The organism is Patulibacter defluvii, assembly GCF_034096925.1.
Classification (GTDB): Bacteria; Actinomycetota; Thermoleophilia; order Solirubrobacterales; family Solirubrobacteraceae; genus Patulibacter; species Patulibacter defluvii.
Genome location: NZ_JAWZSQ010000010.1, coordinates 56522 through 160601 on the forward strand (window position 1 = coordinate 56522; position 104080 = coordinate 160601).

Genomic DNA, 104080 nt, shown 5'->3' on the forward strand with positions numbered 1-104080 from the left:
GTCCGCAGGTAGCGGTTGGAGACCGCCGGCCGCTTGCAGCCGAAGTCGTAGTCGGGGGTCAGCCTGCGCCGCAGCTCGCGGTCGCGGACCTGCAGCGGGTACCAGAGGTGGCGCAGCGCGCCGCGGATCCCCCGCTCCAGCCAGGCGTAGCGGTCGTGGCGGGTGACGAGGTCGATCAGGATCGCCTCGGTCCCGCGGGTGACCGTCCGCCGGACCGCCTCCTGGACCGCCGGCCGGCGGCGGAAGAGCGCCTCGACCGCCCGCGGGGTCGGCACGTCGGGCTTCGGCGCGACCCAGATCGGGGTCCGCTGGTAGACGTCCAGGTGGGCGACCTGGTCGGCGATCTCGGGGATGATCTGGACCGCGCTGGCGCCGGTGCCGACGATCGCCACCCGCTGGCCGGCGAGGCTGACGGCGTGGTCCCACGAGGCCGACCGCAGGACCGGCCCGGCGAAGTCGTCGACGCCGGGGATGGTGGTCGGCTTGGCGTCGACGAAGGCCCCGATCGCGCTGACCACGTAGCGGGCGGTCAGCTCGCCGCCGGGCACCGCCAGCCGCCAGAGGCCGGCGTCCTCGTCCCAGGTCCGTGAGGCGACCTCGCTGTTCAGCCGCACCAGCCGCCGGACGTCGTGGTGGTCGGCGACCTGGTCGACGTAGGCCTTGACCTCGCGGCCCTTGGCGAAGACCCGCGACCAGTCCGGCTTCAGCTCGTAGGAGAACTGGTAGGCCTGGGCCGGGATGTCGACCCCGACCCCGGGGTAGGTGTTGTCGCGCCAGGTGCCGCCGATGTCGCCGGCCCGCTCGAGCACGACCAGGTCGTCGAAGCCGGCGTCGCGGAGCGCGATCGCCGCCCCGATCCCGCCCAGCCCGGCGCCGATGATCGCGACCTCGTGATCGGGCTGGACGGTCCGCGCGTCGGCCATGGAGCGAAGTCTACGGCACCGTAGCTTCGCGGTCGCGGTCGAGCAGCAGCCGCGTCTCGCCGGTCCGCGGATGGACGACCGGCGTCGCGCGGACGCCGAAGACCTCGCGCAGCAGGTCGGGGCGCAGGACGGCGGCCGGCGGCCCGATCGCCCGCACGCGACCGTCGTGGAGGACGGCGATCCGGTCGCAGGACGCGGCGGCCAGGTCGAGGTCGTGGAGCGCCAGCACGACGGTCCGGTCGAGCGCCCGGACGGTCGCCAGCAGCTCCAGCTGGTGGCGCACGTCGAGGTGGTTGGTCGGCTCGTCGAGCAGCAGCAGCGGTGCCTCCTGGGCCAGCCCGCGGGCCAGCAGCGCCCGCCGCCGCTCGCCGCCCGAGAGCGCGTCGATCGGCCGCTCGGCCGCCCCGGCCAGGTCGACCCGCTCGAGCGCGGCCCGCACCGCCCGCCGCTCCTCGCGGCCGCCGCCGGCCCACGGCGGGCGGTGGGGCGTGCGGCCGAGCGCCACCAGCTCGCCGACCAGCAGGTCGGAGGACGGCTGCTCCTCCTGCCCGACCAACGCCACCTCGCGCGCCCGCTGGCGAGCCGAGCGGGCGGCGATCGACGTCCCCGCCAGCAGCACCTCGCCGGCGGCCGCGGGTCGGACCCCGGCGAGCACCCGCAGCAGCGTCGACTTGCCGCTGCCGTTGGGACCGACCAGCCCCAGCAGCTCGCGCGGGCGGACCGCCAGGTCGACGTCGCGCAGGATCGTGCGGCGGCCGATCGCGCAGTCCACGGCACGGGCCTCCAGCAGCGGCGCAGCGCTCACGAGGCGCCCCCGAAGCGGTAGCGGCCGCGGCCGAGCAGCAGCAGGAAGACCGGCGCCCCGATCAACCCGGTGACGACGCTCAGCGGCATCTCCGTCGGCCGCACCGCGACCCGCGCCAGCACGTCGACCCAGAGCAGGAACAGCGCCCCGGCCAGGGCCGCCACCGGCAGCACCGCCCGGTGCCGCGCGCCGACCAGGATCCGGGCCAGGTGCGGCAGGATCAGGCCGACGAAGCCGATCCCGCCGGCGACCGCCACCAGCACGCCGACCAGGCCGGCGAGCAGCACGAAGAGCGCGTTGCGGACCGCGCGCACCGGCACCCCGAGCGCCGCGGCGGTGTCGGGCCCGGCGGCCAGCGCGTCGAGCCAGCCGGCCCCGGCCAGCAGCAGCACGCCGAGCACGGCGACCGTCAGCGACGGCAGCAGCAGCTGGTCCCAGGCCGCGCCCGAGAGGCTGCCGAGCAGCCAGAAGAGCACCGACTGGGCCGCCTGCGGATCGGCGCTGCGGAAGACCAGGAAGCTGGCCAGGGCCGAGAACGCCGACGACAGCACGGTCCCGGTCAGGACCAGCCGCAGCGGGGTCAGGCCGCCCTGGGCGAGGGCCACGCCGAAGACCAGCAGCGCCGCCGCCAGCGCGCCGACGAGCGCCCCCAGCGACAGCGCCCAGATCCCCGTCCCGGCGAAGAGCCCGGTCGTGATCACCGCGGTCGCGCCGACCGCCGCGCCCGACGACACGCCCAGCAGGTACGGGTCGGCCAGCGGGTTGCGGACCAGCGTCTGGACGCCGGTCCCGGCCAGGGCCAGGCCGGCGCCGACGACCACGGCCAGGATCGTCCGCGGCACCCGGATGTCCCAGACGATCGCCTCGAAGGTCGGGTCGACCGGCCCGCCGAGCAGCCGCTGCTCGAGCACCCCCAGGACGATCCGCGGCGCCAGCGGCTCGGCGCCGAAGCCGGTCGACAGCACGGCGCTGGCCACCAGCAGCAGCGCCAGCGCCGGCAGCAGCAGCGCCAGCGGCACCCGCCGGCGGGCCGGGCCGCCGTTCATGACGGCGCCCCCGTCGCGACCCCGACCACGGCCGCCGCGGCGGGCAGCCGGCCGAGCGGGGTCGCGGCGGCGGCGGCCGCGGCCTGCCGGGCCGCGCGCTCCGGCGCCGTCAGCCGGTCGCAGGCCGCGCACTCGCGCTTGACCGGCGACAGCCGCATCAGGCAGCAGGTCCGCCGCTCGTGGGCGAGGACGGCCGGGTGGCCGGCCACCGGCCGCAGCGCGACGAGCTCGCGGGCGGGCCACGCCGGGTCGTCGAGGAAGCGCTCGGCCGCGGCCCGCAGTCCCGGCCGGTGGCCCGGATCGAGCGTCCGGTGGAGCAGCCCGAAGGCGCCGGCGCAGGCCGCGGCGACGTTGCCCCACGCGACCCGCTCGACGATCCGGCTGGCGGTCCGCGACGCGGCCACGACCGGCGCCAGGTGGCCGGCGAGCAGCGCCCGCGCGACCTCGCCGGTCGACGCCTCGGCGCGGGCGACCGCGGCCCCCGGCAGGGCGATGGCGCGGGTCCGGCCCTCGACCAGCCGCACCCAGACCGCCTCCGGCGCCAGGTCGAGCAGCGCCCCGGTCTGGACCCAGACGCCGAGCACCGCCCCGGCCAGCCGGCCGGCGTAGCCCTGGAGCGCGCACGACCCACCGGCCGCCCGCGGGCCGCCGGCCATCGTGTCGCGGGCGTAGCGGTCGGCGATCGCGGGCCACGCGGCCGGGTCGGCCAGCCGACTGCTGGGCGACCACCCGGCCGCCCGCAGCGCGTCGGTGTCGCGCGCGGCGTCGATCGGGAAGCCGTCGCCGAGCGCGGCCAGCCGCGCCAGCGCCGCCTGCGTCGCGGCGCTCACCGGCCGAGCGCCGACCAGTCGATCCGCTTGGCGCCGATCGCGCTGGGCGGCGCCAGGCCCTCGGCCTCGAGCGCGGCCCGCACCTGCTCGGCGGCGTCGATGTTCGGGAAGCCGCTGGTGAAGAGGCTCAGCGGCAGCACCACGATCCGGTCGCGGTCGACCACCGGCGTGCCGCGGAGCCCGGCCCGCGCGCGAATCGTGGCCAGCTTCTGGCGGACCTCCCCGGGCTCGCCCGAGCGGTAGTCCATGACCACGATCAGATCCGGGCGGGCCCGCGCCACCCGCTCCCAGCTGGCCCGGAACCAGGTCGTGTCGACGTCGGCGAAGACGTTGCGGCCGCCGGCCGCGTCGATGATCCCCTGCGGCGCTCCGTTGCGGCCCGAGGTGTACAGGTCCTTCTCGCCGCTGTCGTAGAGCAGCACCCGCGGCGCCCGGCGCGGCCGTGGCGCCGCCCGCAGCGCGGCCAGCCGCCGGTCGAGCTCGCGGCGAGCGTCGGCGGCCCGCTCGCGGTGGCCGGTCAGCGCCCCGTAGTTCGCCAGGTCGGCGCGGACGGCGTCCCACGGGCCCATCGTCCCGAGCGCCGAGTCCCTGCCCTTGGCCGGGTCCTGGCGGCAGCTGTCGGAGATCACGTAGGTCGCGATCCGGCGGGCGCGGGCCCGCTCCTCGGTGACGCCGCTCGCGCCGGCGAAGAGGCCGCTGTAGGAGCCGATCAGCAGGTCGGGCCGGCGGGCCACGACGGCCTCCAGGGCGATCGGGCTCTGGAGCCGCGGGATCGACGCGACGGAGGCGCCGTAGCGCTCCATCACCGGATCGTTGCCGGGGCTGAGCGACATCGCCGCGATCTGGCGGGCCGCGCCGACCCGGATCAGGGTGCCGACGTTGGCGGAGTTGCTGGTCGCGACGATCCGCCGGACGGGACCGCGGTAGCGGCGTTCGACGCCGCAGTTGCGGACCTCGATCGCGCCGGTCGTGGCGGCCGCGGCGGTCGCGGAGGGGTCGTCGTCGCCGCAGCCGGCGAGCGCCAGCAGGCCGACGGTGGCGAGAGCCGCAGCGAGGCCGCGGACGGTGGGGCGTTGGAGCATCGGAGATGGCCTTCGATCAGGACCCGAAGTCGCGGGGTCCGTGGACTGATCCGCTCGACGCCGAGGCGTCGGAACGTGAGCCAGCAGGTCTTCGGGCTCGGGATCGTCGGGTGGCGCGCCTTCCCGGTCGCCGTCCGTGCGGGACGCCGAGGCCAGTGGCCGATGCACCGCCCGTCCCCCCTACCGCTGCGCGTCAGCTCCGGCTTTGGACCGGATTCCCTGACCCACCTCGTGGGTACGACTGGCTCGCCCGCCAGCCTATCCGACCGGCGCCCCGATCAGCGGTCGTCGGCCTCGACCTCGGCCAGCCACTGGGCCTTCTCCGCCCGCCACGCCTCGTCGTCGCGGCGGTGCTTCCAGTAGCCGGAGATCGAGTGGCCGTCGCGCGGCAGCCCGCGCTCGACCAGCAGCCGGCGGCGGATTGCGCGGACGGCGCCGGCCTCGCCGTGGAGGAACAGCTGCGGGCGGCCGGCGGGCAGCTCCAGGTCCTCCAGCACCCGCAGTAGCGCGCTGCCGTGCGGCTCGTCGGGCGCCCGCCGCAGCCAGCGGACGTCGGCCTGCGGCGGGGCGTCGAGCGGGGTCTCGTCGTCGGGGCCGGCGCTCTCGACCAGCACGATCGTCGGCACGCCGTCGGGGATCCGCGGCAGCGACGCGGCGATCGCCGGCACCACGCTCGGGTCCCCGATCAGCAGGTGCCAGTCGGCGGACGGGTCGGGCGCGTAGCCGCCCCCCGGCCCGAGCAGCTGGATCAGGTCGCCGGGCCGGACGGCGCTGGCCCACGGCCCGCCGAAGCCGACGTCGCCGTGGACGACGACGTCGATCGTCAGCCGCCCGGCGGCCGGGTCCCAGGCCCGCACGGTGTAGGTGCGCATCCGCGGCCACTGCTCGCGCGGGAGCGTGGCGCGGACCTGCTCGACATCGGCGTCGGGGCCGTAGGGCGCGCCGGCCGGCGGGAACAGCAGCTTCACGTAGTGGTCGCTGAACTCGCCGGCGGCGAACCCCTCCAGCCCCTCGCCGCCGAGCACCAGCCGGATCAGGTGCGGCGTCAGCGCCTCGCGCTCCAGCACGGTGGCGCGACGGGGACGGCGGACGGGGCGGCTCGGGGTCTCGGTGGCGGTCGTCTGGGGCACGGCACGGTCCTCGGATCGGGGGCCATCTACCTTAGGGAACCCTCACTCCGGCCCCGTGGAGACGGGCGTCAGCGCTCGTTCTCCCGTCGCCAGGCGACGTAGTCGGCGACCGCCGCCGCGACGTCGAAGGCCGGGACGAAGCCGGTCTCCTCGCGCAGGCGGGCGACGTCCAGGTAGGGATCCGGGCCCGGCCCGTCCTGACGTCCCGGCCGCAGCTCCAGCTGTAGGTCGGGGAGGGCCGCCCGCAGCGCCTCGACGAACTCGCGGTTGGTCGCCGGGCGGCCGCTGGAGACGTCGTAGACCTGGTGCCGCAGGCGCTCGGCGGTGGTCAGCAGCGCGATCGCCCGGCCGGCGTCGGGGGCGTAGCAGCGGTCGCCGCCGTCGTCGGCGTGGAGCGGCGGCGGCTCCTCGCCCCGCAGCGCGGCGCTGATGTACGACGGGATCGGGAAGAACGGCGACTCCGGATCGCCCAGCGGGCCCCAGATCGTCCCGATCCGCAGCACCAGCGGCTCGACCCCGCTGCCGGCCAGGGCGTGGGTCACCAGCGGCTCGACCGCCTTCTTGAAGGCCAAGATCAGGTGCGGCAGCGGCGCCGTCGGCAGCGCCAGGCCCTCGTGCCAGGGGACCTCCTCGCGGCCCACGTAGACCCCGAGGCTGCTGGCGACGGCGAACCGCCGGACGCCCCAGGCGCGGGCGGCGTCGAGCGCGTTCAGCAGCCCGGCCGTTTCGTCGCGGAGGAAGGCCACCGGATCCTCGCCGGGCACGCTGCCGGCCAGGTGGACGATCGCCGCGAACTCGTGGCGCTCGCCGAGGGCCAGGAACGCGTCGCGGTCGCGGACGTCGAGCGCCTCGACCGCCACCCGGCCCTCCAGGAACGACGGCAGCGTCGTCCGCCGGTGACCGGTCACGACCACCTCGTGGCCGAGGTCGACCAACGCGCGGGCGGTGTGGGCCCCGATCATGCCGAGCCCGCCGGTGACGAGGATCATCGGACCACCTCGTAGTGCAGGTGGGTGACGCCCGGGGCCGCGATCGACTCCCGCAGCCGCAGGTCGACGTGCTCGGGCAGCTCGTGGAAGTAGCGCCGCCCGCCGCCGAGCAGCACCGGCACCTGGTGCAGGATCAGCTCGTCGACCAGCCCCGCCTTCAGCGCCTCGGTCACCAGCACCCCGCCCATCAGCGCCACGTCCTTGTCGCCGGCGGCCTCGCGGGCCGCGGCGATCGCGTCCGCGACCCCGCTGGTGATCAGCGTCTGGCGGCCGCCCATCCGCGGTGCCGGCCGGTGGCTGACCACGAACAGCGGCGCCCGCGGGTGCGGCGCGCCGTCGTCGCCGAAGCGGTTCGAGTCGTCGTAGGTGCGACGGCCGGCGACGCTGGCCCCGACCCGCGACGCCTGGGCGTCGAAGAAGCCGACGCTCGCCTCACTCAGCCGGAAGCCGGAGAAGACCGTGCTCTCGACGTCGCCGTCGAAGTACCAGTCGAAGAGGGCGCCGCCGTCGCCGAGCCCCCGCCCCGGTCCCGGGTCGCGACCGGTGATGAAGCCGTCGACCGAGACCGACAGCGCGCTGATGACCTTGCTCATCGTTCCTGCTCCTCTTTCCTGGGTTCCTTCAAGAGACTTCGAGCAACGTACCAGGTCGAGTTCCGTAAAGGAACCCCGATTGCTAGGATCCGGTCATGCAACGGACCAGCTTCGGCGACATGGCCTGCTCGATCGCCCGCACGCTGGACGTGATCGGCGAGCCGTGGTCGCCGCTGATCCTGCGCGACGTCTGGGTCGGGGTGCGGCGCTTCGACCAGATCCAGGCCGACCTCGGCATCTCGCGCAAGGTGCTGACCGAGCGGCTGAACCACCTGGTCGAGCACGGGGTCCTGGAGCGCCGCCCCTACGACCGCCGGCCGCGCTTCGAGTACCACCTGACCGCCAAGGGCATGGAGCTGGTCGACGTGCTGATGGTGATGGCCGGCTGGGGCGACCGCTGGCTGGCCGGCGCGGCCGGGCCGCCGGTCCTCTACCGCCACCACGCCTGCGGCGAGATCAGCCGGCCCGAACTGCGCTGCGGGCACTGCGGCGCGCCGATGCACGGCGACGACGTCGACGTGCTGCCCGGCCCCGGCAGCGCCGTCGCGGCCGCGGGCGACGGCCCGGACCGCGGGCCGCGCTAGCGTCCCGGCGATGGCCGACGACCCCCGCTCCCCCGCGCTCCCGTCGCCGCGGCTGGCCGGCCCCGCGGACGTCGCCGCCGTCACCGCCCTGGTCGAGTCGGCCTACCGCGGCGACGCCAGCCGCGCCGGCTGGACCACCGAGGCCGACCTGCTCGACGGCCAGCGGACCGACCGCGACGAGGTCGCCGGCCTGATCGCCGCCCCCGGCAGCGCGATCGTGCTGCTGGAGGACGCCGGCGGGATCGTCGCCTGCTGCCACGTCGCCGACCGCGGCCCGATCGGCTACGTCGGGATGGTCGCCGTGCGGCCCGGCGAGCAGGACCGCGGCAGCGGCCGCCGGCTGCTGGCCGCGGCCGAGGCGCTGCTCCGCGAGCGCTGGTCGCTGCCCGCCGCCGAGATCACCGTGCTCGTCCAGCGGACCGCGCTGATCGCCTGGTACGAGCGCCGCGGCTACGTCCGCACCGGCGAGCGGCGGCCGTTCCCCTACGGCGACCCGCGCTACGGGATCCCCCGCCGCGACGACCTCGAGCTGATCGTGCTGCGGAAGGCCCTCGACGGCCGTCCGTCCACCGCGGGTGGCGCCGGCGCCGCCGATCCGGCATCATCCCCCTCGTGACTTCGCGTCACCGCACGCTGCTTCCGATTACCGGCGCCCTTACGGGCGTTCACGGCGGCGTGCTCGTATCCGGCCTCACGGCCGGCCTCCGCTAGGCACCGGAACCCGCGCCCGACCTTCGTCGGCCGACCGCGTTCCTCCTGCCTCCTCCGCCGCCCGCCACCCGAAGGGAACGCTCCCGTGCGTCCTCGTCTCGCCGTACCCGTGCTCACCGCCACCACCGCCACCGCCATGAAGCCCACCGCCCCGCCCGCCCCGCTCGCCGTCGTCCCCACCACCGGCCTCGGCACGATGCTCGTCGCCCACCTGACAGGCGCGGGCCGTCGCGGCCCCGGCGCCAGATCACCGGTCGCCGCCGCCGCTCCTCCGGGAGCCGCGCCCGACCACCGACCCACCGACCCCGAGAGGAGCGCCCCGTGCGCGGAGCCGACCGCCTGATCGAAGCCCTGGAGCGGGAGGGCGTCGAGGTCGTCTTCGGGCTCCCCGGCGGCGCCTCGCTGGCGATCCACGACGCGCTCCACGCGAGCCCGATCCGCCACCTGCTGGTCCGCCACGAGGCCGCCGCCGGCCACGCCGCCGAGGGCTACGCCAAGGCCACCGGCCGGGTCGGGGTGGCGCTGGTCACCAGCGGCCCGGGCGCCACCAACCTGGTGACCGCGATCGCCGACGCGATGATGGACTCGGTGCCGACGGTCTTCGTCACCGCCCAGGTGCCGACCCACCTGCGGGGCACCAACGCCTTCCAGGAGTGCGACGTGATCGGCATGACCCAGCCGATCGTCAAGCACTCGATCGCGGTCGAGGCGGCCGACGAGATCGGTCCCGCGATCCACGAGGCGTTCCACGTCGCGCGCACCGGCCGCCCCGGCCCGGTCCTGGTCGACGTCCCGGCCGACCTCTCGAAGGCCCCGGCCCGCGACGGCGGCGGTCCCGGCACGGTCGCCCTGCCCGGCTACCGGACCCGCGCCACGCCCCACCCGCAGCAGCTGCGGCGAGCCGCCGAGGCGATCGTCGCCGCCCGCCGGCCGCTGCTCTACGTCGGCGGCGGCGTCGTCCACGCCGAGGCCAGCGCCGAGCTGACCGCGCTCGCCCGCCGCTTCGAGCTGCCGGTGACGACCACGCTGATGGCGCTCGGCACCTTCCCGGCCGACGACCGCCGCTGGCTCGGGATGCCCGGGATGTACGGCCGCCCGGTCGCCAACGCCGCGCTCGCCGCCGCCGACCTGATCGTCGCCGTCGGGGCACGCTTCGACGACCGGGTGACCGGCGACGTGAGCCGCTTCGCCCGCGCCGCCAAGGTCGTCCACATCGACGTCGACGCCTCCGAGATCTCGAAGAACGTCGACGCCCACGTGCCGGTGGTCGGCGACGCGCGGGCGGCGCTGGTCGGGATCGCCGAGCGGCTGGAGCGGCTCGACGTCGGCACCGCGCGGCTGGCCGAGTGGTGGGCGCGGATCGACGGCTGGCGGGCCCGGCACCCGCTGCCCGCGGCCGCCCACGGCGACGACCGGATCGACCCCGAGGCGCTGCTCGACGCCCTTCAGGAGGCGATCGACCGCGACCCGCGGCCGACGATCGTCACCACCGACGTCGGCCAGCACCAGATGTGGGCGGCGACCCGGCTGCGGTTCTCGCGCCCGCGCCGCTGGCTGACCTCGGGCGGGCTCGGGACGATGGGCTTCGGGCTGCCGGCGGCGATCGGCGCCCAGCTGGCCGAGCCGGACGCGTCGGTCGTCTGCGTGACCGGCGACGGCTCGCTGCTGATGCACGTCCAGGAGCTGGCGACGGCCGCCGCCGAGGGGCTGCCGGTGAAGGTGCTGCTGCTCGACAACGCCTCGCTGGGGATGGTCCGCGAGCAGCAGGACACCCACTACGCCGGCCGCCGCGTCGGCTCGTCGCTGGGGCCGGCGCTCGACTGGGCCGGGATCGGCGCCGGCCTCGGCGTGCGGACCCGCTCGGTGACCGCGCCCGAGGAGCTGGAGGAGGCGCTGGCCGCGACCCTCGACGAGCCGGGACCGGCGCTGCTGCACGTGGCGGTGCCGTTCGACGCCGGCTGCGTGCCGGCCTTCGCGGCCGGGACCGCGGCGCCGGCGCTGGCCTGAACGGCCGCGACGAGGGGCGGCGCGCCGGGTCGCGCGCCGCCCCGGTCCGATCCGGCCGCGGCCGGCCATGAAGGGGTGAGATGCCGAAGCGCGACCAGCAGCAGGCGCGGATCGAGGCGACGTTCGCGGCCCACTACGGCGCGATCGCCGCCTACCTCCGCCGCCGCTGCCCCGATCCCGACGACGCCGACGACGCCACCGCGCGCGTCTTCGCCGTCGCCTGGCGCCGGATCGACCGGCTGCCGCCCGAGCCCGAGACCCGCCTGTGGCTCTACGGCGTCGCCCGCCGGGTGCTGGCCGAGGACCGCCGCAGCCGTGCCCGCCGGACCCGGCTCGCCGCCCGCAGCGCCGCGCAGCCCGCGCCCGGGCCGGCCGATCCCGCGGACACCGTCCCCCGCGCGCTGCAGCTGCGGGCGGCCTGGCGGGCGCTCTCCGACGGCGACCGCGAGCTGCTCGCGCTGGCCGCCTGGGAGGGCCTGCGGACGGCCGAGATCGCCCGCGTCGTCGGGCTGCCGGCCCCGCTGGTCTCGAAGCGCCTGTCGCGGGCCCGCCGGCGCCTGGCCGACCGGCTCGACGGCCCGGCGTCCGCCCCTTCTCCGTCCCCGTCCCGTCCCCGTCCCCGTGAGGAGCCCGACCATGCCTGACCCGCTCGACCTGCTGCGAACCGCCGATCCCTGCCCGCAGCCGCCGTCGGCCGACGCTCCCGCCGCCCGCGCGATCCTGGCCCGCAGCCTCGCCGCCGCCCGACGGCGTCCGTCGCCGCGTCCGGCGCTCGCGGCCGACGCCGGGCTCGTCGCGGCCACGGCCGCCAGGCCCGTGGCCCACCGGTCGCGGCGGCCCGTGCTCGGCGCCGGCGTCGCGCTGGCCGCGGCCGCGGCGGCGCTGGTGGTGGCCGTCGGTCCCGGCGGCAGCGTCGACGCCCGCGCCGCCGTCCTGCGCGCCGCCGCCGCCCTGCCCGTCGCCGACAGCGGCCGGGTGACGATCGACCAGCGCAACGTCGACGACGCGACCGGCGCCGACCTCGGCAGCAGCCACCAGGAGCTGCGCTTCGACGGCGACGACGTCGCGCTCTCCGGCTCGGGCACGCGGCTGGTCGACGGCCGGCCCCGCCGCGAGCGGCTGGCCGAGGTCCGGCGGGTCGACGGCCGGGTCGCCTGGAACGACGGCCGCGGCTGGCGTCCGGCGCCCGCGGACGGTCCCGCGCTGCTGCCCGACGGCGTCGGCGGCCCCGCCACCCGCGAGGCGGCGCAGGCGCTGGTCGGGGCGCTGCGCGACGTCCGCGCCAGCGGCGGCGCCTACGCGGGGACGATCTCGCACGCGGCGCTGCGGGAGGCCTACGCCCGCTTCGACCCCGCGTCGGTGGCACGGCTGGCCGCGGTCGCGGGGCCGATCGCGGTGCGGGTGGCGGTCGACGCCGACGGGGTCCTGGCCAACGTCCGCTTCACCACCCGCGGGCCCTGGCAGCGGCCGGCCCGCGCCTCGGTGACCAGCGTGCTCGAGCTGGACTACGGGCAGCTCGGCCGGCCGCAGGCGATCGCTGCGCCGCCGGCCGGCTGAGGTCGCGGTCAGCCGCCCAGCACCGGCAGCATCTCGGGCCGCTTGGCCGCGCGGCCGTCGCCCGACGAGCGCCCGGTCAGGCGGCGGCCGATCCACGGGGTCAGGAACTCGCCGGCCCAGCGGGCCTCGGCCACGGCGCGGGCGCGCAGCGAGGCCCGCGCCGCCGGCGGCAGCCCGGCCCGCCAGCCGTCGTCGCTGCCGGGCAGCGCCAGCGCCGCCGCGACCGCGTCGGTGATCCGCTGGTGGCCGTCGGGGTTCGGGTGCAGCCGGTCGCTGCACCAGAGCCGGGCGTCGCGCGCGGCCGGCAGCCGGCCGAGGTCGACCAGCACCGCCCCGGTCCGCTCGGCCAGCCCGCGGAGGCCGTCGTTGAACAGCTCCAGCCGCTCGCGGACCAGCCGCGCCACCGGCGCGAAGGCCGAGAGGTCGGGAAAGGTGATCGTCACCACCGTCGCCCCGGCCGCGATCAGCTGCCGCTGCATCGCCTCCATGTGGGCGAGCACCGTCGGCAGCTCGAACGAGGGCCGGATCACGTCGTTGAGGCCGCCGATCACGCTCGCCAGGTCGGGCTCCAGCGCCAGCGCGGCGTCCAGCTGCTCCTCGCGGATCCGGCCGATCAGCCGCCCGCGGATCGCCAGGTTGGCGTAGCGCGCGGCTGGTTCGGCCTCCGCCAGTCGCGCCGCCAGCCGGTCGGCCCAGCCGCGCTCGCTGCCGTCCGGGTACGGGTCCCCCACGCCCTCGGTGGTGCTGTCGCCGAGGGCGACGAAGCGGGTGAACGTCCGGGGAACGGCGTCGGGCACCGGCCCATTCTGCCGGCCCGCGGTAGCCGGCGGCGTCAGACGCCGTCGGGGGCGACGACCGCGCCCTTGGCCGACGGCAGCAGCTTCTCGGCCTGCCGCTCGCGGCTGATGTAGACCGGCTTGCTCATCAGCCGCAGCCGCACCAGCCCGCGGATCACGAGCGCTGACAGGTCGACCTCGTACCAGCGCATCCCGTGGGCGGCCGAGCGCGGGAAGGCGTGGTGGTTGTGGTGCCAGCTCTCCCCCAGCGACAGCAGCGCCAGGAACGGGTTGTTGCGCGACTCGTCCTCGACGGCGAAGCGGCGGTAGCCCGAGATGTGGCAGATCGAGTTGATGCTCCAGGTCACGTGGTGGAGCAGGAAGACCCGCACCAGCCCGGCCCAGACGAAGGTCTGGAGCCCGCCGGCGAGGGTCCCGTGGTACGCCAGCCCGAGCAGGAAGGGCAGCAGCAGCCCGATCCCGGCGATCAGGAAGAACGCCCGGTCGATCAGCACCAGCCCGCGGTCGCGGAGCAGGTCGGGCGCGTGCTTGGCCGGCAGCCCGCGGTCGGTGCGGGTCGAGAGGAACCAGCCCATGTGGGCGTGGTAGAAGCCGCGCCAGCCCTCGCCGCCGCCGATGTGGGGGCTGTGGGGATCGCCCTCCTGGTCGGTGTGGGCGTGGTGCTTGCGGTGGTCGGCGGCCCAGGTCAGGGCCGGACCCTCGATCGCGGCCGAGCCGGCGATCACGAACGCGTAGCGGACCCACGGCTTGGCCTGGACGGCGCCGTGGGTCAGCAGCCGGTGGTAGCCGATCGTGATCCCGAACGCGGCCACCAGGTAGAGCACCACCGCGACGGCCAGGTCGAACCAGGTGACGGCCGCGTTCCACAGCAGCGCGACCGCGACCAGCGCGCCCAGGAACGGCAGGGCGACCACGGCGATGTTCACGTTGCGCGCCGCGCGGGACAGGTGCATTCGACCACGGTAGGGCCGGCGGTCGGGCGGCGCACCGGCCCGGGCGGTGAAGCGCGGGCCGGTTCTTCATCGCTTCGTGAGCATTTTCGGCCCCTCAGCGGGCCTCCGGGGCGGCGATCCCGTCGAGGACCAGGCGCGTGGTGTGGGCCACGAACCGCTCCACCAGCTCGCCGGTCAGCGGCTGGTCGAAGGTCTGCTCCAGCCACGAGCGGGCGGAGAAGAGGAACTCGCAGATCCCGATCACCGAGAAGAAGAAGAACGTCGGGTCGACCTCGCGGAAGGCGCCCGCCGCCGCCCCGCTCGCCAGCAGCCGCGCGTGCCAGGCGCGGGTCGGGAGCGCGAACGCCGCGCTCAGCCGGGCGACCGTCTCGCCGTCGGCGCGCCGCAGCCGCTCGTCGAGCAGGCCGCTCAGGTAGGGGAAGCGGAGGAAGTTGCGGGCGATCCCGCCGACGTGCCGCTCCATCGTCTCGCGGGCCGGCAGCGCGGCGTCGTCGAGCAGGGCGAGGTCGGCCTGGAAGCTGCCGACGACCCGCTCGACCAGCGCGTCGTAGAGCCCGTCCTTGCTGCCGAAGCAGTACTTGACCATCGCCACGTTGGCTCCCGCGCGACCGCAGATCTCGCTCACCGACGGGCCGCCGCCGCCACGCTCGATCAGCAGCTCGTGGGCGGCCTGCAGCAGCCGCTCGCCGGTCGCCGCCGCCCCGCTCGGCGGTTCGGCCGGCGGCGGCAGCAGGGTCGGTCCCAGGGCGCGTGCGGACGGGGTGGCCACGGCCCGATCGTCGCAGGCCGCTTGACGTTCATCAAATGCTTATTTAGCTTCCCGGGCGTCATGAGCACCCTCACTGCGACGGCCGGGCGCGGCCTCACCGCCGACCAGCGGGAGATCTTCGCCACGGTCGACGCCTTCGCCCGCGACACCCTCCACCCGCTCCAGCAGCGGATGGACGACGAGGAGTGGTGGCCGCCGGAGGTCTTCCCGCGGCTCGGCGAGCAGGGCTTCCTCGGCGTCAACGTCCCCGGCGAGCTGGGCGGCGTCGGCGCCGACTTCGTGACCGAGTGCCTCGTCGTGCAGGCGATCTCGCGCTGGAACCCCGCGGTCGGGCTCTCCTACGCCGCCCACGAGAACCTCTGCCTCGACAACGTCGTGGCCAACGGCAGCGACGAGGTCCGCCGCCGCTACGTGCCCGGGCTCTGCGACGGCACGCTGGTCGGCGCGCTCGGCCTGACCGAGCCCGGCGCCGGCTCCGACGCGCTCGGCGGCATGCGGACCACCGCCGTCCGCGACGGCGACGACTACGTCCTCAACGGGACCAAGCTCTTCATCACCAACGGCACGATCGCCGACGTCGTCCTGACCTACGCCAAGACCAGCCCCGACGCCGGCCCGCGCGGGATCAGCGCCTTCCTGGTCGAGACCGCGACGCCCGGCTTCCGGGTCGAGCAGAAGCTGGTGAAGATGGGCCTCCGCGGCAGCCAGACCGCCGAGCTGGTCTTCCAGGACGTGCGGGTGCCGGCGGCCAACCTGCTCGGCGAGCCGGACCGCGGCGTGGCCGTGGTCATGAACGGGCTCGACCGCGAGCGGGTGGTGATCGCCTTCAACGCGCTCGGGATCGCCGAGCGGGCCCTCGACCTGTCCGTCTCCTACGCCCAGGAGCGGGAGCAGTTCGGCCGTCCGATCGGCGCCAACCAGCTGGTCTCCGGCCAGATCGCCGACATGTACACCGAGCTCGAGGCGCTGCGCTCGTTCGCGCTCGACGTCGCCTTCGAGGTCCAGGAGACCCCCCACGGGACCGCCGCCCAGCAGGTCGCCACCCGCTCGGCCGCGCTGGTGCTGCTGGCCGGACGGACGCTGAACCGGATCAGCGACCGCGGGGTCCAGATCCACGGCGGGGGCGGCTACATCTGGGAGACGGAGATCAACCGCCTCTACCGGACGGCGAAGCTCTACGAGATCGGCGCCGGCACCAACGAGGTCCGGCAGTCGATCGTCGGCTCGAACCTGCTCGGGATCAAGGCTCGCTGATGCCCGCCGCTTCGCGGATCTTCGCCCCCGGCCTGCTCGACGGCCAGGTGGTCCTACTCTCCGGCGGCGGCACCGGGCTCGGCCGCCAGGCGACCCTGGAGCTGGTCGCGCTCGGCGCCCACGTGGCGATCTGCGGCCGCCACGCCGAGCCGCTGGAGGAGACGGTCGCCCTCGCCGGCGCCCGCTGCAGCGCCCACGTCTGCGACATCCGCGAGGAGGACCAGGTCGACGCGCTGGTCGACGAGGTGCTGGCCCGCTACGGCCGGATCGACACGCTGGTCAACAACGCCGGCGGCCAGTTCCTCTCGCCGGCCGAGGAGATCTCGCCGAAGGGCTTCCGGACGGTCACGAACCTGAACGTCAACGGCACCTGGCTGATGACCCACGCGGTCGCCACCAAGGCCTTCATCCCCGCCGGCGAGGACGGCCGCGCCCGCGGCGGCAAGGTGATCTCGACCACGCTCTCGCCCCACAACGGGCTGCCGGGGATGGTCCACAGCTCGGCCGCCCGGGCCGCGGTCGAGAACATGATGCGCGAGCTGTCGGTCGAGTGGGCGCGGTTCGGGATCCGGCTCAACGCGATCGCCGCCGGCCAGTTCGGGACCGACGTCTTCATGACCAAGTACCCGAAGGAGATGGTCGCCGCGGCCGCCGGCCAGGTGCCGATCCAGCGGCTCGGCCGGCCCGAGGAGTACGCCTGGCTGGTCGCCTACCTGGCCTCCCCCGCGGGCGACTTCTTCAGCGGCTCGGTGCTGACGCTCGACGGCGCCCGCGACAACCACGCCGGTCCCTGGCCGCCCGCGGTCCACGTCGACGCCGCCGGCGAGCCGCTGCGCGAGGCCCGCAAGGGCTGACCCGCCCGCCCGCCCGATCGCGATCTCGCCCCCACGCGGCGCGCGAGATCGCGATTCGACGTCGCCGGGACGCACGTTCGTCGTCTCGCGCGGGAGCGCGGGCGCGAGACGACGATTCGCCGGGCCGGGCGCCGCGCGCGAGGGCGCCCTACAGGACGACGGTCGTGGAGTCGTGGACGATCACCCGGTCGGCCGCGTGCCAGGCGACGGCCCGGGCCAGGACCGTCCGCTCGATGTCGCGGCCGACGGCGATCAGCGCCGGCACGTCGTCGCGGTGGCTGACGCGGGCGACGTCCTGCTCGATGATCGGCCCGGCGTCCAGCTCCTCGGTCACGTAGTGGGCGGTCGCGCCGACCAGCTTGACCCCGCGCGAGCGGGCCTGGGCGTAGGGCTGGGCGCCGACGAAGGCCGGCAGGAACGAGTGGTGGATGTTGATCACCGGCACCGCCAGCCGGGCCAGGAAGTCGCCCGAGAGGATCTGCATGTAGCGGGCGAGGATCACCACGTCGACCTGGTCGGCCAGCAGCTCCAGCAGCCGCGCCTCGGCCTCGGGCTTCGTGTCCGGGGACACCGGCACGTGGTGGTACGGGATCCCGAACGCGGCCACGTCGTCGCGCAGGTCCTCGTGGTTGGAGGCCACCAGCGCGACGTCCAGCTCCAGCTCGCCGCGGCGGGTCCGCCAGAGCAGGTCGAGCAGGCAGTGGTCCTCGCGCGAGACCAGGATCGCCGCCCGCTTCGGCCGCGCCGCGTCGTGCAGCGACCAGCTCATCCCGTAGCGCTCGGCGACGCTCTGGGCGAACGCCTGCTCCAGGTGCGCGCGGCGGGCGGCCAGGTCGGGCAGGTGGAAGACCACCCGCATCAGGAAGGTGCCGCCCTCGAGGCTCGTCGACCACTGGTCCGACTGCGCGATGTTCGCCCCGTGGGCGTGCAGCAGCCCGGAGACCGCGGCGACGATCCCGGGACCGTCGGGACAGCGGACGAGCAGCCGCCCGACGTCGGAGCCGGCGGACGGCGGGGTCGCCGCCGCGGGGGTGGGTGGTTCGGGGGCGTCGGGCACGGGCGTCGGTGGTCGCCGGCCGGCGCCGATCGCCGACCGCGGGTCCGCCGTTCCTACCACAGGTCGGGCCGGCGGTCGCGACGGTGGACGGCTGTTCGCCCGCGCCGCGCCGCGCCACGCCCCGGCCGACCCGCCGGGACGTGGCGCGCGCTGGCCACCCCCGCCCGCGCGGCGGCTCAGCCGATCTCGCCGACCGGGACCGCGGTCAGCTTGACCTGGCTGGCGCCGGCGGTCTGGTTGTCGGCGGTGCAGGCGATCCGGACGTTGCCGCCGTCGCCGATCGTCGCCACCCCGTGGAGCGCGACCGGCGTGCGGGCGTTGGCCGCGGCCGCCGACTGGACCAGGACGCTGTCGACGACGGTGCCGCCGACCCGCAGGTCACAGCCGTGGATGTCGGCGTTCTGGGTGAAGAGGGTCAGCTTGCCGGTCACCAGGTAGGCGCCGGCGGGCAGCGCCTTCTCCAGCACGTCGGTGGTGGCGTTGGCCGGCAGGTTCTTGCTGCCGAGCGTCGTCACGAAGACCTTCGCCGGCGTGGCGGGACCGGCCGGGCCCTGCGGTCCGGCGGGACCGGCGGCGCCGGCCGGGCCGGTCGCGCCCTTCAGCGCCGCCACCGCGCTGGTGCTCAGGTCGGCGAGCCCGAGCGAGCGGTTCTTGACGTCGCTGCCGGTCAGCGACGAGTTGCGGATGTCGGCGCCGGTGACGCTCGAGTTCTTGATCTGCTTGCCGCTGATCAGGCCGGCCGCCGTCGCCGTGCCCGAGAGGGCGGCGAAGAGGGCGACGGAGGCGATCACGGTCGACGCCTGCGGGCGGCGACGGCGGCGGGACGGGGCGGTGCTCACGGTGGACTCCTGCGTTCGGGGGGACGTGCTCCTCGGCACGCCCCGCAGGATCGCCGCGGCCCGCCGCGACGGCATGGGGGATCGGCCCCCTGTCCTGGGGGTTGGGGGGGGTCAGAGGGCGTCGGCCAGCGCTCGCCGCGACGGCACGCCGAGCTTCGCGTAGACCCGCGTCAGGTGGTTCTCGACCGTCTTCGGGGTCACGAACAGCTCCTCGGCGATCTCGCGGTTGGTGCGGCCGCCGGCGGCCAGCTCGGCGATCCGCCGCTCGGACGCGGTCAGCTCGTCGAACCGCAGCCGCTTCGGCGGCGCCCCGGCCACCTCCAGCTCGGCCGCGACCGCCTCGGCCGTCCCCCGCGCGCCGCAGCCGAGCGCCACCTCCAGCGCCTGCTCCAGCGCCGCGCGGCCGTCGCGGCGGCGGCCGGCCCGCAGCAGCGCCACCCCGTGGTCGCCGCGCGCCCGCGCCTCCTCGGTCCGCAGGCCCGACCCGGCCAGCGTCGCCACCGCCCGCTCGAGCCCGGCGATCCGGTCGTCGGCCGGGCCGGCCAGCGCCGCCGCCCGCTCGGCGACCCCGAGCGCGCACGGCCGCTCCCAGCTCCGCGCCCAGGCCAGGTGCTCGTCGGCCAGCGCCCGCGCCCGCTCCCGCTCGCCGTCGTCGCCGCCGCGGGCCAGCGTCCGCGCCGCCAGCGCCCGCCAGGCCAGCGCCCGCATCGGCCGGCCGGCGCGGTCGTCCTCCTCCAGCGGCACCAGGTCGGCGGCGACCGCGTCGGGCCGGCCCTCGGCCTCGTGCAGCCGCGCCTTCGCCCACGCGATCCAGCGCATCACGGTCGGCCCGCTCGGGTGGTGCTCCAGCCCGCTGGCGGCCAGGTGCGCCGCCGCGCCGGCCAGGTCGCCCTGGTCGACCAGCGCCAGCACCACGTACGAGGCGTTGACCCCGGCCATCACCGGCGGGATCGCGCCCCCGGCCGCCGCTCGCGCGTCGGCCTCGGCGTCGCGCGGACGGCCCTCGTTCAGGGCCAGCACCGCGCGGGTGCCGAGCGCGCCGGCGGTGGCGAACGCCGAGCCGCGCCGGCGGCCGTCGGCCAGCGCCTGCTCGATCGTCTCGCGCGCCTCGCGGTGGGCCTCGCACGTCAAGAGCGCGTAGGTCGCCATGTACCAGTGCAGGGCCTCGGCGCTGTCCTCGGCCACCAGCCGCCCACCGGCCAGCGCCCGCACGGCCAACGCGACCACCTCGTCGGCCGGCGCCCCGACCGCGTGCCGCTCCTGGGCCAGCAGCGCGAGGATCGTCCGCTCGGCGCGGGTCTCCCCCGGCAGCCCGCGGTGGCGGCCGAGGTCGAGCGCGTGCTCCTGCCCCGAGAGCCAGGCCAGCAGCGCCAGGTCGGCCTCCAGCTGGAGCGCGTCGTCGGCGCCGTCGGGCGGCTGCTCGGCGACCGCCCCGCGGACCAGCTCGCGGGCGGCGTCCATCCCCTGCCCGGCGAAGGCCGCGAAGGCCCGGTCGCGGTGGACGGCGGCCCGGCGGGCGGGCGCCTCCAGCAGCTCCAGCGCCAGGTCCAGGCGGGCGATCCCGTCGGCGAACGCCCCCTGCCGGACCTCGGCCCGGCCCAGCTCGGCCAGCAGCGCGGCCCGCTGATCGGCCGGCGGCGGCTCGACCAGCGCCCGCCGCAGCTGGACCGCGGCGACGTCGGCCGCGCCGGTCCGCAGCGCCCGCTCGGCGGTCCGCCGCAGCAGCCCGACCAGCGCCCCGTCGCCGGTCGCGGCGGCGGCGATCGCGTGCGGGACCAGCGCGTCGTCGCCGGCGCCCTCGTCGCGCAGCACCTCGTAGGCCCGCCGGTGGGCGGCCTCGCGGTCGGAGGGCAGGCAGTCGCCGTCGACCGCCGCCCGCACCAGCGGGTGGACCATCCGCAGCGGCCGTCGCGGCTCCAGCAGCCCGGCCGCGGTCAGCGCGTCGGCGGCGGCCCCGGCGACGTCGAGCGGCAGCCCCGAGATCGCCGCCGCGTGGCGCAGCTCGCCCTCGCCGCCGAGCGTCGCCACCGCCCGCGCCAGCAGCAGCGCCGGCTCGCCCAGGTGGCCCAGCCGCAGCAGCAGCGAGCGGCGGACGGCCAGCGGTCCGGCCTCGGCGACGGTCCCGGCCGCGACCAGGTCGGGCGAGGGGTGGGCCTCGGCCAGCTCGGCCGCCAGCTCGACCAGCAGGAACGGGTTGCCGCCGGTCGCGTGGTCGCAGGCGTCGACCAGCGAGGCCGGCGCCGCCTGGCCGGCGAAGGCCCGTCCCAGCAGCGCGGCGACCCCGTCGGTGGTCAGCGGCTGCGGGCGCAGGAAGAAGGGGTCGGCGGCGGCGAACAGCTCGGCCAGCAGCCGCTGCTGCGACCCGGGCTCGTCGCTGCGGGTGCCAACCAGCACGGCCACCGCCAGCCCGTCGAGCCGCCGGGCCAGGTAGCCGCCGGCCCGCAGCGAGGCCGCGTCACCCCAGTGGGCGTCGTCGAGCAGCAGCAGCAGCGGCCCGTCGTCGGCCAGGTTGGCCACCAGCCACTGGAGCGCGTGGACGATGTCGCCCGAGGGGTCGTGGCCGGGCCCGGCGTCGGTCGGCGGCGGCGCCAGCCCGAGCACGGCGGCGGCCGGCGCGGCCGGTCCGGCCAGCAGCGCGGCCTGCCGCTCGGGCGTGGCGGTCAGCACCGGACGCTCGACCAGCTGGCGGACGACGCCGTACTCCAGCTCCTGCTCGAGGATCCCGCCCCGGGCCCGCAGGACCCGCATCCCCCGCTCGGCCGCGAGGTCGGCGGCGGCCCGCAGCAGCGTGGTCTTGCCGATCCCGGCCGGACCCTCGACGACGGTCAGCGAGCCGTCGCCGGCGCAGGCCCGGTCGAGCCGCGCGGCGATCGCCCGCAGCTCGGCGTCGCGCTCGAGGATCCCGCTGGCCGCCCCCACCACGGGGGAAGCCTAGAGCGGTGGTCAAGGTCGCACGCCGATCGCCGGGCGGCCGGCATGCGACGTTCCCCCACGCCGGCGGGGGCGAACGTCGCACGGCGCGGCGGCTACCCGCCAGCGTGCGACGTTCGCCCCTCGCGCGGATCAGGCGGTGACGGTGGCGTCCTGGCCGCGCTGCGCGGCGGCCTCGGCGTCGAACTCCGGCTGGCGGTAGTTCGCCGGGTCGCCGAACAGCGGGGTCTCCTCGTCGCCGTGCGCGACGCCGGCCTCGATGAACGAGTAGCGGCCCTGGAGGACGCCCTTGGCGACCTGCCGACCCTGCTCATCGTCGTTGTCGCGCAGCTCGGCGAAGAGCCGCTTGGCGCGGCGGCGGGCCTGGGTCGCGAAGGCGTCGGCCAGCTCGTCGATCGCCTCGGCGTTCTGCGGCTGCTCGCCCTTCAGGTGCTCGGCGTAGACGACCGCGGCCGAGATCGAGAACAGCTCGGCGCCGATGTCGACGATCCGGGCCAGGATCCCGGCCCGCTGCTCCAGCTTGGCGCCGTGCTTGCCCATCGCGTAGAAGGTCACGCGGGCCAGCTTGCGGGCGTTGCGCTCGACGAACCGCAGGTGGGTCGCCAGCTCGCCGAACTCGTCGAAGCTGCGCGGGTTCTGGCCCTCGCCGACGGTCAGCTGCGGGAACCACTTGGCGTAGAAGCCGCCGGCCTTGGCCGCCAGCTTCGCCTTCGTCGCGGGACCGCCGTCGCCCTCGATCAGCTCGCCGGCGATCTGCAGGTGCTGGTCGATCGCCTCGCGGGCGATCTGCAGGTGCATGATCTCCGTCGAGCCCTCGAAGATCCGGTTGATCCGCATGTCGCGGAGGGCGCGCTCCAGCGGCACGGCGCGCTCGCCGCGGGCCTTCAGCGACTCGGCGGTCTCGAAGCCGCGGCCGCCGCGGATCTGGACCGCGTCGTCGATCGCCTTCCAGGCCAGCTCGGAGCCGACCAGCTTCGCGATCGCGGCCTCGATCCGGATGTCGGAGCGCTTGGCCTCGGCCAGGCGGGTGGCGACCTCGACGACCGCCTCGGTGCCGAACGCCGTCGCGGTGATGTACGACAGCTTCTGGGCGACCTCGTCGTGCTGGCCGACCGGCTTGCCCCACTGGGCGCGCTCGGAGGCGAACTCGCGCACGACCTTCGCCGCCCACTTGGTGGCGCCGGCGCAGATCGCGGGCAGCGACAGGCGACCGGTGTTGAGGGTCTGGAGCGCGATCTTCAGCCCCTCGCCCTCCTGGCCGATCAGGTTCTCCTTCGGCACGAAGACGTTCTCGAGCCGGGTGACCGAGTTCTCGATCCCCTTCAGGCCCATGAAGCCGTTGCGGTGCTCGACCGTGACGCCCTCGGAGTGGTAGTCGAGGACGAACGCCGAGACGCCGCCGCGGCGGCCCTCGCCCTTCGGCACCCGGGCCATGATCACGACGATGTCGGCGATCGCGCCGTTGGTCGCCCACAGCTTGCGGCCGTTGAGCACGTAGCCGGAGCCGTCGGCGGTCGGGACGGCCGCGCACTGCAGGCGGGCCGGGTCGGAGCCGACGTCGGGCTCGGTCAGGAGGAAGGCGGAGATGTGGTCCTTGGCCACCTTCGGCAGCCACTGCTGCTTCTGCTCCTCGGTGCCGGCGATCATCAGCGGCTCGGCGACGCCGATCGACTGGTGGGCCGAGAGCAGGGCGCCGAGCGCGCCGTGCCAGGTGCCGGCCATCGCCATCGCGCGGCCGTAGGTCATCCGCGAGTGGCCGAGGCCGCCGTACTCCTGCGGGATCTTGATCCCGAACGCGCCCATCGCCTTGAGGCCGTCGATGACCTCGTCGGGGATCTTGGCGTCGCGCTCGATCTGGAGCGGGTCGACCTTCTCCTTCAGGAACGCCTCGAACTCGGCGAGGAACTGCTTGCCGCGCTCGGCCTTCTCCGCGTCCTCCTTGGGCAGCGGATGGATCAGGTCGAGGCGGAAGTCGCCCAGGTAGAGCTCCTTGCCGAAGGAGGGGAGGTTCCAGTCCTGCTCGCGCGCCTCCTCGGCGAACTTGCGGGACTCGGCGCTGGTCGGTTCGGTCGTCATCGGAGGCGGCTCCAGGGATGGATTGACTGGTCAGTCAACATGGAACGGTAGCGAACCGGACGGTCCTCGGCGAGTGTGGAACCACACACGCGACCGCCGGTAGGGTGGTGGCCCGGGCACACCCTCCCCTACCCCGAACGCGGCGACGCCACCCGGGCGGGTGGCGTCGAGGGTCCTGCTCGTGCGCGGGCCGGCGGCCCGCGGTGGCGGTCAGCCGCTGATCCGGCGGGCCCCCACGTAGGCGGAGCCCCAGTAGCTGTCGTTGAGCTTGTGCTCCATCACGCCGTGGGTGGTGGCGGAGATCACCGTCGTCGCGCTGGTCGCGATCCCGACGTGCGAGGCGCCGGGGCCGGCGGTCGAGAAGAAGACGAGGTCGCCCGGCTGGATGTCGGCGCGGTCGACGGCGACGCCGACCTTGAACTGCTCGAAGCTGGTCCGCGGCAGGCTGACGCCGGCCTGCTTGAAGGCCCAGACCATCAGGCCCGAGCAGTCGAAGCCGCCGGGGGCGGTGCCGCCGTTGCGGTACGGGGTGCCGATCTGGCCGCGGGCGGCGGCGATCGCGGCCGCGATCGCGCCGGCGGGGGCGGTCGGGGCCGCCTCGGTCGCGGTGCCGTCGTCGGCGGTCGCGGCCGGCGAGGCGGCGGCCATCTTCGCCTCGATCTTCTCGGCGAAGCGGAGCTTCATCGCCCGCAGCGTCTCGAGGTTCGGGCGGCCGGTGCGGGTCAGGCTCTTCTTGCCCTGGTAGCGCTTGATCGCGCTGCGGGTCCGGCTGCCGAGGGCACCGTCGGCGCGGACCTTGACCCGGCGCTGGACGCTCTTGGTCTGCGAGCGGGTCAGCTTCACCGTCTTCGTCGTCGAGACCGTGCTCGTCGGCGCCGCGGTCGGGCTCGCGGCGGCCGTGCTGGCCGTCGTGTTCGCCTGGCCGCCGGCACCGAGGCCGCCCGAAGCGGGCTGGTCGGCGAGCGCCGGGGTCGCGAGTCCGAGCGTGAGGGCGGCCGCGAGCGCGGCGCCACGGGTGAGGGGTGTCACGGGGGGGTCTGCTCTCTTTCGTCGGCCTACGGGGTTAGCTGACGGGCTGGCGCAGAAAGAGCAGCGCCTCCACCATTCGGTGGATTCGCCCCGAGCAGGACGGCCGTGCGGCCATCCCGTCCAGTGGGTCCCCCGTTCGCCGGCCTTCGTCGCCGGCGATTCGGCTCGCAGCACCGTAGCAAGGCCGTCGCCGGGAACGCGGTGGTTCCTGCCCGATCGCGCCGATTCTTCGGTTGCGAGTGGCGACGCGCCACGATGGTCGCGCCCCTGCGTGGCCCGGCCGGCGGTCCGGACCCGCTACGGTCGGTCCGCGATGCGGGGTGACCTGTACGGGCGGTTCGCCGGGATCTGCGGCGACTGCGGGTGGACCGGCCGGACCGAGGACGTCTTCGACCTGCTCTGGGACGCCTACTCCCAGCCGCACCGGCGCTACCACGACGTCGACCACCTGGATCACGTCCTGCGCGAGGTCGACCGGCTGACGCCCGACGGCGCCGGCCCCGCGGACCGGACCGCGGTGGTGCTGGCCGCGTTCTTCCACGACGTCGTCCACGACCCGCGGCGGGCCGACAACGAGCGCCGCTCGGCCGACCTCGCGCGGCGGGTGCTGGAGCAGCGCGGGGTGGCGCCGGCGACGGTCGCCGTCGTGGTCGCGGCGATCCTGGCCACCGACCCCGCCCACGACGGCGAGCGCGACCTGGTCGCCCGCTGGCTGGGCGACGCCGACCTGGCGGTGCTGGCCGGCCCCGCGCCCGACTACGACCGCTACGTCGCCCGCGTGCGGGCCGAGTACGCCCACGTGCCCGACGCGCAGTGGACGAGCGGGCGGGCCGCGGTCCTGCGACAGCTGCTCGACCGCGCGCGGCTCTTCGCCCTGCCCGGCCAGGAGCAGGCCGAGCGGGCGGCCCGCGGCAACCTGCGGCGCGAGCTGGCGGCGCTGACCGCCTAGTCTCCGTCGCGATGCCGCTCCGCCCCGCCGCCGAGGACCTGATCGCCCTCTACCGGGCCGCGGCCGCCGCGGTCGGCGAGGACCTGCCCTGGTTCGACGCCCACACCCACGTCGGCCAGAACGACCCCGACGGGCAGACCGCGACCGCCGAGGAGATCCTGGCCGGGCTCGACGCCGCCGGCCACCGGCGGGCGCTGACCTTCGCGATGCACGAGCCGGACGGCTACGGCGCCGCCAACGACGAGGTGCTGCGGGCCGCGGCGGCCTCGGACGGGCGGCTGCTGGCGCTGGCGCGGGTGGCGCCGACGGTCGACGGGGCCCTCGACGAGGCCCGCCGCTGCCTCGACGCGGGGGCGCGCGGGTTCAAGCTCCACCCCCGCAGCGACGCCTTCGCCCTCACCCACCCGGTGGTCGAGCAGGTGGTCGCGCTGGCCGCCGAGCGGCGCCTGCCGGTGCTCTTCCACGCCGGCCGCGGGATCCCCCAGCTCGGCGCCGCCGCGACCGCGCTGGCCGAGCGCCACCCCGGCGCCCGCCTGATCCTGGCCCACGCCGGGATCAGCGACCTCGGCGACCTGGCCCCGGCGGCGGCGCGGCTGCCGAACCTCTTCTTCGACACCTCCTGGTGGCACCCCTCGGACCTGCTGCAGCTGTTCGCGACGATCCCGCCCGGCCGGATCCTCTACGCCAGCGACATGCCCTACGGCCCCGGGATGTTCTCCGCCTTCGCCTTCCTCCGCTGCGCCGCCGCCGTCGGCACCCCGATCGAGGCCCTGCGCGAGATGGCCGGCGGCCAGCTGGCGCGGGTGCTGGCCGGCGACGACCCGGTCGAGCTGGGGCCGGCTCCCGGCGTCGCGACCCTCGGCGCCCGCTGGATCGAGGGCGAGCGGGTGGCGTCGTACGCCGCCGTCGCGCTCCAGCTGGCCTTCAACGGGGTCGACCCGGGCGAGCCGATCGCGCTCGCCCGCTACGCCACCCAGATCGCCCCCGAGGCCCCCCAGGCCCCGCTGCTGGGGCTGGTCGACCGGCTGCTGGCGCGGGCCCAGGAGCGGCTGGCCGCCGGCGCCGACGGGCTCGACGCGCTCGGCAGCGTGCTGGCCGCCGGCTTCCTGGCCGCGACGCCCGGCGCCGGCGTCCCCGACGTGGCGCTCTAGCGGCGAGCGGGTAGAGGGCGCCGCGATGCCGCGCCTGCGCCGATCCGACCCCGCCGAGCCCGGGATCGCGCGCGTCGGCGCCGGTCGCGGGTTCTTCTACCGCGACCCCGAGGGTCGCCGGATCCGCGACGAGGCGACGCTGGAGCGGATCGCCGCGCTGGCGATCCCGCCCGCCTGGCGCGAGGTCTGGATCTGCCCCGACCCGCTCGGCCACCTGCAGGCCGTCGGCTACGACGCGGCCGGCCGCCGCCAGTACCGCTACCACGAGCGCTGGCGGGCCCGTCGCGACCAGCAGAAGTTCGACCGGGTGCTGGAGCTGGCCGGGCGGCTGCCGCAGCTGCGGGCGGCGCTGCGCAGCGACCTCCGCCGCGAGGGGATGCCGCGCGAGCGGGCGCTGGCCTGCGCCGTGCGGCTGCTCGACCTCGGCGTCTTCCGGATCGGCAGCGAGCGCTACGCCGAGCAGCACGAGACCTACGGCCTGGCCACGCTGGAGCGGCGGCACGTGCGGATCGAGGACGACGAGCTGGTCTTCGACTACCCCGCCAAGGGCGGCCAGCGGCGGATCCTGGCGATCACCGACGACGCCTCGCTGGAGGTCGTCCGCACGCTCCGCCGGCGGCGCGGCGGCAGCGACCGGCTGCTGGCCTTCAAGGACGGCCGCCGCTGGCGCGACCTCGGGCCCGACGACGTCAACGGCTACCTGCGGGAGCACGCCGGCGAGTGCAGCGCCAAGGACTTCCGGACCTGGAACGGGACCGTCCTGGCCGCGCTGGCGATCGCCGAGCGGGCCGCCCCCGGCCAGCGCCGCAGCGCCCGCGAGCGCGCGATCCGCGACACGATCGCCGGCGTCGCGGCGGTGCTCGGCAACACGCCGGCGGTCGCCCGCGACGCCTACGTCGACCCGCGCGTCTTCGACCGCTACCGCTCGGGCTGGACGATCGCCGCCCGCGTCGCCGAGCTGGGCGGACCGGAGGCGTTCGCCGACCCCGAGGGTCGGATCGCGATCGAGGACGCGGTCCGCGACCTGATCGACGACGCCCGCGACGACTCCCCCGCGCTGGCCCGCGTCAACGGCTGAGCGGCCGCGGGGTCAGCTGCCCGAGGGTGCGGCCGGCGCGACCGCGTGCGGCGCCCCGCGGCGGACGACCAGCCAGGTCAGCCAGAGGCCGAGCGCGAAGAGCGGGATCCCCATCGCCACCCGCGCGACCCCGAGCGCGACGAGCGCCCCGGCCAGGTAGAGCGGCAGCTGGACGGCCAACCGGGTCAGGAACAGCCCGACCCAGATCCAGCTCGCCCGCGTGTAGGTCTGGAGCAGCGCCGGGTCCTTGCGCCAGCCCGAGCCCTGCTGGGTCATCGTCGCCACCAGCACCCCGATCAGCGGCCAGCGGACGAGGATCGAGATCAGGTAGCCGGCGGCGTAGGCCAGGTTGGCCAGCAGCCCGGGCAGGAAGAAGTCCTCGGCCTTGCCGGTCCGCGAGACGACGAAGCCGGCGAGCGCGATCCCGAACAGCCCCGAGAGCGCGAACTGGAGGGTCTGGCCGCGGACGATCCGGGCGATCGTCAGCACCACGCCGAGCGCGACGGCGAGGATCGCCGCCAGCCGCGTGTCCTGGCCGCTGGCCGTGTAGGCGGCGACGAAGACCGCCGCCGGCAGCGCCGACTCGGCGATCCCCAGCGGGCCCCCGACCGCCTCGACGATCGACGGCGGGTGGGCCGTCTCGGCGCTCGGGCCGGCGGGGCGTTCGGCGGTCTCGGCGGGCTCCACGACCGGGTCAGGGTAGCGGCGCGGCGCCGCTCACCAGCGCACGAGCGCGCGCGGGGGCCCCGACGACCGCTCGTCGGCGTCCCCGTCGCCGGCGACCGGGACCAGGATCGTCGCCTCGTCGCTGGCCGGTCGGCCGCCGGCGGCCCAGGCCCGGACGGCGTCGGCCAGCCGCGCCGCCAGCGGGCCCGCGCCGGCACCGTAGGGCCGCGCCGCGAGCGCGATCCGCCCCGCCCCCGCGCGGCCGTCGCGCTCGAGGATCGCGAAGCCGGTCTCGCCGAGCAGTGCCAGCCCGCCGCCGCGGTCGGCCGGCCGCGGCGCCCGCCGCGGACGGCCCGGCTCGAGCAGCAGCCGCCCGACGTCGCCCGCGCCGGTGGCCAGCCACAGCGCCAGCCCGCCCCACAGCTCGTGGGCGGCGACGGCGACCCCGCAGGCGACCGCCGGCCCGGGCGCGCCGAGCGCCGCGGCCAGCGCCTCGCCGTCGAGCGGCCGCTGGTCGGGCGCCTCCAGCGCGACCCCCGCCCGCAGCGGCGCCCGGGAGCGGCGACCGGCCGCCCGCGCCCCGCGCAGCGGCATGAACGCGCAGTCGCGGACCGAGCGGCTGACGAGCCCGCCGCCGGCCGCCGCCTCCAGCGCCAGCGACCGCTGGACCGCGCCCAGCGCCAGCGGCAGCACGATCCGCCCGCCGGCCGCCAGCTGCGCGGTCCAGGCCGGCTCGACCGCGTCGGTGGCGACGGTCAGCTCGATCCGGTCGTAGGGCGCGTCGGGCGGCCAGCCGAGCGCGCCGTCGCCCGCCACCACCGTCACCCGCTCGGCGCCGGCGTCGGCCAGGTGCTGCCGCGCCCCGCGCACCAGGTCGTCGTCGAGGTCGACCGTCGTCACCCGTCCGCCGGGTCCGCACAGCTCGGCCAGCAGCGCCGCGTTGTAGCCGGTCCCGGCGCCGATCTCGAGCACGCGCTGGCCGGGCGCGACCGCCAGCTGCTGGAGCATCACCGCCATCATCCCCGGCTGCGACGAGGAGCTGATCGCGTGGCCGCCGGCGTCCCACTTGGTGGCGATCACCGCGTCGCGGTAGGCGGCGGCCGCCGGGCCGGGCACGAACCGGTGGCGCGGCACCCGCAGCAGCGCCGCGGCGACGGCGTCGTCGGTCAGGACCCCCTCGCTCGCCAGCCGCTCCACCAGCCGCCGGCGGAGGGTCGCGAGCTGGGCGCTCGCGGGGTGCATCGTTTCAGTGTGCATACTGGGAGGTCGTCGCGCGAGCGTTCCGTGCGACGTCACGTCCCCCCGACGGTTGCCTGGCCCATGAAGACTTCTCGCCCATCACCCAACGTCACCCTCGCCGTGCTCGTGCTCGCGGGCATCGTCTACGCGCTGCTGCAGTCGCTGGTCGCGCCCGCGCTGCCCGACATCCAGCACGCGACCGGCGCCTCGGAGAGCACGGTCAGCTGGGTGCTGACCGCGTTCCTGCTCAGCGCCTCGGTGCTGACCCCGATCCTCGGCCGGCTGGGCGACATCCACGGCAAGGAGCGGGTGCTGCTGGGCGTCCTGATCACCTTCGGGATCGGCGCGCTGATCTCGGCCGTCGCCAGCTCGATCGAGCTGCTGATCGTCGGCCGGATCGTCCAGGGCGCCGGCGGCGGCATCTTCCCGCTGGCGTTCGCGATCATCCGCGACGAGTTCCCGCGCCACAAGGTCGCCGGCAGCATCGGGCTGGTCTCGTCGCTGCTGGGGATCGGCGCCGGGGCCGGCGTCGTGCTGGCCGGCGTGGTCGTCGAGCAGTTCTCCTACCACTGGCTGTTCTGGTTCCCGCTGGCGATGATCGTCGTCGCCGCCTGGGCCACCTGGCGCTACGTGCCCGAGTCGCCGGTGACCGCCCCCGGCCGGATCAGCTGGCTCGGGGCGGGGCTGCTCTCGACCGGGCTCGCGATGGTGCTGCTGGCCTTCAGCCAGGCGTCGAGCTGGGGCTGGGGCTCGCCGCGGACGCTGGGCCTGATCGCGCTCGGCCTGGTCGTGCTGGGGGCCTGGGTCCGCAGCGAGCTGCGGGTGCGGCATCCGCTGGTCGACATGCGGGTGATGCGGATCCGCGGCGTCTGGACCACCAACCTCGTCGCGCTGCTGGTCGGCGTCGGGATGTACTCCTCGTTCATCCTCATCCCCCAGCTCGTCCAGGAGCCCGAGAGCACCGGCTACGGCTTCGGCGCGTCGGTCACCCAGGCGGGGCTGTTCCTGCTGCCGGCGACGATGACCCAGCTGCTGGTCGGCCCGATGGCGGGCTGGATCGAGCGCCGCTTCGGCTCGAAGTCGGCGCTGATCGCCGGCACGATCTTCGCCGCCAGCGCCTACCTGCTGCTGTGGCTGGCCCACGAGCAGGCCTGGCAGATCTACCTGGCCAGCGCGCTGATGGGTGCCGGCATCGGCCTCGCGTTCGCGGCGATGGCGAACCTGATCGTGACCGCGGTGCCGCAGGACCAGACCGGGGTCGCGACCGGGATGAACACCGTCACCCGGACCGTCGGCGGCGCGCTCGGCGCCCAGCTGGCCGGCACCTTCCTGGCCGGCCAGGTGGTCGCCGCCACCGGGCTGCCGGGCGAGACCGGCTTCGAGCTCGGCTTCGCGATGTGCGCGGTGGCGCTGCTGGTGGCGATCGGGGTCGGCACGCTGATCCCCGGCCGCCACGACCGCGACGGCGACGCGACCGTGCCCGCCGGGGCGCTGGCCGAGCCCGGCGCGGCCTAGCGGGCGACCGGCGCCGAGGCCGCGTCGAGCCGCGCCAGCTGGGCGTCGTCGAGCCGCAGCCGGGCGCCCTCCAGCAGCGGCTGCAGCTGCTCGACGGTGCGGGCGCTGGCGATCGGCGCCACCACCGTCGGCTGGGCGGCGAGCCAGGCGATCGCGACCGCCGTCACCGAGCTGTCGTGCTCGGCCGCGACCGCGTCGAGGGCGGCCAGCACCCCGCGCCCGCGGTCGTCCAGGTACTCCAGCGCCGAGGCGGCCCGCGGGCTGTCGCCGGGCGCGGCCGGGTCGCGGTACTTGCCGGTCAAGAAGCCCTTGGCCAGCGCCCAGTAGGGCAGCACGCCGAGCCGCTCGCGCTCGGCGATCTCGCGCTTGGCGCCCTCGAACTCGGCCCGCTCGACCAGGTTGTAGTGCGGCTGGAGGGCGACCCACGGCGCCAGCCCCTCGCGCTGCTGGATCGCGAGCGCCTCGCTCAGCCGCTCGGCGCTGTAGTTCGAGCCGGCGATCCAGCGCACCTTGCCGTCGCGGACCAGCTGGTCGAACGCCCGTAGCGTCTCCTCCAGCGGCGTCTCCGCGTCGTCGAAGTGGGCGTAGTACAGGTCGATGTGGTCGGTCCCGAGCCGCCGCAGCGAGTCCTCGGCGGCGGCGATCACGTTGTCGTGGCCGAGCCCGAGCCGGGCCGGGTGCTGCGAGACCTTGGTCGCGATCACGACGTCCTCGCGCCGGCGCCCGCGCAGCCACGAGCCGATGATCCGCTCCGACTCGCCGCCCTCGTGGCCGGGCACCCAGGCCGAGTACGAGTCGGCCGTGTCGACGAAGTTGCCGCCGGCGTCGGCGAAGGCGTCGAGCACCTGGTGCGACTGGCGCTCGTCGGCGGTCCAGCCGAAGACGTTGCCGCCGAGGTTGAGGGGGAAGACGTCGAGGTCGCTGGTACCGATCCGGGGCATGCGCTCGACGCTAGCAACGGCGCCCGGGCGTCCCGGCGGGGCGGGGATCGCGACCGCCGCCGGCGCCGCTAGCGTCCCCGCCATGGGCCGTCCCCGCTGCTACGTCGCCAGCCCGCTCGGGTTCTCCGAGGCGACCCGCGACTGGTACCGCGACGTGCTGCTGACCGCGCTCGCCGAGCTGGTCGAGCCGGTCGATCCGTGGGCGCTCAGCGACGAGGCCGAGTTCGCCGCGGCGGCGGCCGCCGGCCGGCAGCGGGAGTGGGCGCTCGAGGTCGGCCGCCGCAACGCCGAGGCGATCCGCTCCTGCGCGCTGCTGGTCGCCCACCTCGACGGGCAGGAGCCGGACAGCGGCACGGTCGCCGAGGTCGGCTACGCCTGCGGTCTCGGGCGCCGCTGCTACGGGATCCGCAGCGATCTGCGGCAGGCCGGCGAGGCGGGCGTGCCGCTGAACCTGCAGGTGGTGGCCTTCATCGAGGCCTCGGGCGGCGCGGTCGAGCCGTCGACCAGCGCACTGGTCGCGCGGCTGCGCGCCGATCTGCCGCTCTGAGCGCGCGCGGCGCTCAGATGGCGGAGGTGGCCAGGTTGATCCCGTAGGCGAGGGTGACCAGGCCCAGCAGGACCCCGACGAAGAGCGACCAGTCGTCCATAGCGCCGAGGATCCTAGTCCGCCGGGCGGTCGTCCGTCGGCTGGGGGTCGAGCGCCGCCCGCCGGACGATCGCGGCGGCCGTCTCCGGGGCCAGCTCGCCGAAGCTCGTCCGCCGTCCGCGGCGGTCCTCCAGCACCACCTGGGCCCGCCGCCGCCACGGCCGCGGGCCGCGCACCCGGGCCTCGCGGAGGTCGCGCAGCCGCAGCTCGCGGACGCGGTGGACCGGGGCGTCGTCGAGCAGCCACAGCAGCCGCCGGTCGGTCACCGCCAGCACCGTCTGGGGACTGGCCCAGGTCGCCGTCGGGACCACCAGGCCGACCGCCTCGCCGGCCTCCAGCGCCTGCCGCAGCTCGCGCCCGAGCGCCCGCCGCAGGGCGGGCGCCAGGCCGTCCCCACGGGCCGACGGCGGGGCCGTCGCGGCCACGCCGGCCGCCACCGCTCCGCGGGTCAGGGCCGCGTAGGCCGCGTTGATCAGGGCCATCCGGTCGTCGCCGGCCTGGGTCCGGCCGGCGTCCGGGTGCCACTGCTTGGCCAGCCGGCGGAAGGCGGCGGTCAGCTCGTCGGGCGACGCTCCCGGCGGCACGCCGAGCACCTCGCGGGGATCGACGCCGCTGCGGCCGTCCACCCCGCCATCGTGGCAGGTGGCGACCAGCCGCCGCCCGGCGAGCAGGGAACGGCGTACGCCCACCGAATGTTCGCCGCGAGCGGTGGAGATGGGTTCCCCGTTCAGTCCCTGCACCCCACCCCACCACCATCACATGCTCAAAGAGCTGAAGGAGTTCCTGTTCAAGGGCAACCTCGTCGACGTCGCGGTCGCGTTCATCCTCGCGACGGCGTTCGGCCTGGTCGTCAAGTCGCTGGTCGACGACATCCTGATGCCGATCATCGCGGCGATCGTCGGCAAGCCCACGTTCAACGACATCGTGATCAACATCGGTGACGCGAAGATCATGATCGGGACGTTCATCACGTTCCTGATCAACTTCATCATCATCGGGACGGTCCTCTTCTTCATCGTCAAGGCGATCACCCGCGTGATGAAGAAGGAGGAGGCCGAGGAGGGCCCCTCCGACGAGGTCGTGCTGCTGACCGAGATCCGCGACGCGCTCGCGCGCCGCTAGCAGGACCCGCTCCGGGTTCGCGCGGGCGGGTGCCGCCGCCCGCCGACCCCGGTCAGGCCCCGCCGTCCTCGTCCTCGCCCAGCAGCTCGGCCTCGGCGTCGACGTCGTAGAGGTCGGGATCGTCGTCCGGCGTCCCCGCCCCGGCGTCCTCCTCCTCGGCGGCCGCCGACACCGCCCGCGGCTGACGGACGTAGCGCTCCGGCGGCACGTCCTCCAGCAGCCGCACCACCTGCGGCGTCCGCTCCCCCTCCAGCAGCAGCGCCCCGCCCGGCCAATACGGCGCGCGGACGTCCTGGGGCGAGACCAGCAGCGGCTCGTGGACCCAGCTGCCGCTGTTCCACAACCACGGCCCGTCGGGGTCGGGATGCCAGGGACCGAGCGCCTCCTCCGCGTTCAGCGGCCCCAGCCGGTGGACGTGGCCGAAGAGCACGTGCCGCGCCCGCGGCAGCACGCCGAGGTCGGCGCAGACGCGGCGCAGCGCCTCCAGCCCGCCGGCCTCCAGCCGCCGGTCGAGCAGGTCGGCCCCCAGCGGCGCGATCCGTTCCGCCCGCGCCCGCGCGCGAGGGTTGTCGCCGCCGGCGATCAGCGCCTTGCCGAGCGCCCGCGCCAGGCCGGTGAAGCGCTCGATCCCCTCCTCGAACGCGTCCGGCAGGTCGCGGACCACCAGCGAGGCGGCGGCGACCGAGGTCGTCCGGCCCAGCTCGTAGGCGTCAGCCGGCCCGAGCGCGCCCTCGCCCGCCGCGCGCGCGATCCGGGCCAGCGGGGTCGACGCCAGGTGCAGGTCCAGGTAGTGGCCGTGGTGGGCGTAGACGTGCGGGGCCAGCCAGGCGCCCGGGTACTGGACCCGGACCCGGCCGTCGCGCGGCCGCAGCGCGGCGGAGACCTCGGCCAGCGACTCGGTCGCGTCCTGGGGCACGCGGGTGGCGGCGCCGAGCGGCAGCTGGTCGGCCCGCCGCTGCCGCAGCCAGGCCCGCACCAGCAGGTGGTCGTGGTTGCCGGGGACGACGACCACCTCGCCGCCCTCCATCGCCTGCCCGAGCGCCCGCAGGACCGGCTCGGCCTCGGCCAGCGCGCCGGCCACGCGCCCCTCCAGCAGCTCGACGACGTCGCCCAGCAGCACCAGCCGATCGACCCGCCGGACCGCGGCCACCAGCGCCTCGAGCGCCGCCGGCTGCCGCAGCACGTCGCGCAGCCCGCGCGAGCCGAGGTGCAGGTCGGAGATGACCAACGTCCGCATCCGTCCGCGAACGATGCCCGAAAGCCGCCGCCGCCGCACGCGGCCCCGGTCGGCCGCCACGGGGAGGCGGCGCCGAAGGAGTACCATCGCGAACCCGATGGCCAAGCAGCAGCAGCGTCAGATCCGGATCGAGCAGCGCGGCGCGCTGGCCGCCATGCAGCAGCTCGAGCAGCGCTCGGACGACGACCTGCTGCGGGAGACGCGCAACCGCGCCGCCGCGATGGCGATCCTCGGCAGCCGCGCGGCCGAGCGCTACGACGCCGTCGCCGCCCGCCGCTACTTCCAGCAGGCGCTGGCCGCGGCCCGCCCGCAGGAGCGGCCGCAGATCCGGCGGATGGCCGAGGCCGCCCTGGCGCTGGCCGAGCGCCGCTCCGGCGACCTCGCCGCCGCCGCCCAGCGGCTCGGGCAGGAGGCGCCGACCGGGCGCCAGCTGTTCCTGCTGCGGCTCTCCGGCCTGCTGATCCCGCCGCCCGGCACCGGCGGCTGGCGACGCGCCCGCGGCGTGCTGCTGATCATCCTGCTGCTGGTGCTGCTGGGCGCGATCGGCACCGGGCTGGTGGCCCTGATCGCGCTGCCCTTCGGCGGGCTCGACACCGCCTCGACGATCGTGCTCGGCGTGCTGGTGCTGGTGGCGGTCCTGGTCGGGCTGGTGCTCTGGGGCCGCCGGCGCCAGCGGGCGGCCCAGGAGAAGCGCGCCGCCCAGGCCCAGCAGAGCCGCGAACCGACCAACCGCGCCGCCCGCCGGCGCGGCTGAACGGTGGCCGCGGCACCCCCGCGGCGGCCGCTCGGCGTCGATTTCCTCCCCCGCTGCCGGGTCCGGCCCGGTAGCCTCGGGTCGTGACGGATCCGCATGGCACCCTCCGGACCGCGCGCCTCGTCGTGCGCCCGATGGACGTTGGCGACTTCGACGCCCTGCTCCAGGGGCTGCAGGATCCGGACCGCCCGTGGGCCACGGGCTACCCGCTCGACGAGAGCCTGGTGACCGCGGCGATGGCCCAGGAGCGGCTGCGCGACGCCCGCCGCGGCGGCCGCGACGTCGGTCCCTGGACCCAGTACCAGCTGATCCTGGCCGACGAGGGCCTGGTCGTCGGCGACTTCACCTTCCTCGAGCCGCCCGGCCCCGACGACCGCGTGGCGCTGGTGACGTTCTCGATCGCGCCCGAGCAGCGCGGCAACAAGTACGCCACCGAGGCGGTGCGGGAGATCGTCGCCTGGGCCAAGGGCCGCAGCGACATCCGCGGCCTGCGGGCCGACACCGACCTGGTCAACCCGGCCAGCCACCAGGTGCTGCGCAACGCCGGCCTCTCGGTCGTCCAGGACGACGGCGACCGCCAGCTCTACGAGCTGCGCTGGGAGCGACCGGAGCGGGTCACCCGCACCCCGGTCGCGCGCTGAGCGCTAGCCCTTCTTCAGGGTCGCCTTCTCGATCACCACGACCTGCGCCGGCGGGCCGTCGCCGGTCGGCTGGGCGGTGCCGAGCTGGTTGATCCGCTCGGCGACGTCGATCCCCTCGGTGATCTTGCCGGCGATCGCGTAGTCGGGCGGGAGGCCGGCGTCGGCGCCGGTGACGACGAAGAACTGGCTGCCGGAGGTGCCCGGCGCCTCGGCCGCGGTCTTGGCCATCGCGACGATCCCGCGGGTGTAGGCGGCGTCCTTCGGCGGCGCCTCGACGACGCTGTAGCCGGGGCCGCCGGCGCCCTGGCCGGTCGGGTCGCCGCCCTGGATGATCGGCGGGTTCTGGGCGATCCGGTGGAAGCTGAGGCCGTCGAAGAACTTGGCCTTCACCAGCGAGGCGACCGAGGCGGCGGTCTTCGGCTGGCGGGCGGTGTCGAGCCGGAAGCTGAAGCTGCCGCAGCTGGTGGCGAAGGTCACCGTCCACTTGCCGCTGAGGCGGGCGGGGCGCGGCTCGGGCAGGTCCGGCTCGTCGGTCCGCGGCTCGGGCGCGTCGACCTCCTTGCAGCCGGTGTCCGGGTTGGCCGCGTCGGTCTCGGTGCTGGCGGTCGTGGCCTGGGTCGTCGCCGGCTCGGTCGTCGCCGAGCTGGTGCTGTCGCCGTCGTCGCTCCCGCAGGCCGCGAGCCCGGTCGAGAGCGCCAGCGCCGCGAGCAGCAGCGGCAGGCGACGGGCGGTGGACGGGAGGGTCGTTCGGCTGGCCACGCGGCCAGGATATCCGCGGGCCGCGGCGGACCGTCGCGTGCGCGAGCGCACGACGAGCCGCCGCCGGCTCCGGGATGATCCGGCTCGTCGTGCCGACGTCCCCCGCCACCGCCCCACGGCCGCTCGCGCTGCTCGCCAACCCGTCGGCCGGCGGCGGCCGCGCCGGCCGCGTGCTGCGGGCGCTGCAGCAGGCGCTCGCCACCCGCGACGCGCCCTTCCGCGCCGTCGGCACCCGCGACGCCGCCCACGTCCGCCGCGCCGCCGCGGGGGCCGCCGAGCGCGGTGAGGTCGTGGTCGCGATCGGCGGTGACGGGATGCTCGGCCTGGTCGCCGACGCGCTCGCCGACCGGCCCGAGGCGACGATCGGCGTCGTCCCGGGAGGTCGCGGCAACGACTTCGCCCGCTCGCTCGGGCTGCCGGCCGACCCGGCCGCGGCCGCCGCGGCGCTGCTCGACGGCGAGCCGGTCGCGATCGACGCCGGCGCCGCCACCGACGCCGCCGGCCGCACCCGCACCTTCCTCTCGATCGCCTCCTGCGGCTTCGACTCCGAGGCCAACCGGATCGCCAACGGCCTGCCCGCGCAGCTCGGGTCGAGCGCCTACGTCGGCGGGCTGGTCGGGGCCCTCGCGCGGCTGCGGCCGGCCCGCTACCGGGTCACCCTCGACGGCGAGACGCTGGTCCACGACGGGCTGACGGTGGCGGTCGCCAACGCCGGCACCTACGGCGGCGGGATGCGGCTGGCGCCGGGCGCCTCGGTCGTCGACGGCCGCTTCGACGTCGTCCTGCTCGGCCATCCCGGCCGCGATCCGCGGCGCTGCGACGGCCGCGACCGGCTGCGGCTGCTGCAGGTCCTCCCCCGCGTCTTCCGCGGCACCCACGTCGAGCTGCCGCACGTGCGGGTGCTGCGCGCGGCCACGGTCCGGGTCGAGGCCGATCGCGACTACGAGGTCTACGGCGACGGCGACCCGATCGGCGCGCTGCCGCTCTCGTTCGCCGTCCGCCCGCGGGCGCTGCGGGTGATCGTCCCGCCCGGCCACCGCTCGCCCGCGCTCGCCGGGGGCCGCGCATGAGCCGCACCGGCGTCCCGCTGACCGCCGCGATCGGTGCCGCCCGTACCGCCGGCCGTGCCGCGCGGGCCTCCGGGCGCGGCGGCACCAGCCTGCCCGGCAAGGTCCTGACGCGGCTGCGACCGGACGCGATCGGGCGGATGGCGTCGCGACTGGAGCACGGCTCGGCCGTCCTCAGCGCGACCAACGGCAAGACGACGACGGCCGCCCTCGCCGCCTCGATCCTCGAGCGCCACGGCGAGACGCTGGTCCACAACCGCCAGGGCGCGAACATGGCCGGCGGGATCGCCGCGACCCTGCTCGACAGCTGGCGGCGCGGCCGGCCCGGCGGGCAGCTGGGGCTGTTCGAGGTCGACGAGTTCTGGCTCGGCGGCCTGGTCGACGAGCTGCGGCCGCGGGTGCTGCTGCTGGCCAACCTCTTCCGCGACCAGCTCGACCGCTACGGCGAGCTGGAAGCGATCGCCGACCGCTGGCGGGCGATGGTCGAGGCCGCCGGCCCGCCGCCGGACGGTCCGCGGCTGGTGCTCGGCGCCGACGACCCGGCGGTCGCCGACCTCGGGCTCGGGCGCGACGACGTCCTCTACTTCGGGGTCGAGGACACCTCGGTGGCGCTGCCGGCGGTCGAGCACGCCGCCGACGCCACCACCTGCCGGGTCTGCGGCGCGGCCTACGTCTACAGCGCGTCGTTCGTCGGCCACCTGGGTCACTACGCCTGCCCGCGCTGCGGCCACGCCCGGCCGCGGCCGCAGGTGACGGCCGAGCGGGTGCTGCTGGAGGGCACGACCGGTGCCCGGGTGACGCTGCGGCTGCCGGACGCGACGGTCGAGGTGCGACTGCGGCTGCCCGGGCTCTACAACGTCTACAACGCGCTCGCCGCCGCGGCGATGACCAGCGCCCTTGGCGTCCCCGCGGCGACGATCGCGGCCGGGCTGGAGACGACCGCCGCCGCCTTCGGCCGGGCCGAGACGGTGGCGATCGACGGCCGCGAGCTGCGGCTGCTGCTGGTCAAGAACCCGGCCGGGGCGAACGAGGTCGCGCGGACGCTGACGCTGGCCGAGGACGACCTCGACCTGCTCGCCGTGCTCAACGACCGGATCGCCGACGGCCGCGACGTCTCGTGGGTCTGGGACGCCGACCTCGAGCAGCTGGCGCCGCGGGTCCGTCACGTCACCTGCGCCGGCACCCGCGCGGCCGAGATGGCCGTCCGCTGGAAGTACGCCGGCGTCGACCCGCAGCGGATCGCGGTCGTCGCCGCGGGGATCGGCCCGGCGCTCGACGCCGCCCTGGCCGCCGCCCCCGGCGGCGTCCCGCTCTACGCGATCCCGACCTACACCGCGATGCTGGAGCTGCGCGAGGAGCTGGTCCGGCGCGGCGCGGCGGAGGGCTCCTTCGCATGACCCGATCGACCGCCCCGCCCGCCCGCGACGCCGACCTCGACCACGTCCGCTGGCACGACCTGGAGTGCGGCGGCTACGAGGCCGACCTCGAGCTGTGGCGGACGCTGGCCGCGGCCCGCTGGGCGACGGCCGGCGGCGGCCGGATCCTCGACGTCGGCTGCGGGACCGGGCGGGTGGCGCTCGACCTGGCGCGGGCGGGCCATTCCGTGCTGGGGGTCGACGTCGACCCGGTGCTCTGCGCCGAGCTGCGGCGACGGGCGTCGCTGCGCGGGCTGCCGGCGGGCGCGACGGTCGGCGACGCCCGCGAGCTGGCGCTCGGTGAGCGCTTCGGGCTGGTGCTGGCGCCGATGCAGACGATCCAGCTGCTGGGCGGGGCCGAGGGCCGGCGACGGTTCCTGGCCGGGCTGCCGGCGCTGCTGCGGCCCGAGGGGCGGGTGGCGATCGCGCTGGTCGACGACGTCGAGCCGTTCGACGACGAGGACGCGGCCACGATCGCCCCCGACATGCGCGACCACGACGGCACGGTCTACGCCAGCCGGCCGGTCGGGGTCCGGGTCGAGGGCGACCGGATCGTCCTCGACCGCGTGCGCGAGATCGTCGACCCGACCGGCGAGCGGCACGAGACGCGGGATCGGATCGTCCTCGACCGGCTCGACGGCGAGCGGCTGGAGGACGAGGCCCGGGCGGTCGGCCTGACCGTCCACCCGCGGCACGAGGTGGCGGCGACCGAGGACCACGTCGGCAGCCAGGTGGTGGTCGTCGGTGCCTGAAGGTCGCACGCTGCGGGTCGCGGCGCTCTACCCGGAGCTGCTGAACATCTACGCCGACCGCGGCAACCTGCTGATGCTGGAGCGCCGCTGCGCCTGGCGCGGGATCGGCTTCGCGCTGACGCGGACCACGATCGGCGACGCGCTCGATCCCGACGGCCACGACCTGCTCTACCTCGGCGGCGGTCAGGACCGCGACCAGCGGCTCTGCGCCGAGGACCTGGTGGCGACCAAGCGCGAGGCCGTCCACGCCCACGCCGACCGCGGCGGGGCGATCCTCGCCGTCTGCGGTGGCTACCAGCTGCTCGGCCACCACTACGCGCTCGACGCCGCGACGGCGCTGCCCGGCGTCGGCCTGCTCGACCTTCACACCGAACGCGGCGAGGGACGGCTGATCGGCAACGTCGCGATCGAGGTCGACCTGCCCGGCGTCGGCCCCCGCACCCTCGCCGGCTTCGAGAACCACGGCGGCCGCACCCTGCTCGCCGACGGCCAGCCGCCGCTGGGACGGGTCCTGGCCGGCCACGGCAACACCGGCTCCTCGGGGTCGGAGGGCGCGATCCGCGGCAACGTGATCGGGACCTACCTCCACGGCCCGCTGCTGCCGAAGAACGCCTGGTTCGCCGACTGGCTGATCGCCACCGCCCTCGGTCTCTCCCCCGACGCGCTGGCCCCCCTCGACGACGCCCTCGAAGACGCCGCCCACGCCGGCGCCCGCCGCGCCGCGGGGGTCTGAGGCGCCTCGAACGCCGTTTTGGGACGTCAGACGTCCCATAGCGGCCCCTGGTCGCGGCGGGCGTCGGAGGCGTGGCCCTGGGGCGGCGCGTGGCCGTCGCGTCCGTCGGCCTCGACCGCCAGCCGCATCCGCGGCCACGCGAAGTCCAGGACCCGCCAGGTTCCGCCGGCCCGCAGCCGGTACTGCGGGACCGGCGGCGGAAGCGGGGTCTCGGTCGCGAGGAAGACGGCCAGATCGCCGGCGAGGGGACTGTCGCCGGTCAGCCGCACCTCCAGCCGAGCATCGACGCGCCGCACGATCGCGATCCCCGGGTGGCGCGGCATCCGCTCCTCGGCTTCGGCGAACGACGCCGGCGTCAGCAGGCGGCGGTACTGCCCCTCGCGGATCAGCCGCCGGACCCGCGCCTCGCCGACCCGCGGCGCGAGGTCGAGGATCGTCCGCGCCGCCGCGGTCACCGGCAACCCGACGACGGCGGCCACGTCGGCGCGATCGACCGCCCCGCGGACCGCCAGGACGTCGCGGCCGCGGAAGCGGTGGGGCCGCACCGTCGTCACCTGCTCCCGCAGCGGCGATCGATCGACCAGCCCGAGACCACCGTCCTAAATCGGACGCACCCTCCCGTTCAATCCCTTAAACCCGATCCGCTTTCGGGTACCAAGGACGTAACGTCCGCACCCGGCTGCTAGGCTCGCGCCTTCGCAGGGTCGACCGACGGCCTCGCGTCCCACCAGGAGCCCGGGATGTCCTCTCCCTCCCCGACCCCGTCCGACCCCGCCACGTCCCCCGGGTCCGAGCGTGCGCCCGCGCAGCTCCAGTTCGTCGACGTCGTCAAGCGCTACCCGGGCGCCGACGCGCCGACGATCGAGTCGCTGTCGCTCGAGGTCCCCGCCGGCGAGATCCTGGTCCTGGTCGGCCCCTCCGGCTGCGGCAAGACGACCGTGATGCGGATGGTCAACCGGATGATCGAGCCGAGCGGCGGCCAGATCCTGATCGACGGCCAGCCGAACACCGCCCGCCCGGCCGCCGAGCTGCGCCGCGACATCGGCTACGTGATCCAGCAGACCGGGCTCTTCCCCCACCGCACGATCGCCGAGAACGTCGCCACCGTCCCGCGCCTGCTCGGCTGGACCAAGGAGCGGATCGCCGCCCGCACCAACGAGCTGCTCGACCTCGTCGGCCTCGGCGCCGAGATGGCCGACCGCTACCCGGCCCAGCTCTCCGGCGGCCAGCGCCAGCGGGTCGGCGTCGCCCGCGCGCTCGCCGTCGACCCGCCGCTGATGCTGATGGACGAGCCGTTCGGGGCGATCGACCCGATCACCCGCGAGCGGCTCCAGAACGAGTTCCTGCGCCTGCAGGAGACGCTGCGGCGGACGATCGTCTTCGTCACCCACGACATCGACGAGGCGATCAAGATGGGCGACCGGATCGCCGTCATGCGCCCCGGCGGCCACCTGGCCCAGTACGCGACCCCGGCCGAGCTGCTGCTCTCCCCCGCCGACGAGTTCGTCGAGCAGTTCGTCGGCGCCGACCGGGCGCTGAAGCGGCTGGCGCTCGGCCGCGTCCGCGACCTGGCCCTGGAGGAGGCGGTCAAGGTCCGCTACGGCGACCCGACCGCCTGGGTCCGCGAGCAGCTGCGCGGCGCCGCGATTCCCTACCCGCTGGTGGTCGACCCCGAGGGCCGGCCGCTGGCCTGGCTCGACGACGACGACCTCCGCGGCGAGCGGGTCGCCGACGGGATCGGCTCGGCCGTCGCCACCGTCGAGCGCGACGACGTGCTCCGCGACGCCTTCAGCGACGTGCTCGCCCACCGGGTCCAGTTCGCGGCCGTGGTCGACGCCCGCGGCGCGCTGATCGGCGTCCTCTCCAGCGACGCGGTCGCCCGCGAGCTGGCCCCCGGGCCGGCGCCGGTCGAGCCGGTCGAGGCCGGAGGCGCCGCGTGAGCGTGCTCCCGATCCTGGCCCAGGCCGGCGAGGGCTTCGTCCGCGACCGCTCCAGCGGCGCCGGCGCCTCGTGCGTGGCCAACGACGGGATCTGCCCCGGCTGGATCGTCGACCACTTCGACCGCTACGTCGACCCGCTGCTGCGCCACGTGCTGCTGACGGTGGTGGCGCTGGCGATCGGCTTCGCGATCTCGTTCACGCTGGCCCTGATCGCCCACCGCCGCCGCTGGCTGGTGACCCCGATCGTGCAGGTGACCGGGATCCTCTACACGATCCCGAGCCTGGCGCTCTTCTTCCTGCTGCTGCCGATCACCGGTCGCGGCTTCCTGACCGCCGAGATCGCGCTCGTCTCCTACACGCTGCTGATCATCTTCCGCAACGTGGTGACCGGGCTCGACGGGGTCCCCCGCGACGTCGTCGACGCCGCCCACGGGATGGGCCTCGACGAGCGTCAGGTGCTGTGGCGGGTGGAGATCCCGCTGGCCCTGCCGGAGATCGCCGCCGGCCTGCGGATCGCCGCCACCACCACCGTCGGGCTGGCCTCGCTGGCCTTCTTCGCCGGCGCCGGCGGGCTCGGCGACCCGATCTACGCCGACCTCAACTTCAAGAGCAACGTGCTGGTCGCCGGCGGGCTCTGCGTGCTGCTGGCGATCGCGCTCGACGTGCTGGTGCTGCTGGTCCAGCGGCTCCTGACCCCCTGGACGCGGGCGGTGGCGACATGAGCACCCCGCTGGCCGCGCTCGGCCTCTTCGGCGACGCGATCGACTTCCTGCTCCACGCCCGCGAGTCACGGGCCGGCGGCAAGGAGGTCGGCGGGCTGGCCGACTTCGGCGGCCTTGCCTGGACCCACCTGCAGGTGACCCTGGCCGCGGTCGGGCTGGCCGCGCTGGTGGCGCTGCCGCTCGGGCTCTACCTGGGCCACAAGCGGCGCGGCGGCTTCCTCGCCGTCTCGGTCAGCAACGTCGGCCGGGCGGTCCCGAGCCTGGTCCTGATCGCGCTCTTCATCGCCTTCCTCGGCGTCGGCTTCCTGAACGTGACGCTGGCGCTGGCGCTGCTGGCAATCCCGCCGATCCTGACCAACGCCTACGTCGGCGTGACCCAGGTCGACCGCGACGTGATCGACGCCGCCGTCGGCCAGGGCCTGACCGACCGCCAGGTGATGCGCCAGATCGAGCTGCCGCTGGCGCTGCCGCTGATCTTCGGCGGCCTGCGGACGTCGGTCGTCAACGTGATCGCCACCGCCACGATCGCCCCGCTGGCCGGCGTGATCACGCTCGGCGACCCGATCCTCTCCCAGGGCGTCTACGGCGACGCCGGCAAGCTGGCGGCGGCGATCGTCGTCGCGCTGCTGGCGGTCGTGGCCGAGGTCGGCCTCGGCGCCGCCCAGCGGGCCGTCACGCCCGTTCCCCTCCGCGGCACGCCCGGCGCGACCCGGCGCGGCCGCTTCCTCGTCAAACCGGCCGGAAAGGGCCTGAGCACCTCATGACCCAGCAACGATCCCTGCCGCAGGTGCGGCTGTTGGTCCTCGCCCTGCTCGCGCTCGTCGCGCTGCTCGGCCTCGCCGCCTGCGGGGACGACGACAAGAGCGACGGCGACGCGACGTCGGCCTCGACCGCGAGCACGGCGACCACCTCCGACAGCGGCGCCGCGATCACCTCGAACCCGGCCAACGCCAAGGTCAAGATCACGATCGGGTCGAAGAACTTCACCGAGCAGAAGGTGCTCGGCGAGGTCTACGCCCAGGCCCTTCAGGCCGCCGGCTACACGGTCGACAAGCAGCTCAACCTCGGCGACGAGCAGACGGCGCTGAAGACCCTCAAGCAGGGCGACATCTCCGCCTACCCGGAGTACACCGGGACCGCGCTGCTGTCGTTCTTCGGCGTCAAGACCGACGCCCTGCCGCACGATCCGGCCGCCGCCTTCGCCCAGGTCAAGACCGACTTCGCCAAGGACGACCTGGTGGCCCTGCCGCCGACGCCGTTCACCTCCTCGAACGAGGTCGCGGTGACCGAGGCGACGGCCAAGAAGTACGGCCTGACCAACATCTCCGACCTGGCCAAGGTCGCCAAGGACCTGACGCTCTACGGCAGCCCCGAGTGCCGCCAGCGGCTCGACTGCCTGCTCGGCCTGCAGAAGACCTACGGCCTGAAGTTCAAGAAGTTCGTCCCGGTCGACCTCAGCCAGCGCAGCAAGGTGCTGAAGGACGGCCAGGCCGACGTCTCGATCGTCTTCACCACCGACCCGCAGAACAAGCGCGAGAAGTTCGTGCTGCTGAAGGACGACAAGGGCATGTTCCCGCCCTACAACTCGACCCTGGTCGTCCGCAAGGACGTCTACGACAAGGCCGGGCCCGACCTGGAGAAGGCGATCGCGACCGTCAACGCGAAGCTCGACGCCGACGTCGTCCAGGAGCTGAACGCCCGCGTCGACCTCGACAAGGAGACGCCGGAGCAGGCCGCCGGCGAGTACCTGAAGCAGTTCGGCTTCGTCAAGTAGCCGCGGCCACCCCGCGGAACGCCGGTCGACGGGTCGCCCACGGGCGGCCCGTCGCCGTTCTCAGGCCGCGTGGTCGAGCGCGGCGGCGAAGGCGGCCAGCGCCGGCTGGTTGAAGAGCCAGAAACGGGCCTCGACCAGCTGCTCGTGCTCGGCCAGCGCGGCGCGGGTGGTGACGACGGCGATCGCCGCCGCCTGCTCCAGCGGGTAGCCGTAGATCCCGGCCGAGACCGCCGGCAGCGCCACCCGCCGGCAGCCGTGCTCGGCGGCCAGCGCCAGCGCGCTGCGGTAACAGGAGGCCAGCAGCTCGGGCTCGCCCGCCTCGCCGCCGCGCCAGACCGGGCCGACGGTGTGGATCACGTGCTCGACCGGCAGCCGCCCGGCGCCGGTGATCTTCGCCTCGCCGGTCGCGCAGCCGCCCAGCAGCCGGCACTCGGCCAGCAGCTCGGGCCCGGCCGCGCGGTGGATCGCCCCGTCGACGCCGCCCCCGCCGAGCAGGCTCGAGTTGGCGGCGTTGACGATCGCGTCGGCGCCCTCGTCGGTGGTGATGTCGCCCAGGTGCAGCGTGATCGCGCCCATGGCGGGACTCTAGGCGCTCAGCGACCGGTCGAGCCGAAGCCGCCCGCGCCGCGGGCCGTCTCCCCCAGCTCGTCGACCTCGATCGCCACCGGCAGCGCCACCGGCACCACCAGCAGCTGGGCGATCCGCTCACCGGAGGAGGCGATGAACGACTGCTCGCGGTCGCTGTTCAGCAGCAGCACCCGCAGCTCGCCGCGGTAGCCGGCGTCGATCGTCCCCGGCGCGTTGACCAGCGAGACGCCGTGGCGCGCGGCCAGTCCCGAGCGCGGCACGACCAGGCCGACGTGGCCCTCGGGGATCGCGACCGCCAGCCCGGTCGGGACCATCGCCCGCTCGCCCGGCTCCAGGTGGACCGGCTCCAGGCAGCAGAGGTCGAGGCCGGCGTCGCCGGGGTGCTGGCGGACGGGCAGCCTCGCCCCCGGGTCGAGACGCCGGAAGGTGATCGTCGAGACGCCGCTGGACTCGCTCACGGCCCGCAGGATCGCAGACCGGCCGGCGGCCGATCAGGCCTCGCTGGCGGCCGGCTCGACCCGGAAGCGGTCGTAGCGGGCGACCAGCTGGCGCGGCAGCCGCGCCCGCACCAGGACCCCGTCGGGGCGGTGCTCCTGCTCCAGGTCGCCGGCCAGCTCGTGCAGCTCGGCCAGGGTCGCGCCGGCCGGGTACGGCACCAGCAGCTCGACCGGGCGCAGGGTCGACTCGAAGGCGCGCTCGATCCGCTCGGCCAGCCGTCCCAGCCCCTCGCCGGAGGCCGCGGCCACCTGGACCGCGTTCGGGAACCGGATCCGCAGCTGCTCGCGGCGGGCGTCGTCGAGCAGGTCGCACTTGTTGAGCACGATCAGCGGGGCGATCCCGCCGCCGACGCCGACCCCGTCCTCGATCGCGCCGATCTCCTTCAGCACGCCCTCGACCGCGTGCAGGACCGCGGTCAGCTGCTCGTCCGGCTGGCTGGCGTCGACGACGTGCAGCAGCAGGTCGGCGATCACCGTCTCCTCGAGCGTGGCGCCGAACGCCTCGACCAGGTGGTGGGGCAGCTTGCGGATGAAGCCGACGGTGTCGGTCAGCAGGTAGGTGCGCCCGTTCCAGCGCAGCGTGCGGGTGGTCGGGTCGAGGGTGTGGAAGAGCCGGTTCTCGACCCCGACCTCGGCCCCGGTGAGGGCGTTCAGCAGCGTCGACTTGCCGGCGTTGGTGTAGCCGGCGAGGGCGACGTTCGGCACGTGCGAGGAGCGGGCGCGCTCGGCCCGCATCACCGCCCGCGTGCCCTTGACGTCGTCGAGCCGCCGGCGCAGCTTGGCGATCCGGTCGCGGGCCAGCCGGCGGTCGGTCTCGATCTGGGTCTCGCCGGGACCGCGGGTGCCGACGCCGCCGACCCCGAGCCGGTCGAGGTGGCTCCAGAGGCCGCGCATGCGGGCGAGGTTGTACTGCAGCTGGGCCAGCTCGACCTGGAGCTTGCCCTCGGCGCTGTGGGCGTGGGTGGCGAAGATGTCGAGGATCAGCGCGGTCCGGTCGAGCACCGGCATCGCCAGCCGCCCCTCCAGGTTGCGCTCCTGGCGCGGCGACAGCTCGTCGTCGGTCACCACCAGCGTCGCGTCGAGCTCGGCCGCGCGGGCCTTGATCTCGTCGAGCTTGCCCTCGCCGACGTAGCTGTTGGGGTGCGGCTCGTCGCGGTGCTGGACGATCTGGCCGACGACCTCGACGTCGGCGGTCCGCAGCAGCTCGCGCAGCTCGGACAGGTCGTCGCCGGCCGGCAGCACGCCGACCATCAGCGCCCGCTGGTCGGCGGCGGCGCGCTGCTGCTCCAGGTCGTGGGGATGGGTCGTCCGGGACTGGCCTCGCTGGCGATTCGTCACTGCCCTCCAGTCTACGCCTGGTCGTCCGGCCGGGCGAGGGGCGGGGCGACCCAGGGGTGAACGTCACACGCCGGACCGGCCCCCGCCGCCGTGTCGCGCTCCCCACCGAGCGTGTGGGCCAACGTCGCACACCCTGCGACCGCGCCCCACCGTGCGACGTTCACCCCCGGCCAATCGATTTGACAACACACTGTCATTTTGACAACATGTTGCACATGTCGACCGTCCACCTCGCCCTCTACGACACGCTCGCCGACTGGGAGCCCGGCCACCTGCTGGCCGAGCTGCGCAGCGGACGCTTCACCGGCCGCCCCTTCGACGTCGTTGGGGTCGCCGAGACGCGCGACCCGATCACCACCATGGGCGGCCTGCGGGTGCTGCCCGACGCGCTGCTGGCCGACGTCGATCCCGCCGACAGCGCGCTGCTGCTGCTCCCCGGCGCCGCGCTCTGGGACGCCGGCGGCGGCGCCGCCTTCGCCGACGCGGCCGGCTGCTGGCTGGCGGCCGGGGTGCCGGTGGCGGCGATCTGCGGGGCGACCTTCGGGCTCGCCCGCGCCGGGCTGCTCGACGACCGCGACCACACCAGCGCCGCGCCCGAGTACCTGGCCGCGTCCGGCTACGCCGGCGGCGACCGCTACGTCGACGCCCGCGCGGTCGTCGACGGCGACCTGATCACCGCCGGCCCGCAGTCGCCGGTCCAGTTCGCGGCCGCCGTGCTGCGCCGACTCGGGCTGGCCGGCGACGAGACGCTGGCCGCCTACGAGGGCGTCTTCGCCGACGGCGATCCGGCGGCCTTCCCGCGGCTGATGGCGGCCGCGGCGTGAGCGACGACCAGCCGGTCCCCCCGCGCGACGCGTGGCCGACCCCGCCGCCCGAGAGCGAGGCCGGCGCCGCGCTGACGGCGGTGATCCTGGAGACCTTCCGGCTCAACGGGCGGCTGCAGAAGGTCGCCCAGCGGCTGGCCGCCGAGGGCGGGATCACCGCCGCCTGGTGGCAGGTGCTCGGCGGCGTCCTCGACCAGCCGCGGAGCGTCGCCGACGTCGCCCTGCGGATGGGGATGACGCGCCAGGGCGTCCAGCGGGTCGCCGACCTGCTGGTCGCCGACGGCCTGGCCGAGTACCGCCCGAACCCGGCCCACCGGCGGGCGAAGCTGCTGGCCTGCACGGAGGCCGGCTACTGGGCGATCCGCCGGATCAGCCTCGCCCAGCACCCGTGGGCGGCCCGGATCGGGGCCGCGGTCGGCGCCGACGAGCTGCGGGCCGCGGTCGCGACGATGGAGCGGCTGGTGGCGGTGCTCGAGGCCGACGAGCCCTAGCCGGCGGCGACCGGGCCGGTCCGCGGGAAGGCGTCGGCCAGCGCCCGGTAGGCCAGCTTCGGCTCCCACCGCCAGTGGTCGGTCGGGGCCGTCGGCGCGCCCCAGATCGCCTTCGCGATCCCGTAGCTGCCCAGATCCTGGTCCTGGCGTGGATCGCGGCGGTGGGGCGCGTCGGGGGTCACGAAGTCGTAGACGATCGCCCCCTCCAGGCCGAGCGTCGCGAAGCTGCGCAGCAGCGCCACCAGGTAGTCGGCCTGGGTCCGCTCGCTGCGGACCAGGCCGCGCCGGACCCGGCCGTCGCGGTCGAGCACGTCCCAGCCCAGGCCGCCGGCCCGCGGCGCCCCGCGGTAGGTGCAGGTGCCGAACTCGGAGATCGCGACCGGCTTGCCCCAGCGGCGCAGCGGCCGCAGGTCGCGGGCGTGGTCGGACCGCCGCGTCGAGGCCGGGTAGTAGTTGGCGCAGACGACGTCGAAGCGGCGCCAGTCGACCCGCTCGTCGATCGCCGCGCCGTAGGTCAGCGGCCCGTCGAACGCCGCCCGGCCGACCCGCGCCGCGCGGGCCACGAAGCGGTCGAGCCGTCGCTGCATCCGCCGCCGGTCGAAACGCCCGGAGCGCAGCACCGCGACCCGCTCGAGGGCGTCGGCGCCGGGCACGATCCCGGGCACGAAGAGCACGAACTCGGCCCCGACGCTGAGCGTGACCCGCGCGCCCTGCCGCCGCAACTCCCGCGCCTGCCGGCCGACCTCGCCGAGGTGGTCGAGGATCTGCCGCGGCGGCCGGTCGCCGAGCCGCGGCTGCAGCCAGACGTGGAGCCCGCGCTCGACCGCGGCGGTGGCGGTCGCCGTCAGCCGCTCGACGCCGTCGCCGAAGACCGAGACCGACGTCGCCCGCAGGTCGTCGGCGATCGCCCGCAGGTCGCCGCGCATCCGCTCCGCGCTCCAGCTCGTCTGCGGCGTCTCGCCGTCGGCGACCTCGTAGCCGACGCCGCGCAGGGGGACGCCGCGCCGGGGCCGCGGGGCCGCGCTCCTCGCCCGCCGCGACTCGGCCGCGGCCGCCGGCGCCGCCAGGCCCGCCAGGCCGAGCCCCGCCGCGCCGGCGAGCAATTGCGCCCGGCTGATCCCCTCGTCGTCGCCCGTCGTCGTCATCCCGGCCACGATCGCCGACGGCCCCCGTCCCCCGCATCGGCCGCCGGTCGACCGCGGGCCCGCCGAAGGTCGAGCGGCCGGGCCGCCGATAGGCTCGGCCGGTGACCGCGCTCGCCGACCGCCTCGCCGCCACCACCCTCCAGCTGGTCGACTGCCCCTCGGAGTCGCGCCACGAGGAGCCGGCGATCGCGCTCGCCCAGGCGCTGCTGTTCGAGGCCGGCGTCGCCACCCACGACGCCCACGACACCTGCCTGACCGCCGGCACCACCGTCCGCGGCGAGCGGCCGCTGATCCTGCTCGCCGGACACCTCGACACCGTCCCCGTCCAGGGCAACCGCCCGGGACGGATCGCCGACGGGGTCGTCCACGGGCTCGGCAGCTGCGACATGAAGGGCGCCTGCGCGGTGATGCTGGAGCTGCTGCGCGACGGCGTCCACCGGGATCCGGACCGCGCCTGCGACCTCGGCGTGGTGCTCTTCGGGCGCGAGGAGCTGCCGTTCGTCGACACCGCCCTGACGCCGCTGCTGGAGCGCGAGCCCGACCTCCGCCGGGCCGACCTGGCGGTGGTGATGGAGCCGACCGCCAACGGCGTCCAGGGCGGCTGCCTGGGCAACCTCAACGCGACCTGGAGCTTCCACGGCACCGCCGCCCACAGCGCCCGCCCGTGGCTGGGCGAGAACGCGATCCACCGCGCCGCCGTCGGGATCTCCCACCTCGCCCAGGTGCCGATCCAGCGCCACGAGTTCCACGGCCTGAGCTACGCCGAGTGCGTCTCGGTGACCCGGATCGCCGGCGGGGTGGCCGACAACGTCGTGCCCGACCGGGTCGACGCCCACGTCAACTACCGCTACCCGCCCGGGATCCCGCCGGAGGCCGCCGAGTCGCAGCTGCGGGCCTGGTGCCACGCGCCCGGCAGCGAGCTGACGATCATCGGCAACGCGCCCTCGGGGGCGGTCGCGATCGACGGCCCGCTGGCCCAGTCGCTGATCGCCCGCAGCGGCGGCGAGGTGACGCCGAAGCAGGCCTGGACGCCGGTCGCCGAGTTCGGCCTCGCCGCGGTGCCGGCGATCAACTACGGGCCCGGCGACCCGGCCTTCGCCCACAAGCGCGACGAGCAGGTGGCGATCTCGGCGCTGGTCGAGAGCTACGAGACGCTGGCCGCGCTCGTCCGCGACGGCGCCTGACCCCCGCTTCGCGGCGGGTTGCCGCGATCCCGGCGCGCTGCCGCTCCCGTCCTGCTTGCGTCACCGTGACAGATTGGGCGAGAGTGTCCACCGGAAGGGGGCTCTTCACCGGAGCGCCACACGCGATGGAGAGCAGCGAGCGCAGCATGGGGAACGATGCCTGACGTCCACGATCCCGACGAGGCCGAGCGGCTGGAGGCGGAGCACCACGACGCCTACCACAGCCGGCGCGAGTTCCTGGAGCGGACCGCCGCCGTGGCCGGTCTGGCTGGCCTAGGGCTGACGCTGAGCCCCGACACGGTCCTCGCCGAGGCCACCCGCCGCGGCACGCGCGCGCTACCGAGCGGCCGCAACCTCCCGATCGACACCTTCGTGGTGCTGATGATGGAGAACCGCTCGTTCGACCACTACCTCGGCTGGCTGCCGGGCGCGGACGGGCGCCAGGCGGGCCTGACCTTCCGCGACAAGCAGGGCAAGGTCCACCACACCCACCGGCTGGCGCCCGACTTCCAGGGGCTCGCCTACCTCGACCCCGACCACTCCTGGGAGGGCGGCCGCACGCAGCTCGACGGCGGCCGCAACGACGGCTTCCTGCAGTCCGACAGCGACGTCTTCTCGATCGGCTACTACACCAAGCCCGACCTGCCCTTCATCCCCCACGCCGCCCAGGCGTTCACCACCTACGACCGCTTCTTCTGCTCGCTGCTGGGCTCGACGTACCCCAACCGGTACTACATGCACAGCGCCCAGTCGTTCGGCCGCAAGGACAACGGCTTCCCGTTCCTGAAAGCCGACTCGCCGCTCGGCCTGCCCGACCAGACGATCTTCAGCGCGCTGGCCCAGAAGGGCGTCAGCAGCCGCTACTTCTACTCCGACATCCCGGTCGCGGCGCTCTGGGGCGTGCCCGGGCTGGCCCGCTCGGGCCCGGTCCAGGAGTACTACGAGCGCTGCGCGGCCGGGACCCTGCCGGCCGTCTCGTTCGTCGACCCGTCGTTCAACGGCGAGGAGGCCGGGACCTCGGGCGACGAGCACCCGCACGGCGACGTCCGCGTCGGCCAGGCGTTCATGGCCGATGTCGTCCACGCCTTCATGCGCTCGCCGCAGTGGAAGCGCGGCGCGCTGTTCATCGTCTACGACGAGTGGGGCGGGTTCTTCGACCACGTCCGGCCGCCGCGGGTGCCGGACGTCCGCTCCAGCCGCGACGTCGCCAACGACTTCGGCCAGATGGGCTTCCGGATCCCCGCGATCGCCGTCTCGCCGTGGGTCCGCCGCGGCCATGTCGACCACGGGGTCTACGGCTTCGAGTCGATCCTGAAGATGATCCGCTACCGCTACGGGCTGGCGCCGCTGACCCGCCGCGACCAGTTCGCCCGCAACATCGCGCTCTCGTTCGACTTCGCGGGCAAGCCGAAGCTCGACCTGCCGGCGCTGCCCGGCCCGCGGCGGATCATGCGCGGCAAGCCGATCGGCGCCCAGCCGGCGGCGAGCGAGGGGCAGGCGCGGCTGCGTGGCGAGCCGGCCGCCCCGCCGCCCGAGCGGGCCAAGCCGCACGACCTGGCCGAGCTCTACAGCTCGGGCTACCTCGACCGGCTCGGCTTCGACTACGTGCCGGCGACCCCGGCGCGGATGTTCCGCCACCCCTCGTCGATGGGGCTGCGACCGTGAGCCGGCGTTCGCCCGCCGTGGCCGTGGCCGCCGCCGTCGCGCTGGCGGCGACCGCGCTGCCCGCCGCCGCCGACGAGTTCGACCCGATCGCGCTCCGGGTCCAGGCGCCGACCCTGGCGCGGGCCGACAAGCCGCTGACGATCACCGTCACCGTCAGCGCCGACCCCGGCGCGCTGACCTCGGCCGACGGACCGCTGAAGCTGCGGGTCAAGCTGGCTCCGCGCTGCGGCGGCAGCTTCGCCGGCACCGAGGGCCCGGTGGCGATCGACCGCCGGCTCGTGCCGCAGCCGGACCCCAGCCGCGGCTACCGGGCCAGCGCCAGCGGCGAGGTCTCGCCCACGGCGGCCGGCGAGCAGCAGGTCTGCGCGTTCCTCGAGGCCGAGGGCGACCAACGCCAGTACGCGACCGACGTCGAGACCACGATCGACGTCTCCGCCCGCTGCACGACCGCCGCCCAGAAGCTGGAGCGCGACCGCCGCGCGCTGACCAAGTCGCGCAAGCGGCTGAAGACGCAGCGGCGGCAGCTGTCGCGCGCCAAGCACCGCGCCACCCGGCAGCGGCTCCAGCGGCGGGTCCGCACGACGCGCCGGACGGTCGCCCGCCGCCAGCGGATCGTCCGCCGCGACACGACCGCCGCCCGCGACACCTGCCCGGGCCTCACCGTCTGACCAGGGCGACCGACGCTCCCGCGGCCGGGCAGCCGGTCGCGGTAGCGTCCCCGCCGATGGCCTCCGCGTTCCCGCGCAACCCGCTGCTGCGCCGCACCGGCACCTACCCCTTCGCCCGTCTCGGCGTGGCCCGCCGGCGGGCGGCCGCCGCCCGGCCCGACGGCCCGCCGCTGGTCGACCTCGGCGCCGGCGAGCCGCGCGAGCCGACCCCGGAGCTGATCCGCCGGGCGCTGGTCGCGGCGGTCGAGGAGGAGACGATCTCCGGCTACCCGTCGGCCGAGGGCCTGCCGGAGCTGCGGGCCGCGGTCGCCGGGTGGATCGGCCGCCGCTTCGGCACCACCCTCGACCCCGACCGCCACGTGCTGCCGACGCTCGGCTCGAAGGAGCTGGTCTTCGGGCTGCCGCAGGTGCTGGTCGACGTCGCCGGCGGCCGCGACCTGGTCGCGATCCCCCAGCCGGCCTACCCGGTCTACGAGCGCGGCGCCCGCTTCGCCGGCGCCGAGGTGCTGGAGCTGCCGCTGCGGGCCGAGCACGGCTTCCTGCCCGACCTCGAGGCGATCAGCGACGAGCAGTGGTCGCGGCTGGCGCTGCTGTGGGTCAACTACCCGAACAACCCGACCGCCGCCGTCGCGAGCCGCGAGTGGTACGCCCTGGCCGCCGCCCGCTGCCGCCGCCACGGCGTGGTCCTGGCCAGCGACGAGGCCTACAGCGAGCTGTGGTTCAGCGGCGACGCCCCCGACTCGGCGCTCCAGGTCGCGGCCGACGGCGACGGGCTGACCGGCGTGCTGGTGGTCAACACCCTCTCCAAGCGCTCGTCGATGCCCGGCTACCGCTCCGGCTTCGTGGCCGGCGACGCCGACCTGATCGCCGCCCTCAAGCGCTACCGGCCGAGCGTCGGCGTCGCCCCGCAGCGGTTCGTCCAGCGGGCGGCGGTCGCCGCCTGGAACGACGAGCGCCACGTCGACGAGGTCCGCGCGCGCTACCGGACCAAGCTCGACGCGCTGCGACCGGGGCTCGACGCGCTCGGCCTGCGCGACGCCGGCGGCCCGGCCTCGTTCTTCCGCTGGCTGGCGCTGCCCGCCGACTGGGCCACCGCCCCGTGGGCGCGGGAGGCGCTGGCCGACCCGCTGACCGCCGAGCTGGCCGCGGTGCTGACCGACGGCGACGGCGGCGATCGCGGCAGCGCCGCCTTCGCCGCCGGCCTGCTGCGGGCCGGGATCGTGGTCGCGCCGGGGGCCTTCTTCGGTCCCGCCGGCGAGGGCTACGTGCGGGTGGCGCTGGTGCCCACGCTGGCCGACTGCGCCGTCGCCGCCGAGCGACTGATCGCCCTCACCGACGACGTCTGAGCCACCCGCTGCGACGTTCCGGACGCCGGTCGACCGGAAGCGCGCAGCGGCCGACCGCCGCGCCGCCGTTCTTCTAGGCTCCCACGCGTGAGCGAGCAGCAGCAGACCGCAGGCGCCTGGGGCATCGGCCTGGCCACCGTCGCCGAGGCCGACGGACGGGTCCTGGACACCTTCTTCCCGACCCCCGCGCTGGGGCTCGACGCCGCGACGATCGCCCGCGCCGGCCACACCGGCGGCAGCGGCACCAGCGAGGTCTCCTTCGCCCGCGCGACCGAGGCGGCCGGCGGTGCGGTGGCGGCCGCGATCGGCCGCGACCCGGGCCGCGGCGTGCGCACGATCGCCGTCGTGACCGTGATCGAGGATCTGGCTGCGGCGCCGGTCGACGCCCACGACGTCTACCTGCGGCTGCACCTGCTCTCGCACCGGCTGGTGCGCCCCCACGGCCTCTCGCTCGACGGCCAGTTCGGGCTGCTGAGCAACGTCGTCTGGACCTCGCAGGGCCCGATCCCGGTCGACGGCTTCGAGCAGGCCCGGCTGCGGCTGCGGGCCGAGGGCCGGCCGGTCGCCGTGACCTCGATCGACAAGTTCCCGCGGATGACCGATTACGTCGTCCCGAGCGGCGTCCGGATCGGCGACGCCGACCGCGTGCGGCTCGGCGCCCACCTGGCCGAGGGCACGACGGTGATGCACGAGGGCTTCGTCAACTTCAACGCCGGCACCCTCGGCTCGTCGATGGTGGAGGGCCGGATCAGCGCCGGCGTGGTGGTCGGCGACGGCACCGACATCGGCGGCGGGGCCTCGATCATGGGCACCCTCTCCGGCGGCGGCAAGGAGGTCATCTCGCTCGGCGAGCAGTGCCTGCTCGGCGCCAACGCCGGGGTCGGGATCTCGCTCGGCGACGGCTGCGTGGTCGAGGCCGGCCTCTACGTCACCGGCGGGACGGTCGTCACGCTGGCCGACGGCCACGTCGTCAAGGCCCGCGACCTCTCGGGCCAGAACGGCCTGCTCTTCCGGCGCAACAGCACCACCGGCACCGTCGAGGCGCGCCCGCGCAGCGGCGACTGGGGCGGCCTCAACGCCGCCCTCCACGCCAACGACTGAGGCCGGTCACTCGGCCGCGGCGAGCGCGGAGAGCAGCTCCTCGCTCGCCTCGGCCACGTAGACCGGCACCGCCCAGCCGGTCAGGTCGACGTGCAGGTCCTCGGTCACGTCGACCACCAGCTCGCCGCCGTCCAGCTCGACGGTCACGCTCTCGCGGTCGTCGGCCCCGCCGCCCCCGCCACCGGCGAGCACGTAGGCGACCGCCGCCCCCGAGGCGCCGGTGCCGGAGGAGAGCGTCTCCCCCACGCCGCGCTCGAAGATCCGCGCCCGGATCCGGCCCGGCTCGACCTCCGCGTACCACGAGACGTTGGTCCGGTTGGGGAACGACGGGTGGTGCTCGATCGCCGGCCCGATCGCCGGCAGGTCGAGCGCGTCCAGCTCGGCCCGGTCGCCGATCGCGATCGAGCACTGCGGGTTGCCGACCTTGACGTGCTGGAACGACCAGCGCAGGCCGTCGACCGCCTCGATCGTGCCGCGGCCGTCGTCGGGCCCGTCGGGGAAGTCGTCGCTGACCAGCCGCGCGCGGCCCATGTCGATCCGGCAGGTGGTGTCGGAGAGGATCGTCGGCCGGATCTCGCCGGCGACGGTGGTGATCGAGAACTGGCTGCGATCGGTCCAGCCGCGGCGGACCAGGTACATGATCGCCTCGCGGGCGCCGTTGCCCGACAGCTCGGCCTCGGACCCGTCGGGGTTGATGATCCGCAGGTCGGCGATCGACCCCGGCTCGGTCGCCGGCGACAGCTCCAGGACGCCGTCGCCGCCGGGGCCGCGGTGGGGGTCGCAGAGCAGCCGCGCGCGGGCCGCGGTCAGCGCGAACGGCAGCCGCTCGCGCTCGACGATCAGGTAGTCGTTGCCCAGGGCCTGCCACTTCTCGAACCGCATCGGGCGAGAGTCTACGGCCGGCGGTCGCGACTCAGCCTGGATCCAGGCTCAGTCGCCGAGCAGCGGGGCGACGATCGCGGCCGCCACCGCGTCGAGGTCGGAATCGCCGGTCAGGTCGATCACCTCGACCCCGGGCAGCTTGCGCATCCAGGTCAGCTGGCGCTTGATGTAGCGGCGGGTGTCGCGCCGCATCCGGTCCTCGTCGCCGGCCAGCAGCGGCTCGAACCCGTGGGCCTTGCGGGCGGTCGCCGAGGCGCCGGCGGCGACCGCGGCCCGGACCTCGTCGGCGGCCCCGGCGGCCAGCATCGCGTCGATCCGGAGGTCGATCCGCGCCCGCAGCTGGTCGCGGTCGCGGACCAGGCCGACCAGCCGCGTCGGGTGGCGGACGTCGTCGGTCCAGAGCCGGTTGGGGGCGTCGGGGTCGGGCTCGCGCAGCTCTCCCAGCTCGTGCAGCTCCAGCGTCCGCACCAGCCGTGAGCGGTCGGCGGGGGCGATCCGGGCGGCGGCCCAGGGCGCGACGGCGGCCAGCCGCGCGTGCAGCGCCTGCGGGCCGTCGGCGGCCAGCTCGGCCTCCAGCCGGGCGCGGAGCGCGGGCGGGGCCGGCGGCCGCAGCTCCAGCTCGGTGAGGGCGGCGCGCAGGTAGAGGCCGGTGCCGCCGACGATCACCGGCGTGCGGCCGGCGGCCAGCGCGGCGTCGATCTCGCCGTGGGCCATCCGCGCGAAGCGGCCGGCGGAGCAGGTCTCGTCGATCGGCAGCACCGAGACCAGGCGGTGCTCCAGCTCGTCCTGGTCGAGCGCGTCGCGGGCCCCGGTCAGCGTCTCGATCCCGCGGTAGACCTGCATCGCGTCGGCGGAGATCGCCAGCGGGTCGTGGCCGGCGGCCCGCAGCGCCCGGCCGACGGCGACGGCGACGGCGGTCTTGCCGACCGCGGTCGGGCCGAAGAGGGCGACGATCCGGGGACGCTGAGGGGCCGCCATCGCCCGCCAGTATGGTGGATCGAATGCCCGTCGTCGTCGCCACCGGCTACTCGTCCGCCGACGATCCCGCCCACGGGACGGCGGTCGCCGCCCGCCAGGTGCGCGAGGGTCTGGGCGGGGCGCGGTGCGACCTGGCGATCGTCTTCCTGGCCGGCGACCACGTGACGGCGCCGGCGACCGTGCTGGCCGCGATCCACGACGAGCTGGAGCCGGGCGAGCTGGTCGGCTGCGCCACCGGCGGCCTGATCGCGGGTGGCCAGGAGCACGAGCAGGGCAGCGGGATCGCGATCTGGGCGATCGACGTCGGCGACGGCGCGGTCGACGTCTTCGAGCTGCGGACGCGACCGGTGCAGGACGGCCTGGCGCTGCTCGGCCTGCCGGAGGCGGAGGCCGGCAGCTCGGCGATCGTGCTGCTGGCCGACTCGTCGCACCTGCCGCTGGAAGGGACGCTGCGGGCGTTCGAGGAGCACCTGCCGGGCGTCCCCCTGATCGGCGGCGTGCCGTCGATGGTGCCGCCGGACGGGCGGCCGCTGCTGCGCGGCCGCGGCGCGACCGACGCGGCGGCGATCGGGATCCGCTTCTCCGGCGTCGAGGTGCTGCCGTGCGTCTCGCAGGGGGCGCGGCCGATCGGCCCCGAGCTGGCGGTGACCGCGGGCGAGGGCGGCGTGATCCGCGAGCTGGCGGGGCGTCCGGCGATCGAGGCCCTGCGCGACACGGTCGACGCGCTCGGCAGCGCCGACCAGGAGCGGATCCGCCACGGCCTGTTGCTGGGCCTGGTAGTCGGTCCGGGACGGCCGGAGTACGGGTCGGGCGACTTCGTGGTCCGCGGCCTGGCCGGGGCGGATCCGGAGGCGGGCGCGGTCGTGGTCGGCGCGCCGGTCGAGGTCGGCCAGGTGACCCAGCTGCACGTGCGCGATCCGGAGACGGCCTCGCGCGACTTCGAGGACGCGCTGCGGCTGCGACGGGCGGCGGTCGGCTCGGGCCAGGTGGCGGGCGCGCTGGCCTTCACCTGCAACGGCCGCGGCCACGACATGTTCGGCCACGACCACCACGACGCCGACGCGATCCAGCGCGAGCTGGGACCGCTGCCGCTGGCGGGCATGTTCTCCGCCGGCGAGATCGGCCCGGTCGGCGGGCGGCCGTTCGTGCACGGCTTCACGGCCACGGTCGCGGTCTTCCTGGCCTAGGCGGCTGGCTGCTCTACCGGCCAGTAGGGTTGCGGCCATGCAGCTGGCCGGCCGAACCGTCCTGATCACCGGCGCGACGGGTGGCCTGGGCCACGCGATCGCCCGCGCCCTCGCCCGCGAGGGCGCCACCCTGGTGCTGACCGGTCGCCGCGCGGCGGTCCTCCAGCCGCTGGCCGACGAGCTGGGCGCGGTCGCCGTCTCGGCCGATCTCTCCTCGCGCGAGGAGGTCGCGCGGCTGGCCGAGGAGCACGGCCAGGTCGACGTGGTGGTCCACAACGCGGCGCTGCCGGGCAGCGGCCCGCTCGACGACTACGAGCTGGGCGACCTCGACCGGGTGCTGGAGGTCAACCTGCGGGCGCCGATCGCGCTGACGCGGCTGCTGCTGCCGGCGATGAAGCAGCGCGGGGCGGGCCACCACGTCTACGTGTCGTCGATGTCGGCGAAGGTGCCGACGGCCGACGCGACCCTCTACGCGGCCACCAAGCTGGGCCTGCGCGGGTTCGCCCAGGGGCTGCGGCCGGAGCTGAAGCCGGCCGGGATCGGCGTCAGCGTCGTCTTCCCGGGCTTCATCCGCGACGCGGGCATGTTCGCCGAGACCAACGTCGAGCTGCCGCGGGGCGTGGGCACGAACACCCCCGACGACGTCGCGGCGGCGGTGGTGCGGGCGATCGTCCGCGACAAGGGCGAGGTCGACGTGGCGCCGGTCGGCGTGCGGGCGAGCGGGCTGCTGAACGCGCTCTTCCCGGGCCTGCCGGGGCGGCTGTCGGGCAAGCTCGGCGGCGACCGGGTGGGCAGCGAGATGGCCGCGGCCCAGCGCGTCAAGCGCTGAGCGCGGTCAGCAGCGACATCTCGCCGCTGAGCGTCTGCGAGGTGGCGCCGGTGATCTGGACCGGGACGGTCTGACCGGGCTCGCCGAAGCCGACGAAGTTGACGACCTTGTTGTGGGTCGTGCGGCCGCGGAGCTTGTCGGGGTCGGTCCGCGAGGCGCCCTCGATCAGCACGTCGAGGGTGCGGCCGACGAACCGCTGGGTGCGCTCGCGGGCGTGGTGCTGGACCCGCTCGACCAGCCGCTCCATCCGGGCGACCTTGACCGGGTGCGGGACGAAGTCGTCGACCATCTCGGCCGCCTCGGTGCCGCGGCGGGGCGAGAAGACGAAGGTGAAGGCCCCGTCGAAGCGGACCGCGTCGACCACCTCGAGCGTCTCCTCGAACTCGGCCTCGGTCTCGCCGGGGAAGCCGACGATGATGTCGGTGGTGATGGCGATGTCGGGGCACTGCTCGCGGATCATCGCGACCCGGTCGAGGTAGCGCTGCTTGTCGTAGGTGCGGCGCATCCGCTTGAGGATCCGGCTCGACCCGGCCTGCAGCGGCAGGTGGATGTGCTGGCAGACCTCGGGTCGGGCGGCGTGGACGGCGACCACGTCCTCGCGGATGTCCTTCGGGTGCGGTGACGTGTAGCGGATCCGCTCGATCCCGTCGATCTCGGCGACGGCGGTCAGCAGCTCGGCGAAGGTCCGCGGGCGGAGGCCGGCGGTCGGGCGCTTGGCGGCCTCGGAGAAGGGCAGCAGCTCGCTGGGCAACGGCGCGTCGGTGCGCAGGTCGCGGCCGTAGGCGTTGACGTTCTGGCCCAGCAGGGTGACCTCGCGGACCCCGTCGGCGGCGAGCGCGCGGACCTCCTCGACCAGCTGCTCGAAGGGCCGGGAGGACTCGCGGCCGCGGGTCGAGGGCACGATGCAGTACGAGCACTTCAGGTTGCAGCCGACGGCAATCTGGACCCAGGCCTGGAAGGCCCGGTCGCGCTTCGTCGGCAGGTGGGCGGGGAAGCCCTCGAACTCGAAGTAGCCCTGGGCCGAGAGCGAGTCGGAGGTGAGGAACTCGGCCAGCTTGTTGATCTGCCCGGGACCGAAGGCCACGTCGACGAACGGGAAGCGGGCGAAGACCTCGTCCTTGACCGACTGCGCCCAGCAGCCGCCGACGCCGACGACCACGTCCGGCCGCTCCTTCTTCATCCGCTTGGCGTGGCCCAGGTGGGCGACGAACCGCGAGTCGGCCGACTCCCGGATCGAGCAGGTGTTGAAGAGGATCAGGTCGGCGTCCTCGGCCGACTCGGCGGCGGCGTAGCCGAGCGCGTCGAGCATCCCCCGCATCCGCTCGGAGTCGTGCTCGTTCATCTGGCACCCGAAGGTGGTGACGTGGTACGTCTTCTGTGCTTCGAGGGTCATGAGGAGCACGTCCATGGTAAGGACGAACGGAGCCGGGCGCGTCGGCGAGGCACCCACCGAACCGAGATTCGCTTGTCGGCCTTCTGCGCCAACCTCGCGGCTGCCTGCAAGGTTCCTGACGGCTATGGCCGAATCGTCGCTACTCAAAGCGTGGTCAGGACATCCGCCGACCGCCTAGAGGTGGCCACGATCGAAGCGCTAGAGGTTCCGCAGCAGCGATACGACGGGAGGGCGACGTGCGGTGCTTGAGTGTGGCGCCCGCTCTGGACATCCACTACGCAACGCTCGTGCCGCCGCCAGCGGCATCACCGGGTGTTCGTCTACGACCGGCTGTGTCCCCACTTCGGGTCAGGGGTCGAGCAGCGGTCGGCGCTACCTGTCCTTCTGCTGAAACGCCAGCCTCGCGAATGCAGGAGCCCGCGGCACAAGCCGCGGGCTCCAACAGCGGGACCCGCTGTCCGCCTAGCCCTGCGGAGACGCCGAGGTCGGGAACTCCGACGGAATCGCGAACTTGTTCTTGGCACCGTCCGGCGACGTCACCTCAATGGTCGAGCCGGTCGGCACGACCGCCGCAACGGCGCCCTCTGCGTCCGGGGCGAGCGTCTGGGCCTTGCCGGCGCCGACGGCCTCGGCACGAGCGCCGTCAGGCAGGACGGCCGAGACCCTGGCCACGCTCGGGTCGTCCGGCGCGACCATGATGAGCACGACGCCGAAGCGGGCGGCCTCCTGCTGCGGACGGCAGGTGGTGCCGTAGCCGTCGACTGGATCCTTCACGACGAGGCACAGCGTGTCGGCTCCAGGCACGGCCCAGCCACGGCCGTTCGCCGTCCGGACGCCCCTCGCGAGATCCGCGTTTCGCCCGTACCGCTGCGACGTTGCGACCTGCTCGACTGCATCCGACGGCATCGCGTCATCCGCACGGGCATCGGCCTGGCGGAACAGCGAGAACGCCTCGCTGGTGCTCGTCGAGACCGACGCAATCGGCGGCGCGTAGACGCCGACCGGATCGTCTCCGTTGGCCGCGGTGACGGCGAGCGCCCCGCCACCGACCGACAAGCTCAGGGCCGCCGCGACGGCCACGCTTCGCTTCATGTTCAGCATCCGACAGCCCCCGTCCCGTACTGCGCAAGGCCGTACATCTCGATCGACGCCCAATAGGCGTTCTTCAACCACGGGTAGAGCAGCCGCGACGCCGCATAGCTGTGGCACGCGTAGCCGGCGCCGTAGACCCAGCTCCCGTACTCGTTGAGGTTCGTATCGAGCGCGGACGCCGCCACCGATGCACCCTGCCCGAAGCTGCCGCCGTAGACAGCATTCTGCCGGAGGGTGTGCCGGGCTCCGTAGCAATTTTGGTTCGGGGCGTACGTGCCACCGCAGTAGTGCATCGTCGTCGCGCTCGCCGGCTGTGGCACGGTCGCGACCAACGCGAACGCACAGCACGCGGCGGCGGCGCCGATGAGCGCCTTGGCCTTGAGGCGCAGCGCAGCGCCTCTCATGGACATGAGCAAGGAAATGCCTCTCCTGATGGACTGGACGTCGCAGCGCGTACGGCGTTGATCGCCTGGCACTGCTCCCGGTTGCTACAGAAACGTCTGCGAAGCGGGATGGATGTTTCTATCCCCTGCTCAGGCCCATGTCAACTACAAATATGTTTACGTGTGTCAGCAGGTCCCAGCGGGACGGATGTCGCCGCCCCCGCAATCCTGCATCGTCCCCGGTCCGGGCCCGGTCAGCTCATCGGGCACCTCGATCTCGCGGGATTCCCCGTCCGCGCTGTAGCTGGTGACCGTGTCCCCCGGCTCGATTCCGACCACGAGGGCGACGCCGCGATCAACCTGCAGGGTGCGTTCCTTGCCGGCGCTCGTTGTGATCGTCGGCGCTGGGGCCCCGCCCGCCGGAGCGACCAGCGCGTAGCCCTGGGCCCCCTGGCCCATGATCGACACGAGTCCCCACTTGGTGAAGTCGACGCCGGTCGCGCAGGTGCTGCCGTACTCCTCCTGCGGATGGTCCGTCGCGGGATCCGGTCCGTACAAGCACCATTCCGACCCCTTGAAGATCAAGTAGGCCCTCCCGCCCGGGACCGAGACGGCCCGAGCGAGATCCGGGCGGCGCGTGCGGGCCGCCACGTCCGGAAGGTCGCGGCGCAACTGCGCGATGCTGACCACCGGGCGATCAAGGATTGGTGCTGCCTGGGCGACGCTCACGCTCGGTCCCGAGGACAAGACGACCGCCAAGACTCCCGCTGCGGTTGCGGCCGACGCGGCTCCGAGGCCGGCAAACACGCGGCGACGCGTCCGCGCGGCCGGGTGGGCCTCGCGACGCACCGCAGCTCGCAACTCGCCCTCCAGCGAGTCGACGAAATCAGACATCAACTGCTCGGTCATCGAATCTTCTCCAAACGGGCTCGCATTCGGGCCAAGCCACGACTCACGTTCTGACGGACCGCCGCTTCCTCGACCCCGAGGCGATCTGCGATCTCTGGGTAGCTCTCGTTCGCGATCACGCGGGCCTCGACGGCGCGCCGCTGCGCCGCGGGGAGTTCATCTAGGGCTGCGGTGACCGCCTCGTTGTCGAGGACGGCCAAGCGGTCGTAGTCCGCGACGTCCTGCGCCGACAGCTCCACCCGCTCCATCCCCAGCCTGGTCCGCGCGTTGTCGTCGCGGCGACTCCGCCGCGCGTGATCGACCAGCTTGTTCGCCGCGATCTTCAGCAGCCAAGGACGCGCGTCGCCCTCGCGCTCCCGAAACTTCCGGCGGGCAAGAAGCGCCGCTGCGAACGTCTCCGCGGCGAGATCGCCGGCCAAGGCCGGATCGACCCCGCGCTTCGCGTAGAAGGCCAAGACCACGGTCACGTGCCGGCGATAGAAGACGGCGAACGCCTCTTCAGCCTGCGCGCGGTCGGCCAACAGGCGAGCGTCCGACCACGTAGCCAGAACCTTCACGTCCAGAACACGCTCCACAGCTCCAGACTGTGACATTTCCGAATCGGTTCTTCCCTGGCTCCAGCAGCGGCGACCTCCGCCTCGGCCGACCGACGACCTGCGTGACGGCCTCGCACACCGCCCCATGCCCCTTGACAAGGACTCCCCTCCCGGCGAGATCGCCGCCTTCGCCGTCGACTATGTCCGCCGCGAGTTCGAGAGCTTGCGCGACGGGTTCGCCCGCGACGGCGTCACCATGCTCGAGGTCTACGCCGAACCCATCCCCGACCGCGAGTCATGGGACCTGGTGATCGTCCTGCGCCGCGCGGGCGTCGACGGCGACCGTCAGATGCGTTTCGATCTCGACCGCCGCCACGGCAGCGCCTCCGACCGGGCGAGATCGCCCGCGACGTCATGCAGTGGATGGGTGAGTGGTCGCCCGCCCGCTTCGAGGCGCTGCGGCGGGCGCCCTAGCTCACTCCGACCGCGCTCCCCCGCCCTCAGCGCGCGAAGTCGCTGGCGCGGGACTCGCGGATGACCGTGACCTTGATCTGGCCGGGGTACTCCAGCTCCTCCTCGATCTCGCGGGCGATGGCGCGGGCGAGGAGGGTCATCTGGTCGTCGTCGACGGCTTCCGGGAGGACGATGATCCGGACCTCGCGGCCGGCCTGCATCGCGTAGACGCGGTCGACGCCCTCGTGACGGGCGGCGATCGACTCGAGGTCGCGGAGGCGCCGCACGTACAGCTCGAGCGACTCGCCGCGCGCACCCGGCCGCGCTCCCGAGAGGGCATCGGCGGCCTGGACGATCACCGCCTCGACCGTCTGGGGATCGACCTCGTTGTGGTGCGCCTCCATCGCGTGCGCCACCGCCTCGGCCTCGCCGTGGCGACGGGCCAGCTGGCCGCCGACCAGGGCGTGCGGGCCCTCGACCTCGTGGCTGACCGCCTTGCCGATGTCGTGCAGCAGCGCCGCCCGGCGGGCGGTCGCCGCGTCGGCCCCCAGCTCGTGGGCCAGCAGGCCCGCGAGGATCGCGCACTCGACCGAGTGGGCCAGCACGTTCTGCCCGTAGCTGGTCCGGAAGCGCAGCTTGCCCAGCACCTGCACCAGGTCGGGATGGATGCCCTGGACGTCGGCGTCGAGGACCGCGGACTCCCCCGCCTCCTGGATCGCCTCCTCCAGCTCGGCCTTGGCGGCGAAGTACGCCTCCTCGATCTTCGCCGGGTGGATCCGGCCGTCCTCCATCAGCGCCTCGAGCGTCCGCCGGGCGACCTCGCGCCGGACCCCGTCGAACGACGAGAGCACGACCGCGCCCGGCGTGTCGTCGATGATGAAGTTGACCCCGGTCAGGTGCTCCAGGGCCCGGATGTTGCGGCCCTCGCGGCCGATGATCCGGCCCTTCATGTCGTCGCCGGGCAGCTTCACCACCGAGACCGTGGTCTCGGCCGCGTGGCCGGCCGCGTAGCGCTGCATCGCCGTCGAGAGGATCGAGCGGACCCGCCGCTCGGCCTCGCGCCGCGTCTGCTCCTCGACCCGCCGGACGACCCGCGCCTCCTCGTGGCGGGTCTGCTCCTCGACCCGCCGCAGCAGCTCCGCCTTCGCCGCGCTGGCCGAGAGGCCCGACGTCCGCTCCAGCGCCTGCTCGATCTGGTCCTCGCGCCGCCGCAGCTCGCTGGTCAGCGTGGCCAGATCGGCCGCCTGCTGATCGATCCGCCGCTCGCGCTCGGTCAACGCCTCGGCCCGGCCGCTCAGCTCGCGGTCGCGGCGGTCGAGTTGCTGCTCGCGCCCCGCCTGCTCCTGGTCGCGCTGGTCGGCGGCGCCTGGCGCCGCCCCGGAACGGCCCCGGGCCAGGATCGCGGCGATCACGATCGCGGCGGCCAGCAGCGCGGCGGCGAGGACGAATTCCATCGCCCCGGAATCTACCCGTCGGCGCGCTCGCGGCAGCGACGTTCGTAGGTGCGGACCGCGTCGTAGGCCGTCTCGAGCGGGAAGCCGCGGGTCGCCAGCAGCCGCAGCGCCCGGCTGCGTCCCTTGTCGTCGGCCAGCGGCGCCCCGCCCAGCCGCTGCTCCAGCGCCTCGACCGCCAGGTCCGGCTCGCGCTCCTGGTCGGGGTCGCCGGCCAGCGCCGCCTCGATCAGCGCGTCGCCGATCCCCATCCGCCGCAGCCCGGCCGCGATCCGCAGCCGGCCCCAGCCCTCGATCCGCCGCCGGTCCTCGACGTAGCGCTGGGCGTAGCGACGATCGTCGAGGTAGCCGAGGTCGTGCAGCTCGGCCAGCGCCCGCTCGATCGTGGGCGCCCCGACCTGCCGCCGCTCCAGGTGCCGCTGGACCTCGGCCACCGTCCGGTCGCGCTTGGCCAGGTGGCGGTAAGCCAGGTCGAGCGCGTGGTGGACCCGCTCCTCCGGCCCGCTGCTCGCCGTCAGCGGCCGCTCCCTCGCCGGCCGCTCACCGGCGACGGGCGCCAGGTCGGGGTCGGGGTCGGGGTCGGCGGCGAGGCTCACGCGGCGGCGGTGGCGGGCTCCTCGGCCGGGACGGCGGCGACCGGAGCGGCCTTCGGCACCAGGTCGAGCTTCTCGTAGATCCGCCGCTCGATCTCGGCGGCGATCTCCGGGTTGGCGTCGAGGTGCGCCTTCGCGTTCGTCCGGCCCTGGGCCAGCCGCTCGCCGTCGAAGCTGAAGAACGAGCCGGACTTCTGGACGATGTCGTGCTCGATGCCGAGATCGATCAGGCAGCCGGAGGTCGAGATGCCCTTGCCGAACTCGATGTCGAACTCGGCCTGCTTGAACGGCGGCGCGACCTTGTTCTTGACGACCTTGACCCGGACCCGGTTGGCGACCGCGTCGGTGCCCTCCTTGATCGTCTCGATCCGGCGGATGTCGAGCCGCTGCGAGCTGTAGAACTTCAGCGCGCGACCGCCCGGCTGGGTCTCCGGCGAACCGAACATCACGCCGACCTTCTCGCGGATCTGGTTCGTGAAGATGCACATCGTGCCGGTCCGGTTGAGGTTGCCGGTCAGCTTGCGCATCGCCTGGCTCATCATCCGGGCCTGGAGGCCGACGGTGGTGTCGCCCATCTGGCCCTCCAGCTCCGCCCGCGGCGTCAGCGCGGCGACCGAGTCGACCGCGACCACGTCGACCGCGCCCGAGCGGACCAGCATGTCGGCGATCTCCAGCGCCTGCTCGCCGTAGTCGGGCTGCGAGACCAACAGCTCGTCGATGTCGAGCCCGATCGCCTTCGCGTAGACCGGGTCCATCGCGTGCTCGGCGTCGATGAAGGCACAGACCCCGCCGCGCTTCTGGGCCTCGGCGAGGATGTGGTAGACGAGCGTCGTCTTGCCCGACGACTCCGGGCCGAAGATCTCGATGATCCGGCCGCGCGGGACCCCGCCGATCCCGAGCGCGATGTCGAGCGAGAGCGATCCGGTCGGCACGGCCTCGACCTGCCCGATGGCGCCCTCGTCGCCCATCCGCATGACGGTGCCCTTGCCGTACTGGCGCTCGATCTGCTGCAGGGCGCCCTGGAGCGCGGCGTCGCGCGCCTTGGCGGTATCGGTGTCCTTGGCCATCTCGAACGTCACCTCGTGCTGGGAGCGGAACTGGATCTTCCGTCCTCGGTCGGACGGAACCGGACCGTACATATGTTCGTGTCGCCCGTGGGTGCCCGAACGTGCCGATTTCGCACCGACTTCGCGCCAACTTCGCGCGCCCCGGGGCCCCCACCCGACCGGCCCCGACTCCCGGCCCCGCCCCTCAGTCGCGCTCGCCGCGCAGCAGCCGCCGCAGCAGGTGCAGCGCCGCCGTGGTGGTCCGGTCGCGGACCGCGAAGCGGTCGCCGGGGATCCGGACGTGACGCACCAGCGAGGCGCCGTCGCGGGCCGCGACGGCCAGGAAGACCGTCCCGACCGGCTTCTCCTCGCTGCCGCCGCCGGGCCCGGCGACGCCGGTGGTGGAGACGGCGACGTCGGCCCCGAGCCGCTCCAGCGCCCCGGTCGCCATCGCCTGGGCGACCGCCGCCGAGACCGCGCCGTGCTCGGCCAGCAGCCGGCCGTCGACCCCCAGCGCCCGCCGCTTGACGTCGTTGGAGTAGGCGACCACCCCGCCCGCGACCGCGTCCGAGGCGCCCGCGCGGTCGGTCAGCCGCCCAGCCACCAGCCCGCCGGTGCAGGACTCGGCGGTCGCGACCATCCAGCCGCGCTCGCGCAGCAGGTCGAGCACCAGCTCGTCGATCGAGCGGCCGTCGTCGGAGAAGAGCTGCTCGCCGTGGCGGTCGCGGACGAAGGCGGCGAACGCCTCCGCGGTCGCGGCGCGGTCGGGTGCCCAGCGGTTGACGATCTCCAGCTCGCCGCGGTGGGCGCAGGTGGTGACCTCGATCTCGTCGAGCGCGATCCCGGCCGCCCGGGCCTCGCGCATCGTGTCGACCAGCTGCGCCTCGGGCAGCCCGTAGACCCGCAGGACCTGCTCGCCGCGGACCAGCGCCCCCGGGATCGCGGCCCGGAACGCGTCCAGCTCGACCGCCGTCCGCCACATCGGCTGCAGCTCGCGCGGGGGGCCGGGCAGCACGAGCACCGTCGGCCCCGGCTCGCCGTCCGGCGGCGGCACCACCAGGCCGGGCGCGGTGCCGACCGGCTCGAGCACGGTCGCGCCCTCGGGCACCAGCGCCTGCTTGCGGTTCGCCGCCCGCAGCGCCGCCTCGTCGACCGGGCGACTGGGGCTGCTCCAGCGGCGCGCGAAGCCCTCGATGATCGTCCAGATCCGGCCTTCCAGCGGCTCGTCGATCGCCATCGTCCGGCGCTGGAACTCGGCCACCACCGCCGCGGTCAGGTCGTCCTCGGTCGGCCCCAGGCCGCCCGAGGTGACGATCAGGTCGATCGCGCTCGCCCGCAGGTGGTCGAGGGCGGCCCGCAGGTCCTCGGGCCGGTCGCCGACGACGGTCGTCGAGACGTGGTCGACCCCGATCGCGCCCAGCTGCTGGGCCAGCCAGGGCCCGTTGCGGTCGCTGACCCAGCCGCCCAGGACCTCGGTCCCGGTGACGACGACGGCGGCGCGCGGGACGCTCACGAGCAGGAGGGCCGGCGGCCGGCCGGCAGCCGCTTGCTGGCGTTGCGGGTGATCTCGTAGGCGACGACGCCGTCGCTGCCGGCGGTCAGGTTGCGGCGGCGGCCGCCGACCGTGACCCGCGCGCTGGCGTCGTTGAGGGCGATCCGGAAGCGCTTCGAGCGCAGCAGCTTGGTCCGCTGCCCGACGGCCAGCTCGCGGCCGTTGACGACCCGCTTGCCCTGGGCGTCGACCACACAGACGAAGACCGGCGTGCTGGGACCGGCCTGGACCCGCAGCGGCACGATCAGGCGGGCGGCCGCGCGCCGTTCGCGGGCGCGGCGGCGCTCGTCGGCCCGCTTCTTGCGCTCGGCGGCGGCGCGGGCGTCGGCCTGGGTGGTGTCGACGGTGGTGGTCGACGGCGGCTGGTCCTCGCCCTGCGAGAGCCGGTAGACGGCGAACAGCGCCACCCCGACCAGCACCACCAGCAGCAGCAGCGGCACCCAGTTGGTCCGCTTGGGCGGGCCGAACGCGCCGCCGCCTCCCCCGCCCCCGCTGCGGCGCGGACCGCGACGGACCCCGGCGCCGGCGCCCTCGTAGGGCTCGTGGCGGAACTTGTACTCCTCGACCAGCAGCTTGGCGTCGAGCCCCAGGGCCTCCGCGTAGGTGCGCAGGAAGCTCTTCACGAAGGTCGAGCCCGGGAGCAGGCTCCACTCCTCGTTCTCCAGCGCACGCAGGTACTTCGCCCGGATCTTCGTCCGGGCCTCGACCTCGGCGATGTCGATCCCGGCGCGCATCCGGGCCTCGCGCAGGGTGGCACCGATCTCCGCCATTCGCCCGGGAAGGCTACTGGCCGGAGGGGCCGAGGTCGGGTGCGGCCGTGCATGCACCGTCCGCTGGGCGGACGGCGCCGGCCCCGCTCAGCCGCCGCGGGTCAGGGCCGCGTGCTCGCCGGTGCGGTCGTCGGCGGTGTCCTCGCCGCTCGGCGGAGCGTGCGGTCCGCCGGCGTCGTCAGCCGGCTCGCCGGGGTCCGCGGCGCCCCGCAGCTGGGCCAGCAGCTTCGGCAGGTCCATCGGCGAGATCAGCACCTGACGGGCCTTCGAGCCCTCGAACGGCGAGACGATCCCGCGCCGCTCCATCATGTCGACCAGCCGGCCGGCGCGGGTGTAGCCGACCCGCAGCCGCCGCTGGAGGCCCGAGGTCGACGCGGCGCCCATCTCGACCACCAGCTCGATCGCGTCGGCCAGCAGCGGATCGGTGTCGGCGTCGACGTCGTCGGGGCCGCCGTCGGTCGCCTCCTCGTCCTCGGCCGCCTCGAGCAGGTCCTCGCGCAGCTCCGGCTCGCCCTGGGTGGCCCAGTGGCGGGTCAGCTCGGCGATCTCCGCCTCGTCGATGTAGGCGCCCTGGATCCGGGTCAGCTTCGAGCTGCCGACCGGGTTGAAGAGCATGTCGCCGCGGCCGAGCAGCGACTCGGCGCCGTTCTGGTCGAGGATCACGCGCGAGTCGGTCTGCGAGGAGACGCTGAAGGCGATCCGCGACGGGACGTTGGCCTTGATCATGCCGGTGATCACGTCCACGCGCGGGGACTGCGTGGCCAGCACCAGGTGGATGCCGACCGCGCGGGCCTTCTGCGCGATCCGGATGATCGCGTCCTCGACATCGGCCGGGGCGACCATCATCAGGTCGGCCAGCTCGTCGATCACGCAGAGGATGTAGGGCAGCGGCTCGTCGCCCTCCTCGACCCGGACCTTGTTCAGCTCGATCAGGTTGCGGGTCTTCTTGACGCTCATCACGCCGTAGCGCCACTCCATCTCGCGGACGAGGTTCTGGAGCGCGTTGGCGGCCATCTTCGGGCTCGTGATCACCGGCGTCAGCAGGTGCGGCACGGCCTCGTAGTGGTTCAGCTCGACCTGCTTCGGGTCGACCAGCACCAGCCGCACGTCGTCCGGCGTGGCGTGCAGCAGGATCGAGCTGAGCATCGCGTTGACGCAGCCCGACTTGCCGGCGCCGGTGGTGCCGGCGACCAGCAGGTGCGGCATCTTCGCCAGGTCGGCGTGGATCGGCTTGCCGGAGACGTCCTTGCCGAGCCAGACCGTCAGCGGCGTCTCGCCCTGGGGCGGGTCGTCGTAGACGTCGCCGAGGTGGACGACGCGGCGGCGCTTGTTCGGAACCTCGACGCCGACCGCGGTCTTGCCCGGGACCGGGGCCAGGATCCGGATGTCGGTCGCGGCCAGGGCGTAGGCCAGGTCGTCCTTCAGCTGGGCGACCTTCGACATCTTGATGCCGGGCGCCAGCCGCAGCTCGTAGCGGGTGATGTGGGGACCGGCGATCGTGCCGATCACCTGGGCGTCGACCTTGAAGTGCTGGAGCGCCTCGACCAGCGCCTGCGCCGTCTCCTGCTGACCGGCGGTGTCCGGGCGCAGCTGGTCGGGCGCGGAGACCTTCAGCAGCGCCGGGTCGGGCAGCACGTAGCCGTCCTCGGGCGGCTCGTGGTCGCCGCCCATCGGCTGCCGCTCGCGCAGCTCCTTCAGCGTCGGGCGCTCGTCGTCGCGGGTCGGCTCGTCCTCCGGCTCGTCGACGGCCGCGGCGCGGACGACGCGGGTCGGGGCCTCGGGGGCCGGCGGCGGGACGACGACCGTGAAGTCCTCGTCGTCGTCGGGGACGACGGTCGGCTCCGGCTCGCTGGTCGGCAGGTCGAGGCGGGTCTCGCCCTCCTCGCCGAAGAGGTCGGGGTAGCGGCGGGCGCCGTCCAGCTCGGTCCGGCCGGGACCGCGACGGGCGACGATCTCCTCGCCGGTGGCGGGCTCGGCGGCGCGGCGCCGGCGGGCGGCGGCGGTCGACGGGAAGGGGGTCTCGGCGGCGTCCTCCTCCGGCGGCTCCTCGGCCGCGGCCTCGGTGGTGGCGCGGCGTGGCCGCGGCGGCACCGGCCCCTCGCCGGTCTTCGGCGCGGGGGTCGCCGCACGGCGACGGGGCAGGACGGGGATCTCCGGCTCGTCGCCGGTCTCGCCGCTGGGCACGCGCCGCAGCGCGGTGGTGGTCTGGCGCAGGCCCTCGCCGGTCCGCGACACCATCGACGCGATCGAGGCCCCGGTCAGCAGCAGCACGCCGGCGAGCAGCGCGGTGACGCCGATCACGTGGGCGCCGATGCTGCCGAGCAGGCTCGAGATCCCCCAGTAGAGGGCGTCGCCGATCACGCCGCCGCGCGGGCGGACGATCGCGCTGCTCCACAGCTCGCTGCCGTGGCGGGCGCCGCCGCCGAGCCCGAAGGTGCCGGCCGCGAACAGCAGCATCAGCGCCAGCAGCAGCAGGATCGCGCCGGAGCGGAAGGGTCGGATCGCCGGCAGCAGCGGACGCAGGATCAGCAGCAGGCCGGTGGCGGCGACCGCGGGCGGGGCGAGGTAGGCGATCTGGCCGAAGACGCTGCGGAGGCCGCCGACCAGTCCGTCGCCGATCGCGCCGCCCCAGGCGCCCAGGTACATCAGGAAGACGAGGAAGACCGAGAGCGCCAGCAGCCCGAGCCCGATCTGGTCGAACTGCCGCTGCTCCAGCGAGCGCCAGGCCGGCAGCGACGAGCCGCCCCGTGCGCGCGTGGACCCACCGCGCTTGGCGGCGGCGGCGCGGGGCTTGGCCTTCGCCTTCGGCTTCGCCGCCTTCGAGGCGGTGCGGGCAGGGGTACGGGTCCGGCTCATGCTCACCGGCTCGGTTCGCCGGGCGCCGCGCGGTTCCTCCCCGCGCCCGCGGGCGGCGGCCGCGATCGATCATTCGTTGAGTCTCGCATCCGCGTCGATGGACGCTCGATGCTGGGGACGAACCAACTGAACGTCGATCATGTCGCTTGCCTCCGTACGTCCACTGCCGCTGTTCCTGGCCCTCGTCGCCGGGGCGATCGGCGGGGTCGGGGGCGGGGTCGGGGTGCCGGCGGCGTCGGCCCCCACTCCGGCGGCCGGCGCGGTCGCGGGGACGTCGGCCTGCGGCGGCCACGGACGCGCGGCGACGCGCTGCGCGACCGCCCGCCGGCGGATCGCCCTCCGCCGCGTCGCCCAGCGCGACTGCCCGGACGCCGACCTGCAGCCGTCGGCCGAGAACCTGGAGCGGGTGCGGAGCGCGACCGCCTGCCTGGTCGCCCGCGAACGCGCCCGCCGCGGGATCGGCGGCCTCGGCAACCGCCAGGTGCTGCGGCGGATGGCCGACGGCTACGCCCGCCTGATGGTGCGCGAGGACTTCTTCGGCCACGTCACGCCGTCAGGGGTGAGCTTCTCGCGGCGGATCGCGGCCGCGGGCTACCCGCCGCGTCGGCGGGCCTGGCGGGCGGGCGAGAACCTGGCCTGGGGCACCGGCAAGATGGCGACCCCGCGCGACGTGGTCCGTCGCTGGATGGCCTCCCCCGGCCACCGCCGCAACCTGCTCGACCGCGCGTTCGACGAGACCGGGATCGGGATCGCGCTCGGCGCCCCCGGCGTCGCGGCCACCGGTCGCACGGCCGCGACCTACGTCCAGGTGCTCGGCGCCCGCGGCTGAGCGCTCAGCGGGCGCGTGGCTGCGCTTGAACGACGGTGAAGCTCCGGCGACTACGATCGGCGCCATGGATTCCAGTGGCCGCACCGCGCGCGTGCTGATCGTCGAGGACGACGAGGAGATCGCCGGCGTGCTCGGGCGCACCCTGCGCCTGGAGGACTACGAGACCCGGATCGCCCGCGACGGGCAGAGCGCGCTGGCCGAGGCCCGGACCTACATGCCCGACGTGGTCGTGCTCGACCTCGGGCTGCCGGACATCGACGGGATCGAGGTCGCCCAGCGGCTGCGCGAGTCCGGCGACGTCCCGATCCTGATCCTGACCGCGCGCGACGCGGTCGAGCACCGCGTCGAGGGCCTCGACAGCGGCGCCGACGACTACCTGGTCAAGCCGTTCGAGCGCGACGAGCTGCTGGCCCGGATCCGGGCCCTGCTGCGGCGCCGCCCCCCGCGCGGCGAGGCGGCGCTCGTCGTCTCCGACCTGACGCTGAACCCGGCCACCCACGAGGTTCGCCGCGGCGAGCGCCAGATCGACCTGACCCAGCGCGAGTTCGAGCTGCTCGAGTACCTGATGCGGAACGAGAAGCTCGTCGTGCCCCGCCAGCGGCTGTTGGAGGAGGTCTGGGGCTACGACCCACTGGCCTCGACCAACACGATCGAGGTCTTCATCTCCAACCTCCGGCGCAAGCTCGAGGCGGGCGGCGAGGAGCGGCTGGTGCACACGATCCGCGGCGCCGGCTACGTCCTGCGCACCGCCCGCTGAGCGGAACGGCCGCGTGACCGCCGGCCACGAGCGCGTCCGCTGGCTCCGCTGGCTGGACAAGCTGCCGATCCGCTGGCGGCTGGCCGTCGTGTCGGCCGGGCTGACCGGGGCGATCCTGCTGGTGTTCGCGGTCGCGGTCGGGAGCTTCACGCTGCAGCGGGTCCGGAGCGACTTCGAGACCCAGACCACCGCCCGCTTCGAGACGCTGCGGACCGACCTCGACCTGCGGCTGACGAGCGTCTTCCCGACCACCGCGATCAACCTCCGCAGCAACCTCAACCTGCTGCGGGGCGAGCGCGGCACGGCGATCAACCTCTGGCTGGTCGATTCCCGCAACCCGCTGGGGCGGCCCCAGGAGCTGGGCCACACGACGCCCCGGCGCGACCTCGGCGCCCCGGAGTCCTCGGAGCAGCGCGAGGGCGACCTGCGGGTCTTCCACACCCGGATCGCGGTGCCGCTGCGCAACGCCGACGGCAAGGTCCTGAGCGCCGACAACGGCCTGATCCCGACCGTCACCGTGATCGCTCGGATGGGCCGCAGCTACGACACGGTCGAGCGCACCAGCCGCCGGATCCAGACCGCGCTGGCGCTCGGCGTGCTGCTGGGGACGATCCTGGCCCTCGTCGCCGGCCTCGCCGTCGGCCAGCGGGCGATGCGGCCGGTCAAGCGGATGACCGGCACCGCCCGCCACATCGCCCGCACCCGCGACCTCGACTCGCGGATGCCGGTCCCGCCGGTCCACGACGAGATCGCCGAGCTGGCCCGGACGCTGCAGGACATGCTCGACGAGCTGGCGGCGTCGCAGGCCCGGATCGACCAGTCGCTCCAGCGCCAGCGCGAGTTCGTCGCCGACGCCTCGCACGAGCTGCGGACACCGCTGACCGCCGTCCAGGCGAACCTGGAGCTGCTGGCGCTCTCGACCGACGGCGACGATCGCGAGGCCGCCGAGTCGGCGCTGCGCTCGGCCCGTCGGATGCGGCGGCTGGTCTCCGACCTGCTGCTGCTGGCGCGGATGGACGCCCAGCGCGAGACGGCCCGCGAGCCGGTCGACCTGGACCGGGCGATCCTCGAGGCGGTCGACGAGCTGGAGCCCCAGTTCGGCGGCCACGAGATCGTCCTCGACCTCGACCCGCTGACCGTCGACGGGGTTCGCGACGAGCTGGTGCGGATGGTCGCCAACCTGCTCGGCAACGCCCTCCGCCACACGCCCGACGGGACCGAGATTCGGATCCGCCTGCGGGAGATCGACCGCCGCGGCGAGCTCGTGGTCGAGGACGACGGTCCCGGGATCCCCCCCGAGTTGCGCGACCGGATCTTCGACCGCTTCGTCCGCCACGGCGGCGAGGGCGCCGGCTCGACCGGGATCGGCCTGGCGATCGTCCGCGCCGCCGCCCAGCGCCACGGCGGCGACGTGCGGCTGGAGTCGACCAGCGAGGACGGCAGCGGCGCCCGCTTCGTGATCACCCTCGCCCTCGCTGCCGAGCCGACCACGGTCGCCCCGGCCGACGACGACCGGATCGACCCCGACGGCCCGCCGGTCGACGCCGAGGTCGCCGCCGCGGCCGGCGAGGACGGCCGCCTGCTCGGCCCCTCGCGCCGCGCCGCCCGCCAGATCCGGCGGCGGCTGCGCGGCGACCGGGCCACCGCCGCCGGGCCCGCCGACGCCGAGGAGCGGCTCGGCGGCGCGGCGCCCGACGACGTCTAGGGGCGGGCGCGAACGTCGCACGCCGCCGGTCCCCCGCCGGGGCGTGTGACGTTCCCCCACGCGGGCGGTGGCGAACGTCGCACGGCCCGCCGGGGCGGCCGGGGTGTGTGACGTTCGCCCCACCGCCCTCCTCCCCCGTTTCCGCCCCCGCCGCCCCGGGTAGCCGGGGAAGAGCGCCGTTCACCCGGCCGACACCGCACGCCCCGAACCAGGAGCATCCGATGCCGCAGCCCGCCGACGTCCTCGTCCAGCACCTCCGCGACGCCCACGCCACCGAGGCCGGCCTCGTGCGCGTGCTCCAGTCCCAGATCGCGGTCGCGCCCCGTGGCGACCACCGCGACGCGCTCCAGGCCCACCTGTCCGAGACCCGCAGCCACGCCGAGCGGGTCCGCCGGCGGCTGGTCGAGCTGGGCGCCGGCGACGGGCCGCGCAGCCTCCGCGCCGGCTTTGCCCTCGTCCAGGGCGTCGCGGCCCAGGCGGTCGCGGTCGGCAAGCTGCCGCTCGACCTGGTGCGGGGCAAGGGCGGTGAGGAGAAGGTCCTGAAGAACGCCCGCGACGGCGCCGCCGCCGAGGCGCTGGAGATCGCCACCTACCGCGCGATCGAGGCCCTCGCCCGCGCCGTCGGCGACCCCGACACCGCCCGCCTGGCCCGCGAGATCCGAGCCGACGAGGAGCGGATGCTCGACCGCCTGCTCGCCGACGTCAGCGACCTGGCCGAGGGGGTCGCCGCGGCCCGCGTCGACGGCGACCCGCAGTGGTCGGCCGCCGAGACCGGCGCCGCCGACGCCGTCCGCCACGCCCGTGACGAGGTCGCCGACGCGGTCCGCGGACGCTTCGACGACGTCGCCGACAGCGCCCGCGACGCCCGCGACCGCGCCGTCCGCACGACCGAGCGCGCCGCCGACGCGGCCGCCGGCGCCGTCGAGCCGTGGCCCGGCTACGACGAGGCGACCGTGGCCGAGGTCGAGCGGCGGCTGCGCGAGGACGACGACGGTCCCGCGCTGTCGGCCCGCGTCGGCGCCTACGAGCGTCGCCACAAGGCCCGCGTCGGCGTGCTCGAGGCGGCCGAGCGCACGACCGCCTGAGCCCGAGCCGCCCCTCCGTCGCTCGCGTGGCGGTTCGGCCCCGAACGCCGGGGGTCAACCGCCACGCGAGGACGCCGACTAGACCGCGACGACGACCGGCAGCACCATCGGCCGCCGCTTCAGCTTCTCCCAGACCAGCTGGGCGACGTCGTCGTGGAGGATCCGCTGGATCTCGTCGAGGTCGTGGATCTCGTCGGCGGCGGCGCGCTCGACCGAGGCGTCGACCTGGTCGCGCAGCGCCTCCAGCAGCGCATCGGCCTCGTCCTTGAAGGGCACGCCGCGGAAGATCAGCTCCGGCTCGGCGACCGTCTTGCCGTCGTCGTCGCCGATCGTCGCCACGACCACGAAGAGGCCGTCGGCGGAGAGCGAGCGGCGGTCGCGGAGGGCCGCGTCGGCCGGGGCGCCGATGTCGGTGCCGTCGACGTAGAGGACGCCCGAGGGCACCGGCTTGCCGAAGCGCGCGCCGCGGGCGTCGATCTCGACCGGCAGCCCGTTCTCGGCGCAGAAGACGTGCTCCTCCTTGACGCCGACCGAGACCGCCAGCCGCTTGTGCAGCTGCAGCCGCTGGTAGTCGCCGTGCAGCGGCATCACGTACTTCGGCCGGGTCAGGTTGAGCATCATCTTCATCTCCTCCTGGTAGCCGTGGCCGGAGGCGTGGATCGGCGCGTCCTTGTGGGTGATGACGCTGGCGCCCGCCTGGTACAGCTTGTCGATCGTCTCGTTGACCGCCCGCTCGTTGCCGGGGATCGGGGTCGCGGAGAAGACGACGGTGTCGCCGTCGTGGATCCGGATCTGCGGGTGGTCGCGGAAGGCCATCCGCCGCAGCGCCGCCAGCGGCTCGCCCTGGGAGCCGGTCGACATCACGACCACGCGGTGGTCGGGCAGGTGCTCGAGGTCGCGCGGCTGGACCAGGACGCCGTCGGGAATGTCGAGGATCCCGAGCGCCTTGGCGATGTTCGTGTTCTTGCGCATCGAGCGGCCGAGCATGCAGACCTTGCGGTTCAGCTCGACCGCGGCGTCGATCACCTGCTGGACGCGGTGCAGGTTCGACGCGAACGAGGTGACGATGATCCGGCCGCGCTGGCGGGCGAAGACGTCGTAGAGGGCCGGGCCGACCAGCGACTCGCTCGGCGACCAGCCGGGACGGTCGACGTTGGTCGAGTCGCCCAGCAGCATCAGCAGCCCCTCCTTGCCGAACCGCGCCAGGCGCAGGAAGTCGGCCGGCGGACCGTCGACCGGGGTCTGGTCGAACTTGTAGTCGCCGGTGAAGAGCAGCGTGCCGGCGTCGCAGGTGACCGCCACGTTGCAGGCGTCGGGGATCGAGTGGGTGGCGTGGATCAGCTCGATCGTGAAGGTGCCGAGGCGGATCTCGCTGCCCGGCTGGACGTCGGTCAGCTCGACCTCGCGCAGGCGGTGCTCGTCGAGCTTGCTGCGGCCCATCGCCATCGTCAGCGGCCGCCCGTAGATCTTCGGCGCGCGGCGGGCGCCGCCGAGCTGCTTGATCACGTACGGCAGTGCGCCGAGGTGGTCCTCGTGGCCGTGGGTGATGACGATCGCCTCGATGTCCTGGGCGCGGTCCTTCAGGTAGCTGAAGTCCGGCAGCACCAGGTCGATCCCGACCTGCTCGGCGGTCGGGAAGCGGACCCCCGCGTCGATCACGACGATCTTGCCGTCGTACTCGACGACGGTCATGTTCTTGCCGATCTCGCCGAGGCCGCCGAGGGGCAGCACGCGGAGCGTCGTCGGTTGGGTCATATCGGGTGTTCCAGTCGTTCGGCGCGACGCACGGGTCGCGCGCAGGGTTCGGTGCGCTCCGCCCTGAGCCCACGCGCGCTCGCTCGCGCCCGCGGCCCCGACGGCTGCGCGGCTAATTGCCCCGCGAACGTCATCCGGCGAGCAGCCCGAGCCCCTCGAGCACGGCCCGGATCCGGGCCCGCTCGTCCTCGTCGGCCTCGACCAGCGGCAGCCGCAGGCCGCCGACCGGGTGCCCGGCCAGCTCCAGCGCCGCCTTGACCGGGATCGGGTTGACCGTCACGCCGAGGACCGCGTAGAGGTCCTGCAGCGAGCCGTCGATCTCCGCTCGCCGCTCGGGCGTGGCGGTCGCCAGCTCGGCCAGCAGGTCGCCGACCAGGTGGCTGGCGACGAGGATCCCGCCGGCGCCGCCGATCTCGATCGCGCGCGCGAGCGCGTCGTCGTTGCCGGCGTAGACGTCGAGCCCGTCGATCAGCTGCAGCTCGTCGCTGTTGGCCTGCTTGACCGCGTCGACGTGGTCGATCTGGGCCAGCTCGGCCAGCAGCTCGGGATCGAGGTTGAGGGTCGAGCGGGCGGGGATGTTGTAGAGCACGATCGGCTTGTCGGTCGCCGCGGCGACCGCCCGGTAGTGCTGCAGGATCCCGCGCCGGTTGGGGCGGTTGTAGTAGCCGACGACGTTGAGCGTCGCGTCGGCGCCCAGCTCGGTCGCCTTCTCCGTCAGGTGGAGCGAGTGGCGGGTGTCGTTCGAGCCCGCGTTGGCGATGATCGTGGTGCCGGCCGGCTTCTCGCGGATCGCCAGCTCGACCAGCCCCAGGTGCTCCTCGTCGCTCAGCGTCGAGCCCTCGCCGGTGGTCCCGGCGACGACGAAGCCGTCGGAGCCGTGGGCGGCCAGGTGGTGCATCAGATCGACGAAGGCGCCCTCGTCGACGCGGTACTCCGCGTCGAACGGCGTCACGATCGCGGTGATGATCGTCCCGAGCTCGGCCACGTGGTTCATCCTCCCAGAGCGGCGCTCGACGTGCGATCACGGTCCGGCCCGGCGGCCATGCCGCGACGGCATGGCCACGCCGGGGCGCCCGCTACCGTCGTCGGGTGGCCGTCGACGAGGAGACGCTCGAGCTGGAGGTCGCCGGCGTCCGCTTCCGCAGCGACGACGGCAGCTTCGCGGTGGTCGACGCGATGTCGGACAGCACCGGCCACGAGGTGCTGGTCGGGCCGCTCGGCCACCTGGAGCCGGGCGACCGCGTCCGCGCCACCGGCGACCGCCAGCAGCACGCCAAGCACGGCGCCCGCTTCCGGGTCCGCGCGCTCCAGAGCCTGGAGCCGGAGGGCGACGAGGCGCTGGCGCGGGTCCTGCGGCGGATCCCCGGCGTCGGCCCGGTCGCCGCCGAGCAGCTGATCGAGCGCTTCGGGGACGAGCTGCTGGCGCGGCTCGACGACGACCCGCGGTCGGTCCTGCGGCGGGTCCGCGGGCTCTCGGGCGAGAAGCTGACCGAGGCGGTCGACCACTGGCGGGCCGAGGCCGGCCCGCGCGCGGTGCGGCTGCTGCTGGAGCAGCACCAGGTCGACGCGGCCACGATCGGCCGCGTGATCCGGGCGCTCGGCGACGAGCCGGACGTCGCCCTGCTGCGCGCCGACCCCTACCGCCTGACCGAGCGCAGCGGGATCGGCTTCGTGACCGCCGACGCGATCGCCCTCGCCCTCGGCGAGGCCCGCGACAGCGCCGCCCGCCGCCAGGCCGGCACGCTCCAGGCGCTGCGGCTGGCCGAGGAGGACGGCCACTGCCACCTGCCCCACGACGAGCTGGTGCGGCGGGCGATCCGGCTGCTCTCCGGCAGCCGCGACCCGTGGGCGCCGCCCGGCGGCGCGGCCGGGATCGACGGCCGCTCGGTCGGCGAGGCGCTCGCCGGGCTGATCGCCAGCGGCGCCGTCGTCGACCGCGAGGGCCGGGTGGCGACGCTCGAGCTGGACGAGGACGAGGCGCTGCTGGCGACGCTGGTGGCCGGCCTGGCGACCGCCGAGCCGACGCTCGACGCGACCGCTCCCGACCGCGCCCCCGACGGCCTCGACCCGGCCCCCAGCGAGGAGCAGTGGGAGGCGGTCCGGTCGGCGATCGGCCACCGGCTCTCGATCCTCACCGGCGGCCCCGGCACCGGCAAGACGCAGACGATGCGGGCGCTCGTCACCACCCTCCGCGAGGCCGGCGGCCGGGTGCTGCTGTGCGCGCCGACGGGCAAGGCGGCGCGGCGGCTGGCCGAGGCGACCGGCGCCGACGCCACCACCATCCACCGGCTGCTCGGGTACGTGCCGGGCGAGGGCTTCCAGCACGACGAGGACGACCCGATCCCCGACGGCGTGATGCTGGTCGTCGACGAGGCGTCGATGCTGCCGCTCGACCTGGCGGTGGCGCTGCTGCGGGCGGTCGGGCCGCGGACCCACGTGCTGCTGGTCGGCGACGTCGACCAGCTGGCCCCGGTCGGTCCCGGGCGGGTGCTGCAGGACCTGCTGGAGTCGGGCGAGGTGCCGGCGGTGCGGCTGTCGCGGATCTTCCGCCAGGCCGAGCGGTCGCTGATCGTCCGCGCCGCCCACGCGATGAACCGCGGCGAGCCGCCCCAGACCCGGCCCGGCCCCGACGACGTCCGCGACTTCTTCCTGATCGACCGCGTCGACCCGGTCGCCGCCGCCGACGAGATCGTCTCGCTCGTGACCCAGCGGCTGCCCGGCTACTACGAGGTCGACGCGATCGGCGGCGTCCAGGTGCTGGCCCCGCAGCGGAAGGGCGCCTGCGGGGTCGAGACGCTCAACGGCCGGCTGCGGGAGATCCTCAACCCCGGCGGCCGCGCCGTCGCCGGCGGCGGGGCGCTGCGGGGGCTGCGCCAGGGCGACCGGGTGATGCAGACCCGCAACGACCACGAGGCCGAAGTCATGAACGGCGAGCTGGGGATGCTCGTCCAGGTCGACGAGGACGGCAAGCAGGTGGTGGTGGCGATGGACGACGGCCGCCGCGTGCGGCTGCCGAGCGACCGGCTCGACACCTGGGACCTGGCCTACGCCTGCACGGTCCACAAGGCCCAGGGGTCGAGCGTGCCGGTGGCGGTGGTGCCGGTGGTGGCCGAGCACCGCCACATGCTGACCCGCAACCTGCTCTACACCGCCGTCACCCGGGCCGAGAAGGCGTGCGTGATGGTCGGCGACCGGGGCGCGATCGCCGCCGCCCTGCGGCGGGTCGACGGCGCGACCCGCTACACCGCGCTGCCGGACCGGATCCGCGAGGCCCTGAGCGGCTGACCGCTCCCGCCCGCTGCGACGTTGCGGTCGTCCGGCGACCGGAACGTCACACCGGAGCGGCGGCGGGGCCGGCGGCGGCCTCGTGCCAGGCCAGCACCGCGCGGTCGAAGGCGGCGGCCGAGAGCGCCGCGGCGGTCGCGCGGCCGCCGGCCACCAGCCGCGCCCGCAGGTCCGCGTCGGCGGCCAGCCGCTCGACCGCGGCGGCCAGGCCGGCCGGGTCCTCGGGCACCACCAGCAGCGCGTTCTCGCCGTCGCGCAGGTACTCGGCCGCGCCACCGGTGGCGCAGGCCACCACCGGCCGGCCGACGGCCATCGCCTCCAGCGGCACCAGCCCCCACGGCTCGGGCCAGCGGACCGGGAAGAGCAGCGCGTCGGCGCCGGCGTAGGCCTCGCGGACGCGGTCGGCCGGGGTCCGGGTCCAGGCGATCCGCTCAGCCACCCCCAGCTCGTCGGCGAGCGCGGCGACGGCGGCCGCCTCGGGCCGATCCTCGTCACCGCCGGCCCGCGGCGCGTCCGGCCCGTCGACCTGGAGCGTCGCCCGCGGCAGCAGCGCCAGCGCCCGCACCGCGTCGGCCACGCCCTTGGCCTCGTTGACCCGGCCGACGACGGCCAGCCGGCCCCGCCACGGACCCGGCTCGCTGGGCGGGAAGACCGCGGGATCGACGCCGGGACGGGCGATCGCCGCCTGCGCCGTCACGTCGGGATCGTCGACCGCGACGTCGCGGACCCACTCGGAGATGCAAAGCCAGCGGCCGGCCGGCGCGATCGGCCCGGGGACCGGCAGCCCCAGCCGCCCGGCCAGCGGCCGCAGCTGGCGCAGCCCCGGCCGCTCCCAGCTGCGCCCGCCGAGGTCGTGGCGGCGGCCGTAGCGGACCCAGCCGTCGCCGATCACCCCGACGGCGGGGATCCCGCGGCGGCGGACCGTCTCCAGCAGCGAGAGCGGCATCCCGCCCATCGCCCACCACGAGACGACGTCGGGACGGAAGCGCCGCAGCCGCTCGTCGAGCGCCCGCCGGCTGGCCCACTCGACCGCCGCCCGCTCGCGCAGGCCGTGGGCCGGCCAGTCGCCGTCGCGCCACCACCAGCGGAGCGTGCGGTGGATCCCGGCGTCGGGCGGGTCGGCGATCGGCGGCTCGTCCGCCCCGGTGGTCAGCACCTCGACCGCGTGACCGCGGGCCCGCATCGCCGCCACCGCGGCGACGGTGATCCGCTCGTAGCCGCCGGCCGCGGCCGGCGGGTAGCGGTTGGCGACGACCAGGATCCGCAGCGGCCGGACCGGCGCCGCGGCCAGCGGCGGGGCGCCGGGGGCGACCTCGATCGGCGCCGTCGTCACAGCGTCCGGCTCCAGCGGACGGTCGCCAGCCCGTGGCGCTCGACCGCCGGCACGTCGGCCTCGGGGTCGAGCGTCCAGCCGCGGCCGGCGAAGAAGCGCCGCGCGCGCTCATCGGCGGCCAGCGTCCGCAGCACCGCCCGCCGGCAGCCGGCCTCGCGCAGCCGCCGCTCGGCCTCGTCGAGCAGCGCGCCGCCGACCCCGGCGCCCTGGGCGACCGGGTGGACGTCGAGCATCGCCAGCTCGCCGGTCGCCGGCCCGTCGTCGGGGGCGCGGGCGGCGACGATCGCGATCGCGCTGCCGACCACCCGTCCGTCCTGCTCGGCGACGGTCGCCCGCAGCCCGGCGGCGGCCGTCGCCGCCGCGCCGAGGCTGTCGCGCCAGCGCTCGCCCTCGTCCTCGGCGTCGAGGTCGGCCAGCACCAGCGGGTCGACGATCTCCGCGTAGGCGTGGCGCCAGGCGGCGATCCGGGTCCGGGCGATGCCGTCGGCGTCGTCCGGAGTGGCGGGGCGCAGCCGCACCGGCCGGGCCCCGCTCAGGCCTCGTCGAAGAGCAGCTTGTCGAGCCCGACCGTCGGCGATCGGGTCAGCGACGCCACCCGCCGGATCGCCAGCAACACGCCGGGCATGAACGACGAGCGGTCGAGCGAGTCGTGGCGGATCGTCAGCGTCTCCCCCGTGCCGCCCAGGATCACCTCCTGGTGCGCCACCAGCCCGGGCAGCCGGATCGAGTGGACGGGCGGCTCGCTGCCGGTCGCCTCGGCGATCAGCGCCGCGGTGTGGGCGGCGGTGCCGGAGGGCGCGTCGAGCTTCTTGTCGTGGTGCAGCTCGACGATCTCCGCCTTCTGCATGTGGCGGGCGGCCTCGGTCGCGAAGCGCATCATCAGCACCGCGCCGATCGCGAAGTTGGGGCCGTAGAAGGCGTTGGCGGTGCCGCGGCCCTCGAGCTGGGTGACGTCGAAGCCGGAGGTGCCGATCACCACGTGGACGCCGGCCTCGACGCACGCGATCGCGTTGCCGAGCGCGGTGTCGGGACGGGTGAAGTCGACCACCACGTCGGCGTCGGGCAGGACCGCCGCGAGCGGCGTGTCGAGGGCCGGGTCGGCCCGTCCCGTCAGGACCATGCCGTCGGCGGCTTCGACGGCGTCGCACACCGTCCGGCCCATCCGGCCGGCGGCGCCCGCCACGGCCACGCGGATCTCGCTGCTCATGCCCGCCATCGTCCCAGATGCCGTCAGGAGCGCGGTCCTTCACGGCGCCTGCTTGACTTCCGCGGATCGCCCGCTCGCTCCGCACGCTCGCGTCCCGCTGGCCGGGCCGCACCTGGCCGACCGCCGGCGTGGCGCTGGCGGCGCTGGTGGTCGCGGTCGCCGCCGCCTGGCAGCCGCTGCGCCCGCTCGGGGCGGCGGCGGTGGCGGTGCTGGTCGGCGCGGTCGGCCACGGGCTGGTCGGCTCGATCACCCATGGGCTACCGGCCCCGGCCCGCGCCGGACTGGCGCTCGGCACCGCGCTGACCGCCTTCGGGGTCGCCTTCCAGGCGCTGGCCGACAGCGGGGCGTTCGCGCCGGCGACGGTCGCGCTGGTGGCGCTGGTGGCGATCGCCCTGGTCGCCGGCGGCGCCCGCGGCGCGGGACGGCGGATCGCGACCGGCCCGCTGCTGCTGCTGGCGCTGCTCGGCGCCGGCGCGGCCAGCCTGCCCGCCTACGCCTTCGACCTCGGCGGCCGCGACGCCGGCTTCTACGTGATGACCTCGGAGCGGCTGCGCCACGAGGGCGGGCTGAAGCTGCCGCTCGATCCGGACGTCCGCGACGGCCTGCGGCGGTTCGGCGGCGGGGCGCTGGGGATCGACCGCCAGCGGCCCTTCCCCGGCCTCTTCGTCACCCGCGGCGGGGCGATCGTGCCCCACGGCTACCACGTGACCCCGGCGACGATGGCCGCCGGCGCCAGCGCGACCGGCGGTGGCGGTCAGTGGGTGGTGACGCTGGCCGGGGCGATCCTGGTGCTGCTGGCCGGCGCGGCGGCGGCGCTGCTGGTGCGGGCCCGCGACCACGCGCCCGCGGCGGGCGCGGCGATGGCGCTGCTGGCCACCGACGCGGCGCTGATCTACTTCTCGCGCTACCCGATGACCGAGGTCCCCTCGGGGGCGGTGCTGCTGACCGCGGCGGTCGCGGCGGCGCTGGCGATCCGCGACGGCGGCCGGCGGGCGGCGCTGCTGGCCGGGTTCGCGCTCGGGGCCGCGCCGCTGGTGCGCCCGGACGCCTGGCCGCTGGTGGCGGTGGCGCCGGTGGTCGCGGTGCTGCTGGCGCGGCGCGGGCGCGACGGCGCGCTCTGGCTGACCGTCGGGCTGCTGCCGCCGCTGCTCTACGCCGCCGTCCGCGGGCTGACGCTCACCCGCGGCTACACGGACGAGACCGTCGGCCACGTGCTCGGCTCGATCGACGGCTCGTGGCTGGTGGCCGGGATCGCCGCGGTCGTGCTGGCCGCCTGCGCGCTGATCGCCGTGGTCGGCCGCCGTGGCCTGCCGCGGGCGCTCGCGGCAGCCGAGGCGGGCCTGCTGCGGGCGCTGGCGCGGATCCCGGCGCGGCCGCTGGCGGCGCTGCTGGTGCTGGCGGGGATCGTGCTGGCCGTCGCCCCGCCGAGCCTCGGGCTGCGGATCTTCGGCACCTACGCGACCGCGCCCGGGATCGTCCTCGCCGCGGCCGGCCTGGCGCTGCTGGTGCTCGGCGCCGGCGCGACCGCGGCCCGCGAGCGGGTCGCCGTGCTGCCGCTGCTGCTGCTCGGCCTGATCGCGCTGGCGCTGGTCGCCCGCGATCCGCAGGTGCTCGTCCCCGACCAGTACTGGACCGCCCGCCGCTACCTGCCGCTGGCGCTGCCGCTGGCCGCCGCGCTCGGCGGCGTCGCGGTCGCGCTGGCCTGGCGCCACCGCGACCGCGCGCCGGCGGGACGACCGCTGGCCGCGCTCGCCGTGCTGCTGCTGCTCGCCGCGGCCGCGATCGGGCTCCGCGACGCCCGTCCGGCGATCACCACCACCGAGTTCGACGGCGTGCCGGCGATGCTCGACCGGCTCGACGACCAGCTCGGCGGCGGCGACCCGCTGGTGCTCGTCGGCCCCAACCAGCGGGCCTGGGCGACCGTCGCGCCGTCGCTGGCGATCCGCAGCGGCCGCGCCGTGACGATGCTCGGCAACGCCAACCTGCTGCGCTACCGGACCCGCGCGCTGCTCGACGACCCGCGGCTGACCGCCTGGCTGGAGCGGGTCGCGGCGCGGCGGCCGGTGCTGCTGCTGACCTCGGGGATCGGGCTGGCCTCGATCCAGCTCGACAGCCGCCGCTTCACCGCCGTGCTGGTCGGCGGCAGCGACTTCTTCGTGCGCGAGATCGACCACCGCGTCGGCGGGCCGCCCCGCACCAGCGACGTCCAGGGCGACACGATCAACGTCTGGCGGCTCTCCCCCGTCGCCGGCGGGCGCTAGGGCCGCCGGCTCAGCCTGGATCCACCGAGGATCGGTCGAGCCTCGGCGTGGAGGACCAAGACGGTGGTCGGGCCACAGGTGATGACGGTCGGTGACCATCAGATCCTGTGGCGTGGACATCGTCGCCGGTCATCCGCGGCGAGGCGACCCGAGAATCGGTGGATCCAGGCTCAGGCCGCGCTGAGCGTCGCCGCGACCGGCGTCAGCGCGTCGCGGAAGGCCTGCTCGTCGGGCCCGACGCCGGCCGCGCTGAGCCCGGCCGGGTCGTACAGCTCGCGCGCCAGCGCCTGCAGGTCGTCGGCGGTGACGGCGTCGATCCGGGCGGCGATCTCGTCCGGTCGCAGCAGCGGCAGGCCGTGGAGGACCGCGCGGCCGAGCACGTGCATCCGCGCGTGGGTCGACTCCAGGCCCAGCAGCAGCCGCGCCCGGGCGTGGTGCTTGGCCCGCTCCAGCTCGTCGTCGTCGACCGGCTCGCGGCGGACCCGCTCCAGCTCGTCGGCGACCACCCGCAGCGCCGCCCCGAGGTTGTCGGCGCGGGTGCCCAGGTAGACGCCGGCCAGGCCGCCGCCGCGGTGCTGGTCGTCGAAGGTCGAGACGGCGTAGGCCAGCCCGCGGTCCTCGCGCACGGCCCGGAAGAGCCGCGACGAGGGCGTGCCGCCGAGGATCGTGTCGAGGACCCGCAGCGCGAACCGCCGCTCGTCCCCCATCCCCGGCCCGCGCCCGGCGATCGCCACCTGGACCTGCTCGGTCTCGCGGGCGCGGAAGACCACCGTCGGGTCGCTCGCGCCGGCCGGCCCCGGCTCGTGGGGACCGTCGCCGCCGCCGTCGGCCGCGAGGTCGCTCGCCAGCCGCTCGGCGAGCTCGCAGAGCCGCTCGTGGTCGACCGCCCCGGCCGCCGCGACGACGATCCGGTCGGGCCGGTAGCGGCCGGCGTGGAACGCCCGCAGCGTCTCGCCCGACGTACCGGCGACCACCTCGGGCGACCCGATCACGGGCCGGCCGAGCGCGTGGCCGCCGAAGACGGCCCGCGGCAGCAGCTCGAAGACCAGCTCCTCCGGGTCGTCCTCGATCATCGCGATCTCCTCGAGCACGATCTTGCGCTCCAGCTCGAGGTCCTCGTCGCGCAGCCGCGGGCAGGCGACCATCTCGCCGAGGACGGGGAACGCCTCGCCGACCTCGTCGGCCAGGACGCGGGCGACGACCGCGGTCTCGTCGCGGCTGGTGGCCGCGTTGAGGTCGCCGCCGAGGGCGTCGAAGCGGCGGTCGATCTCGACCGACTCGTAGCTCCGCGTGCCCCGGAACAGCATGTGCTCCAGCAGGTGCGCCCGGCCGGCCTCGGCGTCGCGCTCGTGGCGCGCGCCGGTGCCGACCCAGACGCCGAGGGCGACCGACAGCGCCGAGCCGATCGGCTCGGTCGCGACGGTCACCCCGGACGGCAGCCGGGTGATCCTCGCCGTCCCGGCTTCGCCGTTCGGGCGAGGTCCTCCGGCGCCGCTCACGCGCTACCGGCTCCGGTCGGGATCGCGGTCCGAGCGGGGGCCGCGATCGCCGCGGTCACCGCGGTCGCGCCGGCCGCGGCCGCCGCGGTCACCGCCGCGATCCCCGCGGTCGCCGCGCTCGCGCCGCGGGCCGCCGCCGTTCGACTTGCTGGCCGACAGCGCCTGCAGCTCCTCGACGGTCTTGCCGGCGACGTCGGGATCGTCCGACAGCCGCAGGCCGACGCGGCCGCGCTCGCGGTCGAGCTCGGCCACGCGGACCTTGATCACGTCGCCCTGCGAGAGCACCTCCTCGACCGTCTCGACGCGCTTGCCGGGCGAGACGTTCGAGATGTGCAGCAGGCCGTCGGTGCCCTTGATCAGCTCGACGAAGGCGCCGAACGTGGTGGTCTTGACGACCTTGCCCTCGAACTCGTCGCCGAGCTCGACGTCGCGGGTCATCGCCGAGATCCGCTGGACCAGCGCGTCGCCCTTCTCGCCCGAGGACGAGTAGACGTTGACCGTGCCGTCGTCGGAGATGTCGATCTGGGCCTCGAACTCCTCCTGGAGGCCGCGGATCGTCTCGCCGCCCTTGCCGATGACCATGCCGATCTTCTCGGGATCGATCTTGACCGACAGGATCCGCGGGGCGTAGATCGACAGCTCCTCGCGCGGGCCGTCGATCACCTCGCGCATCTTGCCGAGGATCTCGAGCCGGGCGTCGCGGGCCTGGGCGAGCGCGTCGCGCAGGATCTCGAAGGTGACGCCGGTGATCTTGATGTCCATCTGGAGGGCGGTGATGCCCTCGGCGGTCCCGGCGACCTTGAAGTCCATGTCGCCGAGGTGGTCCTCGACGCCGGCGATGTCGGTGAGGACGATGTAGTCGTCGCCCTCCTTGATCAGGCCCATCGCGATGCCGGCGACCGGCGCCTTGATCGGCACGCCGGCGTCCATCAGCGACAGCGAGCTGCCGCAGACCGAGGCCATCGAGCTGGAGCCGTTCGACTCGAGGATGTCCGACACCACGCGGATCGCGTAGGGGAAGTCGTCGGTCGAGGGCACCACCGGGACCAGCGCCCGCTCGGCCAGCGCGCCGTGGCCGATGTCGCGGCGCTTCGGGCCGCGCATGAAGCCGGCCTCGCCGACCGAGAAGGGCGGGAAGTTGTAGTGGTGCCAGTAGTAGCGGTTGGTCTCGAGCCCGAGGCCGTCGACCCGCATCTCCTCCTTCATCGTGCCCAGCGACGCGACCGAGAGGGCCTGCGTCTGGCCACGGGTGAAGAGCGCCGAGCCGTGCGTCCGCGGGGCGGTGCCGGTCTCGATCGTGATCTGGCGGATCTCGGTCGCGGCGCGGCCGTCGGGGCGAACCTTCTGGACGGCGATCCGGTCGCGGATCGCGGCCTTCTCGATCGCGTTGACGATCGAGCGGACCTGCTTGTCGACGTCCGGGTTCTCGCCGCCGGTCGAGAACTCCTCGACGGCGGCGTCCTTGGCCGCCTCAGTCGCGTCCTGGCGCTCGATCTTGTCGACGACCTGGGTCGCCTTCTCGATCTTCTTGCCGTGTGCCTTCTTGATCTTGGCGGCGAGCTTCTCGTCGACCGTCGGGGCGGCGAACTCGACCTTCGGCTTGCCGGCCTTCTCGCGCAGCTCGTGCTGGACGGCACAGAGCTTCTTGATCTCGCTGTGGGCGATGTCGAGGGCGTCGAGGATCTCGGCCTCGGGGATGAGGTTCGCCCCCGCCTCGACCATCAGGATCGCGTCCTCGGTGCCGGCGACGATCAGGTCGAGGTCGCTGGCCCCGTCCTCGGTCAGCGCGTCCTCGGGCGGGTTGACGACGAACTGGCCGTCGATCTTGCCGATCCGGACGGCGCCGACCGGCTGGTCGACCGGCGCGCCGCTGATCTGCAGCGCGGCCGAGGCCCCGTTCATCGCGAGGATGTCGTACGGGTGCTCGTGGTCGATCGAGATCGGCAGCGTCACCAACTGGGTGTCGCGGCGCCAGGTCTTCGGGAACAGCGGCCGGATCGGCCGGTCGATCATGCGGGCGGTCAGCGTGGCCTTCTCGCCGGCGCGACCCTCGCGCTTGAAGAAGGAGCCGGGGATCTTGCCCGCGGCGTACATCCGCTCCTCGACGTCGACCGTCAGGGGCAGGAAGTCCGCGTCCTTCTCGCGACCCATCGTCGCGGTCGACAGGACGACCGTGTCGCCCTGTCGGACGGTGACCGCGCCGGAAGCCTGCTTGGCGAGCTTGCCGGTCTCGAAGGTGATCGTCTTGCCGGCGATCTCCACGGACACCGTCGTCACGTTCTCGTGACTCATATGTCGTTCCTCTTGGGGGGCGCACCCATCGGACCTGGCGCGCCGCTTTCGCTTCTCAGTCGTTTCCGAACCATTCGAGACTAGCGGAAGGGGCCGCTGTGCAGGGCCGATCCGGGGTCGGAGCGCCGCGGCGGGAGGTCGCCGCGACGCTCCGGCGGAGGCCGGCTACTGGACCGGGATGGTGCAGGGGCCGGCGCTGGAGGCGCGGTGCCCGTCGTCGCCGGCGTAGGCCGACGCGACGGTCCAGCTTCCGCGCTCCGATCGCTGCGGGGAGAGCGCCGCCCGCCAGCGCCCGTCGCCGTCGGTGGTGGCGGTGACGACGCCCTTCCGCCCGGGACCCTCGACCGCGGGCGCGGTGAAGGTGACGGAGACGTACGAGCCGGCCGGCGCGCCGGTCAGCGTGCCGCCGACCTCGAGCGGCTTCAGGACCGCGCCCGCGCTCGGGCAGGTCTGGGTCAGCGTCGTCGCGGCCGGCTCGGCGGCCGGGACCTCGACCGGCGCGCTGACCGGGACGGCCCCGTCGCCCTCGACCGCCACCCGCAGCTCGCCGGGCTTGACCGAGCCGTCGCCGAAGGCGGCCGGGATCTGGACGCTGCCGCCGCTGGCGATCCCCTTGCCGATCACCTCGCCACCCCGCAGGAGGCTGATCGACTGGCCGTTCAGCTCGCCGGGGACGGTCACGTTGACCACGTAGGGCGGCGGGTCCGGGGTCGGGATCGGCAGCTGGAACTCGCGCGCCAGCACCGCCCGGAAGCGCGACGGATCGAACACGATCGGCCGCCGTCCGCCCCACATCTGCATCGACGGATCGCCGAAGTAGTGCCACAGGTACAGCTCGTCGCGGGTGCTGCCGTCGCCACCGCTGATCCCGGGGCCGGACGGCGGCGCGATCCCGGCCAACCGCAGCTTGCCGTTGATCAGCGCGTCGCCGGTCCGCTGGCGGACGTCGACGCCCTCGTCGGGCAGCACCGACGGCAGCAGCCCGTCGAGGAAGCCGAGCGCGATCTGCGAGTTGTGCCACGACGGCGAGTCGCGGGTGTCGCCGAAGACGCCGACCGCGCCGCCGCCGTCCTTGACCAGCGCCTCGCCGGCGAACGAGGTCTCGTCGTAGTCGTAGGCGCCGCTCGAGCAGTTGACGCTCAGCACCACCGGCAGCAGCGCCCCGTTGGTGAGGGCGTTGACGTCGCTGGTGGTGAACCCGGGCGTGCCCCAGCCGTCCGACCAGCCGTGGTCGCGGTGGACGACCAGGAAGCGGCCGGCGTTCCAGGCGGCGGAGACGTCGGCGCCGCTGCCGTTCCAGGCGAACGTCGGCTTCCGCAGCGCCGCCGGCAGCGGGGTCCCGTCGTTGAACGTCGTCGGCGTCGTCGCGGGGCTGTCGGCGTAGATCCGGTCGCTGGTGACGCCGTGGCGGAGCAGGCCGCTGCGGGCGGTCTCGGCGAACTGGATGAAGGTCCGGTTCTCCTGCCCGTCGTTGCTCTGGCCGGCGCCGTCGGTGTCCTGGAACTGGGCCGCGATCAGCGCCCGGGTCAGGAACGCGCCGGTCGGCGGCGTCGTCTCGTAGCCGACGATCTTCGCCACCGCCCGGCCGACCGCGGCGGCGTCGTCGCCGAGGATCCGGCCGACCGCCACGTCCGGCAGCTCGTCGGCCCCGTCGCGGAGCGCGTAGGGCAGGTCGGACGGGATCCCGTTGGGGCCGTCGGTGAAGGTCGGCACCAGGTCGTCGTCGCCGAGGATCGCCACGTAGCTGGGCCGGATGCAGGGCCGCGTCGGCGACAGCTGACCGCGGACGTAGCCCTGGATCTGGGCCGCGGTGGTGCCGATCTGGCCGTTGCCGGCGCCGACCTCGACCACCCGGCTGCGGAGGCCGGCGGCGCTGCGCGCGGTCGCCAGCTGGTCGGCCGCGGCCCGGGTCGCCGGGTTGGTGATCACCAGCAGCTCCTCGCCGCAGCGCGGGATCGGGAACGGCCGCTCGCGCGGGAGCACGCCGCGGTTGATCAGCGAGGCCACGAGCCGCCGCTGCGAGGTCTCCCAGGGCGAGCTGAGCTGGTCGCTGAAGCGGTGCTCGCCGCCCTTGAAGACGACCTTGACGTCGACCGCGGTCAGCACCCGCAGCCGCCGCCGGGCGGCGTCGTACTGGGCGGCCGGGATCCGCAGGCTGCCGAGCCGCAGGTCGCGGGCGGTGCCGAGCAGGGCGCCGGCGGCCGGTCGAGCCGGCTGCGGGCCGCGGGCCCGGTAGGCGGCGCCGTCGATCCGGAACGGCTTGGCCGCGAAGACGCCGCGGCCGAAGTCCGGGGCCGGGCGGTCGCCGTCGGCCGGGTCGGCCTGGACCGGCGCCACGTCGACGCCGTCGAGGGTGTAGCCGCTGGTCGCGCCGGGGTCGACCTCGAGCGTCGCCCCGTCGGGGATCGCCAAGCTGCTGGCCGCGACCGGGATCCCCGGCGTGCCGGGCGCGCCGGGCACGTCGGTCCCGGGCAGCGAGAGCCGGGTCCAGGTGCGGCCGCCGCCCTCCTGCGCGGCGAACCGCAGCGGCGGCAGCTGAACCCGCACGCGGAGTCCGTTGGCGTCGCTGGACAGGACCTTGGTGACGGTCTCGGTGGTGGCGGTGGCGCGGGCGCCGCCGCCGCAGCGGGCGGTCCCCTTGCGGGTCAGCAGCAGCCGGCTGGCGGTGGTGGCCGCCGGGGCGAGCGCGGCCAGCCGCCGGTTGGCGGCGGCGTGGCGGCGACCCTTGCGGGGCTTCGCCGGCCGCAGCGCGCGGCGGTAGCGGTCGAGGTCGGCGACGGCCACGCAGGGCCGCTTGGCGCTGGCCGCGCGGGCGTGGCGGGCCAGCCGCAGCAGCCGCGCGCGGCGGGCGGCGCCGGTCGCGCCGCGCGGGACCGCGGTCGTCTGCTGGACGAGCGACCGGAGGGCCGCGGAGGGGGTCGATGGCGGGCCGGCGGCGCGCGCCGGACCGACGGCGCCGCCGAGGGCGACGATCGTCAGTCCGGCGGCCAGCCGGGCGGCCGGGACGGGCGCGCGCATCGCGATCAGCCGACCGCGCAGATGATGTAGACGCGGACCGTGACCGGCGTGGTGTCGCCGCCGGCCGGGTTGATCGCGGTCCCGCGCCAGATGCTCCAGGCCGCGCCGTCGTCGGGCACGGTCGGGCTGTCGAGGGTGCCGGTGCGCGGGCCGCTGCCGCTGAAGCGGGCGTCGCCGTGGGTGATCGGCGTGTAGTTGGCGCCGCCCGAGATCGGCGTCTCGCCCGGCCCGCAGGCGACGTTGCCTTGGTTGGTGGCGGTCGCCTGCCCGTCGGCCAGCACGTGGTCGATCCGGTGGACGACGGTCCGGCCGACGACCCCGGGCGTGCCTGGGTCGCCCTTCGCGCCCTGCGGCCCTTGCGGCCCCTGCGGGCCGGTGGCGCCACGCGGCAGGCTGGAGGGGCGGAAGTCGCTGGCGGTCAGCGAGCCGTTCCTGACCTTGCCGCCGGTGACGGCGTTGGCCTTCAGCTGCTTGTTGCCGACGCTCGCCTTGGGCAGCGAGACGGCGGCGTAGCCGGTGCCGCCGAGGGCGACGAAGAGGGCGACGCAGCTGATCGCCGTCGCCGGAGAGGGCCTGCGGTTGCGTGACATCGGGGGGACCACCTTCCGTTCGCGGCCGCCGGACGGCGACCATCGGCGGCAGTGTCCGCCCGGGTCCTCGTGGTCGCGTCGTGGTACCCACCACGGTCTTTCGCCCGGACGCCGTACGCACGGACCCGGGGCCGGCGCCGCCGCGGGCGCGACGACTACGATCGGGCGCGCCGATGCCGCTGCTCCGCCGCCTCTCCCGCCCGTCGCTGCTGCTGGTCGCCCTGGTGGTGGCGCTGGCGGTCGCCCTCGTGGCCTTCGCCCGCCCGGCCGGGGCCTGCGCCTGCGGGATCGCCTTCGACGCGACGGTCGCCCAAGAGCAGGCGATCGTCAGCCTGAAGGACGGTCGCGAGTCGATCGTGCTCTCGCTCGACCTGGCCGAGCCGGAGGGCGCCGCGGCCGGCGACCGGCGGGCGGCGGTGCTGCTGCCGGTGCCGGCGACGCCGACGGTGACCGCGGTCCGCGCCGACCAGGTCGACGTCTTCGACCAGCTGGCCCGCGCCACGGCCCCGCTCCCGGAGGAGTCGGACGGCGGCGGCAACGGCGACGGCGACGGGGCGCCGGCCAGCGGCGCGCCGGCGGTCAAGCTGCTCTCGCGCGAGCGGGTCGGCGGCTACGACGTCAGCCGGCTGCGGGCCGGCGACGCGCGGGCGCTGCGGCGGTGGCTGAACGACCACGGCTACCGGACCCCGGCCGCCGCCGACGCGATCCTGCGCCGCTACGTGGCCGAGCGGTGGGCCTTCGTCGCGATCCGGCTGGCGCCGCGCAGCGTCGACGGGTCGTCGCGGGCGCTGCGGCCGCTGCGGGTCGCCTTCGCCAGCGAGCGGCTGGTCTACCCGCTGCGGCTGAGCCGGCTGTCGCCGCGGCCGGTGACGGCGGTGCTCTACGTCGTCGGCGAGCACCGGGTGCTGGCGAAGGGCTTCGACACCCACCACGCGGGCCTGGTCGCCGACCTCTCCCCCGCGCCGACGGCGGCCGTGCGGCGGCTGCTCGACGGCCGCTACCTGACCAAGCTCCAGATCAGCGGCCGCACGCCGTCCTCGATCACCGAGGACGTAGCGGTCCGCCAGGCCCCGAGCGACCGGCTGTTCCGGGCCACGGCCGACTACCCGTTCGAGTCCGAGGCCGGCTTCGCGACCTCGCCGCTGCCGCCCGACCCGACCGCGACCCGCTCGACCCGCCCGCCCGGCGCCCCCGGCTCAGCCACCTGGCTGCTGCTGTTCCCCGCCGTCGCCCTGGCCGTCGTGGCGACCGGGGTCCTGTTCCGCCTCCGCGGCCGCCGCCGCAGCAACAGCTAGCTGAGCGCGCGCCGTTTGCGACCGTGACGGTCCCGAATGGCGCGCGCTCAGCGGGCGGGGTCGGCCAGGAGCGCGGCGACCCAGGCGTCGTCGGGGATGCCGTGGTCGACGCGGCCGCCGACGAGGATCGCCGGCGTGCCGACGGCGCCGACCGACAGCCCCTCGGCCAGGTCGCGGCCGATCCGCTCCTGCGTCCGCTCGTCGCGCCGATCGCGATCGAAGCGGGCCACGTCCAGCCCCAGCTGCTCGCAGTGCGCCCACAGGTCGGGATCCTCGGTCCGGCCCGGCTCGGCCAGCAGCCGGTCGAGCAGCGGCCAGAAGCCGTCCTGCCGGGCCGCCGCCTCGAGCGCCGCCGCCAGCGCCCGCGGACGCGGTCCGCGGGCCCGCAGCACCAGGTGCCGCCAGACCAGCCGCACCGGGGCGCCGCGCAGGAAGCGGACCCCCTGCTGGCAGCGCGGGCAGCCGGCGTCGCCGTAGACGATCACCAGCGGCCCGTCGGGCGAGCCGCTGACGTGGTCGTCGGGACGGAGCGTCCCGGCGTCGCTCGACGGGCCTGAGCCCACCGTGGTCAGGCGGCGGCCGCCGCCAGGCCCTCGCGGACCTTGTCGACCCCGGGCAGCTCGCCCGGCGAGGCGGCCAGGTGGCTCCAGGCGACGGTGCCGTCGGCGCCGACGACGATCAGCGCCCGGTTGGTCATCCCGGCCGGGTCGAAGTAGGCCCCGAGCGCCTTCGAGGCGGCGCCCTTGGGCTCGAAGTCGGAGAGCTGCTCGATCGTGATCCCGAGCTTCTCCTTGAACGCGGTCTGCGACCAGCTGGCGTCGGTCGAGACGCCGTACATGACGGCGTTCTGCTGCTCCAGCTCCGGCAGCAGCTCCTCGTAGACCTGCAGCTGGTCGGTGCAGACCGGGCTGAAGGCGAACGGGTAGAAGACCAGGACGGTGGTGCGTCCGCGCAGGTCGTCCTGCGTGAAGTCGCTCCCGTCCTCGCGCTTGAGGGTCAACTCGGGGACCGGCGTTCCGGCGGCGATGATGGCCATGGCCGGATCCTATGGAACCGGCGGCCCGGTTCCGGCCCCGGAACGAGAAACGCCCCCGACGGACGGGGGCGCTGCGGTCCTGCGACGAGCCGGCCGTCGGGCCGGCGGGGCCTACTTGCGGAGGCCGAGCTCCTTGATCAGGCCGCGGTAGCCCTCGAGGTCGTCGTTGCGCAGGTAGTTGAGGAGCCGGCGGCGACGGCCGACCAGCATCAGCAGACCACGGCGCGAGTGGTGGTCCTGCTTGTGCTCGCGCAGGTGATCGGTCAGCCCGTTGATCCGCTCCGTGAGCAGGGCGATCTGGACCTTGGTGGAGCCGGTGTCGGTGTCGGACTCGCCGAACTTCCCGACGATCTCCAGCTTCCGTTCCTGGGTGAGCGACGTCATGCGACGACGGAAGGTAACAGAATCGCCTGCTCGGGCGCGGTCCGGCCCCGGCTCAGGCCGCGGCGATCCGGCGGGTCTCGTCGACGTCGCGCTGGATCTGGGCCACCAGCTGCTCGACGCCGTCGAACCGCTGCTCGCCGCGCAGCCGCTCCAGGAACTCGATCTCCAGCTGCTGGCCGTAGAGGTCGCCGCTGAAGTCGGGCAGGTGGGCCTCGACCAGCACCCCGAGCGCGGTCTCGAACTGGGGCCGGATCCCGATCGAGACCGCCGCCGTGCGGACGCTGCCGTCCGCCAGCCGCGCGCGGCAGGCGTAGACGCCGTGGGCGGGCAGGGCGTGGCCCTCGGGCGGGTGCAGGTTCGCGGTCGGGAAGCCCAGCTCGCGGCCGCGCTGCTCGCCGTGCTCGACCGGCCCGGAGAGCGAGAACGGCCCGGCCAGCAGCTCGGCGGCCGCCGCGACCTCGCCACGGGCGACCAGCTCGCGGACGCGGGTCGAGGAGACGGTCTCCCCCGCGTGGCGCAGCAGCGGCACGACGGTAGTGTCGAAGCGCGGGTCGGCCCGCAGCAGCTCGGGGGTGCCGGTGGCGCCGTGGCCGAAGCGGAAGTTCTCCCCGATCCGGACCCCGCGGGCGTCGAGCCGGCCGGCCAGCACCTCGTCGACGAACGCCTCGGCCGGCTGCTGGGCGACGGCGGCGTCGAACGGCACCAGCACCAGCTCGTGGACGCCGAGCTCGCCGATCAGGCGCGCCTTGCGCTCGATCGTCGTCAGCTGCGGCGGCACCCGTCCCGGGGCCAGCACGGCCATCGGGTGCGGGTGGAAGGTGAGGACGGTGTCGGCTCCCCGGATCACCTCGCGGTGGCCCAGGTGGACGCCGTCGAACGTCCCGATCGCCACGGTCCGCGGGCGGGCGTGGACGTCCGCCAGGGGGGTGATGCGCGCGGTCACGCCCGGAAGCCTACGACGGGATGGATCCGACCGTCCTGCTCCCGGCGTCCGATCGCGATCGGCTCGCCCTCGTGGCAGAGCGCGACCTCGTCGGCGGGCACGTCGGCGGGCAGGGTCAGCCGCTGGCCGTGGCCGGCGCGGCGGGCCAGGTCGGCGTCCAGCTCGACGGTCGGCAGGACCGTCGTCAGGGTATCGACCAGCGGCACGATCCGCCACTGCTCGGGCGCGGCGTCGAGGTCCTGGGCGTCGTCGACCCGGTAGGGCCCGATCGCCGTCCGCCGCAGCTCCAGGCAGTAGGCGTCGTCGAGGTCGGCGATCAGGCTGCGGACGTAGGTCCCCGACGAGCAGGCGATCCGGAACGCCGCCCGGTCGCCGTCGCGCCAGGTCTGCTCGAAGGCGCTGACAGTCACCTCGCGCTCGGGCAGGTCAAGCTGCTCGCCGCGGCGGGCGCGGCGGTAGGCCCGGACCCCGTCGACCTTGACCGCCGAGTAGGCGGGCGGCCGCTGGCGGACCAGGCCGGTCGGCAGCGGCGGCGGATCGGGCGGGATCCGGCCGCTGACGGTCACCTCGCCCTCGGGATCGCCGGTGGTCGAGGTCGCCCCCAGCCGGGCGACGGTCTCGTACTCCTTGCCGAGCGCCATCAGGTAGGGCTGGAGCCGGGTCGCGCGGCCGATCAGGACCAGCAGCAGCCCGGTCGCGAACGGGTCGAGCGTGCCGGCGTGGCCGACCCGCCGGGCCTTGCGGCCGCCGAGCGCGCGGCGGACCCGGGCGACCACGTCGTGGCTCGAGCGGCCCGCCGGCTTGTCGACGAGCAGCACGCCGTCGGGCACCGTCGCCGCGGCCGGTTCGGCGGTCGCGTCGCTCACCCGAGCGCGTGGACCTGGCCGCGCAGGAACGCGACCAGCTCGTCCTCGTCGAGGCCGGTGGTGAAGCCGGCCGCCTGCGGGTGCCCGCCGCCGCCGCCGGCGCGGGCGATCACCGAGACGTCGAGCCGGCCGTCGGCGGAGCGCAGCGAGACCTTCGTCCGCACGCCGCCGTCGGGATCGGGTGGCAGCTCGCGGGCGAACGCCGCCACCCGGGTGCCGGCCACCGTCCGCAGGTGGTCGATGATGCCCTCGGAGTCGCTGTCCTGGGCCCCGGTCCGCTCGTAGTCCTCGCGCCGCACCAGCGTGAAGGTCAGCCGCCCCTCGTCCTCCTGGCGGACCCGGTCGAGCGCCCGCGCCAGCAGCGCCAGCTTCGACCACGGCACGCCCTCGTAGACCTTGCGGTAGACGGGGAACGGCTCGACCCCGGCGGCCAGCAGGTCGGCCGCCATCAGGTGGGCGCGGCCGCGGGTGTTCTCGTACATGAAGCGGCCGGTGTCGGTGACGAGGCCGACGTAGAGCGCCTCGGCCGTCTCGCGGTCCGCCTCCAGCCCCAGGTCGGGCAGCAGGTCCCAGAGGATCTCGGCCGTGCACGACGCGTCGGGGTCGACCAGGTCGATGTCCCCGAAGCGGGTGTTGTCGTGGTGGTGGTCGAGGTTGATGATCCGCGCCGCGCCCTCGCGGACCGCCGCCACGCCGGCGCGGTCGATGTTGCCGCAGTCGAGGAAGACCGCGGTCCGCTCGGCCAGGTCGGCCGGGACCTCGGTCACCAGCTGGTCGGTGGCCAGGCCGGAGTACTCGCGCGGGACCGGCAGGTCGTCGGGCCCGACCAGCGAGACGACGTCCTTGCCGAGCGCCCGCAGGCTGCGAGTGAGGGCGACGAGCGAGCCGAGCGCGTCGCCGTCGGGGTGCTCGTGGGTGACGGCGACGAAGCGCTGCCCGTCGCGCAGCGCCTCGACGACGAGGCGGCGGGCCTCGTCGACCGCGTCGGACCCGTTCATCGAGCGGGGTCCTCCCCCGCCTCGCCGTCCGGGTCGTCGTCCTCGTCGGGGCTCGGCACCGCGGGCGGCGGCGGATCGTCCAGCAGGGCCTGGATCCGCAGCGCGCGGTCGACCGTCTCGTCCAGCTCGAAGCGCAGGATCGGGGTGTTCTTCAGCCCCAGCTCGTGCCCGACCCGCCGCTGCAGGAACCCGGCCGACGAGCGGAGCCCGTCGATCGTGTCCTGCGGCGTGTGCTCGTCGTCGGCCATCTGCAGCACGCTGACGAGCACCTGGGCGTGGCTCAGGTCGGAGCTGGTCCGCACGCCGGTGATCGTCGCGAACCCGATCCGCGGGTCCTTCATCTCGCGCTGGAGGACGTCGCCGAGGACCTTGCGGATCGCCTCGTCGACCCGCCGCATGCGGTCGGGCTTCACGGCTACTTCAGCTCACGTTCGACGGACCGCGTCTCGAAGACCTCGAGGACGTCGCCCTCCTTGATGTCCTGGAAGTCGCGGAGGACGATGCCGCACTCGAAGCCGGTCGCGACCTCGCGGGCGTCCTCGTTGAACCGCTTGAGGCTCTCGATCACCGTCGTCTGGACGATCGAGCCGTCGCGGATCACGCGGACCTTGCCGTTGCGGCGGATCCGGCCGTCGGTCACGTAGCAACCGGCGATCGTGCCGACCTTCGAGGCCCGGAAGACCTGGCGGACCTCCGCCTGGCCGACGGTCTCCTCGACCTGCTCCGGATCGAGCAGGCCCTCCATCGCGTCGCGGAGATCCTCGATCGCGCGGTAGATGACGTCGTAGGTCCGGATCTCGACGCCCTCGTGATCGGCCACGCGCGCGGCGTCGCCGACCGGTCGGACGTTGAAGCCGATGATCACGGCCTGCGACGCGGCGGCCAGCATCACGTCGGACTCGGTGACGCCACCGACGCCGACGTGGACGAAGTCGACCAGCACCTCGCCCTGCGGCAGACGCGCGATCTCGTCCTCGAACGCCTCGAGCGAGCCGGCCACGTCGGCCTTCAGGATCAGCGGCAGGCCCTTCATCTCGCCAACGGCCGCCTCGCGCTTGAAGACGTCCTCGAGCGAGAACTTGCGGCCCGAGCGGCGCGCGATCGCCTCGGCCTTGAGGCGCGTCTCGCGCTCCTCGGCACGGCTGCGCGCGGTCTTCTCGGAGTCGACCACCATCGCCATGTCGCCGGCGTTCGGCACGCCGTCGAAGCCGAGCACGAGCACCGGGTCGCCGACGCCGGCGACCTCGATCCGCTCGCCGGTGTAGTCGATCAGCGCGCGGACCTTGCCCCAGGTGGCGCCGGAGACGATCGGGTCGCCGATCTCGAGCGTGCCGCGCTGGATCAGGACGGTCGCGACCGGACCGCGGCCCTGGTCGAGGCGCGCCTCGACGACGACGCCCGAGGCCTCGGTGTCGGCGTTGGCGGTCAGCTCCTGGATCTCCGCCACGACGCCGATCGTGTCGAGCAGGTCGTCGAGGCCCTGGCCGGTCTTCGCCGAGACGTCGACGAACTCGGTGTCGCCGCCCCACTCGGCCGGGTTGAGGCCGATCGCCGCCAGCTCGGTGCGGACGCGGACCGGGTCGGCGCCCTCCTTGTCGATCTTGTTGACCGCGACGATGATCGGCACGTCGGCCGCCTTCGCGTGGTCGATCGCCTCCTGCGTCTGCGGCTTCACGCCGTCGTCGGCGGCGATCACGATCACCGCGATGTCGGTCAGCCGCGCACCGCGGGCGCGCATCGCGGTGAACGCCGCGTGGCCCGGGGTGTCGAGGAAGGTGATCGTGTCGTCGCCGTGGTGGACCTGGTAGGCGCCGATGTGCTGGGTGATCCCGCCGGCCTCGCCGGACGCGACCTCGGTCTCGCGCAGCTTGTCGAGCAGCGAGGTCTTGCCGTGGTCGACGTGACCCATGATGGTCACGACCGGCGGCCGCTGGACCAGCTCGGCCTCGGAGTCGTCGAAGACGATCTCCTCCTCGGCGTCGCCGGCCTTGACGATCTCGATCTCGCGCTCGAACTCGCCGGCCAGCAGCTCGATGGTGTCGTCGGACAGCGTCTGCGTGAGCGTCGCCATCTCGCCCATCAGCATCAGCTTCTTGATCACCTCGGGCACCGGCTCGGCCAGGTACTCGGCCACGTCCTTGACCGTCGAGCCGGAGTTGATCCGGACGACGTCGACCGTGGTGCCCTGCTCGCGGCTGAGCGGTGCCAGCGCCTCCTCGATGCTCTGGCGACGGCGCCGGCGGCGCGGACGCCGGTTCGGCGGACCGCCGGGGCCGGGACGGCGCGGGCCGCCCGGCTGATCGATGACGACGCGCCGGCGACCGGGGCCACCGGGACCGCCGGGACGACCGGCTCCACCGGCGCCGGCCCGCTGCGGGCGGGCGGTCGCGGGATCGGGCAGGGCGATGATCTTCGGACCGGCACCGGCGGTCGGCTTCTCGCCGATCGTCGGCGGGCCCTTGGGCAGATCGGGCTTCTTCGTCCGCAGGTCGCGCTTCGGCACGACCTCCGTCTCCGCCTCGACCGGCCGGCGACGGCCGGTCGGCGCGGGCGCGGCGGGACGCGCGCCCGGGGTCGGGCGCGGGCCGAGCGGCGCCGGGCGGGCGCCGGGCGTCGGACGCGGGCCGAGCGGACGCTCGGAGGGACGGTCGCCGCCGGGACGACCGCCACGCTGACCACCGGGGCGCTGACCGCCACCGGGACGCTGACCACCGGGACCGCCGGGACGCTGCCCGCCGGGGGCAGGACGCTGGCCACCGGGGCCGCCGGGGCGGGGACCACCGGGACGCTGGCTGCCGGGCGCGGGGCGCTGGCCGGCCGGGGCGGGGCGCTGGCCGGTCGGGGCCGGACGCTGACCGGGGCGCACGGGGCGCTGACCGGTCGGAGCCGGACGCTGACCGGCGGGACCGTCGGCCCGACGACCGGCGGGCGCCTGGGCGCCACCGGACGCGGCCGGACGCGCGGGAGCGGCCGGCGGCTGGATCACGCGCGGACCGGTGCCCGGGGCGCGGTTGCCGCCGGGGGCCGCCGGCCGGGCCGGACGCTGCGGGCCGCCCGCGGCGCCGTCGGCACCGTCGCGGCGAACCGGGCGCTGGACCGGGCTCTGGGGCCGCGCACCCGGGGTCGGGCGCGGACCGAGCGGCCGGTCGTCCGCTCGCGCGGGACGCTGGCCGCCGGCGGCCGGACGCTGACCGGGCTGCGCCGGACGGGCCGGCCGCTGCTGCGGACGGGCCGGAGCGCCACCGCCCGCGCCGGCGGGCGCCGCCGG

The 104080-nt window shown here is 75.4% G+C and carries 96 protein-coding genes and 2 riboswitches (1 of these 98 only partly in view); of the genes, 39 read left to right on the forward strand and 57 right to left on the reverse strand.

Annotation, left to right across the window (positions count from 1 at the left end):
- From SH587_RS12210 to SH587_RS12245, 8 genes are all read right to left on the reverse strand, one after another.
- On the reverse strand, window positions 1-923 hold the 5' portion of the coding sequence (locus tag SH587_RS12210) for a flavin-containing monooxygenase (protein WP_320670895.1). Its footprint begins 637 nt before the window's first position; only the first 923 of its 1560 coding nucleotides appear in the window; it begins with the start codon at window positions 921-923; its stop codon lies beyond the left edge, outside the window.
- Between the two features lie 10 nt (window positions 924-933).
- Window positions 934-1728 carry an ABC transporter ATP-binding protein gene (locus SH587_RS12215; protein ID WP_320670896.1) on the reverse strand — a complete coding sequence of 265 codons (795 nt, stop codon included), beginning with the start codon at window positions 1726-1728 and terminating at the stop codon, window positions 934-936.
- Window positions 1725-2741: a FecCD family ABC transporter permease gene (locus SH587_RS12220; protein WP_375341762.1), complete on the reverse strand. Its 1017-nt coding sequence runs from the start codon at window positions 2739-2741 to the stop codon at window positions 1725-1727. The genes SH587_RS12215 and SH587_RS12220 overlap by 4 nt, the downstream gene beginning before the upstream one ends.
- Before the next feature lie 29 nt (window positions 2742-2770).
- Window positions 2771-3604: an IucA/IucC family C-terminal-domain containing protein gene (locus tag SH587_RS12225; RefSeq protein WP_320670898.1), complete on the reverse strand. Its 834-nt coding sequence runs from the start codon at window positions 3602-3604 to the stop codon at window positions 2771-2773.
- Window positions 3601-4686 carry an ABC transporter substrate-binding protein gene (locus SH587_RS12230; protein WP_320670899.1) on the reverse strand — a complete coding sequence of 362 codons (1086 nt, stop codon included), beginning with the start codon at window positions 4684-4686 and terminating at the stop codon, window positions 3601-3603. Before SH587_RS12230 ends, SH587_RS12225 begins: the two co-directional genes overlap by 4 nt.
- 65 nt (window positions 4687-4751) lie before the next feature.
- Window positions 4752-4947, reverse strand: a riboswitch (cobalamin riboswitch).
- A gap of 17 nt (window positions 4948-4964) precedes the next feature.
- Entirely contained in the window at window positions 4965-5816 is an 852-nt protein-coding gene (locus SH587_RS12235; protein WP_320670900.1) for a siderophore-interacting protein, read from the reverse strand.
- A 68-nt stretch (window positions 5817-5884) separates the two neighbouring features.
- Window positions 5885-6805, reverse strand: a complete 921-nt coding sequence (locus SH587_RS12240; RefSeq protein ID WP_320670901.1) for an NAD-dependent epimerase/dehydratase family protein — start codon at window positions 6803-6805, stop codon at window positions 5885-5887.
- A complete protein-coding gene (locus SH587_RS12245) occupies window positions 6802-7398 on the reverse strand; it encodes a dihydrofolate reductase family protein (RefSeq protein ID WP_320670902.1) in 597 nt (198 codons plus the stop codon). The genes SH587_RS12240 and SH587_RS12245 overlap by 4 nt, the downstream gene beginning before the upstream one ends.
- Window positions 7399-7493: 95 nt before the next feature.
- Here SH587_RS12245 and SH587_RS12250 point away from each other — a divergent pair, with 95 nt between their 5' ends.
- The 5 genes from SH587_RS12250 (at window position 7494) to SH587_RS12270 (ending at window position 12257) form a co-directional block, all read left to right on the forward strand.
- Window positions 7494-7982 carry a winged helix-turn-helix transcriptional regulator gene (locus SH587_RS12250; RefSeq protein WP_320670903.1) on the forward strand — a complete coding sequence of 163 codons (489 nt, stop codon included), beginning with the start codon at window positions 7494-7496 and terminating at the stop codon, window positions 7980-7982.
- A gap of 10 nt (window positions 7983-7992) precedes the next feature.
- A complete protein-coding gene (locus SH587_RS12255; RefSeq protein ID WP_320670904.1) occupies window positions 7993-8598 on the forward strand; it encodes a GNAT family N-acetyltransferase in 606 nt (201 codons plus the stop codon).
- Window positions 8599-9014: 416 nt separating this feature from the next.
- Window positions 9015-10700 (forward strand): biosynthetic-type acetolactate synthase large subunit, encoded by a 1686-nt coding sequence (gene ilvB, locus SH587_RS12260; RefSeq protein WP_320670905.1) that lies wholly within the window; start codon window positions 9015-9017, stop codon window positions 10698-10700.
- A gap of 80 nt (window positions 10701-10780) precedes the next feature.
- Window positions 10781-11344, forward strand: a complete 564-nt coding sequence (locus SH587_RS12265; RefSeq protein ID WP_320670906.1) for an RNA polymerase sigma factor — start codon at window positions 10781-10783, stop codon at window positions 11342-11344.
- The gene (locus SH587_RS12270; protein WP_320670907.1) at window positions 11337-12257 is read left to right on the forward strand and encodes a hypothetical protein; all 921 of its coding nucleotides are present in this window, start codon (window positions 11337-11339) and stop codon (window positions 12255-12257) included. The genes SH587_RS12265 and SH587_RS12270 overlap by 8 nt, the downstream gene beginning before the upstream one ends.
- Before the next feature lie 8 nt (window positions 12258-12265).
- On the opposite strand, the gene SH587_RS12275 is transcribed toward SH587_RS12270, so the two are convergent.
- From SH587_RS12275 to SH587_RS12285, 3 genes are all read right to left on the reverse strand, one after another.
- A complete protein-coding gene (locus SH587_RS12275; RefSeq protein ID WP_320670908.1) occupies window positions 12266-13054 on the reverse strand; it encodes an SGNH/GDSL hydrolase family protein in 789 nt (262 codons plus the stop codon).
- 35 nt (window positions 13055-13089) lie between these two features.
- Window positions 13090-14007: an acyl-CoA desaturase gene (locus SH587_RS12280; protein WP_320670909.1), complete on the reverse strand. Its 918-nt coding sequence runs from the start codon at window positions 14005-14007 to the stop codon at window positions 13090-13092.
- A gap of 94 nt (window positions 14008-14101) precedes the next feature.
- On the reverse strand, window positions 14102-14776 hold the full coding sequence (locus tag SH587_RS12285; RefSeq protein ID WP_320670910.1) for a TetR family transcriptional regulator: 675 nt from the start codon (window positions 14774-14776) through the stop codon (window positions 14102-14104).
- Between the two features lie 60 nt (window positions 14777-14836).
- Between SH587_RS12285 and SH587_RS12290 the strand changes: the two genes are divergently transcribed.
- On the forward strand, window positions 14837-16030 hold the full coding sequence (locus tag SH587_RS12290) for an acyl-CoA dehydrogenase family protein (RefSeq protein ID WP_320670911.1): 1194 nt from the start codon (window positions 14837-14839) through the stop codon (window positions 16028-16030).
- Window positions 16030-16884: an SDR family oxidoreductase gene (locus SH587_RS12295; protein ID WP_320670912.1), complete on the forward strand. Its 855-nt coding sequence runs from the start codon at window positions 16030-16032 to the stop codon at window positions 16882-16884. Before SH587_RS12290 ends, SH587_RS12295 begins: the two co-directional genes overlap by 1 nt.
- A gap of 148 nt (window positions 16885-17032) precedes the next feature.
- Here SH587_RS12295 and purU read toward each other — a convergent pair whose 3' ends face one another.
- From purU to SH587_RS12320, 5 genes are all read right to left on the reverse strand, one after another.
- Entirely contained in the window at window positions 17033-17971 is a 939-nt protein-coding gene (gene purU, locus SH587_RS12300; RefSeq protein WP_375341763.1) for a formyltetrahydrofolate deformylase, read from the reverse strand.
- 146 nt (window positions 17972-18117) lie between these two features.
- A complete protein-coding gene (locus tag SH587_RS12305) occupies window positions 18118-18780 on the reverse strand; it encodes a hypothetical protein (protein WP_320670914.1) in 663 nt (220 codons plus the stop codon).
- Between the two features lie 111 nt (window positions 18781-18891).
- Window positions 18892-21702, reverse strand: coding sequence for an AAA family ATPase (locus tag SH587_RS12310; RefSeq protein ID WP_320670915.1), 2811 nt, complete (start codon window positions 21700-21702; stop codon window positions 18892-18894).
- 141 nt (window positions 21703-21843) lie between these two features.
- A complete protein-coding gene (locus SH587_RS12315; RefSeq protein WP_320670916.1) occupies window positions 21844-23787 on the reverse strand; it encodes an acyl-CoA dehydrogenase family protein in 1944 nt (647 codons plus the stop codon).
- A gap of 210 nt (window positions 23788-23997) precedes the next feature.
- Complete coding sequence (locus SH587_RS12320; RefSeq protein ID WP_320670917.1) at window positions 23998-24816, reverse strand: NlpC/P60 family protein; 819 nt, start codon at window positions 24814-24816, stop codon at window positions 23998-24000.
- Window positions 24817-24824: 8 nt separating this feature from the next.
- Window positions 24825-24992: riboswitch (cyclic di-AMP (ydaO/yuaA leader) on the reverse strand.
- Between the two features lie 137 nt (window positions 24993-25129).
- Between SH587_RS12320 and SH587_RS12325 the strand changes: the two genes are divergently transcribed.
- From SH587_RS12325 to SH587_RS12335, 3 genes are read left to right on the forward strand one after another with little or no spacing between them, the layout of a single operon-like run.
- Window positions 25130-25765, forward strand: a complete 636-nt coding sequence (locus tag SH587_RS12325; RefSeq protein WP_320670918.1) for an HD domain-containing protein — start codon at window positions 25130-25132, stop codon at window positions 25763-25765.
- Between the two features lie 11 nt (window positions 25766-25776).
- Complete coding sequence (locus SH587_RS12330) at window positions 25777-26916, forward strand: amidohydrolase family protein (protein WP_320670919.1); 1140 nt, start codon at window positions 25777-25779, stop codon at window positions 26914-26916.
- 25 nt (window positions 26917-26941) lie between these two features.
- Window positions 26942-27994 carry a DNA topoisomerase IB gene (locus SH587_RS12335; RefSeq protein ID WP_320670920.1) on the forward strand — a complete coding sequence of 351 codons (1053 nt, stop codon included), beginning with the start codon at window positions 26942-26944 and terminating at the stop codon, window positions 27992-27994.
- Window positions 27995-28006: 12 nt separating this feature from the next.
- Here SH587_RS12335 and SH587_RS12340 read toward each other — a convergent pair whose 3' ends face one another.
- On the reverse strand, window positions 28007-28681 hold the full coding sequence (locus SH587_RS12340; protein WP_320670921.1) for a DUF3159 domain-containing protein: 675 nt from the start codon (window positions 28679-28681) through the stop codon (window positions 28007-28009).
- A 30-nt stretch (window positions 28682-28711) separates the two neighbouring features.
- A complete protein-coding gene (fxlM, locus tag SH587_RS12345; RefSeq protein ID WP_320670922.1) occupies window positions 28712-29902 on the reverse strand; it encodes a methyltransferase, FxLD system in 1191 nt (396 codons plus the stop codon).
- A 78-nt stretch (window positions 29903-29980) separates the two neighbouring features.
- Between fxlM and SH587_RS12350 the strand changes: the two genes are divergently transcribed.
- The gene (locus SH587_RS12350; protein WP_320670923.1) at window positions 29981-31414 is read left to right on the forward strand and encodes an MFS transporter; all 1434 of its coding nucleotides are present in this window, start codon (window positions 29981-29983) and stop codon (window positions 31412-31414) included.
- On the opposite strand, the gene SH587_RS12355 is transcribed toward SH587_RS12350, so the two are convergent.
- Window positions 31411-32355, reverse strand: a complete 945-nt coding sequence (locus SH587_RS12355; RefSeq protein ID WP_320670924.1) for an aldo/keto reductase — start codon at window positions 32353-32355, stop codon at window positions 31411-31413. The two genes, SH587_RS12350 and SH587_RS12355, sit on opposite strands and share 4 nt — an antisense overlap.
- A gap of 82 nt (window positions 32356-32437) precedes the next feature.
- On the opposite strand from SH587_RS12355, the gene SH587_RS12360 reads away from it, so the two are divergent.
- Window positions 32438-32902 carry a nucleoside 2-deoxyribosyltransferase gene (locus SH587_RS12360; protein ID WP_320670925.1) on the forward strand — a complete coding sequence of 155 codons (465 nt, stop codon included), beginning with the start codon at window positions 32438-32440 and terminating at the stop codon, window positions 32900-32902.
- Between the two features lie 113 nt (window positions 32903-33015).
- Here the strand turns inward: SH587_RS12360 and SH587_RS12365 are convergent, their stop codons facing one another.
- Window positions 33016-33627: a J domain-containing protein gene (locus SH587_RS12365; RefSeq protein ID WP_320670926.1), complete on the reverse strand. Its 612-nt coding sequence runs from the start codon at window positions 33625-33627 to the stop codon at window positions 33016-33018.
- Window positions 33628-33760: 133 nt separating this feature from the next.
- Between SH587_RS12365 and mscL the strand changes: the two genes are divergently transcribed.
- Window positions 33761-34123, forward strand: coding sequence for a large conductance mechanosensitive channel protein MscL (gene mscL, locus SH587_RS12370; protein ID WP_320670927.1), 363 nt, complete (start codon window positions 33761-33763; stop codon window positions 34121-34123).
- Between the two features lie 52 nt (window positions 34124-34175).
- On the opposite strand, the gene SH587_RS12375 is transcribed toward mscL, so the two are convergent.
- Window positions 34176-35360: a metallophosphoesterase gene (locus tag SH587_RS12375; protein ID WP_320670928.1), complete on the reverse strand. Its 1185-nt coding sequence runs from the start codon at window positions 35358-35360 to the stop codon at window positions 34176-34178.
- Between the two features lie 97 nt (window positions 35361-35457).
- Here SH587_RS12375 and SH587_RS12380 point away from each other — a divergent pair, with 97 nt between their 5' ends.
- Entirely contained in the window at window positions 35458-36114 is a 657-nt protein-coding gene (locus SH587_RS12380; RefSeq protein WP_320670929.1) for a hypothetical protein, read from the forward strand.
- A 125-nt stretch (window positions 36115-36239) separates the two neighbouring features.
- Window positions 36240-36755 carry a GNAT family N-acetyltransferase gene (locus SH587_RS12385; RefSeq protein WP_320670990.1) on the forward strand — a complete coding sequence of 172 codons (516 nt, stop codon included), beginning with the start codon at window positions 36240-36242 and terminating at the stop codon, window positions 36753-36755.
- Window positions 36756-36758: 3 nt separating this feature from the next.
- Here the strand turns inward: SH587_RS12385 and SH587_RS12390 are convergent, their stop codons facing one another.
- Window positions 36759-37514: a peptidylprolyl isomerase gene (locus SH587_RS12390; RefSeq protein ID WP_320670930.1), complete on the reverse strand. Its 756-nt coding sequence runs from the start codon at window positions 37512-37514 to the stop codon at window positions 36759-36761.
- An 89-nt stretch (window positions 37515-37603) separates the two neighbouring features.
- Here SH587_RS12390 and SH587_RS12395 point away from each other — a divergent pair, with 89 nt between their 5' ends.
- Genes SH587_RS12395 through SH587_RS12410 form a run of 4 tightly spaced genes read left to right on the forward strand, consistent with a single transcriptional unit; the run spans window position 37604 to window position 41481 of the window.
- On the forward strand, window positions 37604-38584 hold the full coding sequence (locus SH587_RS12395; protein WP_320670931.1) for a diacylglycerol/lipid kinase family protein: 981 nt from the start codon (window positions 37604-37606) through the stop codon (window positions 38582-38584).
- The gene (locus tag SH587_RS12400) at window positions 38581-39978 is read left to right on the forward strand and encodes a MurT ligase domain-containing protein (RefSeq protein ID WP_320670932.1); all 1398 of its coding nucleotides are present in this window, start codon (window positions 38581-38583) and stop codon (window positions 39976-39978) included. The genes SH587_RS12395 and SH587_RS12400 overlap by 4 nt, the downstream gene beginning before the upstream one ends.
- Window positions 39975-40748, forward strand: coding sequence for a class I SAM-dependent methyltransferase (locus SH587_RS12405; RefSeq protein WP_320670933.1), 774 nt, complete (start codon window positions 39975-39977; stop codon window positions 40746-40748). The genes SH587_RS12400 and SH587_RS12405 overlap by 4 nt, the downstream gene beginning before the upstream one ends.
- The gene (locus tag SH587_RS12410; RefSeq protein ID WP_320670934.1) at window positions 40741-41481 is read left to right on the forward strand and encodes a type 1 glutamine amidotransferase; all 741 of its coding nucleotides are present in this window, start codon (window positions 40741-40743) and stop codon (window positions 41479-41481) included. The genes SH587_RS12405 and SH587_RS12410 overlap by 8 nt, the downstream gene beginning before the upstream one ends.
- A gap of 26 nt (window positions 41482-41507) precedes the next feature.
- On the opposite strand, the gene SH587_RS12415 is transcribed toward SH587_RS12410, so the two are convergent.
- Window positions 41508-42026 (reverse strand): putative endonuclease domain-containing protein, encoded by a 519-nt coding sequence (locus tag SH587_RS12415; protein WP_320670935.1) that lies wholly within the window; start codon window positions 42024-42026, stop codon window positions 41508-41510.
- Window positions 42027-42221: 195 nt separating this feature from the next.
- Here SH587_RS12415 and SH587_RS12420 point away from each other — a divergent pair, with 195 nt between their 5' ends.
- Genes SH587_RS12420 through SH587_RS12435 form a run of 4 tightly spaced genes read left to right on the forward strand, consistent with a single transcriptional unit; the run spans window position 42222 to window position 45917 of the window.
- On the forward strand, window positions 42222-43421 hold the full coding sequence (locus SH587_RS12420; RefSeq protein ID WP_320670936.1) for an ABC transporter ATP-binding protein: 1200 nt from the start codon (window positions 42222-42224) through the stop codon (window positions 43419-43421).
- Window positions 43418-44143 (forward strand): ABC transporter permease, encoded by a 726-nt coding sequence (locus SH587_RS12425; protein WP_320670937.1) that lies wholly within the window; start codon window positions 43418-43420, stop codon window positions 44141-44143. Before SH587_RS12420 ends, SH587_RS12425 begins: the two co-directional genes overlap by 4 nt.
- Complete coding sequence (locus SH587_RS12430) at window positions 44140-44907, forward strand: ABC transporter permease (RefSeq protein ID WP_320670938.1); 768 nt, start codon at window positions 44140-44142, stop codon at window positions 44905-44907. The genes SH587_RS12425 and SH587_RS12430 overlap by 4 nt, the downstream gene beginning before the upstream one ends.
- Window positions 44904-45917, forward strand: a complete 1014-nt coding sequence (locus SH587_RS12435; protein WP_320670939.1) for a glycine betaine ABC transporter substrate-binding protein — start codon at window positions 44904-44906, stop codon at window positions 45915-45917. The genes SH587_RS12430 and SH587_RS12435 overlap by 4 nt, the downstream gene beginning before the upstream one ends.
- A 60-nt stretch (window positions 45918-45977) precedes the next feature.
- Here SH587_RS12435 and SH587_RS12440 read toward each other — a convergent pair whose 3' ends face one another.
- From SH587_RS12440 to hflX, 3 genes are read right to left on the reverse strand one after another with little or no spacing between them, the layout of a single operon-like run.
- Window positions 45978-46493 carry an O-acetyl-ADP-ribose deacetylase gene (locus tag SH587_RS12440; RefSeq protein ID WP_320670940.1) on the reverse strand — a complete coding sequence of 172 codons (516 nt, stop codon included), beginning with the start codon at window positions 46491-46493 and terminating at the stop codon, window positions 45978-45980.
- 17 nt (window positions 46494-46510) lie between these two features.
- On the reverse strand, window positions 46511-46963 hold the full coding sequence (gene dut / locus SH587_RS12445) for a dUTP diphosphatase (RefSeq protein ID WP_320670941.1): 453 nt from the start codon (window positions 46961-46963) through the stop codon (window positions 46511-46513).
- 33 nt (window positions 46964-46996) lie between these two features.
- Entirely contained in the window at window positions 46997-48340 is a 1344-nt protein-coding gene (gene hflX / locus SH587_RS12450; protein WP_320670942.1) for a GTPase HflX, read from the reverse strand.
- Between the two features lie 215 nt (window positions 48341-48555).
- Here hflX and SH587_RS12455 point away from each other — a divergent pair, with 215 nt between their 5' ends.
- Together SH587_RS12455 and SH587_RS12460 are read left to right on the forward strand one after the other, a co-directional pair.
- Window positions 48556-49164 (forward strand): DJ-1/PfpI family protein, encoded by a 609-nt coding sequence (locus tag SH587_RS12455; RefSeq protein ID WP_320670943.1) that lies wholly within the window; start codon window positions 48556-48558, stop codon window positions 49162-49164.
- A complete protein-coding gene (locus SH587_RS12460) occupies window positions 49161-49655 on the forward strand; it encodes a MarR family winged helix-turn-helix transcriptional regulator (RefSeq protein ID WP_320670944.1) in 495 nt (164 codons plus the stop codon). The genes SH587_RS12455 and SH587_RS12460 overlap by 4 nt, the downstream gene beginning before the upstream one ends.
- Here SH587_RS12460 and SH587_RS12465 read toward each other — a convergent pair.
- Window positions 49652-50800 (reverse strand): glycoside hydrolase family 113 protein, encoded by a 1149-nt coding sequence (locus SH587_RS12465; protein WP_320670945.1) that lies wholly within the window; start codon window positions 50798-50800, stop codon window positions 49652-49654. The two genes, SH587_RS12460 and SH587_RS12465, sit on opposite strands and share 4 nt — an antisense overlap.
- 101 nt (window positions 50801-50901) lie before the next feature.
- Between SH587_RS12465 and dapE the strand changes: the two genes are divergently transcribed.
- From dapE to dapD, 5 genes are all read left to right on the forward strand, one after another.
- Window positions 50902-51984: a succinyl-diaminopimelate desuccinylase gene (gene dapE / locus SH587_RS12470; RefSeq protein WP_320670946.1), complete on the forward strand. Its 1083-nt coding sequence runs from the start codon at window positions 50902-50904 to the stop codon at window positions 51982-51984.
- 156 nt (window positions 51985-52140) lie between these two features.
- Window positions 52141-53649 (forward strand): alkaline phosphatase family protein, encoded by a 1509-nt coding sequence (locus tag SH587_RS12475; protein WP_320670947.1) that lies wholly within the window; start codon window positions 52141-52143, stop codon window positions 53647-53649.
- Window positions 53646-54317, forward strand: a complete 672-nt coding sequence (locus SH587_RS12480) for a hypothetical protein (protein ID WP_320670948.1) — start codon at window positions 53646-53648, stop codon at window positions 54315-54317. Before SH587_RS12475 ends, SH587_RS12480 begins: the two co-directional genes overlap by 4 nt.
- 56 nt (window positions 54318-54373) lie before the next feature.
- Window positions 54374-55663 carry a pyridoxal phosphate-dependent aminotransferase gene (locus SH587_RS12485; protein ID WP_320670949.1) on the forward strand — a complete coding sequence of 430 codons (1290 nt, stop codon included), beginning with the start codon at window positions 54374-54376 and terminating at the stop codon, window positions 55661-55663.
- Window positions 55664-55750: 87 nt separating this feature from the next.
- Window positions 55751-56764: a 2,3,4,5-tetrahydropyridine-2,6-dicarboxylate N-succinyltransferase gene (gene dapD / locus SH587_RS12490; protein WP_320670950.1), complete on the forward strand. Its 1014-nt coding sequence runs from the start codon at window positions 55751-55753 to the stop codon at window positions 56762-56764.
- A gap of 6 nt (window positions 56765-56770) precedes the next feature.
- Here dapD and dapF read toward each other — a convergent pair whose 3' ends face one another.
- Both dapF and SH587_RS12500 read right to left on the reverse strand, forming a co-directional pair.
- Window positions 56771-57646, reverse strand: coding sequence for a diaminopimelate epimerase (gene dapF, locus SH587_RS12495; RefSeq protein WP_320670951.1), 876 nt, complete (start codon window positions 57644-57646; stop codon window positions 56771-56773).
- Window positions 57647-57694: 48 nt separating this feature from the next.
- Window positions 57695-58624, reverse strand: a complete 930-nt coding sequence (locus SH587_RS12500; RefSeq protein WP_320670952.1) for a tRNA (adenosine(37)-N6)-dimethylallyltransferase — start codon at window positions 58622-58624, stop codon at window positions 57695-57697.
- Between the two features lie 23 nt (window positions 58625-58647).
- Here SH587_RS12500 and SH587_RS12505 point away from each other — a divergent pair, with 23 nt between their 5' ends.
- Window positions 58648-59811 carry an FIST signal transduction protein gene (locus tag SH587_RS12505; RefSeq protein ID WP_320670953.1) on the forward strand — a complete coding sequence of 388 codons (1164 nt, stop codon included), beginning with the start codon at window positions 58648-58650 and terminating at the stop codon, window positions 59809-59811.
- A gap of 37 nt (window positions 59812-59848) precedes the next feature.
- Entirely contained in the window at window positions 59849-60640 is a 792-nt protein-coding gene (locus tag SH587_RS12510) for an SDR family NAD(P)-dependent oxidoreductase (protein WP_320670954.1), read from the forward strand.
- On the opposite strand, the gene SH587_RS12515 is transcribed toward SH587_RS12510, so the two are convergent.
- The 11 genes from SH587_RS12515 to SH587_RS12565 form a co-directional block, all read right to left on the reverse strand.
- Complete coding sequence (locus SH587_RS12515) at window positions 60630-62033, reverse strand: MiaB/RimO family radical SAM methylthiotransferase (RefSeq protein ID WP_320670955.1); 1404 nt, start codon at window positions 62031-62033, stop codon at window positions 60630-60632. The two genes, SH587_RS12510 and SH587_RS12515, sit on opposite strands and share 11 nt — an antisense overlap.
- A 462-nt stretch (window positions 62034-62495) precedes the next feature.
- Complete coding sequence (locus SH587_RS12520) at window positions 62496-63134, reverse strand: hypothetical protein (protein ID WP_320670956.1); 639 nt, start codon at window positions 63132-63134, stop codon at window positions 62496-62498.
- Window positions 63128-63541 (reverse strand): hypothetical protein, encoded by a 414-nt coding sequence (locus tag SH587_RS12525; RefSeq protein WP_320670957.1) that lies wholly within the window; start codon window positions 63539-63541, stop codon window positions 63128-63130. The genes SH587_RS12520 and SH587_RS12525 overlap by 7 nt, the downstream gene beginning before the upstream one ends.
- Before the next feature lie 153 nt (window positions 63542-63694).
- Window positions 63695-64417, reverse strand: a complete 723-nt coding sequence (locus SH587_RS12530) for a hypothetical protein (RefSeq protein WP_320670958.1) — start codon at window positions 64415-64417, stop codon at window positions 63695-63697.
- The gene (locus SH587_RS12535) at window positions 64414-64938 is read right to left on the reverse strand and encodes an RNA polymerase sigma factor (protein ID WP_320670959.1); all 525 of its coding nucleotides are present in this window, start codon (window positions 64936-64938) and stop codon (window positions 64414-64416) included. Before SH587_RS12535 ends, SH587_RS12530 begins: the two co-directional genes overlap by 4 nt.
- A 515-nt stretch (window positions 64939-65453) precedes the next feature.
- The gene (gene rny, locus SH587_RS12540; RefSeq protein ID WP_320670960.1) at window positions 65454-66860 is read right to left on the reverse strand and encodes a ribonuclease Y; all 1407 of its coding nucleotides are present in this window, start codon (window positions 66858-66860) and stop codon (window positions 65454-65456) included.
- Window positions 66861-66871: 11 nt separating this feature from the next.
- Window positions 66872-67453, reverse strand: coding sequence for a regulatory protein RecX (locus tag SH587_RS12545; protein WP_320670961.1), 582 nt, complete (start codon window positions 67451-67453; stop codon window positions 66872-66874).
- Window positions 67450-68517 (reverse strand): recombinase RecA, encoded by a 1068-nt coding sequence (gene recA, locus SH587_RS12550; protein ID WP_375341764.1) that lies wholly within the window; start codon window positions 68515-68517, stop codon window positions 67450-67452. Before recA ends, SH587_RS12545 begins: the two co-directional genes overlap by 4 nt.
- Window positions 68518-68701: 184 nt before the next feature.
- Window positions 68702-70009 (reverse strand): competence/damage-inducible protein A, encoded by a 1308-nt coding sequence (locus SH587_RS12555; RefSeq protein WP_320670963.1) that lies wholly within the window; start codon window positions 70007-70009, stop codon window positions 68702-68704.
- Complete coding sequence (locus tag SH587_RS12560; protein ID WP_320670964.1) at window positions 70006-70818, reverse strand: helix-turn-helix domain-containing protein; 813 nt, start codon at window positions 70816-70818, stop codon at window positions 70006-70008. Before SH587_RS12560 ends, SH587_RS12555 begins: the two co-directional genes overlap by 4 nt.
- A gap of 87 nt (window positions 70819-70905) precedes the next feature.
- Window positions 70906-73674 (reverse strand): FtsK/SpoIIIE family DNA translocase, encoded by a 2769-nt coding sequence (locus SH587_RS12565; protein ID WP_320670965.1) that lies wholly within the window; start codon window positions 73672-73674, stop codon window positions 70906-70908.
- Between the two features lie 139 nt (window positions 73675-73813).
- Between SH587_RS12565 and SH587_RS12570 the strand changes: the two genes are divergently transcribed.
- The 4 genes from SH587_RS12570 to SH587_RS12585 all read left to right on the forward strand — a co-directional run bounded on the left by SH587_RS12570 (window position 73814) and on the right by SH587_RS12585 (window position 78050).
- Window positions 73814-74503 (forward strand): CAP domain-containing protein, encoded by a 690-nt coding sequence (locus SH587_RS12570; protein ID WP_320670966.1) that lies wholly within the window; start codon window positions 73814-73816, stop codon window positions 74501-74503.
- A gap of 64 nt (window positions 74504-74567) precedes the next feature.
- Window positions 74568-75260 carry a response regulator transcription factor gene (locus SH587_RS12575; RefSeq protein ID WP_320670967.1) on the forward strand — a complete coding sequence of 231 codons (693 nt, stop codon included), beginning with the start codon at window positions 74568-74570 and terminating at the stop codon, window positions 75258-75260.
- Between the two features lie 13 nt (window positions 75261-75273).
- Complete coding sequence (locus SH587_RS12580) at window positions 75274-76965, forward strand: sensor histidine kinase (protein WP_320670968.1); 1692 nt, start codon at window positions 75274-75276, stop codon at window positions 76963-76965.
- A 221-nt stretch (window positions 76966-77186) separates the two neighbouring features.
- Complete coding sequence (locus SH587_RS12585) at window positions 77187-78050, forward strand: YciE/YciF ferroxidase family protein (RefSeq protein ID WP_320670969.1); 864 nt, start codon at window positions 77187-77189, stop codon at window positions 78048-78050.
- Between the two features lie 78 nt (window positions 78051-78128).
- Here SH587_RS12585 and SH587_RS12590 read toward each other — a convergent pair whose 3' ends face one another.
- Together SH587_RS12590 and dapA are read right to left on the reverse strand one after the other, a co-directional pair.
- On the reverse strand, window positions 78129-79805 hold the full coding sequence (locus SH587_RS12590) for a ribonuclease J (RefSeq protein ID WP_320670970.1): 1677 nt from the start codon (window positions 79803-79805) through the stop codon (window positions 78129-78131).
- A 130-nt stretch (window positions 79806-79935) separates the two neighbouring features.
- Complete coding sequence (gene dapA, locus SH587_RS12595; protein ID WP_375341761.1) at window positions 79936-80799, reverse strand: 4-hydroxy-tetrahydrodipicolinate synthase; 864 nt, start codon at window positions 80797-80799, stop codon at window positions 79936-79938.
- 95 nt (window positions 80800-80894) lie between these two features.
- On the opposite strand from dapA, the gene recD2 reads away from it, so the two are divergent.
- A complete protein-coding gene (recD2, locus tag SH587_RS12600; protein WP_320670972.1) occupies window positions 80895-83090 on the forward strand; it encodes an SF1B family DNA helicase RecD2 in 2196 nt (731 codons plus the stop codon).
- A 46-nt stretch (window positions 83091-83136) separates the two neighbouring features.
- Here the strand turns inward: recD2 and SH587_RS12605 are convergent, their stop codons facing one another.
- Genes SH587_RS12605 through SH587_RS12615 form a run of 3 tightly spaced genes read right to left on the reverse strand, consistent with a single transcriptional unit; the run spans window position 83137 to window position 85630 of the window.
- Complete coding sequence (locus tag SH587_RS12605; RefSeq protein ID WP_320670973.1) at window positions 83137-84423, reverse strand: glycosyltransferase family 4 protein; 1287 nt, start codon at window positions 84421-84423, stop codon at window positions 83137-83139.
- Window positions 84420-84941 carry a GNAT family N-acetyltransferase gene (locus tag SH587_RS12610; RefSeq protein WP_320670974.1) on the reverse strand — a complete coding sequence of 174 codons (522 nt, stop codon included), beginning with the start codon at window positions 84939-84941 and terminating at the stop codon, window positions 84420-84422. The genes SH587_RS12605 and SH587_RS12610 overlap by 4 nt, the downstream gene beginning before the upstream one ends.
- A gap of 14 nt (window positions 84942-84955) precedes the next feature.
- Entirely contained in the window at window positions 84956-85630 is a 675-nt protein-coding gene (locus SH587_RS12615; protein ID WP_320670975.1) for a 4-hydroxy-tetrahydrodipicolinate reductase, read from the reverse strand.
- A gap of 128 nt (window positions 85631-85758) precedes the next feature.
- Here SH587_RS12615 and SH587_RS12620 point away from each other — a divergent pair, with 128 nt between their 5' ends.
- Window positions 85759-87891 carry a hypothetical protein gene (locus SH587_RS12620; protein ID WP_320670976.1) on the forward strand — a complete coding sequence of 711 codons (2133 nt, stop codon included), beginning with the start codon at window positions 85759-85761 and terminating at the stop codon, window positions 87889-87891.
- A gap of 170 nt (window positions 87892-88061) precedes the next feature.
- Here SH587_RS12620 and SH587_RS12625 read toward each other — a convergent pair whose 3' ends face one another.
- The 4 genes from SH587_RS12625 to SH587_RS12640 form a co-directional block, all read right to left on the reverse strand.
- Window positions 88062-89318, reverse strand: a complete 1257-nt coding sequence (locus SH587_RS12625) for a M16 family metallopeptidase (protein ID WP_320670977.1) — start codon at window positions 89316-89318, stop codon at window positions 88062-88064.
- A 75-nt stretch (window positions 89319-89393) separates the two neighbouring features.
- Complete coding sequence (locus tag SH587_RS12630; protein WP_320670978.1) at window positions 89394-91682, reverse strand: polyribonucleotide nucleotidyltransferase; 2289 nt, start codon at window positions 91680-91682, stop codon at window positions 89394-89396.
- 165 nt (window positions 91683-91847) lie between these two features.
- Window positions 91848-94700 carry a C25 family cysteine peptidase gene (locus SH587_RS12635; protein WP_320670979.1) on the reverse strand — a complete coding sequence of 951 codons (2853 nt, stop codon included), beginning with the start codon at window positions 94698-94700 and terminating at the stop codon, window positions 91848-91850.
- A gap of 5 nt (window positions 94701-94705) precedes the next feature.
- Window positions 94706-95290, reverse strand: coding sequence for a hypothetical protein (locus tag SH587_RS12640; protein WP_320670980.1), 585 nt, complete (start codon window positions 95288-95290; stop codon window positions 94706-94708).
- A gap of 173 nt (window positions 95291-95463) precedes the next feature.
- Here SH587_RS12640 and SH587_RS12645 point away from each other — a divergent pair, with 173 nt between their 5' ends.
- Window positions 95464-96585 carry a DUF2330 domain-containing protein gene (locus SH587_RS12645; RefSeq protein ID WP_320670981.1) on the forward strand — a complete coding sequence of 374 codons (1122 nt, stop codon included), beginning with the start codon at window positions 95464-95466 and terminating at the stop codon, window positions 96583-96585.
- A gap of 47 nt (window positions 96586-96632) precedes the next feature.
- On the opposite strand, the gene SH587_RS12650 is transcribed toward SH587_RS12645, so the two are convergent.
- The 8 genes from SH587_RS12650 to infB form a co-directional block, all read right to left on the reverse strand.
- On the reverse strand, window positions 96633-97148 hold the full coding sequence (locus SH587_RS12650) for a DsbA family protein (RefSeq protein ID WP_320670982.1): 516 nt from the start codon (window positions 97146-97148) through the stop codon (window positions 96633-96635).
- Between the two features lie 5 nt (window positions 97149-97153).
- Window positions 97154-97621, reverse strand: a complete 468-nt coding sequence (locus tag SH587_RS12655) for a redoxin domain-containing protein (protein ID WP_320670983.1) — start codon at window positions 97619-97621, stop codon at window positions 97154-97156.
- A gap of 111 nt (window positions 97622-97732) precedes the next feature.
- Window positions 97733-98005, reverse strand: a complete 273-nt coding sequence (rpsO, locus tag SH587_RS12660; RefSeq protein ID WP_320670984.1) for a 30S ribosomal protein S15 — start codon at window positions 98003-98005, stop codon at window positions 97733-97735.
- 52 nt (window positions 98006-98057) lie between these two features.
- The gene (locus SH587_RS12665; protein WP_320670985.1) at window positions 98058-98948 is read right to left on the reverse strand and encodes a bifunctional riboflavin kinase/FAD synthetase; all 891 of its coding nucleotides are present in this window, start codon (window positions 98946-98948) and stop codon (window positions 98058-98060) included.
- A complete protein-coding gene (gene truB / locus SH587_RS12670; RefSeq protein WP_320670986.1) occupies window positions 98945-99814 on the reverse strand; it encodes a tRNA pseudouridine(55) synthase TruB in 870 nt (289 codons plus the stop codon). The genes SH587_RS12665 and truB overlap by 4 nt, the downstream gene beginning before the upstream one ends.
- Complete coding sequence (locus SH587_RS12675) at window positions 99811-100812, reverse strand: DHH family phosphoesterase (RefSeq protein WP_320670987.1); 1002 nt, start codon at window positions 100810-100812, stop codon at window positions 99811-99813. Before SH587_RS12675 ends, truB begins: the two co-directional genes overlap by 4 nt.
- The gene (rbfA, locus tag SH587_RS12680) at window positions 100809-101225 is read right to left on the reverse strand and encodes a 30S ribosome-binding factor RbfA (RefSeq protein ID WP_320670988.1); all 417 of its coding nucleotides are present in this window, start codon (window positions 101223-101225) and stop codon (window positions 100809-100811) included. Before rbfA ends, SH587_RS12675 begins: the two co-directional genes overlap by 4 nt.
- Window positions 101226-101227: 2 nt before the next feature.
- Entirely contained in the window at window positions 101228-103315 is a 2088-nt protein-coding gene (gene infB / locus SH587_RS12685; protein ID WP_320670989.1) for a translation initiation factor IF-2, read from the reverse strand.
- Window positions 103316-104080 lie beyond the last annotated feature (765 nt).

Bases quoted from the DNA above. Each gene is read 5' to 3' on its own strand.
- SH587_RS12230 (WP_320670899.1), bottom strand. From the start codon at position 4,686: ATGCTCCAACGCCCCACCGTCCGCGGCCTCGCTGCGGCTCTCGCCACC.
- SH587_RS12240 (WP_320670901.1), bottom strand. From the start codon at position 6,805: ATGATCCTCGTCACCGGCGGGCTCGGCATGATCGGGGCCCACACCGCC.
- SH587_RS12245 (WP_320670902.1), bottom strand. From the start codon at position 7,398: ATGAGCAAGGTCATCAGCGCGCTGTCGGTCTCGGTCGACGGCTTCATC.
- SH587_RS12250 (WP_320670903.1), top strand. From the start codon at position 7,494: ATGCAACGGACCAGCTTCGGCGACATGGCCTGCTCGATCGCCCGCACG.
- SH587_RS12255 (WP_320670904.1), top strand. From the start codon at position 7,993: ATGGCCGACGACCCCCGCTCCCCCGCGCTCCCGTCGCCGCGGCTGGCC.
- SH587_RS12265 (WP_320670906.1), top strand. From the start codon at position 10,781: ATGCCGAAGCGCGACCAGCAGCAGGCGCGGATCGAGGCGACGTTCGCG.
- SH587_RS12270 (WP_320670907.1), top strand. From the start codon at position 11,337: ATGCCTGACCCGCTCGACCTGCTGCGAACCGCCGATCCCTGCCCGCAG.
- SH587_RS12280 (WP_320670909.1), bottom strand. From the start codon at position 14,007: ATGCACCTGTCCCGCGCGGCGCGCAACGTGAACATCGCCGTGGTCGCC.
- SH587_RS12290 (WP_320670911.1), top strand. From the start codon at position 14,837: ATGAGCACCCTCACTGCGACGGCCGGGCGCGGCCTCACCGCCGACCAG.
- SH587_RS12295 (WP_320670912.1), top strand. From the start codon at position 16,030: ATGCCCGCCGCTTCGCGGATCTTCGCCCCCGGCCTGCTCGACGGCCAG.
- SH587_RS12315 (WP_320670916.1), bottom strand. From the start codon at position 23,787: ATGACGACCGAACCGACCAGCGCCGAGTCCCGCAAGTTCGCCGAGGAG.
- SH587_RS12325 (WP_320670918.1), top strand. From the start codon at position 25,130: ATGCGGGGTGACCTGTACGGGCGGTTCGCCGGGATCTGCGGCGACTGC.
- SH587_RS12330 (WP_320670919.1), top strand. From the start codon at position 25,777: ATGCCGCTCCGCCCCGCCGCCGAGGACCTGATCGCCCTCTACCGGGCC.
- SH587_RS12335 (WP_320670920.1), top strand. From the start codon at position 26,942: ATGCCGCGCCTGCGCCGATCCGACCCCGCCGAGCCCGGGATCGCGCGC.
- fxlM (WP_320670922.1), bottom strand. From the start codon at position 29,902: ATGCACCCCGCGAGCGCCCAGCTCGCGACCCTCCGCCGGCGGCTGGTG.
- SH587_RS12350 (WP_320670923.1), top strand. From the start codon at position 29,981: ATGAAGACTTCTCGCCCATCACCCAACGTCACCCTCGCCGTGCTCGTG.
- SH587_RS12355 (WP_320670924.1), bottom strand. From the start codon at position 32,355: ATGCCCCGGATCGGTACCAGCGACCTCGACGTCTTCCCCCTCAACCTC.
- SH587_RS12360 (WP_320670925.1), top strand. From the start codon at position 32,438: ATGGGCCGTCCCCGCTGCTACGTCGCCAGCCCGCTCGGGTTCTCCGAG.
- mscL (WP_320670927.1), top strand. From the start codon at position 33,761: ATGCTCAAAGAGCTGAAGGAGTTCCTGTTCAAGGGCAACCTCGTCGAC.
- SH587_RS12375 (WP_320670928.1), bottom strand. From the start codon at position 35,360: ATGCGGACGTTGGTCATCTCCGACCTGCACCTCGGCTCGCGCGGGCTG.
- SH587_RS12380 (WP_320670929.1), top strand. From the start codon at position 35,458: ATGGCCAAGCAGCAGCAGCGTCAGATCCGGATCGAGCAGCGCGGCGCG.
- SH587_RS12400 (WP_320670932.1), top strand. From the start codon at position 38,581: ATGAGCCGCACCGGCGTCCCGCTGACCGCCGCGATCGGTGCCGCCCGT.
- SH587_RS12405 (WP_320670933.1), top strand. From the start codon at position 39,975: ATGACCCGATCGACCGCCCCGCCCGCCCGCGACGCCGACCTCGACCAC.
- SH587_RS12420 (WP_320670936.1), top strand. From the start codon at position 42,222: ATGTCCTCTCCCTCCCCGACCCCGTCCGACCCCGCCACGTCCCCCGGG.
- SH587_RS12430 (WP_320670938.1), top strand. From the start codon at position 44,140: ATGAGCACCCCGCTGGCCGCGCTCGGCCTCTTCGGCGACGCGATCGAC.
- SH587_RS12435 (WP_320670939.1), top strand. From the start codon at position 44,904: ATGACCCAGCAACGATCCCTGCCGCAGGTGCGGCTGTTGGTCCTCGCC.
- SH587_RS12440 (WP_320670940.1), bottom strand. From the start codon at position 46,493: ATGGGCGCGATCACGCTGCACCTGGGCGACATCACCACCGACGAGGGC.
- SH587_RS12455 (WP_320670943.1), top strand. From the start codon at position 48,556: ATGTCGACCGTCCACCTCGCCCTCTACGACACGCTCGCCGACTGGGAG.
- SH587_RS12465 (WP_320670945.1), bottom strand. From the start codon at position 50,800: ATGACGACGACGGGCGACGACGAGGGGATCAGCCGGGCGCAATTGCTC.
- SH587_RS12475 (WP_320670947.1), top strand. From the start codon at position 52,141: ATGCCTGACGTCCACGATCCCGACGAGGCCGAGCGGCTGGAGGCGGAG.
- SH587_RS12485 (WP_320670949.1), top strand. From the start codon at position 54,374: ATGGCCTCCGCGTTCCCGCGCAACCCGCTGCTGCGCCGCACCGGCACC.
- dapF (WP_320670951.1), bottom strand. From the start codon at position 57,646: ATGCGGTTCGAGAAGTGGCAGGCCCTGGGCAACGACTACCTGATCGTC.
- SH587_RS12500 (WP_320670952.1), bottom strand. From the start codon at position 58,624: ATGGCGGCCCCTCAGCGTCCCCGGATCGTCGCCCTCTTCGGCCCGACC.
- SH587_RS12505 (WP_320670953.1), top strand. From the start codon at position 58,648: ATGCCCGTCGTCGTCGCCACCGGCTACTCGTCCGCCGACGATCCCGCC.
- SH587_RS12510 (WP_320670954.1), top strand. From the start codon at position 59,849: ATGCAGCTGGCCGGCCGAACCGTCCTGATCACCGGCGCGACGGGTGGC.
- SH587_RS12515 (WP_320670955.1), bottom strand. From the start codon at position 62,033: ATGACCCTCGAAGCACAGAAGACGTACCACGTCACCACCTTCGGGTGC.
- SH587_RS12520 (WP_320670956.1), bottom strand. From the start codon at position 63,134: ATGCTGAACATGAAGCGAAGCGTGGCCGTCGCGGCGGCCCTGAGCTTG.
- SH587_RS12530 (WP_320670958.1), bottom strand. From the start codon at position 64,417: ATGACCGAGCAGTTGATGTCTGATTTCGTCGACTCGCTGGAGGGCGAG.
- rny (WP_320670960.1), bottom strand. From the start codon at position 66,860: ATGGAATTCGTCCTCGCCGCCGCGCTGCTGGCCGCCGCGATCGTGATC.
- recA (WP_375341764.1), bottom strand. From the start codon at position 68,517: ATGGCCAAGGACACCGATACCGCCAAGGCGCGCGACGCCGCGCTCCAG.
- SH587_RS12560 (WP_320670964.1), bottom strand. From the start codon at position 70,818: ATGGCGGAGATCGGTGCCACCCTGCGCGAGGCCCGGATGCGCGCCGGG.
- SH587_RS12565 (WP_320670965.1), bottom strand. From the start codon at position 73,674: ATGAGCCGGACCCGTACCCCTGCCCGCACCGCCTCGAAGGCGGCGAAG.
- SH587_RS12570 (WP_320670966.1), top strand. From the start codon at position 73,814: ATGTCGCTTGCCTCCGTACGTCCACTGCCGCTGTTCCTGGCCCTCGTC.
- SH587_RS12575 (WP_320670967.1), top strand. From the start codon at position 74,568: ATGGATTCCAGTGGCCGCACCGCGCGCGTGCTGATCGTCGAGGACGAC.
- SH587_RS12585 (WP_320670969.1), top strand. From the start codon at position 77,187: ATGCCGCAGCCCGCCGACGTCCTCGTCCAGCACCTCCGCGACGCCCAC.
- SH587_RS12590 (WP_320670970.1), bottom strand. From the start codon at position 79,805: ATGACCCAACCGACGACGCTCCGCGTGCTGCCCCTCGGCGGCCTCGGC.
- dapA (WP_375341761.1), bottom strand. From the start codon at position 80,799: ATGAACCACGTGGCCGAGCTCGGGACGATCATCACCGCGATCGTGACG.
- SH587_RS12615 (WP_320670975.1), bottom strand. From the start codon at position 85,630: ATGAGCAGCGAGATCCGCGTGGCCGTGGCGGGCGCCGCCGGCCGGATG.
- SH587_RS12630 (WP_320670978.1), bottom strand. From the start codon at position 91,682: ATGAGTCACGAGAACGTGACGACGGTGTCCGTGGAGATCGCCGGCAAG.
- SH587_RS12635 (WP_320670979.1), bottom strand. From the start codon at position 94,700: ATGCGCGCGCCCGTCCCGGCCGCCCGGCTGGCCGCCGGACTGACGATC.
- SH587_RS12640 (WP_320670980.1), bottom strand. From the start codon at position 95,290: ATGTCACGCAACCGCAGGCCCTCTCCGGCGACGGCGATCAGCTGCGTC.
- SH587_RS12645 (WP_320670981.1), top strand. From the start codon at position 95,464: ATGCCGCTGCTCCGCCGCCTCTCCCGCCCGTCGCTGCTGCTGGTCGCC.
- SH587_RS12655 (WP_320670983.1), bottom strand. From the start codon at position 97,621: ATGGCCATCATCGCCGCCGGAACGCCGGTCCCCGAGTTGACCCTCAAG.
- rpsO (WP_320670984.1), bottom strand. From the start codon at position 98,005: ATGACGTCGCTCACCCAGGAACGGAAGCTGGAGATCGTCGGGAAGTTC.
- SH587_RS12675 (WP_320670987.1), bottom strand. From the start codon at position 100,812: ATGAACGGGTCCGACGCGGTCGACGAGGCCCGCCGCCTCGTCGTCGAG.